At 64.9% G+C, this 113493-nt stretch carries 104 protein-coding genes and 3 tRNA genes (1 of these 107 only partly in view); 50 read left to right on the forward strand and 57 right to left on the reverse strand.

What is annotated here, in order from left to right:
* The 12 genes from J2W49_RS07570 to trpE form a co-directional block, all read right to left on the reverse strand.
* Positions 1-404: GTP-binding protein (locus J2W49_RS07570; protein ID WP_310313837.1), on the reverse strand; the 404-nt coding region annotated here is incomplete at its 3' end.
* Positions 405-453: 49 nt separating this feature from the next.
* A tRNA-Thr gene (locus J2W49_RS07575) sits at positions 454-528 on the reverse strand.
* Between the two features lie 75 nt (positions 529-603).
* Positions 604-677: transfer RNA gene (locus J2W49_RS07580), tRNA-Gly, on the reverse strand.
* A gap of 83 nt (positions 678-760) precedes the next feature.
* Positions 761-846, reverse strand: a tRNA-Tyr gene (locus J2W49_RS07585).
* Between the two features lie 64 nt (positions 847-910).
* Positions 911-1651 carry a uracil-DNA glycosylase gene (locus J2W49_RS07590; protein WP_405000998.1) on the reverse strand — a complete coding sequence of 247 codons (741 nt, stop codon included), beginning with the start codon at positions 1649-1651 and terminating at the stop codon, positions 911-913.
* Positions 1652-1653: 2 nt separating this feature from the next.
* On the reverse strand, positions 1654-2454 hold the full coding sequence (gene trpC / locus J2W49_RS07595; RefSeq protein WP_310313839.1) for an indole-3-glycerol phosphate synthase TrpC: 801 nt from the start codon (positions 2452-2454) through the stop codon (positions 1654-1656).
* Entirely contained in the window at positions 2447-2596 is a 150-nt protein-coding gene (locus tag J2W49_RS07600; RefSeq protein WP_310313842.1) for a hypothetical protein, read from the reverse strand. The genes trpC and J2W49_RS07600 overlap by 8 nt, the downstream gene beginning before the upstream one ends.
* 8 nt (positions 2597-2604) lie before the next feature.
* Complete coding sequence (gene trpD / locus J2W49_RS07605) at positions 2605-3672, reverse strand: anthranilate phosphoribosyltransferase (protein WP_310313845.1); 1068 nt, start codon at positions 3670-3672, stop codon at positions 2605-2607.
* 8 nt (positions 3673-3680) lie between these two features.
* Complete coding sequence (locus J2W49_RS07610; protein ID WP_310313848.1) at positions 3681-4319, reverse strand: LysE family translocator; 639 nt, start codon at positions 4317-4319, stop codon at positions 3681-3683.
* 13 nt (positions 4320-4332) lie between these two features.
* Positions 4333-5400 carry a low-specificity L-threonine aldolase gene (gene ltaE / locus J2W49_RS07615; protein ID WP_310313851.1) on the reverse strand — a complete coding sequence of 356 codons (1068 nt, stop codon included), beginning with the start codon at positions 5398-5400 and terminating at the stop codon, positions 4333-4335.
* Entirely contained in the window at positions 5397-5993 is a 597-nt protein-coding gene (locus tag J2W49_RS07620; RefSeq protein ID WP_310313854.1) for an anthranilate synthase component II, read from the reverse strand. The genes ltaE and J2W49_RS07620 overlap by 4 nt, the downstream gene beginning before the upstream one ends.
* Positions 5990-7489 carry an anthranilate synthase component I gene (gene trpE, locus J2W49_RS07625; RefSeq protein WP_310313857.1) on the reverse strand — a complete coding sequence of 500 codons (1500 nt, stop codon included), beginning with the start codon at positions 7487-7489 and terminating at the stop codon, positions 5990-5992. The genes J2W49_RS07620 and trpE overlap by 4 nt, the downstream gene beginning before the upstream one ends.
* Before the next feature lie 392 nt (positions 7490-7881).
* Between trpE and J2W49_RS07630 the strand changes: the two genes are divergently transcribed.
* Entirely contained in the window at positions 7882-8484 is a 603-nt protein-coding gene (locus tag J2W49_RS07630; RefSeq protein WP_310313860.1) for a chalcone isomerase family protein, read from the forward strand.
* A gap of 33 nt (positions 8485-8517) precedes the next feature.
* Here J2W49_RS07630 and J2W49_RS07635 read toward each other — a convergent pair whose 3' ends face one another.
* The 10 genes from J2W49_RS07635 to J2W49_RS07680 all read right to left on the reverse strand — a co-directional run bounded on the left by J2W49_RS07635 (position 8518) and on the right by J2W49_RS07680 (position 14634).
* The gene (locus J2W49_RS07635) at positions 8518-9615 is read right to left on the reverse strand and encodes an enolase C-terminal domain-like protein (RefSeq protein ID WP_310313862.1); all 1098 of its coding nucleotides are present in this window, start codon (positions 9613-9615) and stop codon (positions 8518-8520) included.
* Positions 9616-9762: 147 nt separating this feature from the next.
* Complete coding sequence (locus tag J2W49_RS07640) at positions 9763-10002, reverse strand: DUF4287 domain-containing protein (protein ID WP_310313868.1); 240 nt, start codon at positions 10000-10002, stop codon at positions 9763-9765.
* Positions 10003-10113: 111 nt separating this feature from the next.
* Positions 10114-10659: a DUF4256 domain-containing protein gene (locus tag J2W49_RS07645; protein ID WP_310313871.1), complete on the reverse strand. Its 546-nt coding sequence runs from the start codon at positions 10657-10659 to the stop codon at positions 10114-10116.
* A gap of 58 nt (positions 10660-10717) precedes the next feature.
* Positions 10718-11092, reverse strand: coding sequence for a VOC family protein (locus tag J2W49_RS07650; RefSeq protein WP_310313874.1), 375 nt, complete (start codon positions 11090-11092; stop codon positions 10718-10720).
* Between the two features lie 37 nt (positions 11093-11129).
* Complete coding sequence (locus tag J2W49_RS07655; RefSeq protein WP_310313877.1) at positions 11130-11537, reverse strand: VOC family protein; 408 nt, start codon at positions 11535-11537, stop codon at positions 11130-11132.
* Between the two features lie 126 nt (positions 11538-11663).
* A complete protein-coding gene (locus tag J2W49_RS07660) occupies positions 11664-12050 on the reverse strand; it encodes a nuclear transport factor 2 family protein (RefSeq protein WP_310313880.1) in 387 nt (128 codons plus the stop codon).
* A gap of 212 nt (positions 12051-12262) precedes the next feature.
* Positions 12263-12676 (reverse strand): VOC family protein, encoded by a 414-nt coding sequence (locus J2W49_RS07665; protein ID WP_310313882.1) that lies wholly within the window; start codon positions 12674-12676, stop codon positions 12263-12265.
* A 55-nt stretch (positions 12677-12731) separates the two neighbouring features.
* The gene (locus tag J2W49_RS07670; RefSeq protein ID WP_310313885.1) at positions 12732-13274 is read right to left on the reverse strand and encodes an MAPEG family protein; all 543 of its coding nucleotides are present in this window, start codon (positions 13272-13274) and stop codon (positions 12732-12734) included.
* A gap of 312 nt (positions 13275-13586) precedes the next feature.
* Positions 13587-13883, reverse strand: coding sequence for a hypothetical protein (locus J2W49_RS07675; RefSeq protein WP_310313888.1), 297 nt, complete (start codon positions 13881-13883; stop codon positions 13587-13589).
* Positions 13884-14121: 238 nt separating this feature from the next.
* Positions 14122-14634, reverse strand: a complete 513-nt coding sequence (locus tag J2W49_RS07680) for an energy transducer TonB (RefSeq protein ID WP_310313893.1) — start codon at positions 14632-14634, stop codon at positions 14122-14124.
* A 180-nt stretch (positions 14635-14814) separates the two neighbouring features.
* Between J2W49_RS07680 and hemE the strand changes: the two genes are divergently transcribed.
* From hemE to yidD, 3 genes are all read left to right on the forward strand, one after another.
* Positions 14815-15918, forward strand: a complete 1104-nt coding sequence (gene hemE / locus J2W49_RS07685; protein ID WP_310313895.1) for a uroporphyrinogen decarboxylase — start codon at positions 14815-14817, stop codon at positions 15916-15918.
* 402 nt (positions 15919-16320) lie between these two features.
* Positions 16321-18516 carry a replication restart helicase PriA gene (gene priA / locus J2W49_RS07690; RefSeq protein WP_310313899.1) on the forward strand — a complete coding sequence of 732 codons (2196 nt, stop codon included), beginning with the start codon at positions 16321-16323 and terminating at the stop codon, positions 18514-18516.
* A gap of 25 nt (positions 18517-18541) precedes the next feature.
* On the forward strand, positions 18542-18958 hold the full coding sequence (yidD, locus tag J2W49_RS07695; RefSeq protein WP_310313900.1) for a membrane protein insertion efficiency factor YidD: 417 nt from the start codon (positions 18542-18544) through the stop codon (positions 18956-18958).
* A 40-nt stretch (positions 18959-18998) separates the two neighbouring features.
* Here the strand turns inward: yidD and J2W49_RS07700 are convergent, their stop codons facing one another.
* On the reverse strand, positions 18999-19412 hold the full coding sequence (locus J2W49_RS07700; protein WP_310313902.1) for a DNA-binding transcriptional response regulator: 414 nt from the start codon (positions 19410-19412) through the stop codon (positions 18999-19001).
* A 61-nt stretch (positions 19413-19473) separates the two neighbouring features.
* Positions 19474-19974 (reverse strand): GAF domain-containing protein, encoded by a 501-nt coding sequence (locus tag J2W49_RS07705; protein ID WP_310313905.1) that lies wholly within the window; start codon positions 19972-19974, stop codon positions 19474-19476.
* Positions 19975-20104: 130 nt separating this feature from the next.
* Here J2W49_RS07705 and J2W49_RS07710 point away from each other — a divergent pair, with 130 nt between their 5' ends.
* Positions 20105-21070, forward strand: a complete 966-nt coding sequence (locus J2W49_RS07710) for an MBL fold metallo-hydrolase (RefSeq protein ID WP_310313908.1) — start codon at positions 20105-20107, stop codon at positions 21068-21070.
* Positions 21071-21148: 78 nt separating this feature from the next.
* Here J2W49_RS07710 and katG read toward each other — a convergent pair whose 3' ends face one another.
* The 3 genes from katG to J2W49_RS07725 all read right to left on the reverse strand — a co-directional run bounded on the left by katG (position 21149) and on the right by J2W49_RS07725 (position 26105).
* Positions 21149-23362 (reverse strand): catalase/peroxidase HPI, encoded by a 2214-nt coding sequence (gene katG, locus J2W49_RS07715; protein ID WP_310313911.1) that lies wholly within the window; start codon positions 23360-23362, stop codon positions 21149-21151.
* Positions 23363-23607: 245 nt separating this feature from the next.
* The gene (locus J2W49_RS07720; RefSeq protein ID WP_310313914.1) at positions 23608-24570 is read right to left on the reverse strand and encodes an AEC family transporter; all 963 of its coding nucleotides are present in this window, start codon (positions 24568-24570) and stop codon (positions 23608-23610) included.
* 44 nt (positions 24571-24614) lie between these two features.
* Complete coding sequence (locus tag J2W49_RS07725) at positions 24615-26105, reverse strand: ATP-binding protein (RefSeq protein ID WP_310313917.1); 1491 nt, start codon at positions 26103-26105, stop codon at positions 24615-24617.
* Between the two features lie 111 nt (positions 26106-26216).
* Between J2W49_RS07725 and J2W49_RS07730 the strand changes: the two genes are divergently transcribed.
* Together J2W49_RS07730 and J2W49_RS07735 are read left to right on the forward strand one after the other, a co-directional pair.
* Entirely contained in the window at positions 26217-28301 is a 2085-nt protein-coding gene (locus tag J2W49_RS07730; protein ID WP_310313919.1) for an ATP-dependent helicase, read from the forward strand.
* A complete protein-coding gene (locus tag J2W49_RS07735; protein WP_310313922.1) occupies positions 28298-28795 on the forward strand; it encodes a hypothetical protein in 498 nt (165 codons plus the stop codon). The genes J2W49_RS07730 and J2W49_RS07735 overlap by 4 nt, the downstream gene beginning before the upstream one ends.
* 19 nt (positions 28796-28814) lie before the next feature.
* Here the strand turns inward: J2W49_RS07735 and gph are convergent, their stop codons facing one another.
* Positions 28815-29492, reverse strand: a complete 678-nt coding sequence (gene gph, locus J2W49_RS07740; RefSeq protein WP_405001002.1) for a phosphoglycolate phosphatase — start codon at positions 29490-29492, stop codon at positions 28815-28817.
* Positions 29493-29704: 212 nt separating this feature from the next.
* Positions 29705-30385, reverse strand: coding sequence for a ribulose-phosphate 3-epimerase (gene rpe / locus J2W49_RS07745; RefSeq protein WP_310313924.1), 681 nt, complete (start codon positions 30383-30385; stop codon positions 29705-29707).
* Positions 30386-30497: 112 nt separating this feature from the next.
* Between rpe and apaG the strand changes: the two genes are divergently transcribed.
* The 5 genes from apaG to J2W49_RS07770 all read left to right on the forward strand — a co-directional run bounded on the left by apaG (position 30498) and on the right by J2W49_RS07770 (position 35349).
* Positions 30498-30899, forward strand: a complete 402-nt coding sequence (gene apaG, locus J2W49_RS07750; RefSeq protein WP_310313927.1) for a Co2+/Mg2+ efflux protein ApaG — start codon at positions 30498-30500, stop codon at positions 30897-30899.
* A 64-nt stretch (positions 30900-30963) separates the two neighbouring features.
* Positions 30964-33243: a site-specific recombinase gene (locus tag J2W49_RS07755; RefSeq protein WP_310313930.1), complete on the forward strand. Its 2280-nt coding sequence runs from the start codon at positions 30964-30966 to the stop codon at positions 33241-33243.
* On the forward strand, positions 33240-34262 hold the full coding sequence (gene thiL / locus J2W49_RS07760; protein ID WP_310313933.1) for a thiamine-phosphate kinase: 1023 nt from the start codon (positions 33240-33242) through the stop codon (positions 34260-34262). The genes J2W49_RS07755 and thiL overlap by 4 nt, the downstream gene beginning before the upstream one ends.
* 41 nt (positions 34263-34303) lie before the next feature.
* Positions 34304-34840, forward strand: coding sequence for a phosphatidylglycerophosphatase A family protein (locus J2W49_RS07765; protein WP_310313936.1), 537 nt, complete (start codon positions 34304-34306; stop codon positions 34838-34840).
* A 23-nt stretch (positions 34841-34863) separates the two neighbouring features.
* Positions 34864-35349 carry a CinA family protein gene (locus tag J2W49_RS07770; protein WP_310313939.1) on the forward strand — a complete coding sequence of 162 codons (486 nt, stop codon included), beginning with the start codon at positions 34864-34866 and terminating at the stop codon, positions 35347-35349.
* Here J2W49_RS07770 and J2W49_RS07775 read toward each other — a convergent pair.
* Positions 35329-36312: an NAD-dependent epimerase/dehydratase family protein gene (locus tag J2W49_RS07775; protein ID WP_310313942.1), complete on the reverse strand. Its 984-nt coding sequence runs from the start codon at positions 36310-36312 to the stop codon at positions 35329-35331. The two genes, J2W49_RS07770 and J2W49_RS07775, sit on opposite strands and share 21 nt — an antisense overlap.
* A gap of 72 nt (positions 36313-36384) precedes the next feature.
* On the opposite strand from J2W49_RS07775, the gene J2W49_RS07780 reads away from it, so the two are divergent.
* From J2W49_RS07780 to J2W49_RS07795, 4 genes are all read left to right on the forward strand, one after another.
* Positions 36385-37266 (forward strand): LysR family transcriptional regulator, encoded by an 882-nt coding sequence (locus J2W49_RS07780; RefSeq protein ID WP_310313945.1) that lies wholly within the window; start codon positions 36385-36387, stop codon positions 37264-37266.
* Positions 37267-37276: 10 nt separating this feature from the next.
* Complete coding sequence (locus tag J2W49_RS07785) at positions 37277-38440, forward strand: DNA alkylation repair protein (protein WP_310313948.1); 1164 nt, start codon at positions 37277-37279, stop codon at positions 38438-38440.
* Between the two features lie 28 nt (positions 38441-38468).
* Complete coding sequence (rocF, locus tag J2W49_RS07790) at positions 38469-39398, forward strand: arginase (RefSeq protein ID WP_310313951.1); 930 nt, start codon at positions 38469-38471, stop codon at positions 39396-39398.
* Positions 39399-39576: 178 nt separating this feature from the next.
* Positions 39577-42423, forward strand: coding sequence for an InlB B-repeat-containing protein (locus J2W49_RS07795; RefSeq protein WP_310313953.1), 2847 nt, complete (start codon positions 39577-39579; stop codon positions 42421-42423).
* A gap of 23 nt (positions 42424-42446) precedes the next feature.
* Here J2W49_RS07795 and J2W49_RS07800 read toward each other — a convergent pair whose 3' ends face one another.
* Together J2W49_RS07800 and J2W49_RS07805 are read right to left on the reverse strand one after the other, a co-directional pair.
* Entirely contained in the window at positions 42447-42749 is a 303-nt protein-coding gene (locus J2W49_RS07800; protein ID WP_310313957.1) for an antibiotic biosynthesis monooxygenase family protein, read from the reverse strand.
* 139 nt (positions 42750-42888) lie between these two features.
* A complete protein-coding gene (locus tag J2W49_RS07805) occupies positions 42889-44505 on the reverse strand; it encodes a GMC family oxidoreductase (protein ID WP_310313960.1) in 1617 nt (538 codons plus the stop codon).
* Positions 44506-44695: 190 nt separating this feature from the next.
* Here J2W49_RS07805 and J2W49_RS07810 point away from each other — a divergent pair, with 190 nt between their 5' ends.
* Together J2W49_RS07810 and J2W49_RS07815 are read left to right on the forward strand one after the other, a co-directional pair.
* Positions 44696-45547 (forward strand): 3-hydroxybutyryl-CoA dehydrogenase, encoded by an 852-nt coding sequence (locus tag J2W49_RS07810; RefSeq protein ID WP_310313963.1) that lies wholly within the window; start codon positions 44696-44698, stop codon positions 45545-45547.
* Positions 45548-45758: 211 nt separating this feature from the next.
* Positions 45759-46298 (forward strand): hemerythrin domain-containing protein, encoded by a 540-nt coding sequence (locus tag J2W49_RS07815; protein ID WP_310313966.1) that lies wholly within the window; start codon positions 45759-45761, stop codon positions 46296-46298.
* 56 nt (positions 46299-46354) lie between these two features.
* On the opposite strand, the gene J2W49_RS07820 is transcribed toward J2W49_RS07815, so the two are convergent.
* Together J2W49_RS07820 and J2W49_RS07825 are read right to left on the reverse strand one after the other, a co-directional pair.
* Positions 46355-47338, reverse strand: coding sequence for a pyridoxamine 5'-phosphate oxidase family protein (locus J2W49_RS07820; protein WP_310313971.1), 984 nt, complete (start codon positions 47336-47338; stop codon positions 46355-46357).
* A gap of 194 nt (positions 47339-47532) precedes the next feature.
* Positions 47533-48147, reverse strand: a complete 615-nt coding sequence (locus J2W49_RS07825) for a glutathione S-transferase family protein (RefSeq protein ID WP_310313974.1) — start codon at positions 48145-48147, stop codon at positions 47533-47535.
* A 105-nt stretch (positions 48148-48252) separates the two neighbouring features.
* On the opposite strand from J2W49_RS07825, the gene J2W49_RS07830 reads away from it, so the two are divergent.
* Complete coding sequence (locus J2W49_RS07830) at positions 48253-49158, forward strand: LysR family transcriptional regulator (RefSeq protein ID WP_310313976.1); 906 nt, start codon at positions 48253-48255, stop codon at positions 49156-49158.
* Positions 49155-50561, forward strand: coding sequence for a glutathione-disulfide reductase (gene gorA / locus J2W49_RS07835; RefSeq protein ID WP_310313978.1), 1407 nt, complete (start codon positions 49155-49157; stop codon positions 50559-50561). Before J2W49_RS07830 ends, gorA begins: the two co-directional genes overlap by 4 nt.
* A gap of 288 nt (positions 50562-50849) precedes the next feature.
* Here the strand turns inward: gorA and J2W49_RS07840 are convergent, their stop codons facing one another.
* Complete coding sequence (locus J2W49_RS07840; RefSeq protein WP_310313981.1) at positions 50850-52121, reverse strand: MgtC/SapB family protein; 1272 nt, start codon at positions 52119-52121, stop codon at positions 50850-50852.
* 103 nt (positions 52122-52224) lie between these two features.
* On the opposite strand from J2W49_RS07840, the gene J2W49_RS07845 reads away from it, so the two are divergent.
* The gene (locus J2W49_RS07845; RefSeq protein ID WP_310313984.1) at positions 52225-53724 is read left to right on the forward strand and encodes an AMP nucleosidase; all 1500 of its coding nucleotides are present in this window, start codon (positions 52225-52227) and stop codon (positions 53722-53724) included.
* 195 nt (positions 53725-53919) lie between these two features.
* A complete protein-coding gene (locus J2W49_RS07850; protein ID WP_310313987.1) occupies positions 53920-54069 on the forward strand; it encodes a nucleotidyl transferase AbiEii/AbiGii toxin family protein in 150 nt (49 codons plus the stop codon).
* 99 nt (positions 54070-54168) lie between these two features.
* Here J2W49_RS07850 and J2W49_RS07855 read toward each other — a convergent pair whose 3' ends face one another.
* A complete protein-coding gene (locus tag J2W49_RS07855; protein WP_310313990.1) occupies positions 54169-54876 on the reverse strand; it encodes a response regulator in 708 nt (235 codons plus the stop codon).
* A gap of 364 nt (positions 54877-55240) precedes the next feature.
* Here J2W49_RS07855 and J2W49_RS07860 point away from each other — a divergent pair, with 364 nt between their 5' ends.
* The 6 genes from J2W49_RS07860 to J2W49_RS07885 all read left to right on the forward strand — a co-directional run bounded on the left by J2W49_RS07860 (position 55241) and on the right by J2W49_RS07885 (position 63288).
* Complete coding sequence (locus J2W49_RS07860; protein WP_310313992.1) at positions 55241-56689, forward strand: efflux transporter outer membrane subunit; 1449 nt, start codon at positions 55241-55243, stop codon at positions 56687-56689.
* 32 nt (positions 56690-56721) lie between these two features.
* A complete protein-coding gene (locus J2W49_RS07865) occupies positions 56722-58095 on the forward strand; it encodes an efflux RND transporter periplasmic adaptor subunit (protein ID WP_310313995.1) in 1374 nt (457 codons plus the stop codon).
* On the forward strand, positions 58092-58835 hold the full coding sequence (locus tag J2W49_RS07870; protein ID WP_310313998.1) for an ABC transporter ATP-binding protein: 744 nt from the start codon (positions 58092-58094) through the stop codon (positions 58833-58835). Before J2W49_RS07865 ends, J2W49_RS07870 begins: the two co-directional genes overlap by 4 nt.
* Positions 58836-59163: 328 nt before the next feature.
* Positions 59164-60369: an ABC transporter permease gene (locus tag J2W49_RS07875; protein ID WP_310314000.1), complete on the forward strand. Its 1206-nt coding sequence runs from the start codon at positions 59164-59166 to the stop codon at positions 60367-60369.
* Between the two features lie 161 nt (positions 60370-60530).
* Entirely contained in the window at positions 60531-62813 is a 2283-nt protein-coding gene (locus tag J2W49_RS07880) for a xanthine dehydrogenase family protein molybdopterin-binding subunit (protein ID WP_310314002.1), read from the forward strand.
* Between the two features lie 7 nt (positions 62814-62820).
* Positions 62821-63288, forward strand: a complete 468-nt coding sequence (locus J2W49_RS07885; protein WP_310314005.1) for a (2Fe-2S)-binding protein — start codon at positions 62821-62823, stop codon at positions 63286-63288.
* A gap of 150 nt (positions 63289-63438) precedes the next feature.
* Here the strand turns inward: J2W49_RS07885 and purT are convergent, their stop codons facing one another.
* Both purT and asd read right to left on the reverse strand, forming a co-directional pair.
* Complete coding sequence (gene purT / locus J2W49_RS07890; RefSeq protein ID WP_310314007.1) at positions 63439-64641, reverse strand: formate-dependent phosphoribosylglycinamide formyltransferase; 1203 nt, start codon at positions 64639-64641, stop codon at positions 63439-63441.
* A gap of 13 nt (positions 64642-64654) precedes the next feature.
* Positions 64655-65563 carry an archaetidylserine decarboxylase gene (asd, locus tag J2W49_RS07895; protein ID WP_310314010.1) on the reverse strand — a complete coding sequence of 303 codons (909 nt, stop codon included), beginning with the start codon at positions 65561-65563 and terminating at the stop codon, positions 64655-64657.
* Positions 65564-65720: 157 nt separating this feature from the next.
* Between asd and J2W49_RS07900 the strand changes: the two genes are divergently transcribed.
* The 3 genes from J2W49_RS07900 (at position 65721) to J2W49_RS07910 (ending at position 68742) form a co-directional block, all read left to right on the forward strand.
* Complete coding sequence (locus tag J2W49_RS07900) at positions 65721-66656, forward strand: ATP-binding cassette domain-containing protein (RefSeq protein ID WP_310314012.1); 936 nt, start codon at positions 65721-65723, stop codon at positions 66654-66656.
* A 160-nt stretch (positions 66657-66816) separates the two neighbouring features.
* The gene (locus tag J2W49_RS07905; protein ID WP_310315188.1) at positions 66817-67590 is read left to right on the forward strand and encodes an ABC transporter permease; all 774 of its coding nucleotides are present in this window, start codon (positions 66817-66819) and stop codon (positions 67588-67590) included.
* 15 nt (positions 67591-67605) lie between these two features.
* The gene (locus J2W49_RS07910; RefSeq protein WP_310314014.1) at positions 67606-68742 is read left to right on the forward strand and encodes an aminotransferase class V-fold PLP-dependent enzyme; all 1137 of its coding nucleotides are present in this window, start codon (positions 67606-67608) and stop codon (positions 68740-68742) included.
* Positions 68743-68839: 97 nt separating this feature from the next.
* Here J2W49_RS07910 and J2W49_RS07915 read toward each other — a convergent pair whose 3' ends face one another.
* The 4 genes from J2W49_RS07915 to J2W49_RS07930 form a co-directional block, all read right to left on the reverse strand.
* Positions 68840-69094, reverse strand: coding sequence for a hypothetical protein (locus J2W49_RS07915; RefSeq protein ID WP_310314015.1), 255 nt, complete (start codon positions 69092-69094; stop codon positions 68840-68842).
* A 221-nt stretch (positions 69095-69315) separates the two neighbouring features.
* Positions 69316-70440, reverse strand: a complete 1125-nt coding sequence (locus J2W49_RS07920) for a YbdK family carboxylate-amine ligase (RefSeq protein ID WP_310314019.1) — start codon at positions 70438-70440, stop codon at positions 69316-69318.
* A gap of 9 nt (positions 70441-70449) precedes the next feature.
* The gene (locus J2W49_RS07925; protein ID WP_310314022.1) at positions 70450-71637 is read right to left on the reverse strand and encodes a cation:proton antiporter; all 1188 of its coding nucleotides are present in this window, start codon (positions 71635-71637) and stop codon (positions 70450-70452) included.
* Positions 71638-71781: 144 nt separating this feature from the next.
* On the reverse strand, positions 71782-72669 hold the full coding sequence (locus J2W49_RS07930; RefSeq protein ID WP_310314024.1) for a class I SAM-dependent methyltransferase: 888 nt from the start codon (positions 72667-72669) through the stop codon (positions 71782-71784).
* 62 nt (positions 72670-72731) lie between these two features.
* Between J2W49_RS07930 and J2W49_RS07935 the strand changes: the two genes are divergently transcribed.
* The 3 genes from J2W49_RS07935 (at position 72732) to J2W49_RS07945 (ending at position 74906) form a co-directional block, all read left to right on the forward strand.
* A complete protein-coding gene (locus J2W49_RS07935; protein WP_310314027.1) occupies positions 72732-73778 on the forward strand; it encodes a serine/threonine protein kinase in 1047 nt (348 codons plus the stop codon).
* 156 nt (positions 73779-73934) lie between these two features.
* The gene (locus J2W49_RS07940) at positions 73935-74384 is read left to right on the forward strand and encodes a MarR family winged helix-turn-helix transcriptional regulator (protein ID WP_310314029.1); all 450 of its coding nucleotides are present in this window, start codon (positions 73935-73937) and stop codon (positions 74382-74384) included.
* 93 nt (positions 74385-74477) lie between these two features.
* Entirely contained in the window at positions 74478-74906 is a 429-nt protein-coding gene (locus J2W49_RS07945) for an organic hydroperoxide resistance protein (RefSeq protein ID WP_310314031.1), read from the forward strand.
* Positions 74907-75138: 232 nt separating this feature from the next.
* On the opposite strand, the gene J2W49_RS07950 is transcribed toward J2W49_RS07945, so the two are convergent.
* Positions 75139-75489 (reverse strand): cupin domain-containing protein, encoded by a 351-nt coding sequence (locus tag J2W49_RS07950; RefSeq protein WP_310314032.1) that lies wholly within the window; start codon positions 75487-75489, stop codon positions 75139-75141.
* A gap of 189 nt (positions 75490-75678) precedes the next feature.
* Between J2W49_RS07950 and J2W49_RS25725 the strand changes: the two genes are divergently transcribed.
* Positions 75679-75915, forward strand: a complete 237-nt coding sequence (locus J2W49_RS25725; protein ID WP_405000999.1) for a toxin-activating lysine-acyltransferase — start codon at positions 75679-75681, stop codon at positions 75913-75915.
* 92 nt (positions 75916-76007) lie between these two features.
* On the opposite strand, the gene J2W49_RS07955 is transcribed toward J2W49_RS25725, so the two are convergent.
* The 6 genes from J2W49_RS07955 to J2W49_RS07980 all read right to left on the reverse strand — a co-directional run bounded on the left by J2W49_RS07955 (position 76008) and on the right by J2W49_RS07980 (position 84489).
* Complete coding sequence (locus J2W49_RS07955) at positions 76008-76961, reverse strand: response regulator (protein ID WP_310314034.1); 954 nt, start codon at positions 76959-76961, stop codon at positions 76008-76010.
* A 258-nt stretch (positions 76962-77219) separates the two neighbouring features.
* The gene (locus tag J2W49_RS07960; RefSeq protein ID WP_310314037.1) at positions 77220-78449 is read right to left on the reverse strand and encodes a hybrid sensor histidine kinase/response regulator; all 1230 of its coding nucleotides are present in this window, start codon (positions 78447-78449) and stop codon (positions 77220-77222) included.
* A complete protein-coding gene (locus tag J2W49_RS07965) occupies positions 78446-79771 on the reverse strand; it encodes a sensor histidine kinase (protein WP_310314041.1) in 1326 nt (441 codons plus the stop codon). The genes J2W49_RS07960 and J2W49_RS07965 overlap by 4 nt, the downstream gene beginning before the upstream one ends.
* A complete protein-coding gene (locus J2W49_RS07970; RefSeq protein WP_310314043.1) occupies positions 79768-81189 on the reverse strand; it encodes a class I SAM-dependent methyltransferase in 1422 nt (473 codons plus the stop codon). Before J2W49_RS07970 ends, J2W49_RS07965 begins: the two co-directional genes overlap by 4 nt.
* Positions 81190-81481: 292 nt before the next feature.
* Positions 81482-83419, reverse strand: coding sequence for a molecular chaperone HtpG (gene htpG, locus J2W49_RS07975; protein ID WP_310314046.1), 1938 nt, complete (start codon positions 83417-83419; stop codon positions 81482-81484).
* Positions 83420-83565: 146 nt separating this feature from the next.
* Positions 83566-84489 (reverse strand): LysR substrate-binding domain-containing protein, encoded by a 924-nt coding sequence (locus tag J2W49_RS07980; protein ID WP_310314048.1) that lies wholly within the window; start codon positions 84487-84489, stop codon positions 83566-83568.
* 103 nt (positions 84490-84592) lie between these two features.
* Here J2W49_RS07980 and J2W49_RS07985 point away from each other — a divergent pair, with 103 nt between their 5' ends.
* Positions 84593-85606 carry a zinc-dependent alcohol dehydrogenase family protein gene (locus J2W49_RS07985; protein WP_310314051.1) on the forward strand — a complete coding sequence of 338 codons (1014 nt, stop codon included), beginning with the start codon at positions 84593-84595 and terminating at the stop codon, positions 85604-85606.
* On the opposite strand, the gene J2W49_RS07990 is transcribed toward J2W49_RS07985, so the two are convergent.
* From J2W49_RS07990 to J2W49_RS08020, 7 genes are all read right to left on the reverse strand, one after another.
* A complete protein-coding gene (locus tag J2W49_RS07990; RefSeq protein ID WP_310314053.1) occupies positions 85603-86880 on the reverse strand; it encodes a lipase family alpha/beta hydrolase in 1278 nt (425 codons plus the stop codon). The two genes, J2W49_RS07985 and J2W49_RS07990, sit on opposite strands and share 4 nt — an antisense overlap.
* A gap of 74 nt (positions 86881-86954) precedes the next feature.
* Positions 86955-88934: a PAS domain S-box protein gene (locus tag J2W49_RS07995; protein ID WP_310314056.1), complete on the reverse strand. Its 1980-nt coding sequence runs from the start codon at positions 88932-88934 to the stop codon at positions 86955-86957.
* A 3-nt stretch (positions 88935-88937) separates the two neighbouring features.
* A complete protein-coding gene (locus J2W49_RS08000) occupies positions 88938-89507 on the reverse strand; it encodes a TOL_0243 family YfiR-like periplasmic protein (protein ID WP_310314059.1) in 570 nt (189 codons plus the stop codon).
* Positions 89508-89521: 14 nt separating this feature from the next.
* Complete coding sequence (locus tag J2W49_RS08005; protein ID WP_310314062.1) at positions 89522-91921, reverse strand: TonB-dependent siderophore receptor; 2400 nt, start codon at positions 91919-91921, stop codon at positions 89522-89524.
* A gap of 258 nt (positions 91922-92179) precedes the next feature.
* Positions 92180-93427 (reverse strand): pseudouridine synthase, encoded by a 1248-nt coding sequence (locus tag J2W49_RS08010; RefSeq protein ID WP_310314065.1) that lies wholly within the window; start codon positions 93425-93427, stop codon positions 92180-92182.
* A 35-nt stretch (positions 93428-93462) separates the two neighbouring features.
* The gene (locus tag J2W49_RS08015) at positions 93463-94605 is read right to left on the reverse strand and encodes a DJ-1/PfpI family protein (RefSeq protein ID WP_310314068.1); all 1143 of its coding nucleotides are present in this window, start codon (positions 94603-94605) and stop codon (positions 93463-93465) included.
* A gap of 89 nt (positions 94606-94694) precedes the next feature.
* Positions 94695-95420 carry a Crp/Fnr family transcriptional regulator gene (locus tag J2W49_RS08020; RefSeq protein ID WP_310314071.1) on the reverse strand — a complete coding sequence of 242 codons (726 nt, stop codon included), beginning with the start codon at positions 95418-95420 and terminating at the stop codon, positions 94695-94697.
* A 169-nt stretch (positions 95421-95589) separates the two neighbouring features.
* Here J2W49_RS08020 and J2W49_RS08025 point away from each other — a divergent pair, with 169 nt between their 5' ends.
* From J2W49_RS08025 to J2W49_RS08070, 10 genes are all read left to right on the forward strand, one after another.
* Positions 95590-97536, forward strand: coding sequence for an AMP-dependent synthetase/ligase (locus J2W49_RS08025; protein WP_310314073.1), 1947 nt, complete (start codon positions 95590-95592; stop codon positions 97534-97536).
* Positions 97533-98327, forward strand: coding sequence for an ABC transporter ATP-binding protein (locus tag J2W49_RS08030; RefSeq protein WP_310314075.1), 795 nt, complete (start codon positions 97533-97535; stop codon positions 98325-98327). Before J2W49_RS08025 ends, J2W49_RS08030 begins: the two co-directional genes overlap by 4 nt.
* A gap of 16 nt (positions 98328-98343) precedes the next feature.
* A complete protein-coding gene (locus J2W49_RS08035) occupies positions 98344-99273 on the forward strand; it encodes a branched-chain amino acid ABC transporter permease (RefSeq protein ID WP_310314078.1) in 930 nt (309 codons plus the stop codon).
* A 155-nt stretch (positions 99274-99428) separates the two neighbouring features.
* Entirely contained in the window at positions 99429-100505 is a 1077-nt protein-coding gene (locus J2W49_RS08040) for a branched-chain amino acid ABC transporter permease (protein ID WP_310314081.1), read from the forward strand.
* 238 nt (positions 100506-100743) lie between these two features.
* On the forward strand, positions 100744-102081 hold the full coding sequence (locus J2W49_RS08045; RefSeq protein ID WP_310314084.1) for an ABC transporter substrate-binding protein: 1338 nt from the start codon (positions 100744-100746) through the stop codon (positions 102079-102081).
* 231 nt (positions 102082-102312) lie between these two features.
* Positions 102313-103122: an ABC transporter ATP-binding protein gene (locus J2W49_RS08050; RefSeq protein WP_310314087.1), complete on the forward strand. Its 810-nt coding sequence runs from the start codon at positions 102313-102315 to the stop codon at positions 103120-103122.
* 154 nt (positions 103123-103276) lie between these two features.
* The gene (locus J2W49_RS08055; protein ID WP_310314090.1) at positions 103277-104533 is read left to right on the forward strand and encodes a phenylacetate--CoA ligase family protein; all 1257 of its coding nucleotides are present in this window, start codon (positions 103277-103279) and stop codon (positions 104531-104533) included.
* A gap of 320 nt (positions 104534-104853) precedes the next feature.
* The gene (locus J2W49_RS08060; protein WP_310314092.1) at positions 104854-105837 is read left to right on the forward strand and encodes a tripartite tricarboxylate transporter substrate-binding protein; all 984 of its coding nucleotides are present in this window, start codon (positions 104854-104856) and stop codon (positions 105835-105837) included.
* A gap of 161 nt (positions 105838-105998) precedes the next feature.
* Complete coding sequence (locus tag J2W49_RS08065) at positions 105999-106370, forward strand: hypothetical protein (protein WP_310314095.1); 372 nt, start codon at positions 105999-106001, stop codon at positions 106368-106370.
* Positions 106367-107356, forward strand: coding sequence for a tripartite tricarboxylate transporter substrate binding protein (locus J2W49_RS08070; RefSeq protein ID WP_310314098.1), 990 nt, complete (start codon positions 106367-106369; stop codon positions 107354-107356). Before J2W49_RS08065 ends, J2W49_RS08070 begins: the two co-directional genes overlap by 4 nt.
* 306 nt (positions 107357-107662) lie before the next feature.
* Here the strand turns inward: J2W49_RS08070 and J2W49_RS08075 are convergent, their stop codons facing one another.
* On the reverse strand, positions 107663-107989 hold the full coding sequence (locus J2W49_RS08075) for a DUF1840 domain-containing protein (RefSeq protein WP_310314101.1): 327 nt from the start codon (positions 107987-107989) through the stop codon (positions 107663-107665).
* 307 nt (positions 107990-108296) lie between these two features.
* Between J2W49_RS08075 and J2W49_RS08080 the strand changes: the two genes are divergently transcribed.
* The 4 genes from J2W49_RS08080 to J2W49_RS08095 all read left to right on the forward strand — a co-directional run.
* Positions 108297-110768, forward strand: coding sequence for a bifunctional salicylyl-CoA 5-hydroxylase/oxidoreductase (locus J2W49_RS08080; protein ID WP_310314103.1), 2472 nt, complete (start codon positions 108297-108299; stop codon positions 110766-110768).
* Complete coding sequence (locus J2W49_RS08085; RefSeq protein WP_310314105.1) at positions 110765-111244, forward strand: MarR family winged helix-turn-helix transcriptional regulator; 480 nt, start codon at positions 110765-110767, stop codon at positions 111242-111244. The genes J2W49_RS08080 and J2W49_RS08085 overlap by 4 nt, the downstream gene beginning before the upstream one ends.
* Before the next feature lie 167 nt (positions 111245-111411).
* Positions 111412-112266, forward strand: coding sequence for an enoyl-CoA hydratase family protein (locus J2W49_RS08090; protein WP_310314108.1), 855 nt, complete (start codon positions 111412-111414; stop codon positions 112264-112266).
* Between the two features lie 115 nt (positions 112267-112381).
* Positions 112382-113493: the 5' portion of an acyl-CoA dehydrogenase family protein gene (locus tag J2W49_RS08095; protein WP_310314110.1), read on the forward strand. 58 nt of this gene lie beyond the right edge of the window; only the first 1112 of its 1170 coding nucleotides appear in the window; the start codon lies at positions 112382-112384; its stop codon lies beyond the right edge, outside the window.

The raw sequence follows: 113493 nt of genomic DNA on the forward strand, positions 1-113493 counted from the left end.
AGGAACACGATGATGTAGGGCACACCCACCTGACGGGCCAGCAGGATGTGCTCGCGGGTCTGGGGCATGGGGCCGTCAGCGGCCGAGCACACCAGGATGGCGCCGTCCATCTGGGCGGCACCGGTGATCATGTTCTTCACATAGTCGGCGTGGCCGGGGCAGTCCACGTGGGCGTAGTGGCGGTTGGCCGTTTCGTATTCCACGTGCGCGGTGTTGATGGTGATGCCGCGGGCCTTCTCTTCGGGGGCCGCGTCGATCTGGTCGTAGGCCTTGGCCGAACCGCCGTACTTGGCCGACAGCACGGTCGTGATCGCCGCCGTCAGCGTCGTCTTGCCATGGTCCACGTGACCAATGGTGCCCACGTTCACATGCGGCTTGGTCCGCTCAAATTTCTCTTTTGCCATTTTTCAGCTCCAAAATCAAAATTGCCGAAACACCAGATCAAAAAATCGTTGGTGCCCTTGGCGGGAATCGGACCCGCGACCTCTCCCTTACCAAGGGAGTGCTCTACCACTGAGCCACAAGGGCAAAGGCACCCAGCACCGGGCCGGACGCCTGAAAACCTTCACAACCACCCTGACGGGCACATCAACCAACGCAACATGGAGCGGGAGACGGGAATCGAACCCGCGTCATCAGCTTGGAAGGCTGGGGTTCTACCATTGAACTACTCCCGCCCGAACAGGCCCATCTTCAGAACCCAAAGACCGGCACTCTCAAAGCGCTTTGATTCCAATCGCTCGCATATCTCATCGGTTGCTGGTGGAGGAGGCTGGATTCGAACCAGCGTACGCGTTAGCGGGCAGATTTACAGTCTGCTGCCTTTAACCACTCGGCCACCCCTCCATAGCGCAGCCCAGCATTATGCCATGTTTTCTCTTCGCGCCAATGCAACACCACAAAGTGCATTTCACCACCGAACAGGTGAACGCCCCCGTTCCACCAGCCAGAGATTGGCCCGACTGAAATGCCCACACCCCAGAAAAGGCACCGGACCCCGGCTGGCCGACAGCGGCGAAGGGTGGTTCGCGCAGAGCACCAGATGACGGGAAGGATCTATCAACGGCAGCTTTTTCTGGGCATGAGCGCCCCACAGCAGAAACACCTTGGGGGGGCCGGCATCGCTGCAGCGGCGGATCACCGCATCGGTAAGCACTTCCCAACCTCGCCCGGCGTGGCTTGCGGGAAGGCCTTCTTCCACCGTCAGGCAGGTGTTCAACAGCAGCACGCCCTGCTCCGCCCAGCGCACCAGCGACCCATGGGCAGGCGGGAGCGTGCCGTTGTCGCGCTGCAGCTCCTTGTATATGTTGCGCAGGCTCGGCGGCATCCTCACGCCCGGCGCCACGGAAAACGCCAGGCCTTCGGCCTGCCCGGGACCGTGATAAGGGTCTTGCCCAAGAATGACCACGCTGACCACCTCAGGCCCGGCCAGCGTCAGCGCCCGCAGGGGCTCCGGGGGATACACAGGGCTCAGGACCACCCGCTCCCGAAGAAACGCCGCAAGTCCGAGGCCTGCCGGGCTTGCCCAGAAATCCCGAACCAAAGGCGCCCAACCACCGTCCACCTGCCAGCTGGCCGGGTCAACCATTGCCAGTCGCCCAGGGGCGTTCGCCGCTTCTTCGGGCAACAACTGGCCTTGCATCTCCGCCATGCTCATCCGAACAGCTCGGCCAGCGCCAGCCCGGGGTCGGGGGCGCGCATGAACGCCTCGCCGACGAGAAAGCCATGCACGTTGGCCTCGCGCATCAGGCGCACGTCGGCCCGGGACAGAATGCCCGACTCGGTGATCAGCAGCCGGCCGGCCGGTACCTCTGGCAGCATGTCCAGTGTGGTCTGGAGCGTCACCTCGAAACTGCGCAGGTTGCGGTTGTTGATCCCCAGCAAAGGCGTTTTGAGTTTCAGGGCGCGCTGCAGCTCTTCTCGGTCGTGCACTTCCACCAGCACCGCCATGTTGAGAGACAGCGCGAGCGCCTCCAACTCGGCCATCTGCACGTCGTCCAGGCAGGCCGCGATCAACAGGATGGCGTCTGCCCCCATCGAACGCGCCTCGTAGACCTGGTACGGATCGATCATGAAGTCCTTGCGCAGCACGGGCAAGTCACAGCTCGCACGTGCCTGCTTCAGGAAATCAGGGCTGCCCTGGAAGAACTGTCGATCTGTCAACACCGAAAGGCAGGCGGCCTGGGTCTTTCCGTCGCCCTCTGCATAACTTTGGGCGATATCGGCCGGAATGAAGTCTTCGCGCAACACCCCTTTGCTCGGGCTGGCTTTCTTGATTTCCGCGATCACTGCCGCCTGGCCCGTCTGGATCTTGGAGCGAAGCGCGGCCTCGAAGTCCCGGGTCAGCACGCGGCTTTCGGCATCGAAGCGAACCACGTCCAGCGGCTTCTTCTTGCGCGCGGCGGCGATTTCCTCGTGCTTGACGGCCACGATTTTGTTGAGGATGTCACTCATGGGATTCCGTTTCCTGGGTTGGGGGTGCCTGAAGCACCTTCTTGATGAACCGGTGCATCAGCACACCAGCCACCATGAAAAGCAGCGAGATGCCGATGGCGATCCAGGCGCCTTCGTTTTGCATCCAGACCGGGAGGTTCATGGCCTGGATCAGGCGCTGCCAGTGGTCGTGGCGGCTTGCGTGAAGTCGGTCAGCTCGCGCAGCTTTTGCGCCGCCGCGCCGGACTCGATGGTCTGGCGCGCCAGCGCGATACCCCGGGCCATGTCCTCGCAGACATTGGCGGCGTAGAGCGCCACGCCTGCGTTGAGTGCCACGATGTCTTTGGCGGCATTGACCGACGCCTCGTCGCTGTTGTTCAGCACGCCCATCAGCATGGCCCTGGAGTCCTCGGGCGTTTCCACACGCAGCGTGCGGTTGCTGGCCATGGTCAAACCGAAGTCTTCCGGATGGATCTCGTATTCGGTGATTTCGCCACTCTTGAGTTCCCCCACCATGGTGGCAGCGCCCAGCGACACCTCGTCCATGCCGTCGCGGCCGTAGACGACCACCGCGTGTTCGGCGCCCAGGCGCTGCAGCGCACGCACCTGAATGCCCACCAGATCCGGGTGAAACACACCCATGAGGATGTTGGGCGCGGAAGCGGGATTGGTGAGCGGGCCGAGGATGTTGAAAATGGTCTTGATGCCGAGCTCGCGGCGCACGGGTGCCACGTTCTTCATCGCCGGATGGTGGTTGGGCGCGAACATGAAACCCACACCCACCTGTTCAATGCAGCGCGCAATCTGATCGGGCGTCAGGTTGATGTTGATGCCCAGGCTCTCCAGCACGTCGGCGCTGCCGCTCTTGCTGCTGACGCTGCGCCCGCCATGCTTGCTGACCTTGGCGCCTGCCGCTGCGGCCACGAACATGCTGCAAGTGGAAATGTTGAAGGTGTGAGAGCCGTCGCCGCCAGTGCCCACGATGTCCACCAGGTGCGTTTTGTCGGCCACGTTCACCTTGGTGGAGAACTCGCGCATCACCTGCGCCGCTGCCGTGATTTCGCCAATGGTTTCCTTCTTCACGCGCAGGCCGGTGACGAGCGCGGCCATCATCACGGGCGACATCTCGCCGCCCATGATCAGCCGCATGAGGTGCAGCATTTCGTCGTGGAAGATCTCGCGGTGCTCGATGGTGCGTTGCAGGGCTTCCTGCGGGGTGATCTTGTGGCTGTGGGGCATGGTGTCTCCTACTGGGTGGGATTGTCGGTCAGGGCCAGTCGCAGGCCGAAACCCACGAACAGTACGCCAGCGGCGCGGTCCATCCAGTGCATGGCGCGCTGAACGGTGTGCACGCGGCGCGCTGCCCAGGCCGCCAGCCACGCGTAGGCCATGTTGATGGGGATGGCATTGACGTTGAAGATCACGCCCAGGGCAAGGAAAATCCAGGCCTTGTTGTCTGCGTCAGGCGCAATGAACTGTGGCACGAAAGCCAGGAAGAACAGCGCTACCTTGGGGTTGAGTACGTTGGTGAGAAAGCCCCGGCGGTAGACGCGCCAAAGGTTCACATCAACGGCGCCACCTTCCAGGTTCAGCGGCGTGGCCTTGGCGAACAACAGGCGCACACCCATCCAAAGCAGGTAGGCCGCTCCGATCCACTTGAGCACGGTGAAAGCTGTGGCGGAGGTGGCCAACAGGGCGCTCAGGCCCACAGCAGCCGCGGCCACATGCACAAAGCAGCCGCTGAAGATGCCGAAGCCAGCCACGACGCCGGCGCGCACGCCGCTTCGCAACGCGTTGGTGACGATGTAGAGCACGTCCGGACCCGGCGTGAGATTTAGCAACCAGCCGGCCGCAATGAAGAGCAGGAGTTGTGGCAGATCGGGCATGACGTACCCCGTTTCAGTAAACAGCGGTGCCCGCCGACCGCGACGCCGTCTGGCTTGCGCCTTCAGAGAAGAACGCCTGGGTACAGGCGATGGCGTGGTCGATGCCCGCCGCGTCCACGTCAAGGTGGGTCACGAAGCGCAGACCAATGAGCCCGGTGGCCCGCACACCGAGTCTTTCCAGGTGCGACAGCAGATCGGGGCCTAGGCCGTCCGCGACGTCTACAAACACAATGTTGGTTTGCGCCGAGCGAACGCTCAAGCCCTTGATGTTGGAAAGACCCTGTGCCAGACGCTGCGCCAGCGCATGATCATCGGCCAATCGGGCCACGTGGTGGTCCAGGGCATGGTGAGCGGCGGCGGCCAGCAAGCCAGACTGCCGCAATCCGCCACCGACCATTTTGCGCCAGCGGCGCGCACGGTCGATCAGCTCCCGGGATCCGCACAACGCCGATCCCACAGGGGCGCCCAAGCCTTTGCTGAAACAGATCGAAACGCTGTCGAAAAGATCAACGATGTCCCGCAGGTTTTGAAACGCGTCGCCGCCACGAGCCACCGCCGCGTTGAACACGCGGGCGCCGTCGAGGTGGGTGGCCAGACCATGCTGTCTTGCCAGGTCGGTCGCCTGTTGCAGATAGGCCTGCGGCATGGGCTGACCGTTCCAGGTGTTTTCCAGACACAGCAGGCGCGTGCGGGCAAAGTGCGGATCGTCCGGCTTGATGGCGGCGGCGATGTCTTCCAGTCGCATGAGCCCGGCAGCGTCCTGTGCCAGCGGTTGCGGCTGGATGCTGCCCAGCACGGCGGCGCCACCGCCTTCGTAGCGGTAGGTGTGGGCGTTTTGCCCCACGATGTATTCGTCACCGCGATCGCAGTGGGCCATCATCCCGCAGAGGTTGCTCTGGGTGCCACTGGCCATGAACAAGGCCGCTTCCTTGCCGGTGATGGCAGCGATGTGCGCCTGCAGCGCGTTCACCGATGGGTCGTCTCCGAACACGTCATCGCCCAGCGGCGCGGCCATCATGGCTTCGCGCATGGCAACGGTGGGTTGCGTTACCGTGTCGCTTCTCAGATCGACGGCCGTCATTGCACTTGCTCCAGGAAGTTTTTGAGCATGGCATGGCCATGTTCGGTGAGGATGCTTTCGGGGTGGAACTGCACACCTTCGATGGGCAAGGTCTTGTGCTTCACGCCCATGATCTCGCCGTCAGGCGTCCAGGCCGTGATTTCCAGGCATGCCGGGCAACTGGTGCGCTCAATGGCCAATGAGTGGTAGCGGTTGACGGTGAACTGCTCGGGCAGGTGGGCGAACACACCGGCCTGCGTCGTGGTGATGACGCTGGTCTTGCCGTGCATGAGTTCCTGCGCCCGGATGATCTTGCCACCGAACGCCGCACCAATGCTCTGGTGACCCAGGCACACGCCGAGGATGGGCAGCTTGCCCGCAAAGTGCTGAATCGCCGGCACCGAAATGCCGGCTTCTGCCGGCGAACAGGGTCCAGGGGAGATGACCAGGCGATCGACCTGGCCGGCATCGACCTGGCGCTGAATGTCATCGACCGTGATCTCGTCGTTGCGCACCACGCTCACCTCGGCGCCGAGTTCACCGAAGTACTGCACGATGTTGTAGGTAAACGAGTCGTAGTTGTCCACCATCAGCAATTGAATCTTCTTGCTCATTCCAGACCCTCCTCAACCAACTCTGCCGCACGCAGCAAGGCGCGCGCCTTGTGCTCGGTTTCTCTCCATTCCATTTCGGGCACCGAATCTGCGACCACGCCGGCCGCTGCCTGCACGTACAGGGTCTGGTCCTTGATGATGCCGGTGCGGATGGCGATGGCCACGTCCATGTCGCCGGCGTAGCTGAGGTAGCCACAGGCGCCGCCGTAGAGGCCGCGCTTGGTGGGCTCCAGCTGGTCGATCAGTTCCATGGCGTGCACCTTGGGCGCCCCGGTCAGGGTGCCGGCGGGGAAAGTGGCCTTGAGCACGTCCATGTTGGTCATGCCCGCATTGAGCAGGCCTTCCACGTTGCTCACGATGTGCATCACATGGCTGTACCGCTCCACGGCAAACGCCTCGGTGACTTTCACGCTGCCGACCTGGGCGATGCGACCAATGTCGTTTCGGGCCAGGTCGATGAGCATCACGTGTTCTGCCCGTTCTTTCGGGTCGTTGACCAGTTCCTGTTCGGTGGCCTTGTCCTTTTCCGGCGTGGCGCCGCGCGGGCGCGTGCCGGCCAGTGGGCGGATCGTCACCTTGGTGCCTTCGACCGTGCTTTCCTGTCGCACCAGGATTTCGGGCGATGCGCCCACCACATGGAAGTCACCGAAGTGGTAGTAATACATGTATGGGCTGGGATTGAGCGACCGCAGCGCACGGTACAAACTCAGCGGCGATTCGGTGTAGCGCTTCTTGATGCGCTGCCCCACCTGCACCTGCATGAAGTCGCCATTGGCGATCAGCTCCTTGGCGCGCTCCACAGCGGCAAGGTAGTCGGCCTTGGCAAAGTCGCGCTCGGCTGGAAAGCTCTGGCTGGGCTTGACCACCGGTGCACTCACGGAATACTTCAGCGCTTCGCGAAGTTCCCGCAAACGCTTCTTGGCGTTGGCGTAGGCCTCTGGCTGACCGGGGTCCGCGTAGACGATGAGATAGAGCTTGCCCGAGAGGTTGTCGATCACCGCGAGCTCCTCGCACTGGAGCAACAGGATGTCGGGGCAGCCCAGGGTGTCGGGTGGGCAGGTCGCTTCCAGTTTCTTCTCGATGTAGCGCACCGCGTCGTAGCCGAAATAGCCGGCCAGACCACCGCAGAAACGTGGCAGGCCCGGGCGAAGTGCCACTTTGAAACGCTTCTGGTAGGCGGCAATGAAGTCCAGCGGATTGCCTTGGTCCGTCTCGACGACCGCGCCGTCGCGCACCACCTCGGTTTTGGCGTCAGCACCAAATCCGCTGGCGCGCAGCAGGGTTCGCGCGGGCAGCCCGATGAAGCTGTAGCGGCCAAACCGCTCGCCGCCCACCACCGATTCAAGAAGAAAGCTGTATTTGCCGTCGCCACGCCCATGGGCCAGCTTGAGGTACAGCGACAGCGGTGTTTCAAGATCCGCAAAGGCTTCCACCATGAGCGGGATGCGGTTGTAGCCCTGCTGGGCCAGACTTTTGAATTCCAGTTCGGTGATCATGTTCGTTCAGACGCTCCGTCGGCTCCACCCGGTTGGGTGCAATGAAAGCCGTTTGTCCTGGGGTCCCTGCTCGGCGCGGCCGCCAGGGTTTGGGGGGGAGCGCACCACGGGCACCTCACAGCCGGTGACCTTCGCTACGCGCCCCAAAGGGATGGGCACATTTACGCTGGCTTACGCCAGGGCCAGGCTCCCCGGCCATTGCGGCTCGGCAGACCACCTGTGAAGGATGTGCGTGGGTTGAACATGGTGCCGCGAGTGTAGCAAAGCCCAAATGCAATTGACCAGCCTGTGCAAACCTTCACACCCCAACGGGAAAGCCCTGCTTGTTTGTTGAAGTCTGGCGGCAGAAAATATCAATTTTCGAACGATCGTTCGTTTTTCTGAAGTACACCATGCCTCATCCGATCCGATTGCTCCGCGCCGCCGCCTTTTCCATCGGCATCTTGTTGTTGACGCCCGCCTTGGCCCTGGGCGCCACCATCGATGTTGCAGGCGTGAAACTGGAAGACCGTGCCGTGGTGGGCGGCAGCTCGCTGCAGCTCAATGGTGCCGGCGTTCGCTACAAGGCCGTGTTCAAGGTGTACACGGCCGGGCTGTACCTGAGTGAAAAGGCGACCACCCCCGAAGCCGTGATGTCGGCGCCTGGCCCCAAGCGCATGACCATCACCATGCTGCGCGACATCGACTCGGCCGAACTGGGCAAGCTGTTCTCCAGAGGGATGGAAGACAACATGGATCGCAAGGCGTTTTCGCGCCTGATTCCCGGCGTGCTTCGCATGAGTCAGGTCTTCAGCGACCACAAGCGCCTTCAGACAGGCGAAACCTTCGTGATCGACTGGGTTCCCGGCACGGGAACCGTGCTGACCATCAAGGGCAAGGTCGAAGGCGAACCCTTTGTGGAGCCTGAGTTCTTCAACGCCCTGATGCGCATCTGGCTGGGCAACAAGCCCGCCGACTGGCAGCTCAAGGACGCCCTGCTGGGCAAGACGCCCTGAAGGCAGGGTCGCTCGGCCCGCAAGCGTCAAAGCTCAGGGAACGAGGTAGCGCCCAACGGCTGATTCGTCCCACTCGATCCCGGTGCCAGGGGTGTCTGACAGACAGGCGTGGCCGTTCCTGATCTGCAGGGGCCGGGCGAGTATGGGCGAAGCCCAGTCCACGAACTCCAGCCAGTGGCGCGTGGGTGTGGCCGCCATGAGATGCGCACTGACTTCCGGGAAGAGATGCGTGGAAATCGGCATGCCAGCGGCGTCTGCCAGCGTGGCAGCCTGCATCCAGCCTGTGACCCCACCGATTTTCATCGCGTCCGGCATGCCGAGATCTGAAGCGCCGAAGCTGAGGCACATGGCCATTTCGCTGGGCCCCCACCAGTTTTCGCCCATCTGGATCGGCGTCGTGGATGCCGCCCGCACCCGGGCGTAGCCCGCATAGTCATGTGCGGCGCAGGGCTCTTCGATCCAGCAGAGGCCTTCATCGGCAAGTGCCCGAACCCGGCGTTCGGCTTCGGGCACCGAGAGCCCCTGGTTGTAGTCCGACATGAGTTGCACACCCTCGCCAATGGCCGCCTTCACGGCCCTGACGACCTGGATGTCGGTCGCAAGCTCTGGATAGCCAAGGCGAACCTTGATGGCGGAGAACCCGGCAGAGACCAGGACTTCCGCCTCTGCCGGAGCGAGATCAGCACCGATCAGACCGAGCCCGCAACTGTTGTAGGCGCGAATCTCAAGAAGATCGGCCCCGAGTGCACGCGCCAGCGGCTGCGCCTGGGCGCGCGCAAACGCATCCCATGCCGCCATGTCGAGGCCCGCCAGCGCCATGCCCACAATGCCCTTGGCACCCAGCAGACGAAAGCGGGCGTGAAGCGCTCGGTTGATTTCCAGCGGCGCAACCGGCATGCCCTGCAGAAGCGGCGCCAGGTTGTTCAGCATGGCGCACACCGGCTTCAGGACGAGAGGTGTGTAGCAGAACAGATAGGTGCGGCCGGTCACGCCCTCCTGGGTATGAAGATCGATCAGCGCCAGCGGCGCAATGTGGATGGCACCGCTGCTGGTCTGCAGCGGAAGCCGCATCGGCACATGCACAGCACGCACATCCAGACCGGTGATGGTGAGCAGACCAGAAACACTCATGACTGGCTCCATGAAGATGAATATGGGGCGCTGCAAACACCCGCCTGGCGCCAGGCGGCCTGCACATTGTGGACACCCCTGATCCGTTTGCCAAGCCGCGGCCGGGCCCATCCATTCGATGCGGCCCGGGCGCGCCCGCGCTTCATTTCAACGCGCTGATTGCCCGGCCAGAAAATGCGCCACCAATGCATTGGCATGGCCATGGCCCATGCCGTGGTCCGACTTGAGCAGATCCACCAAGGCCATGTGCTTGAGGGGCCCAGCCTTCTGGAGCACGGCCAACCAGTGCGCAATGGGCTGACCGTACTTCTTTTCAATGGAAGGAAAGTAAGACGCCGGGCCCTTCACGGATCCGGCACCAGGGATGGATTTTTCGCTTGCAGGCATGAACGGCTCCTTGCTTTTGGCCCTGTGGGTCGAGGGAGGTTTTACGCTCTCTGCCTACGACGCATGGGGGCAGGCCAAATCGACAAGGTGATCCCAAAAAGCGGCAACGGGTCACACCCGAAGCGAACCGCGAAACCCCCTGCCCGAGTAGTACGACTGCGCGCCGTTGTGATAGACGAACACCTGGCCGTAGCGCCGGTCACAGAAGAGGGCTCCGCCCAAAGCCCGGATCGCAGGCGGGGTGCGGATCCAGCTGGATGTCTTGTTGTCGAATTCACCCAGCTGCTGCAGGGCACGGTACTGCGATTCGGTGAGTAGCTCGATGCCCATGTCGGCCGCCATGTCCATCGCGCTGTTCGCCGGTTTGTGTTCCTTGCGGGATTCGAGTGCCTGTCGGTCATAGCAGGTGCTTCTGCGCCCCGCGGGGCTCTCTGGGGAGCAGTCGCAGAAGATGAGACCTTCCGACGCCTCATCGCGACCGATCACGTCAGGCTCACCACCCGTGGCTTCCATTTTCTGCAGCGACCGCCAGGCATCCGGATGGGTTTCGAGCCTGGTCAGCACCTGCGCCCATGCGATACCGGCATGCCGGTGCATGTGCTTCTCAAAGCGCAGCTTCAATACCTGTAGCAGCTTGTCACGTTCTTTCGCGGGCATGGCGACTTCCTGATGGGCGGCGCTTCAATGCGAGTGCATGAGCCGACAGATGTCCGGATCAGGCCGAGGCAGGATGCTCCACGAGCTGAATCTCGTTGCCTGCCGGGTCGCTGAAGGTGGCCAGGGTACCGCCCCAGTCCTGGCGCTCCGGTTCACCGGTGAAGCTGACACCGCGCGCGCGCAGTTCACGGTGCCTGGCACGGATGTCGTTCACGCTGAAAGACAGCCCGGTGAAACGGCCCACCAGAACCTGCTCTTCCAACGGTGCGTCCTGCGTGACCGGCTCAACTACCAACTGGCACGAACCGGCACCAAAGACACAAAAGCCGTCTTCTGCCCGACCCGCCTGCAGCGGCAGTTCAAGCACTTGTTCGTAAAAGGCTTGCGCTGCTGCCAGGTCTCGTACGAACACGCGTGCGGTGTGGAGTTGCATGCCCGCCCCTTCAGTTGAGATGGTGCTCAAACCAACATTATGCGAGCGTTGGGCCCCTGAACTCCACCACATTGCCCTCCGGGTCCGTCACATAGATCGACGGACCTTCGCCTTCTGCACCGTAGCGTTGCTCAACAGGGCCGGCTTCATAGCCATGGCGCGCAAGCTGATCGCGCAGGTCCGTCTCGTCGAAAGGCTCGATCCGCAGGCAGAAGTGATCCAGATTTCTCCCCTCCTTGCCGGGTGCGGCTCCACCGACGCGCCCGAGCTTCCCATCGATGGGCACCAGGTCGATGAGCGCACTTCCGGCGCGGAGCTGAATCAGGCCAATCTCGTCCTGGCGCCTTTCCACCTTGCAGCCGATGGCATTGCAGTAAAAGTGCATCATTTTCTCCAGGTCAACGACACGGAGCACCAGGTGATCGATGTTGAGGAGGCGGAACACGGTGGGTCCTTGCAGGGTGGCCGAGGTTGTGTGGATCAAGGGCAAGTCGGGCGGTGCTGTTTCTCTGCAGCGGGTTGTCACGTGACATTCTCATTGGCCTGTGAAGACAGACAGCGGAGCAGGGCTTCACCGCGAGGCGACCGGGGATTGGGGGGCGAATTGCGCCGGGTCATAAAAGAACTGTTCCTTGCATATCCGTTCGCCTCGCCACTCCTGGTAGGCCAGTTCTTCCATTTCACGCACCGTGCCGTCCTGAAATTCGAATCGGAACAGCCAGCGGATCACAACGAAATCACCGTTCGTGAACACTGGGCCGACGCATTTCGACCGCACGGTCCTGGCTCGCTCCATCACACGCGACTCGTGGGCCACAAGCGCATCGCGCCCGACCCTGGGCGCTGACGTGTTCTCCTGCATTGAGGCGTCTTGCGTGTAGAACGCCTCAATCGCCTCAACGTGGGCGTTCTGCTCAACAAGCGCGATGAAGCGGGTGAGGGTTTCTGGTGCAGGCATGGGTGTCGACGGGTAGAGCGGTGCAGGTTACCGTTATGTGGCTCAGCTCAAATCGGCAGACTCTCAAACGGCTGAGGTTCGGTCTTGCTCGGCCGCGGTATTGATTTGGGACAGCGATTGACCCAGGTGATGACCCATTTGAATATTCACGTCGGGGCGGTGACGCCAATGCATTTGGGGCTGCGCGGTGGCACAAAGGCGCAACACTTCACCTATTCAGGTCGATGGCACACCGCCTCAATGTTGTTGCCTTCAGGGTCAATGACGAAAGCGCCATAGTAGTACGGGTGATAGTCTGGGCGCAGGCCAGGGGGACCATTGTCTTTTCCTCCGGCCCTGATCGCCGCCTGGTGAAAGGCATCCACTTGCGCACGAGTCTCGGCACGCCAGCACAGGTGACAGCCAGTTGTCGCTGGAGACCCGCCATATGGAGAGGGGCCATCGACGAACCACACATCGGCCTTCTTTCCGTCCGGCTCAGCGGCGTCCGGGTAGGCAAATCCCAGGACGTTCATGCCGAAATTGCCTTCGAAGGAAACGCTGTAGCCCAACGGCGCAAGGGCGGCGCTGTAAAACGATTTGGTTCGAACCATATCGGTCACGCGGAAAGTCATGTGGTCAAGCATGTTGAGATTCTCCAGGAGTAGGTTTGTCGCGTGGGCGTTCCGCCAGAGTCAGGGCTCATGCCCAAAGCAGTCGGCCGGCCCAGTACACCCCAATGGCCAGTTGCACGGCGAATGCCAGAAACCGCAGCGTGACGGCCAACGAGGAAATCGAAGCAAGGTGGATCACCGACTGCACGATGCGAGCACCGAGGAACACGTAAGCGAGTGAATCCGTGAGGGTGGTTTTTTCTGCCACCGCCGCAATAAGCATCAGGCCGCCGAAAATCGGCAGCCCTTCGACACAGTTGGCGTGAGCCCTTGCCAGACGCTGCATGAAGGGTGAAAGGTTCGCGTTGTCTGGCGTGAACCCGTTGGCCGGAACAACCTCGGTAACGACGAGCCTGGAGCGAATGACCTCCATGAGCAGCAGGAGAAACAACGACCAGGCAACAAAGCCAGTGAGTGCAGTGAGGGTTGGATTCATTTTTTTCGCGCTCGATTGGGTTTGAATCTCTGTGGCGCCCGTGAAGCTGGCAAACGAAAGGACCTGCTCGTACCCAGGTAAGCCACACGAAGACGGCCACCAGCATTGCCTTGTCCCGATGGGAAACCTGGCCACTCACCCTTCCAACTGTCCGGAGGAAGGCGAAGCCCCGCAATCGTATCGCCGGGCACCGATCTGGCCAAGCGCGAGCCTCACTTCAGCCCCTGGCCAGACGGCATCAGCATGTGCGCAGCAGCAAAATAGTGCCGCAGGTGCTGGCGTTTACCGGCAAGACAGTGCGAAGGATCGCGACCTCATGCGACGACCATCGAACAGCGGGAGGTATTGCTGAGGTCCCACTCAGTCTGCGAATTCTGCAGATGAGGATGAATGGGCGCTGGCCACCCGGCGCCTGGGCCGCGAAGCCGCTGCATGAAAGCCGCTTGGCTACCCCTGCACGAGCCGATATGCCAGATAGGCAAACAATGCGACGACCGCCCAGCCCCAGAACTTCGATCCTGTGTTGGGCACTTCGCCTGGCGAAAGTCCTTTGGCGGGGTTGATGGACCCCTTGTTCGCAGGCGCGCTTGCCTTTGGCGTCCCAACCGTTTGATCGCGCTGCCGAGGTGCGCTTTTTGTGAGACCCGCCCGATTCGCAAGCAACAGTTTGATGGCCTCCATAGGCTGACGCCGTTCAAACGCCGCCAGAACTTCAGGCGGCAGAGGCGGGTTGGGTTTGGCCATTTGCGTTGGTCCGTCGAATACTCAATGGATTGGCTCTGCGTCTTGCCGTTCTGAACTCTTCATGTGGAGACCGCCGCTTTGCGGAGCATCGCGTCGATCATAGCTTTTGCCTTCGTTCTGGCAAAGTCTGTCGAAGACGCCAACGTCGTTGCCGAGCAAGCCAGGGGCAGCTCAAACAGGTGCATTCAAGGAAGGCAGCGGACGGAAGACCCTCATTGCTGGAAGATCTGGACGCGAATTATTCGAGCCTGAGCAAAATTGTTTGCCCGACCTGCTGCGCGACAGCGTGTCCGCCTGCCTGTGCCGGCGAAAAAGTCCAGCTCCGAAGTGCCTTGACATACAAGGCGTCAACTTCGGGATTGCCACTGCTTTTGCCGACGACGACGTCGCGAACGGTCCCGTCGGTTTCCACAACCGCCCATACCAACAATTCGGCATGAAGCGGTCCCAAACGTGCGGGAATGTTCGGCATGCGGCGGATTCGGATCTGGGCGGGAGAGTCGGGTGTGCCCCTGAACAAATCGTTTCGGTTCACAAAGTGGTTGCTTGCGGGTGAAGACGGTCTGGCGCTATCCACTTCTATGTTTTGTCTGTAGCTGCCGTCGGCTGATGGAGGAAGAATCCATATCTGAGAGCAGCCAGCGATTGCGGCAGTGGCCATGACACCGACCAGCGCGAAGTGTCGTTTGAGTAAAAGTGCCATTTGCGCTTCTTGCTTGTTTGTTTGAGATCGCTGCCGTGTATTGAACAAGGCACTCTTCGGTCATGGTATCCGTCGTCATGCAGCGTCGAGAATTGGATTCAGGTCATGCAGCGTCAGGCATGGCAATCAGCCGATGTACCGGAAGACCCCATAACCACCACCACGGACCCTGCTCGTCAGACGGGATAATCTCCCGAACGCACCGATCCCACACAAAAGCTCAAGCCCATGCCTTTCGCCCCCCTGCAGAACGACACCTTCCTGCGCGCCTGCCTGCGCCAGTCCACCGACCACACCCCTGTGTGGCTCATGCGTCAGGCCGGGCGCTACTTGCCGGAATACCGCGCCACGCGCGCCAAGGCGGGCAGCTTCATGGGGCTGGCCACCAACACCGACTACGCCACCGAGGTGACCTTGCAGCCGCTGGAGCGCTATGCGCTGGACGCGGCGATCCTGTTTTCCGACATCCTCACCGTGCCCGACGCCATGGGCCTGGGTCTGTCGTTCGCCATCGGCGAAGGCCCGAAGTTTGCCAAGACCGTGCGCACCGAGGCCGACGTGGCCGCGTTGGCCGTGCCCGACATGGACAAGCTGCGCTACGTGTTCGACGCGGTGACCAGCATCCGCAAGGCCTTGAACGGGCGCGTGCCGCTGATCGGCTTTTCCGGCAGCCCCTGGACGCTGGCCTGCTACATGGTGGAAGGCGGCGGATCGGACGACTACCGGGCGGTGAAGTCGCTCATGTACAGCCGACCCGACCTGATGCACCGCATTCTGGCGATCAATGCCGACGCCGTGGCGGCTTACCTGAACGCACAGATCGAGGCCGGCGCACAGGCGGTGATGGTGTTCGACAGCTGGGGTGGTGTGCTGGCGGACGGCAACTTCCAGCAATTCAGTCTGGCCTACACGCGCCGGGTGCTGGACCAGCTCAAGCCCAGTTTTGAGGGCGCCACCATCCCGCGCATCGTATTCACCAAAGGCGGCGGCCTGTGGCTGGACGACATGAAGGACCTGGACTGCCACGCGCTGGGCCTGGACTGGACAGTGAACCTGGGCAAGGCGCGCGCGCAGGTGGGCGAAGGCCCCGACGGCAAGGCGCTGCAGGGCAACATCGACCCGAACGTGCTTTTTGCCCCGCCCGAGGCGATCGACGCGGAAGTGGCGAAGGTGCTGGAGAGTTTTGGCACACCCCACCAGGGGCCAGGCGTGGGCGCCACTCACATCTTCAACCTGGGCCACGGCATCAGCCAGCACACCCCGCCGGAACACGTGACCGCACTGGTCGACGCAGTGCACACTCACTCACGGCGCCTGCGCCAAAGGGGTTGAAACCATCACCCTGGCAGGCCTGCCAGGACGGCTCTCGCCAAGGCCTGACAAGCGCCAAAAACCGGGTTGGCGCAGGCCCATAGCACAAAAGACGCCAAAAGAAACACTTGACAGGCCTTACTTATGCACAAATTTTGTGCTGCGGTGCGCAATGGAATTGCCGGGCCTGCAAATCCCTGCCGTTTGGAGAAGAGTTTGCTAAGTGCTTGATTTCATTGAAGTTAGATTTCTGCTTTTTTTGTGAGCACTTTAAGCAAACCGTTGATTTTCAAGGCCTCCAAGCGCGCCAAAGCAAACTATCAACAAAGTTATCCACAGAAACTCTGGACAGGTCTGGATCGCATGTCAAATCAATGACTTACACCGCTTTTCCACATTGCAACTGAGGAAGAACCGCTAAACATGGCTTTTTGGCCGAGTGTCGTGATCGCCACGCCAGCCCACAGCGGCATCGGCGCCAGCCTCACTTACCGAAGTGAGTTGTCGCTAGCGCCGGGCACGCTTGTGCGCGTTCCGCTGGGCTCGCGCGAGGTGCTGGGCGTGGTGTGGGACTGTCCCGCCGAGCCACCGGAAGGGTTGACCGTGGCCCAGACCAAGTCGGTGGTGGGCGCACTGGAAGGCCTGCCGCCGCTCAACGAACGCTGGCGCCAGTTGGTGAGTTTTGCGGGGCGTTACTACCAGCGCAGCGCCGGCGAGGTGGCGCTGGCCGCCTTGCCGCCGCAGTTGCGCGAGCTCGATGCCACCCAACTCGCGCGCCGGCTCAAGCGCCGGGCCAAGGCGTCGGCCCAGCCCGACGCGGCGCCCGATGGGCATGCACCACCCGCTGCCCCATGGCCGGCACTGAGCGTCGAGCAGGCCCAGGTGCTGGCTGAACTGGAGTGTGCGAATGCCCCGGTGCTGCTGTTCGGTGCCACCGGCAGTGGCAAGACCGAGGTGTACCTGCGGGCCACCCAGCGCGTGCTGGAGCAGGCCGGTGACGGCCAGGCGCCCACCCAGGTACTGATGATGGTGCCGGAGATCAACCTGACGCCGCAACTGGAATCGCGTTTTCGGGAACGGTTCGAGCCGCTGTTTGGTGCGGGTGCGGTGGTCTGCCTGCACAGCGGCATGACGCCGGCACAGCGCCTGACCAGTTGGCTGGCGGCACACACCGGCCAGGCGCGCATTGTGCTGGGCACGCGCATGGCGGTGTTTGCCAGCCTGCCCGGGCTGCGCCTGATCGTGGTGGATGAAGAACACGATCCGAGCTACAAGAGCCAAGATGGGGCGCGGTATTCGGCGCGGGACCTCGCGGTGTACCGAGCCAAGGTGGAGACGGAGGCCTTGGCCACTGAAGCGGTGGCTGGGCGTGCGGGCCCTCAACCCAGCTCTCTCCCAGGGGGAGAGGGAGCAAGTGCCCTTCGCTGCCAGGTGCTGCTGGGTTCGGCCACACCTTCGCTGGAGAGCTGGCACGCCGCCGACCAGGGGCGTTACCTGCGCCTGGAGATGCCGGGGCGCATTGGTGGGGGCAGCCTGCCGCGCCTGCGGCTGGTGGACATGAACCACCAGCCCAAGGGCGCGGTGCTGGCGCTGCCACTGGTGGCGGCCATGGCCGAACGCATCGGCCGCGGCGAACAATGCCTGGTGCTGCTGAACCGGCGCGGTTATGCCCCGGTGCTGGCCTGCCACGCCTGTGGATGGAAAAGCGGTTGCCCGCATTGCAGCGCGTACCGCGTTTTCCACAAACTGGACCGCACGCTGCGTTGCCACCACTGCGGCTTCACCGAGCGCGTGCCGCGCGCCTGCCCGGACTGCGGCAACCTGGATATTTCACCCGTGGGCCGCGGCACCGAACAGGTGGAAGAACAGCTGGCCGGTTTGCTGGCCGACGTGAAACGCGCCGATGGCGGCCCGGCGCGTGTGGCGCGCATGGACGCCGACTCCACCCGCCTCAAGGGCAGTCTGGAGGTCCAACTGGCGGCCTTGCACAGCGGCGAGGTGGACGTGCTGGTGGGCACGCAGATGATCGCCAAGGGCCATGATTTCCGGCGCATCACTCTCGTGGCCAGCGTGAACGCCGACAGCGCCCTGTTCGCCAGCGACCACCGCGCGCCAGAGCGGCTGTTTGCGCTGCTGATGCAGGCGGCCGGTCGCGCCGGGCGCGACGCCACGCAGAGCGCGGCCAGTGAAATGTGGGTGCAAACCTGGTACCCGCAGCACCCGCTGTTTGCGAGCTTGAAAAAGCACGACTTCCCGGGTTTTGCCGCCGAGCAACTGGCCGAACGCGAGTCCGCCGCCATGCCGCCCTATGGCTTCCAGGCCCTGCTGCGCGCCGACGCCCGCACCCAGGCCGCTGCCCAGGCCTTTCTGAACGCGGCGGCCGAGCAAGGCACTGCCTTGCCGCACCGCGACGAGATCACGCTGTACCCTGCGGTGCCGTTGACCATCCAGCGGGTGGCCAACGTGGAGCGCGCGCAATTGCTGGTGGAATCCCCCTCGCGCGCGGCGCTGCAGCGCTTTCTGGCCGCCTGGCAGCCGGTGCTGCTGGCCTGTCGCAGCCTGCCCGAGGCGCGTGGGCTGGTGCGGTTTGCGGTGGATGTGGACCCCCTTTCGATCTGAGCAAGACCACCCGCCCTCTCAATTCATGCGCACGCTTGCCCTCTCCGCTATCCGCTTGTACCAGCGCTTCGTCTCTCCCCACAAGGGCTTTGCCTGCGCCTACCGCTTGCACACCGGGCGCTGCAGCTGCTCACAACTGGGGTTCCGGGCCATCCGCCGTTTTGGGGTAACCAAGGGGTGGTTGTTGCTGCGCCAGCGGACCGGCCTCTGCGGTGTGGCCCATCGGCGCTTCACAACGCCGCGTCCGCGCCCTCCTTCGAAGGAGCGGGGTGACTGCGATCTGCCGTGTGACTTCGACTTCACGCCTTCGCCTGGCAAGTGGGGCTGGTGTGACTTTCTGAGCTGTTGCGACATCGGCAGTTGCGGTGGCTCCGACGCCAAAAAGAAGCGCAAGTCCGAAGACAAGGCCTACCTGCCGTCGCGGAGCCGACGCAACGCATGAAGTGGGAGGGGAACGCCCCCCTCACGCCAATCCCCGCGTCTCACGCCGTGAGCAGTTCCCGCACCGGCCAGAGCTGCTCCAGCGTGTGGATCACGTCGCGCAACTTGAACGGCTGAAGCAGCAAGCGCCGCACATCCAGTTCCTTGAGACGGGCCACCAGCGCTCCGTCTCCCGCGCGGGCCATCGCGGCCACCGGCATGTTGGCATCGCAACGGTAGGCACCCTCCCGAAGCCGGGCCAGAAAGGCCAGTGCCGACTCGCCTTCGGCCAGCGAAATCAACATGCCATGGGGCGTTCCGGCCTTGAGCCATTCTTCTGCCGACGCGATGCTGATCGCCTGGCGCACGCGCGCGATGTGCATGTCGCGGCAGACCGACGCGACCGTGCCACGCACCAGCCCGTCGGGTTCGATCAACAGCACATTGCGGGTGACGCCGCCTGCCCGGGCACTCATTGGACGACCCTCCGTGCTGCGCACTCCGGGGCTGAGCGCCTTCGGAGCGGCCGGGCGGCGCTCATACGGCCGCCTCTTCGCGACGGAAGAGCTCGTCCACCACCAGGTCGCGCAGGCCGCCGAGGATGGCAGCGTCCAGCTTGTCGAAATCGCGCGGGCGCCGGTCCATGATGCACAGCGTGCCGACCACCTGACCGTACGGCAGGCGCAGACCCGCCCCGGCGTAGAAGCGGATGAAGGGACGGCCGATCACCAGGGGGTTGTCGGCAAAACGGGGGTCGCGCAGGGCATCGGGGACCACCAGGGGTTCCGACTTGTTGATGGCATGACCGCAAAAGGACACGTCCCGCTTGGTTTCGCAAACGTCCAGGCCGAAGTTGGACTTGAACCACTGGCGGTCCTGGTCCACCAGGGACACCAGCGCGATCGGCACGTCGAATTCCTTCGCAGCGAAGGCCGAGATGCGGTCGAAGCGCTCTTCGGGCGCGGTGTCCAGAATCAACAGTGAACGAAGCGCTTCCAGGCGCTTGGCTTCGTTTCGGGGCAAGGGCGCTGCGAGCATGGGATCTCCGGGTGGTCTTTGCACAAGCTTCATCGGCACGCCGATCCAAAACGTGAGCCTGAACCCGAACCAAACATAAGCAAACTGCGATATAAGCGGAAAACAGCACAAAAACCACTTGGAGACACCCATGCGCCACGCCGCCCTGCGCACTTTTCTGACCCTGAGCCTGACCCTTGCCTTCACCGCACCCGCCCGATCAGCCGATGCCGAGCCGCCGATGCAGACCGTGCGCGTGGCGCCGAACACGCACTACGTGAAAGGCCTGTCTCAGCTGGGCTCGCCAAAAAACCAGAACTTCATTAGCAACGCCGGCTTCGTGGTCACGCCGACCGGGGTGGTGGTGGTGGATGCGCTGGGTTCGCCTCGGCTGGCCGAGCGCCTGACCGCCGCCATCCGGAGAATCACGCCCCTGCCCATCACGCACGTGGTGGTCACCCACTACCACGCGGACCACATTTACGGCCTGCAGCATTTCAAGGCCATGGGTGCGCAGATCGTGGCCCATCGGGCGGCGCAGGCCTACATCCAGTCCGACACCGCGCGGCTGCGGCTGGAGGCTTCGCGCAGCGACCTGGCGCCGTGGATCGACGACCAAACGCGCATCGTGGACGCCGACCTGTGGATCGACGGTCCCACTTCGTTCAAGGTGGGCGGCGTGGTGTTCGAGGTGGATCACGTTGGGCCCTCGCACACGCCGGAAGACTTGGTCGTTTACGTGCCCACAGAACGGGTGCTGTTTGCCGGCGACCTGTTCTTCAACGGCCGTCTGCCTTTTGTGGGCATGGCCGACAGCAGCCAGTGGATCCGTTCGCTGGAGCGGGTGCTGGCCTTCGACACGGCCGCGGTGGTGCCCGGACACGGCACGGCATCGACCGAACCGCGCAAGGACATCGGCATGACCCGCGACTACCTCAAGCACCTGCGCGCCAGCATGGCGCGCGCCGTAGAGGACTTTGTGCCGTTCGAGGAGGCCTACGCCACCACCGACTGGAGCGCGTTCGAGTCCACGCCCATGTTCAACTTCGCCAACCGCATGAACGCGTACAACACCTACCTGCTGCTGGAACAGGAGGCGTTGGGCACGAAGCGCTGAACCAAACAAAACGCCCCGCCAGTGAGCTGACAGGGCGCCGGGGCCAGGCTCATCCAGCCCGGCTCATCTGATGCGGAATCACTTCACGTCGAAGCGGTCCAGATTCATCACCTTGGTCCAGGCGGCGGCGAAGTCTTTGACGAACTTGGCCTTGCCATCGTTCTGGGCATAGACCTCGGCCAGGGCGCGCAACTGCGAGTTGGATCCGAACGCCAGGTCCACGCGGGTGGCGGTCCATTTCACGGCGCCGCTCTGGCGGTCGCGGCCTTCATAGGCGTTGTCACCGGTGGGCGTCCACTGGGTGGACATGTCCACCAGGTTGACGAAGAAGTCGTTGGTGAGTTGCCCCACGCGCTGGGTGAACACGCCGTGTCTGGAACCACCCACGTTGTTGCCCAGCACACGCAGGCCACCGACCAGCACCGTCATTTCTGGTGCGCTGAGCGTGAGCAACTGCGCCTTGTCGAGCAGCATCTCTTCGGGCGACACGCTGTACGCTTTTTTGCGGTAGTTGCGGAAACCGTCGGCCACGGGTTCGAGCACGTCAAAAGATTCCACGTCGGTCTGTTCCTGCGACGCGTCGGTGCGGCCCGGGGTGAAGGGAAGTTCCACGCTGGTACCCGCGGCCTTGGCGGCGGCTTCCACGGCGGCGTCGCCAGCCAGCACGATCAGGTCGGCCAGAGAGACCTTCTTGCCACCGGCAGCGCCACCATTGAATTCAGCACGGATTTTCTCCAGCGCGACCAGCACCTTGGCCAGTTGCGCGGGCTGGTTGGCTTCCCAGTCTTTCTGCGGCGCCAGGCGGATGCGCGCACCGTTGGCACCGCCGCGCTTGTCGCTTCCGCGGAAGGTGGAGGCCGACGCCCAGGCGGTGGACACCAGTTCCGGTACCGTCAGGCCGGACGCCAGGACCTGGGCCTTGAGTGCGGCCACATCAGCCGCATCGATCAGCGGGTGGTCCACGTCGGGCAGCGGGTCCTGCCAGATCAGGTCTTCGGCCGGCACCTCAGGGCCGAGGTACAGCACCTTCGGTCCCATGTCGCGATGGGTCAGCTTGAACCAGGCACGGGCGTAGGCGTCGGCGAACTCGTCGGGGTTGGCGGCGAAGTGGCGGGAGATTTTTTCGTAGGCCGGGTCGAACTTGAGTGAGAGGTCGGCCGTGGTCATGTGCGGCGGGTGCTTCTTGCTGGGGTCGTGCGCGTCGGGGATCATGTCCTCGGGCGCCACGTCCTTGGCGCGCCACTGGATGGCGCCGGCCGGGCTCTTGACCTGCTCCCAGTCGTACTTGAACAGCACCTTGAAGTAGCCCATGTCCCACTTCGTGGGGTTGGGTTTCCAGGCGCCTTCGAAGCCGCTGGTGGTGGCGTCGCCACCCTTGCCAGTGCCGTGTTTGTTGATCCAGCCCAGGCCCATTTCTTCGATGGGCGCTCCTTCGGGCTCCGGGCCGACCAGCGCCGGGTCACCCGCGCCATGCATCTTGCCGAAAGTGTGACCGCCGGCCACCAGGGCCACGGTCTCATAGTCGTTCATGGCCATGCGGGCGAAGGTCTCGCGCACGTCGCGGCCGGAGAGCACGGGGTCGGGATTGCCGTCCGGGCCCTGGGGGTTCACGTAGATCAGGCCCATCTGCACGGCCGCCAGCGGGTTCTCCAGATCGCGTTCGCCGCTGTAGCGGCTGTTGGGCTTGTCGCTGGTGGCCAGCCACTCTTTCTCGGCGCCCCAGTACACGTCTTCTTCGGGTGCCCAGATGTCGGCACGGCCGCCGCCAAAACCGAAGGTCTTGAAGCCCATGGTTTCCATCGCCACGTTGCCGGCGAGCACGAACAGGTCGGCCCAGGAAATGGCGTTGCCGTATTTCTGCTTGAGCGGCCACAGCAAGCGGCGCGCCTTGTCGAGGTTGCCGTTGTCGGGCCAGCTGTTGAGTGGCGCGAAGCGCTGGTTGCCGGTGCTGGCGCCGCCCCTGCCGTCAGCGGTGCGGTACGTACCAGCCGAGTGCCAGGCCATGCGGATGAACAGGCCACCATAGTGGCCCCAGTCGGCCGGCCACCAGTCCTGTGAATCGGTCATCAGGGCCACCATGTCTTTCTTCAGCGCCGCAAAGTCCAGCTGTTTGAAGGCCTCGGCGTAGTCGAAGTCCGGGTCCATCGGGTTGGAGGCGGGTGCGTGCTGGTGCAGGATGGACAGGTTCAGCTGGTTCGGCCACCAGTCGGCATTGGACTGCGCACCATGGGTGGCTCGGGCACCGCCTGCGGCATGGAACGGGCATTGGGCTTCGGTGGGGGTGTTGCTCATCGTCATCTCCTGGTGTGACAAAGTCGGATTCAGTGTGCCTGGGCCATGGCGGCCAGAATGTCCAGCCAACTGGCGTCAAGCGTAGGGGCAGAATTTGTCGGCTTCATGGCTGTGCTCGGGTGGGTTGATTGGAGCCACGACTTTAGAAGCGCCCTATTGATTTGTCGATCCAATTAGACAAATCAATGCGATAGCGCCTGCCAATGCGGCGGCGCAGCATCTGGCGGCCGGCCGGTGGTCCGCGTTCAGATCAGCAGGGCCACGGCCCCGGAGAACGTGAGAAAGGCCGCGGCCGTGGTGACCAGAATGATGCGCGCAATGCGCCCGTTGTCGGCACCCAGCCGTTCGGCCAGCAGCGACACATTGCTGGCGCTGGGCAGGGCCGCGATCAGCACCATCACCGAGAGCGCAAACGGCTCCAGCGGCACGCCCAGTTGGATGGCCGCGGTGCCCACGCCCAGCATCAGCAGCGGGTGCAGCACCAGCTTCATCAGCGCCACCGGCACGTAGTCGGAGAGCGGCATGGGATGGTTGGCCTGCAACTGGGAACGGGCCAGCACCGCGCCAATGGTGAACAGCGCCACCGGCGAGGCCGCGTCGGCCAGCAGCCACACCGTCTGCTCCACCGGCTTGGGCAAGGTGAACTCCACCGCAGATGCCGCCGCACCCAGCAGGATCGCCCAAGGCATGGGGTTGGCCGCCACGCCGCGCAGCGCCTTCTTGCCAGCGTCGATCATGGCCTGCCCGCCATGGCCTTCGCCTTCGTCCAGCCGCGACAGCGCCACACACAGCGAGCTGGTGATGATCATGTCGACCATGATGAGAACGATCACCGGCCCCACACTGGTCGGACCCAGCAGCGCGGCCAGCAGGGGCACGCCCATGAAACCGGTGTTGGGGAATGCGGCCACCAGCGCGCCCAGCGATGCATCATTCCAGCGGATGCGCGCGTTGCGCGTCATGGCAATGGCAAACGCCACCATCACCAGCGCGCACACCACATACACCCCCGCCACCGAGGCATCCAGCAACTGGGCGATGGGCGTGGTGGAGCCGAATCGGTACAGCATGGCCGGCAGGGCGAAATACAGCACGAAGCCGTTGAGCCCGGGAATCGCCTCCAGCGGCAGCATGCGCCGGTGCGCCGCCACGAAGCCGGCGAGCACAAGCGCGAAGAAGGGGAAGGTGACGAGCAGGACGGTGAGCACGGAGTGGGATTGTGTCAGGCGGGCGCGGGTGAGCGCTGTCGTGCTCAGAACAGCATTAGGAACGCCGCGAGCGGCACAACGGCGACGGGCAAGGGCGCTGCGGCTTTCAGGCGCTCCAGCGCTTCGTCCGGCAGCGGTTCCTTGCTCACCACCACACAGGCCTCGCAACCGTGCTCCTGCGCCAGCCGGGCGGCCTTGAGCACATCCTTGTCCAGCACCTGGTTGCGGTACTTCACCTCAACCGCGATGCGGGTGGAACCCAGGTCCACGATGAAATCGATCTCGTCGTTGTTGCGGCGCCAGTAGCCCAGCTCCACCAGCCCCGGCCAGCGGCGCAAGTGGTTGGCGACCACGTTTTCGGCGTAGGCGCCCATGAGCGTGGCGTCGGCCACCATCTGCTCCTGGCTGAGCTTCATCACCGCATTGCGCACGGCCAGGTCCACCAGGTAGGTCTTGAAGTTGCCGGCTTTGGGCGTGGCCTTGGTGCTGGTGTGCTTGTGCAGGCGCCAAACCAGGTCGGTCGCTTCCAGCAAGGGGAAGTAGCTCTCGATGGTGGAGCGCACCATGCCCAGTTCCTTGCTGACCTGCGACAGGTTGGACTCGCGCCCCGGGTCCTTGAGCAGACCCAGGTAGAAGCGGCGCAGCATCTCGGGCTTGCGGAATTCTGCTGCGACCAGAAGGTCTTCGAAGATGACGCGCTCGACCTGGTTCTGATAGAGGTATTCCTGCTTGGCGAGCAGGGTGGGGAGGTTCCAGACTTCGGGGAAGCCGCCTTCGAAGAGAAATGGCTCAACGATCGAAGCTGCCGTATTCCAAATACCCTGAAACTTTGGAAGCTCCTCGGACAAATGTGTGACCAGCGTTTTTTGGTCAACGACAGAAGACCACTCTCGCCCCAGCTCACCAAATCCAGGCAGCATTTTCCGCCTACGCGCGCTAAGCCCAAGATTTGGATTGGAAGCCCAGTACTCCCGAAAGCTGAACGGCAACACATGAAAGTCCTTGATCCGCCCCAACAAACTCTCACGCGACTTGCGAAAAATCGGCGTGCTGGCCGAACCTGAAACGATGAATCGAACAGGTGTCTTCAGGTCGTAGTACTTCTTGAGGTACAGCTCCCAGCGCGGAAAACGCTGGATCTCGTCCAGAAACAGGTACACAGTCCCTTCTTTCGCCTGCGCTGCGGCAGAGGCCACGAGCTGGTTGAAGAAGCGGTCTGCATCGAAGCCGGGCAGCTCCAGCCCTGGGTCCTGCATGGAAAAGTAGACGATGCGTCGGGCCTGGGCAGCGCCATCGGGGGCGTCGGCAATCAATTGCTGGATGCACTGTTGCAGCAAGGTGCTCTTGCCCACGCGGCGCGGCCCGGTGACGGACACCATCTGCGGCAGCGAGGTGACATCGGCGTACAGATCGTCGAACACATCGCGGCGAAAGGTTGGCAGTTCGGTGAATGCGATGGCCAGATCGCCCCACCACGGGTTGTAGGCGGTCAACAGTTCAAAAGACGAGAGGGTGGGCAAGGGCTCAGTAGACATTGGAAAATTATGCATATTTGTATTCATAACGTCAAATATGCAAAACCGAAACATGGCCAGAGCGACCACCCCGGTATCATTCGTCGCTTCGCCTCCCCCTTCCCATACCCCATGTCAGCCACCGCAGGCCACGGCCTGAACCTTGCCCAACTCGAAGCCGTGAACCACCTGGGCGGGCCCTGCCTGGTGCTGGCCGGGGCAGGTTCGGGCAAGACGCGGGTCATCACCCACAAGATCGGGCGCCTCATCCAGGCCGGGCTGGCGGCGGACCGCATCGCTGCCATCACCTTCACCAACAAGGCCGCCGCCGAGATGCGCGAGCGGGCCAAACAGCTGGTGGGCCGCGATGCCCGCAAGGTGCTGGTGTGCACCTTTCATGCGCTGGGTGTGCGCCTGCTGCGCGAAGACGGCGAGGTGCTGGGCCTGAAGAAGAACTTCAGCATCCTGGACACCGACGACATCACCAGCATGCTCAAGGACTGCGGCGGCACCACCGACGCCAACACCGCGCGCGGCTGGCAGTGGGCCATCAGTGCCTTGAAGAGCGCGGGCCTGAATTCTGCCCAGGCGCTGGCACAGGCCAAGGACGAAAACGAGCGCGTGACCGCGACCATCATGGCGCGCTACGAAGAACGCCTCACCGCCTACCAGAGCGTGGACTTCGACGACCTGATCAGCCTGCCGCTCAAGCTCCTGACCGAGCACCTTGATGTGCGCGAGCGCTGGCAGAAGAAGATGGGCCATGTGCTGGTGGACGAGTACCAGGACACCAATGCCACGCAGTACGAATTGTTGAAACTGCTGGTGGGTGAACGCGCGCGCTTCACCGCGGTGGGCGACGACGACCAGAGCATCTACGGCTGGCGCGGCGCCACGCTGGACAACCTCAAGCGCCTGCCGCAGGACTTTCCCGAGCTCAAGGTCATCAAGCTGGAGCAGAACTACCGCTCCACCAGCGCCATCCTGCGCGCGGCGAACAACGTGATCGGCCCCAACCCCAAGCTGTTTCCCAAGACGCTGTGGAGCGATCTGGGCGAAGGCGAGCCGGTGCGCGTGGTCGACGCCGACAACGAAGAACACGAAGCCGAGCGCGCCGTGGCGCGCATCCAGAGCCTGCGCGCCAGCTCACAACACAAGGAATTTCGCGACTTCGCCATCCTCTACCGTGCGAACCACATGGCGCGCCCGTTTGAACAGTCGCTGCGCCGCGCGCAGATTCCGTACAAGGTCTCCGGCGGGCAGAGCTTTTTCGACAAGGCCGAGATCCGCGACCTGTGCGCCTGGCTGCGCCTGCTGGTCAACAACGACGACGACCCGGCGTTTCTGCGCTCAGCCACCACGCCCAAGCGCGGCATCGGCCACACCACGCTGCAGCAACTGGGCAACTTTGCCACGCAGTACAAGCTGAGCCTGTTCGAAGCCCTGTTCTCGCATTCGCTGGGCACCGCCCTGCCCGCGCGCGCCGTGGCCACCCTGCACGAATTCGGCCGCGCGGTGAACGACCTGGAATACCGCGCCCGCCACACCGTGGGCCATGAAGCGGCGCGCGCCTTTCTCACCGAATGGCTGAAAGACATTGCGTACGAGAAACACCTGTACGACAACGAAGACAACGAAAAAGTGGCGGCCGCGCGCTGGACCAACGTGATGGACTTCTGCGACTGGGTGGCCGGGCGCTGCGGCGGCAAGATCGAGGACGACGCGGGGGTGCAGGTGGAGACGGAGCGGAAAACATTGCTGGAAGTGGTGCAGACCATCGCGCTGATTTCCACATTGAGCGAACGCGAGCAGGACCAGAACGTGGTCACGCTCTCCACCCTGCACGCCTCCAAAGGCCTGGAGTGGCCGCATGTGATGCTGGTGGGTGTGAACGAGGGTTTGCTGCCGTTCAAGATGGACGAAGAGAGCAACCGCGACGCCAGCCCGGAGAGCCTGGCGCAGCGACTGCAGGAAGAGCGCCGCCTGATGTACGTGGGCATCACGCGAGCACAACGCACGCTGGCGGTGAGCTGGCTCAAGCGCCGCAAGAAGGGCCGAGAAAGCGTGCCCGGGCAGGCCAGCCGGTTCATCAAGGAAATGGCGCTGGACGAGAACACGGTCAAGGAAGACCCGCGCGAAAAACTGCGCGCCCTGCGTGCCGAGTTTGCTCAGCGCGCCACCGATCAGGCGGCACTGAAAGCCGCAGAAACACCATGAGATTTCGCCTTTGCCACGCCCTGCGGGCACTGGGTTGTGCCGGGGTCATTGCCTGGCCCGCCTTCGGTCTGACCCAGGCCCAGCCCCCCACGACCGCAACCCCCGCTGCGTGCCAGAGCGTCCTCTTGCAGCCGGCTCAGCTCTATGGCCAGTGGTCGCTACGGCTGTGGCCGGAGGATGGCACCCAGGCCAAGCCCGTGGCCACCGGCACGGTGCATTTTGAACGCCACCCGGAGTACCCGGGCAGCGTGCGCGGGCGGCTGACGCTGAATGGGGAAGCGGGCGATGCCCTGTTGTCGGGCGACGCCACCGACGGTGAATTCCAGTTGGACGAATCCGAAGACGGCGTGGCCATCAGTGCGGTCTGGAATGCGGCGGTGAACCCGGCCGATTGCGGCCGGCGGCTGCAAGGCACGCGCCGGCCCACCGAAGGTCGCCCGGCCAGCGAGGTGTTGCTGAACTTCGAGCTGAGCAAGGTGCCGGGCTGGCGGTAAGCTTAATGGCTTGGCTTCTTCACGCTGCTTTGGCGTGCCCTTGCAAAACAACCGCGATGTCGACCAGCGAGTCCACCAGCAGGTCGTGAGGCGCCTGCGCGATGGGGTCGCCGTGGTTGTAGCCGTAGGTGACCAGGGCCACGGGGCAACCCGCTGCCCGCGCGGCCAGGCCGTCGTTCTGTGAATCGCCAACCATCAGCGTCTGTGCAGGCGCTGTACCCAGCGCTTCGCAGGTCTTGAGCAGGGGCAGCGGATCAGGCTTCTTGCGGTCGAAACTGTCGCCACCGAACACCGGGGCGAAGTGGTCGTTGAGCCCCTTGATTTCCAGCAGCGCGCGGGCGAACGACAAGGGTTTGTTGGTCAGGCAGGCCAAGGGAAAACCAGACGCACGCAAGGCCTGCAGTCCCTCAGCCACGCCCGGATACACGTCCGCATACTGACCATTCGTGAAACTGTAGTGGTGCTGGTAGCGCTCCAGCGCCAGCTCGACCATCTGTGCCTGCGGCCAGGTGAGCGCAACACAGCCTGAAGACACCACCTCCGGCAAAGCCAGCTGGTGCGTCAACACACTGCGCACCAGATGCTCTGACCCCTTGCCCACCGTGCGCTCGATCAACGCCCGCTCCACCGGCGGCAAACCCAGATCGCTCAGCGTGTGATTGAGCGCCACCTCGAAGTCGCCCATGGTGTCCACCATGGTCCCATCCAGATCAACGATGACCGCAGAAATAGCAGAAAGCCGCACGGTAGAAATCCAGTCAAAAAGGTATGCAGGTGGCGGCGCGTTTCCGGAGCGCGTGCCTTATTCCAGGGCTCCAGTGGAACCGGCTTTGCCGGGCCACATGGAGCGCCCCCCTTTCAAGGGGGGTGACGCCGAAGGCGGCGCGGGGGGTTGTCTCTGTCCTGGGGTTATTCGAGTGCTTTCCGCATGCTGTCAATCACCCCCTTGTAATCCGGCTTGCCAAAAATCGCACTGCCGGCCACAAAGGTGTCCGCGCCCGCATCGGCCACGCGGCGGATGTTGTCGGCCTTGATGCCGCCGTCCACTTCCAGGCGGATGTCACGCCCGCTGGCTTCGATGCGCTTGCGGGCGGCTTCGATCTTGCGCAAGGCCGAATCGATGAAACTCTGGCCGCCGAAACCGGGGTTCACGCTCATGATGAGAATGAGATCGATGTCGTCAATGGTCCAGTCGAGCACGTCCAGCGGTTGCGCTGGGTTGAAGGTGAGGCCGGCTTTGGCGCCCCTGGCCTTGATGGCCTGCACGCTGCGGTGCACGTGAGCGCTCGCATCCGGGTGAAAGCTCACCAGATCGGCCCCGGCGTCAATGAAGGCGCCGGCCAGCGCATCCACCGGCTGGATCATCAAGTGCACGTCGATCGGCACCGGCGTGCCGTCGGCCCGCACCGAATGCGGCTTGAGCGCCTGACAGATCATGGGGCCGAAGGTGAGGTTGGGCACGTAATGGTTGTCCATCACGTCGAAGTGAATCCAGTCGGCACCGGCGGCGATGACGTTCTTCACCTCTTCCCCCAGGCGGGCGAAATCGGCGGACAGGATGGATGGCGCGATACGGTAGGTGGTGGTCATGGGGGCCGGCAACGTTGGTTCTTGAGGCTGCATTTTCGCAGGCCGCAAGAACAAGGAGAGGATCTAAGCCTTTGGTATGCGAATCCACCGGGCGCGGGGTAACATCCTGCCCATGTCGAAATACCAGTTCACTTGCGACGTGGAGCCCCAGTACCTGAGCGAGCAGTCCACGCCCGACGAGGGTCTGTACGCCTTTGCGTACACCATCACCATCACCAACACCGGTGACGTGACGGCCCAGCTCATTGCCCGTCACTGGATCATCGATGACGCCCACGGGCACAAGGAAGAAGTCAAGGGCCTGGGCGTGGTGGGCCACCAGCCCCTGCTGCGACCCGGCGAATCGTTCCAGTACACCAGCGGCACCCGCCTGAAAACGCCCACCGGCAGCATGCGCGGCAGTTTTTTCTGCGTCGCCGAAGACGGTGAGCGCTTTGAAGCCCCTGTGGACAGCTTCACCCTGATCGCCGATGCCAGCGACGCGGGCGACGGCGCCGGGCGCGTGCTGCACTGAGCGCACAAGGCCGCGTCCTCCGTGAGGGCCTGCGGCGCACGGCCACCCCCATTGTTTGTCCCCGATGACGCTGTCCGACCTGCTCGATACGCTGGACCCTGACGCGCCCCTGGCCATCCGCCATCTGTGGCTGATGGATGCGTTGCGCTGGGTGCGCGGCGAAGCCGAAGATCCTCAGGCCAGCGTGGACCGCGTGCGGCAGTTGCTGACCGCCTTGCAGGCAGAACCGGCGCAACTGGCGCGCTGGCACCGCTGGTGGCGGCGCTTCGTTCAGACGGTGGACATCACGCCCCTGCTGGCCGACTTCGGTTTTGCCCCGCGCACCGCGTTCATGAGCGAGCTGGGCCACCGCCTGCGGCGCAAGCTGCTGCCGGGCACACCGGAGACCAGCGACATCACCGACCTGTTCGGCCTGCTGCTCTCCAGCCGCTTCGACGTGCGCTGGTTGCAGGCGCTGGATTCGCGCACGTTGCAGGACATTCACAGCGTGTTGCTGAGCCCGCCCGAACCCGCCGGCACCCCACCCGCTGCCGCGCCAGGGCGCGGCGAAGCTGCGGCGCCGTCCCACTGGCAGGCCGCGTTGCTGGATGCGCTGGTGTTCTGCGTCGGCCAGGTCAGTGCCACCGGTTTTTCCAGCGAGATCCGTGGCCGCATGAGCCACGAAGACCGCGCGCGCCGCGCGTTCCACGCCCTGCCCGTGCAAATGGAAGCACTGCGCCGCAGTGCGTTGCGACATGGCACGCGCAGCGGCCAGGCGCGTTATGAGGCCGACAAGCTGCGCCTGCAGCTCGACGTGTGCCGCGTGGCGGCCGAGTCGGTGTATGCGCATCTGGAAGAGCATGGCGTCTCCGTGGGCATCGTGTTCCGCCTGCGCCAGCTGGCCGAGCGCATCGTGCGCATCCATCAGCTGCTCGACTGCATGCTCTCCGACAAGCCCGAACGCGCCACCGCTGCCCTCCTGGCCGACCTGGCGCAGCTGGGGCATGACAACCGCAGCATCCGCGCGCTGGTGGCCCACAGCTCCGGCCTCACGGCCGCCAAGGTGGCCGAACGCAGCGCCGAAACCGGCGAGCGCTACATCACCCGCAACGCCACCGAATACCGCCAGATGCTGGGCATGGCCGCTGGCGGCGGGGCGCTGCTGGGCCTGACCACCTGGGCCAAGTTCGGGCTGGGGCTGCTGGCGCTATCGGCCTTCTGGGCGGGTTTCGCGGCGGGCCTGAACTACGCGCTGTCGTTCGTGCTGATCCAGCTGCTGCATTTCACCGTGGCCACCAAGCAGCCCGCCGTGACGGCACCGGCCATGGTGGCCAAGCTCAAGCACATCCAGCAGCCCGGGGCGGTGCGCCGCTTCGTGGACGAAGTGGCTCACCTGTTCCGCTCGCAGATCGCGGCCATTCTGGGCAACGTGGGGCTGGTGGTGCCTGTGGTGCTCGGGATCAGCTTCCTGCTGGCCCTGGCCACGGGCCGCCACATGATCGGGCCCGAAAAAGCCGCCTACGTCATGCACTCGCTGCACCTGCTGGGGCCCACGGCCTTCTTCGCGGCCTTCACCGGCGTGCTGCTGTTCGCCTCCAGCATCATTGCCGGCTGGGTGGAAAACTGGTTCGTCTACTACCGGCTGGACTCGGCCATCCGCCACAACCCACGCATCACGCACTGGCTGGGCACGGTGCGCGCGGCGCGCTGGGCACGGTTCTTTCGCGACAACATCTCCGGTCTGGCGGCCAACGTTTCGCTGGGTTTCCTGCTCGGTCTGGTGCCGGCGTTTGCGCAATTCTTTGGCCTGGGACTCGACATTCGCCACGTCACACTGGCGGCAGGCCAACTGGCGGCCGCCGCCATCGCCATCGGCCCTGGCGTGCTGGTCGACCCCACCTTCTGGTGGGCGATGGCAGGCGTGGTGGTGGTCGGCCCGCTCAATTTGATCTTCAGCTTCTACCTCGCCTACCGGCTCGCCTTGAAAGCACAAGGCATCAGCGACGTGAACCGAAGCCTGATCCACCTGGCCCTGCGCCGGCGCCTGCGCAGCCACCCGCTGGGCTTCTTCCTGCCACCGCGCACGGAAGCGGCGGTGCCGGCTGAAGATGTGAGCGACATTGAAGCCGCCTGGTCGCCCGACGCGCAGCGCGACACCATGGACGAAGAAAGCCGACGCTGGGCCGAAGCGTTTCTGGAGCGCTCTGCCGATGCGATGAAACCCGGCGAAGACCTGTGGGACTGGTCTGCCCACAACATGCCTGTCTCGCAGGCATCGGCCGCGCCTGCAATTGACGATGAACCCCCGGGCGGCGGCAAAACGCCTCAAGGCGGACCGCCTGACGACAGCCCCCTCACGCCATGAACGCACCGGCCCCCTCCCCCGAAACCCCGCGCCCGGCGGGTGAATTCGACCTGATCCGCCGGCATTTCCAGCGCCCGGGCCAGCCCGGTGCGCCGGGCGTGGCGCTGGGCATTGGCGACGACTGCGCGCTGCTGGCACCCCGCGCCGGCCATCAACTCGCGGTATCCACCGACATGCTGGTCGAGGGAAGGCACTTCCTGCCCGACGCCGACCCGGCAGCCCTGGGCCACAAGGCCCTGGCCGTGAATCTGAGCGACCTGGCGGCGATGGGCGCGCGACCGCTGGGCTTCACGCTCGCACTGGCGCTGCCTGACGCCAACGAGGCCTGGCTGGCGGCCTTCGCCAGCGGCCTGTTTGCCCTGGCCGATGCACACGCCTGCCCCCTGGTGGGCGGCGACACCACGCGCGGCCCGCTCAATCTCTGCATTACCGTGTTCGGTGAACTGCGCCCTGGCCATGCGCTGCGGCGCGACGCTGCGCAGGCCGGCGACGACCTGTACCTGAGCGGTCGCACCGGCGAGGCCCGCCTGGCGCTGGCCTTGTTGCGCGGAGAAGCCTGGGCACTGGACACGCTGGGACCGCTCGCACTGAAGACCCGGCCCGAACTGCGCCAGCGGCTGGACCGTCCCACGCCCCGGCTGGCGCTGGGGCAGGCTCTGGCCGGCCTGGCCCACGCGGCCATCGACGTCAGCGATGGCCTGGCGGGTGACCTGGGCCACATCCTGAACGCCAGCCACCTGGGCGCAGAGATCCGCCTGGATGCGCTGCCGGTGGCGCCCGCCTTGCAACCGCTGCCGCCAGCGCAGCAGGAAGACTGCCTGCTGCACGGCGGTGACGACTACGAACTGCTGTTCACGGCGGCGCCGGACAAGCGCGAAGCCATCGAAGCCGCCGCGCGCGACAGCGCCACACCCGTCACGCGCATCGGCTGCCTCATGGCGCCACCCGGTCTGTGGCTGGTGCAGGCCGACGGTCAACGTCGGCCGGTGGCTGCGCGCGGCTTCGATCACTTTGGTTGAACCTGGAAACCGCGGTTGGACGGGCCACCGATAATGCGCCGATGAGCGACGCTTCGATGGCCACCACCCCCGACCCCACCGCCCCTCTCCATCGCCCCACCTGGGCTTTCGCGCTGGCCCATCCGGCCCGCTTCATCGCACTGGGAGCGGGCTCGGGGCTTCCGCGGTTTGCCCCTGGCACGGTGGGCACCCTGTGGGCCTGGGCGGTATTTCTGCTGCTGGAACCCTGGATGAGCGACACCGGCTGGGCGGCGCTGATCGGGCTGGGCACGCTGGTGGGCTGGTGGGCCTGCACGGTGACGGCGCAGCACATGCGCATCGCCGATTCGAGCCACATCGTGATCGACGAGATCATCGCGTTCTGGCTGATTCTGTGGCTGGTGATGCCCACCGGTTTCTGGGGCCAACTGGCCGCGTTCGCGCTGTTCCGCCTTTTTGATTCGGTCAAGTTCGGCCCCATGGCCTGGGCCGATCAGGCCTTCAAGGGCTTCGGGCCGCGTGGCGGCTTCGGCATCATGCTGGACGACTTTGCGGCGGCCTTGTGCACCTTGCTCGTGATTGCTCTCTGGAAGTTCTAAAACCTCCGCCAAGGCACATCCGCATGACCCCATCGAACACCCTCACACTCGTCGAAACGCTCGCTTCGGAACTCAAGTCGCGCGGACTGATGATGGCCACGGCCGAGAGTTGCACCGGCGGCCTCATCGCCGGCGCCTGCACCGAACTCAGCGGCTCCAGCGACTGGTTCGAGCGCGGTTTTGTCACCTACTCCAACGTAGCCAAGGTGGAGCTGCTGGGTGTGCCCGCTGAACTGATCGACACCCACGGCGCGGTCAGTGAACCCGTGGCGCGGGCCATGGCCGCCGGAGCCGTGGCGCATTCGAAAGCTCAGTTGACGGTGTCGGTCACCGGCGTGGCCGGCCCCACCGGCGGCACGCCGGAGAAGCCGGTGGGCACGGTCTGGTTTGGTTGGGCCACGCCGCAGGGTGTGTTCACCGAACACCAACGTTTTGACGGTGACCGCGCCGCCATTCGGCAGGCCACGGTGTCACACGCGCTGGCCGGACTACTTGCTCGACTCGGTTGAAAAGCGCTGGGTCTGCGCCAGTCCATCGCGATACGGCGTGGGCTGCAGACCAAACGCCAACTCAAACTTGCTGCTGTCGAAGCGGTAGTCGTGTTCGTACTGGTACATCATTTCGCGGTTCTCGCGCAACACGGGCACGAACCAGCCCATGGCGTGCAGCAGCCAGCGCGGAGCCACCTGCAGGCGGTCAGGCTGGCCGGCGATAGCGCAGGCAGCGCGCGTCAAGGCCCTGCCCGTCACGGTTGCGGCGTCCAGGGTCTGTGCCGTGGGGAGGTGCCAGGTCTGCCCTAAAGCGCGCTGGTCCTGCCCCAGCATCGCCAGCGCTCGTCCGATGTCGGGTGTATAGCTGAAGGTGTGCACCCGCTGTGGGTCGCCCACCCACTGGGGCGCCTTGCCCGCTCTCAGGCGGGCGAACAACACCGACTCCAACAGGCTGATGTGAGCACCCGGCCCGTAGAAGTCGGCTGAGCGGGCGATCAGCGCCTGCAGATCGCCTTGGCGCACAGCGTCCAGCAGCGTGGTCGCGATGGTGGCGCGCACCTCGCCCTTACGGCTGCAGGGGTTGAACGGCGTGGTTTCGGTCATGGCGCCGTCCACCTGTCCGTAGGCGTAGACGTTGTCGAAGAACACCAGGCGCGCGCCGTGGCGAGCACAGGCATCCAGCGCGTTTCGCATCACGCGCGGCCACTGCGCTTGCCACGCCGCTGCGCTGTAGAGCAGACCGGCCACCAGGTACACCACCTCGCTGCCCGCCACCGCATCGTCCGTGGCACGGGCGTCGGTGAGATCGGCCGCCTGCCATTCGTCGCCCGCTTTCACCGCCACCGGACGGCGGCTCACCTGACGCACACGCAGCCCATCGCGCGCCAGTTGCAGCGACAGTTCGCGGGCCACCACGCCGCCCGCGCCCAGAATGGTGTGCAGGCCGGAGCCAGAAAAAGAAGCTGTGCGTGCTTGAGACATGCGGCGATTGTGGGCTCCGGGACGGCGCGCCACAATCCACCAGATGCGCACGATCGCTATGCAATATTGAATATGTCTGATTTCAACTGGCAACTGATCCCCTCTTTTTTGGCAGCCCACCAGCACGGCAGCCTGCTGGGTGCCGCCCGGGCGCTGGGCATCAGCCAGCCCACGGTGGGGCGCCATGTGACGGCGCTTGAAGCGCAGCTGGGCACGCCGCTGTTTGAGCGCACCGGCCGGGGCCTGATTCCCACGCCCGCCGCCGCCAGACTGGCCGAAGCGGCGCGGGCCATGGAGAGTGGCGCTCAGACGCTGATGCGTGGTGCGCAGCAGGCGCAGTCGGCGCTCGCGGGCACGGTGCGCCTCTCAGCCAGCCAGCCGGTGGGCTGCTTTCTGTTGCCGCCTCTGCTGGCACGCATGCGCGCAGAATTGCCGGGCATTCAGATTGAACTGGTCGTGAACAACGCGGTGAGCGACCTGTTGCGCCGGGAGGCCGACATCGCGATTCGCATGCTCCGCCCGACGCAGGGTTCGCTGGTGGCGCGGCGCATCGGCGTGACGGGCGTGAGCGCCTGCGCCCACCGCGACTACCTGACCCGGCGCGGTGTGCCGCGGGTGCCTGCCGACTTGCTGGACCACGATCTGGTGGGCAATGACCGGATACAGGACATCGCGCGCGGGTTCGCGGCCATGGGCCACCCCGTGGGGCCTGAGCAGTTCGCGTTCCGCACCGACGACCTGATCGCCTACTGGGCGGCGGTGCGCGCCGGTCTGGGCATTGGCTTCGTGGCCAACTACCTGCTGCACAATGACCCGCTGCTGGTGCAGGTATTGCCCGAACTGCCACTGCCGACGCTGCCCGTGTGGCTGGTGGTGCACCGTGATATCCGGACCAGTCGCCGCATCCGCGCGGTGCTGGACTTTCTGGCGCGCGAACTGCCGCCCCTGTTGTGAACCAACCAACGTGGAACCCTTCAAGAACCTCATCAACACCGACACCGTGAACAGCGCTGGCTTGCACCTGCAACGGGCGTGGCCGGCGTTCAATCGCCGCGTCTTTGAGGCGCAGGCCAGCCAGGGATTGGAAGACCTGGAATTCAAAGCCCGCGCCATGCGGCTGGCCGACGCGCTGGAGGCCACCCTGCCCCCTGACTTTGACGCCGCGTGTGCCGTGCTGGAAGCCAGCCTGGCGCCTCCGATGGCGCTGGATGCGGTGGGTGAACCGATCAATCTGGCCTCGGGTCGCGGCGATGCAGCACTGCGGGGACTCTCCGGCTGGGTGTTGTGGTCGGCGGGCGAGTTCGTGGCCCGGCGTGGCCTTGACCACGTGCCGCGCGCCCTGGCCTGCCTACACGCGATCACGCAGCGCTTCACGGCAGAGTTTGCCATCCGCCCCTTCATCCAGCAGGCGCCGCAGGTCACGCTGTCCACCCTCGCTGCATGGGTCAACGACCCCAGCGCCCATGTGCGCCGGCTGGTGAGCGAAGGCAGCCGACCGCGCCTGCCCTGGGGTCTGCGCCTGCAGGCGCTGGTGCTGGACCCATCCCCCACACTGCCCCTGTTGCGCGCACTGCAGGACGACGAGAGCGCCTACGTGCGCCGCAGTGTGGCCAACCACCTCAACGACATCGCCAAGGACCATCCCGATCTGGTGGCGCGCTGGGTGTCCGAACACCTGCAGGGCGCCAGCGCCGACCGGACCGCGCTGCTGCGCCACGCCAGCCGCAGCCTGATCAAGCAAGGGCATGGCCCCACCCTGAGCGCCTGGGGGCTGGGCCAGGGCTTGCAGGGGCAGGCCTCGATGGCCTTGTCCCGGCATCGCGTGGCGGTGGGCGAGAACATCGACCTCAGCGTGTCCCTCGTGGCCGATGCGCCTGCCGCGCAAAACATGGTGATCGACTACGCCGTGCACCACGTGCGGGCCAACGGCTCGCTCTCCCCCAAGGTGTTCAAGGGTTGGAAGCTCACACTGGATGCGGGGGAAACGCGCACACTGCAGAAGCGCCATTCGCTGCGCCCGGTGACCACCCGCCGCCTGTACCCCGGCCTGCACCAGATTGACCTGTTGATCAATGGCCAGGTCTGCGCCAGCGCCGAATTTGAACTGTTGCCCGAAACACCGACCTGATGTTCATCACTTTCCACAGGATCTCGCCATGACCCATCTCATCAGTCTGATCGGCGTGCCCACCGACATCGGTGCCGGCGCCCGTGGTGCCTCCATGGGGCCAGAAGCCCTGCGTGTGGCGGGCCTGGCCCAGGTGCTGGAGAGCCACGGCATCGAGGTGGCGGACCGGGGCAACCTCGCCGGACCGGCCAACCCGTGGCAACCACCGGTGGACGGCTACCGCCACCTGCCCGAGGTGGTGGCCTGGAACACCACGCTGCACGAAGCGGTGCACGCCGAACTGGCGCTGGGCCGCATGCCCATCGTGCTCGGAGGCGATCACTGCCTGGGTCTGGGCTCCATCAGCGCGGTGGCCCGCCATTGCCGCGAGGCGGGCAAGAAGCTGCGCGTGCTCTGGCTCGACGCGCACGCCGACTACAACACCGCCACCCTCACGCCCAGCGGCAACATCCACGGCATGCCCGTGGCCCTGCTGTGCGGCCACGGTCCCGCGGCGCTGACCGGCATTGGCGGCACATCCCCCGCCATCGACGCCAGCGTGGTGCGCGAAATCGGCATCCGCAGCGTGGATGCGGGAGAAAAACGCCTGGTGCACGAGGCCGGGCTGGAGGTATTCGACATGCGCTACATCGACGAAATGGGCATGCGGCACACCATGGAGCAGGCGCTGAAAGGCATCGACGGCAACACCCACCTGCACGTGAGCTTCGACGTGGACTTCCTCGACCCGGAGATCGCACCCGGTGTGGGCACCACCGTGCCCGGCGGACCCACCTATCGCGAGGCCCAGCTGTGCATGGAGATGATCGCCGACACCAACCGGCTCGCGTCGCTGGATGTGATGGAACTCAATCCCGCGCTGGATGTAAAAAATCGCACGGCTTTGCTGGCTGTGGATCTGATTGAAAGTCTTTTTGGAAAATCGACGCTCATGCGAAAGACTTCGCCGCGATCCTGATCGCCGGAACAGCGCGACCAAAAGCGCTCCTTTTCCGGCGTTTGGTAAGCCAAAAAGCGTGTAGCCAAACGCCCGTAGTACCTATGGGCAACATCAAGTCGCCCCTGAATCGACCGATACAGGAACCAGTACCCCGTCTGCGCCCCCGATGGCAGGCGGACCGCCACTGGAGTCCTGGATGCCGTCACCGTTCCCTCGCCGTTGGCTTGCCGCTGTTGTTGTGCTGCTGGCCACGGGCGCTGCCGCTCAAACCGTACCCAACGCCGACATCGAGCGCATCGCCAGCAAGGCGGCCTCTCCAGAGGGCGTGCGCCTCATCATTGGGCTGAACGAGCCCGCAGAACCCGAGGCCAGGCTGTCCCCGTCAGCCGCCGCGCTGCAGCGCGCCCGCATCCGAGCGGCGCAGAACAGCGCCATTTCGACGCTGCTCGGCGGCACCAGCGCCCAGGTGCGCACCCAATTTGAAAGGCAGCCTCACTTTGTGGCCGATGTGGACGCCAACGCACTGGCGCGCCTTCGCCATTCGAAGCTGGTCCGCAGCATCGAAGAAGACGTGCCGGTGCCCCGCACGCTGCTGGAAAGCACACCACTGGTTCAGGCCCCGGAGGTGTGGGCGTCTGGCCGCACGGGCACAGGCTGGACGGTCGCGGTGCTCGACACAGGTGTGGACAAGAACCATGCCTTTCTGACGGGCAAGGTGGTCTCAGAGGCCTGTTATTCCAGCAACACATCGATCGCGCAGTCGGTGTGCCCGGGCGGGGTCACCGCCAGCACGGCGGCTGGCTCCGGCGTGCACTGCAGCACGGACCCCAACGCCTGTCGGCACGGCACCCACGTGGCAGGCATCGTCGCAGGCTCGGGTGGCCCCAACAGCACCCAGGGCGTGGCCCCAGGGGCCAAGCTGATTTCGGTGCAGGTGTTCAGCCACTTCCCGTCCTACGGCACCGTGCTGGCCTACACCAGCGACATCATCCGGGGCCTGGAGCGTGTTTACGCGCTGCGGGACACGCACCAGATCGCGGCTGTCAACATGAGCCTGGGCGGTGGTCAATACACCAGCACGTGTGACGCGGTCAACGGCGCCACCAAGTTCGCCATCGACAACCTGCGCGCGGCCGGCATTGCGACGGTCATCGCCAGCGGCAACGAAGGTTACAAGACCGCCATCGCCTCACCCGCGTGCATTTCCAGTGCCATCAGTGTGGGCGCCTTGTGCGATGTGGGTCCGGACAACAGTGCCTGCGCGCAAGGTGCGGGCGGTGTGGCCTCCTACTCCAACATCGCCTCGTTTGTCTCGTTGCTGGCACCCGGCAGCTACATCCGCTCTTCGGTGCCGGGCACGGGCTATGCGTCGTTCAATGGCACGTCCATGGCGGCCCCCCATGTGGCGGGAGCCTGGGCGGTGATGAAGCAGGCTCAGCCTGGCATCAGCGTCACGGAGGCGCTGGCCCAGTTCAAAAACCACGGCGCGACCGTGGCGGACACACGACCGGGTGGCTCGGTCGCCGGCATGAAGCAAATGCTTATGGGCTTCCTGGCGACACCCGAACGCACCCTGACGGTGGCAAGAAGCGGCACCGGATCGGGACTGGTGTCTTCTGCCCCGGCTGGCGTGACCTGTGGCGGAGACTGCACGGAGACCTACGCGGACGGCAGCAGTGTCACCCTCGCAGCCACCGCTGCAACGGGTTCGAGCTTCAGCGGATGGAGCGGTGCGTGCAGCGGCATGGGCAGTTGCACCCTGACCATGACCGACGACCGTCACGTCATCGCAACGTTCACCGGCCAACCCCAGACCTTGTCCGTGCAGCGCCAGGGCAACGGCGCTGGCAGCGTGAGTTCAAGCCCGGCAGGCATCAACTGCGGTTCGACCTGCAGTGTTTCTCTGCCCTACAACAGTCTGGTGACGCTTTCGCCGCAGGCCGCCAGCGGCTCACGCTTCACCGGCTGGAGCGGCGCCTGCAGCGGCACGGGGTCGTGCACGGTGACCCTGAGTGCCGCCCAACAGGTCACGGCCAGCTTCGCGCTTCAAAACCATGCCGTGGCGGTCACCAAAACCGGCTCTGGCGTGGTCAGCTCCACCACCTCAGCCCTGCACTGCGGCAAGACCTGCAAGTCGTCGCAAGCCCACGGATCGCAGCTCAGCCTGTCGGCCACGCCGTCCGCCGGTTCGGTGTTCATGGGCTGGTCAGGCGCCTGCACGGGCACCGGTTCCTGTTCGGTGCCGGTGAATGAAGCCACGTCGGTGCATGCCGAATTCCGAAAGAGTCACTTCACATTGAACTACCGGCAACTGGGCAAGGGCCTGGGCACCGTTTCCTCGGACGATGGCATGTTCCAGTGCAGCCGCAATTGCAGGTCGTCGATGGCGTCCACCAGCTCGGTCACACTGCTGGCGCAGGCGGCTGAAGGTTCGTACTTCGCCGGCTGGGCAGGGGTGTGCGCGGGTGCCACGACCCCCAGCTGCACGGTGTCGATGGAGGCCGCACGCACGGTCACCGCGACTTTCCACCGCATCACCCATGCCCTTCAGACGGGGGCCGCAGGTGACGGAAAAGGGCGCATCACCTCCTTACCCAAGGGCGTCAACTGCGCCAGCGAGTGCAGCCGCCTGTTCAACAGCGGTACCCTGGTCACCCTCACCGCCAGACCCGCAAAAGGCTCATTGTTCGCAGGTTGGGGCGGGGCATGTGCCGGCAATCAAAGCCGCAGTTGCGAAGTCCTGATGTCCGAGGCCAGACATGTGATGGCGTATTTCGTGCCCAGCCACTTCGCGCTGAACGTGAGCAAAACGGGCAGCGGCCGCGGCAGCGTGGTTTCTGCGGAGGCCGGCATCCATTGCGGCAAGACCTGCGGCCGGCGCCAGCCCAACGGCAGCACGGTCACGCTCACGGCCACACCCGCGACCGGGTCGGTCTTCTCTGGCTGGGGAGGCGCCTGCACTGGAAGCGACAGCTGCACGGTAACCATGACCCAAGCCCAGCACGTGACCGCTCTGTTCGAACCCGCCGTCTCGTCGCTGTAGTGGCGCCCTGTGATGGGCGCAGGTCAGGCGGACTTGCTGACCAGCTCCAGATGCTCCACCACGGGTGGCTGTGCGAAGAACGGGCCCACGAGGGCGCGCCAATCGGCAAACGCTGCTGACTGGCGGAAACCCACGGTGTGATCCTCCAGCGTGTCCCAGTAGATCATCAGGATGTAGCGGCCCGGGCTTTCGATACTGCGGTTGACCTTGTAGCCCTGGAAGCCCCGGGCGTTCGCGATCACCGTGGAGGCGCCACGTTCGATGGCTTCTTCAAAAGCGGCGGCCTGAGACGGGTCGATGCGGATGTCTGCGAGTTCAAGAATCATCTTGCAAGTACCCCCCGCGCCGCTTCGCGTCACCCCCCTGGAAGGGGGGCGGTGCCTGTGGCCCGGCAAAGCCGGCTCCACGGCACCCCTGGATGAGAAACGGCACGCCGGGGATGGCTATGGTGAAGGGAAGGCAAGCCTACCGCAAAAGGATATCGACCGCCTTCTCCGCCATCATGATCACCGGCGCATTGGTGTTGCCGCCCACCACCTGGGGCATCACAGAAGCGTCGATCACCCTCAGGGCCTGCACGCCGCGCACGCGCAGTTGGGCGTCGACCACTGCAAGTGCATCGCCGTCCGGCCCCATGCGGCAGGTGCCTACGGGGTGGTAGATGGTATCGGCGTGGTTCCGAATGAACTGCTCGATCTGCGCGGCGGTCTGTGCGCTGGCCGATGCCTGGGACTCCACGCCGCCGTGGCGCGTCAGCGCCGGTTGTTGCAGCAACGCACGCATGCGCTTGAAGCCCCGCACCATCCGGGCCATGTCGTCCGGGTCCTGAAAAAACGCGGGATCGATCAGCGGCGCCCGCTGAGGGTCCGGGCTCGCCAGGCGCAGCGTGCCGCGGCTCTTCGGACGCAGCAGGCAAACGTGGCAGGAATAGCCGTGCCCGAACACCGTTTTGCGCCCATGGTCCACCAGCTTGCCCACCACGAAGTGCAATTGCAGGTCCGGGATCGCTTCTTCCGGCGCGCTCTTGATGAAGCCACCGGCCTCGGCAAAGTTGGTGGTGAGCATGCCGCTGCGCGAGCGGTGCCATTCAAGAATTGCGCGCACGGTGTTGACCGTGCCTTGCCACGACAGACCAAACAAGTCAGTGAGCTTGGGCGCGTTGACCACCATCACCATGTCAGGGTGGTCGTGCAGGTTTTCACCCACACCGGGCAGGTCGCGCACCACGCCTATGCCGTGTTCGCGCAGATGCTCGGCAGGGCCGATGCCGGAGAGCATCAGCAACTGAGGCGAACCAAAGGCACCCGCGCTCAGCAGCACCTCACCGCCTGGCTTCAGGCGCAGGGTCTGCACCGCGCCGTGACCGGCGTCGGCACGGTATTCCACCCCCACTGCGTGCACCTGGCCGTCGCGGTTTTCGGTGACCACGCGCGTGGTGAGGGCACGGGTGATGAGCTTGAGGTTGGCGCGGCCCAGGTGCGGCGTGAGGTAGGCCTTGGCCGCGCTGAATCGCTCGCCGTTCTTGTGCGTGACCTGGTAGGCGCCGATGCCTTCCTGATCGGCACCATTGAAGTCGGTGTTGTGCCGCTCGCCGGCCTGCACACCCGCTTCGACAAAGGACGAAAGAAACGGGTTCGGACTGCGCAAGTCCATCACATTGAGCGGACCGCCTTCACCGTGAAAGTCGTCGGCGCCGCGTTCGTTGTGTTCGGCGCGTTTGAAATAGGGCAGCACGTCGGCATACGACCAGCCAGGATTGCCGCGCGCGGCCCAGTCGTCGTAGTCGCTGGCATGGCCACGTGCATAAACCATGGCATTAATGGAGCTGGAACCACCCAGCACCTTGCCGCGCGGCTGGTAACCCTTGCGTCCATTCAGGCCGGGTTGAGGCACGGTGTTGTAACCCCAGCCGTTGAGCTCGAACTTGGCCATCACGGCCAATCCGGCCGGGCAGTGAATGAGGATGCTGCGGTCCGCGCCACCGGCTTCGATCAGCGCCACGCTGACATTCGGGTCTTCGCTGAGGCGCCCGGCCAAAGTGCAGCCTGCCGAGCCGCCGCCGACGATGATGTAGTCGTACATGCTGGTTGTGTCTCCTGTGCGTGCACGCGGGCAGGCGCCCGCTGTGCACAATCGTGGCGGCAAGTTAGCACCGCGCACGACCCAAGGGTAGACGCACCTGTCTAACGCGGACGCCTGGGCGACTCGGTGGAAACCCCAGTGGTCAGGCACCACAATCGCACCACCTCTTCACATTTCAGGAGCAGTTTTCATGAGTAGCATTCAAACCGTCGGCATCATCGGCTCGGGCACTATGGGCAACGGCATTGCCCAGGCCTGCGCCACGCAAGGCATCCGCGTGGTGATGGTCGATATCGCGCAGGCGGCGGTCGACAAAGGCCTGGCCACCATCGCGGGCAGCCTGGACCGCCTCATCAAAAAGGAAAAGATCAGCGCCGCCGACAAGGACGCAGCGCTGGGGCTCATCCAGGGCAGCACGAACTACGACGACCTCAAGGGCGCACAGCTGGTGATCGAAGCCGCCACCGAAAACGAGGGCCTCAAGGTCAAGATCCTGCAGCAGCTCGACGGCCTGCTGGCGCCCGACGTGATCGTGGCCACCAACACCAGTTCCATCAGCATCACCAAGCTGGCTGCGGCCACGCAGCGCCCTGATCGCTTCATCGGCATGCACTTCTTCAACCCCGTGCCCATGATGGCCCTGGTGGAAATCATCCGCGGCCTGCAGACCAGCGACGCCACGCACGACGCGGTGAAGGCCCTGGCCGAGAAGCTGGGCAAGACGCCGATCACTGTGAAGAACGCCCCCGGCTTCGTGGTCAACCGCATCCTGGTGCCCATGATCAACGAAGCCTTCTTCGTGCTGGCCGAAGGTCTGGCCACCCCGGAAGACATCGACGCCGGCATGAAGCTGGGCACCAACCAGCCCATTGGCCCGCTGGCCCTGGCCGACATGATCGGCCTGGACGTGTGCCTGGCGGTGATGAACGTCTACATGGCCGAATACAACGACAGCAAGTACCGGCCAGCGCCACTGCTGAAGGAGATGGTCGCTGCCGGCTGGCTGGGGCGCAAAACCGGTCGCGGCGTGTTCACTTATTGATCCCCCCTGCGCCGCTTCGCATCACCCCCCCAGGGGGGCGATGCCAGTGGCCCGGCGAAGCCGGTTCCACGGCATCCCTGGAATGGGGCACGCGCTCCGGGTTGGTGTGTGGTCTGTCGGGTGCTGGGGCCTGTGGGTCTATTTTTTGAGCCAGATCAAGCTGCCTCGTTGCTGCCTGTTCAATGATGGGGCTCTGACCAAGGAGATCATCATGAGCGCAGACACCGTCGCACCCGAGCTGTTCGGGTTTCTGGATGCCACCCACCGCGAGATTCAGCAGCAGCTTGCGCAATTGCATGCATTGGTCGACGCGATCGAGTCCAACGGTTTGAACGCCGCCACACGGGCGCGGGCGCGCGGGGTGCTCGACTACTTCAACGGTGAGGCGCGGCAACACCACCTCGATGAAGAAAAACACATCTTTCCCGCCTTGCTGGGCAGCCAGGATGCCGAGATCGTGCAAGCCGCAGAGCGCCTGACCCAGGACCATGGCTGGCTGGAAGAGAACTGGATCCAGATCGCGCCCAGCCTGGAGGCCGCCACCAACGGGAACCTCTGGTTCGACCCCGTGGAACTGCGCCATGCGCTGGAGGTGTTCGAGGCGCTGTACCTCGATCACATCCTGCTTGAAGAGTCGATCGCCTACCCCGCCGCCCGGCAACGCCTGGCGGCATACAACACCCACAACATGGGCCGTGAAATGGCTCGTCGGCGTTTCCGCTCAGACAGCGCTGTTTCGCACGCTGGCTGAAGCGCTGTCGGCGCTGCCTGCGCCACAGCGAAGCCACGTGAGTCTGGAAACGGCCTTCAGGCCTGCGGCGGCAATGAGTGTGAGCGCCACGGACCCATGCCTGCGATATGCGGGGAGGCTTCGCCCAGCAACCAGCACAGCGGCAGCGCGGCAGACACGCGGCGCGCGTGTTGAATGCGGAATTGCACGAGACGCTGTGCGCCGGGAAAGGCTGCGAGCGCTGGACCGTCCTCGATCAGTTCGCCTGTCGTGGCAAGCCACAGCAGGTCGCCGCGCTCAAAGTCCACAAACAGCAGACCGGCCTGTGGGTTGACCACCAGGTTGCCCAGGGTGTTGAAGAAGAAGTTGCCGACCAGGTCCGGCACGGTGAGCGTGTCGCCCTGCAGTAGAACAAAGCCGGGCGGGCCACCCCGGTGCGACACGTCCACGCCGTGGGCCGGGTCGGCACTGTGCAAGGCGTCGGGGTGTGCGGTGGCGATGAAGAAGGTGTCGGCGCGGGCGATCAACTCGCGCGAGGCGGCGTCCAGCGCTTTGCCTTCGTGCACCAGCGCAGGCGCTGGCGCATCGGGCCACGCCATCGGTTCGCGCGCCTGGATGTACTTGGGGCAGTTGCCAAAGCTCTGGCCCACCCGCACCTGCCAACCGCCAGCCTGCAGATGCACCACGCCATTGAGCCGGTTGCGCCGCCTCGTATGGGGTTGCAGGCCCAGCAGGCCCACCGGCGCGCCTTCGCTCAGGTTAGCGGCCAGCGGGTCCCACGGGCCGGGCCACGCGTGCACGTTCAGTGCCTGCGGCGTGGGCGCCGACAGAAACCCGGGCGAGCCTGCCAGCGCGCTGGCCCAGGGCTGGCCATGCCGGTCCACACTGCCCACCAGCACCCACGGCAGCAGGCCGAAGAATTCGCGGTGCTGGTCGGGCATGAAACTGCGCAGCACGCGGGAACCCACCGCGTCCAACTGTTCTGCCACACCGGCACGGGCCTGCAAGGCGCGCTCCCCCGCGTGAAACACCGCGCCTGTGCTGCCAGGCTCGGCGGTCACTGACGTACCTTCGCCCTGCGGGCTACGGTGCGAGCTTGCTTGGGAACGGCCCGGCGCGGCGCTCACTGACGTACCTTCGCCCTGCGGGCTGCGGTGCGAGCTTGCTTGGGAACGGCCCGGCGCGACGCTCACTGACTTACCTTCGCCCTGCGGGCTGCGGTGCGAGCTTGCTTGGGAACGGCCCGGCGCGGCGCTCATTCGGCCAGCCCCACCGGGGTCTTCACCATGGGAACAAAGCCGGGCAAAGCCTCCACACGGGCCAGCCAGGCGCGCACCGCCGGGTAGGCCTTGAGGGACACGCCGCCCTCCGGCGCCCGCGCCACGTACGCGTAGTGCACCACATCCGCCAGCGTGGGCTTGGTACCGACCAGCCAGCCGGTGGCCGCCAGCTCGCCGTCCATGTGGGCCAGCAGCGCGTGCGCCCGCTCGATCGCCGGCTGAGGATCAAGGGGACGCGAGAACACCTGGATCGCGCGTGCCATGGCCGGGCCAAAGGCCAGCGGCCCGGCCGCCAGCGACAGCCAGCGCTGCACCCGCGCAGCGCCCACCGGGTCACGGGGCAGCCACTGACCCGGCGCGTACTGGCCTTCCAGATAGACCAGGATGGCATTGGAATCGGCCAGGGTCACGTCGCCGTCCTGCAACACGGGAATCTGACCCAAAGGGTTCAGGGCCAGAAAGGACGGCGACTTGTGTTCGTTCTCAAGGAAGTTCAGTTCCACCTTCTCGAACGGCAGGCCCAGCAAGGAAAGAAACAGCTCGACGCGGTGGCAATGGCCAGAGACAACGTTGCGATACAGACGGATCATGAGAGGCTCCAGGGGTTGACGAGATGGCGCATCTTCTTTCTTGCGCAATCAAACATCAATAGCCTTTTCCGAACAAAACCCATTCGATTTTCGGTTTAATACCGCATGGACCGTTTCCGCGCCATGCAGACCTTCGTGCACATTGCCGACGCCGGCAGCCTCACGGCCGCCGCGCAGGCCATGGGCAGCTCGCTTCCGGCCGTGGTGCGGGCATTGGCCGGCTTTGAGGAAAGCCTGGGCGTGCGCCTGTTTCACCGCACCACCCGCCGCATTGCACTCACCGAAGAAGGCCGTGCCCACCTGGATCACTGCCGGCAGGTGCTCACCGCTGTGGCCGAAGGCGAAGCCGCCTTGCGCCAGGACCTGGCCGAACCCAACGGCCTGCTCACGCTCACGGCCCCGGTGATGTTCGGGCAGCTGCACGTGGCGCCCCTGGTCACCCGCTTCCTGCAGCGCCACCCGCTGGTGCGTTGCCGGGTGCTGCTGCTGGACCGGGTGGTGAACTTGCTGGAAGAAGGCATCGATGTGGGGGTGCGCATCGGCCCGCTGGAAGACTCCAGCCACATTGCCCGCCCGCTGGGTCACGTCCGCCGGGTGGTGGTGGCCAGCCCCGGATTTCTCGCCCAACAGGGCACGCCCGCCCATCCACGCGACCTGCAGGCCGCGCCCTGCGTGTGCAGGCTCGACGGCGCTTCCGCCTGGGGCCCGTTTCGCGATCAGGGCAAGCCGCTTCGCGTGCCCGTGAACGGCCGCCTGGCCTTCAACCACAACGCCCCCGCCATCGACGCCTGCATCGCTGGCATGGGCTTTGGCCAGTTTCTTTCCTACCAGGTCGCGCAGCACGTGCAATCGAAAGCGCTCACAATCGTTCTGTCCGAATTCGAGGACGCGCCGCGTCCACTCCATCTGGTCTACCCTCACGCCCGCCTGCTGCCTGCGCGCACCCGGGTCTTTGTGGAATGGATCGTTCAGGAACTCCGCGGCTTCGACACCACCTCTTCATCACCATGACTTCTTCCTTCGACTTCGACCTTTTTGTGATTGGCGGCGGCAGCGGCGGCGTGCGTGCCGCGCGCATGGCGGCACAGCGCGGCGCGCGCGTGGGCCTGGCCGAAACCCTGGGCACCGACGGCCTGGGCGGCACCTGCGTGAACGTGGGCTGCATTCCAAAAAAGCTCTACAGCTATGCGGCGCATTACAGCGAAGCCTTCGAAGAGTCACGCGGCTTCGGGTGGGAAATTGATTCGCCACCCCAGTTCAATTGGGCCACCCTCAAGGCCAACCGCGCCAAGGAAATCAGCCGCCTCAACGGCGTCTATGGCAACCTGCTGCGTGGCTCGGGTGTCACCGTGTTCGACGCGTTTGCCCGCCTGACCGGCCCAAACGGTGTGGCCCTGGCCACACTCAATGTGGACGGTTCGCCCGGTCACCAGGCCTTCACCGCCAAGCACATCCTGATCGCCACCGGCGGCACGCCGCATGTGCCGCATTTCGTGGGCCGCGAACACGCCATCACCTCCAACGACATCTTTGACGTCGAACCTTTCCCGGGACGCCTGGTGGTGGTGGGCGGCGGCTACATCGCCAGCGAATTTGCTTCCATCTTCAACGGCCTGGGTTCGAAGGTGACCCAGCTCTACCGTGGCGAACAGATCCTGCGCGGCTTCGACGACGAGATCCGGCATTTTGTGGCTGCCGAGATGATCAAACACGGTGTGGACCTGCGGCTGAATGCCGACGTGGTCGATATTCGCAAGACCGACGACGGACTGCGGGTGGAATGCGAAGGCGGCGGCATCATCATGGCCGACGCCGTGCTCTACGCCACCGGCCGCGTGCCGAATGTGAAGGACCTCGGGCTGGAAACCGTGGGCGTGGCCCAGGGCGGCAAGGGCGAGGTCATCGTGAACGCGCACTACCAGACCAACGTGCCCAGCATCTACGCCGTGGGCGACGTGACCAACCGCATGCAGCTCACACCCGTGGCCCTGGGCGAGGCCATGGTGGTGGTGGACCAGCTGTTCGGCCCGGCCGCCGGCAAGCCGCCGCGCGACATGAGCTACGACTGCATTCCCACCGCCATCTTCACCCACCCCAGCGTCGGCACCGTGGGCCTGAGCGAAGTCCAGGCCCGTGAACGCTATGGCGAGGTGACGGTGTTCCGCAGCGAATTCAAGGCCCTGAAGCACACGCTCTCGGGCAGCACCGAGCGCACGCTCATGAAGCTCATCGTGGACACCGCCACCGACCGCGTGGTGGGCCTGCACATGGTCGGCGCCGAAGCCGGCGAAATCGTCCAGGGCTTCGCCGTGGCCATGAAGGCCGGCGCCACCAAGGCCGTGTTCGACAGCACCATCGGTATCCACCCCACGGCGGCCGAAGAGTTCGTGACCATGCGCAGTCCAGCGGGTTAGTGTTGGTGCCCCCACGCTCCGCCGCTGCGCGGGTCGCTGCCCCCCGAGGGGGCTGGGCCTACCTTGGGGGCGGCCCGGCGGCTGGCCCGTTGCCCCCACGCTCCGCCGCTGCGCGGGTCGCTGCCCCCCGAGGGGGCTGGGCCTGCCTTGGAGGCGGCCCGGCGGCTGGCCCGTTGCCCCCACGCTCTGCTGCCACGCGGGTCGCTGCCCCCCGAGGGGGCTGACCTTGCTTGGGGCGGCCCTGCGCTGCGGTCGGTCCGTTGCCCCCACGCTCCGCCGCTGCGCGGGTCACCCCAACGCGATCAGCGCCACCGTCATAAGGGTGTGCACCCACAGGCCAGGTGCCAGCCACGCCAGGTAGCGCCAGCCACCAGCCACCCCGGCGGTCACGCTCTTGCTGCCAGCGTGCACAACCAGCGCCAGCATCAGGGCCTGCAGGGCTGCGCCGTCGGCGCGGGGTGCGGCCGAAGCGAACACCGCCGACAGGGCCGAATGCAGGTCCACGAGCGCACCCAGCAACGCACCCACCACCAGCCCTGCCTCGCCCTGCCAGAGTTGCAAGGCATGCACCATGGCCTGAATGCCGGACAGCAGTGCGGCCACGGCGGCTGCGCCGCGCAGACTGAACATGCGATCGCCGGGTTTGTCGTCTGGGTGGGTGGTCGCCTTCTGTGGTGCCGATTCCGGGGCCATGGCAGCCACATTGACGCCGCCCCTGACCAACCACCAACCCCAGGCCAGCGCCAGTGCCACGCCCGCGAGCGCCGGCAACCACAGCACTGCCAACCAGGCCGGTCGCACGGCCGACGCCACCAACAGCAAGAGCAGCAACGTGGGCACACACGACAGCAAGCCTCCGCCGGCCATCAGCCGTGCGCCCGACCGGCCCTCGCGCACCGCCAGCCCCATCGTCGCGATGGTGGCCGTGCTGGAGACAAACCCCGATGCCAGCGCCGACAGCGCCACCGCATGACGCGCCTGCAGCAGGCGCCGGCACAAATGGGCCAATGACTGCACCGCCAGCAGCAATGCCAGCAACTGCAGGATGGTGTGCGGGTTGAGCACTTCGCCCCAGAGCGGCCGGTCCGGCGCCAGCGGCAAGGCCATCAGCACCAGCGCGGCCAGCAGGATGCCGTCGCGCACCTCGCCCGGGCGCAACCAGTGGCGGGCAAAGCGGTGCAGCTTTTCGCGCCCAGCCAGCAAGGCCGTGAGGCCCACGGCCAGACCCGCCGCCAGCGTTAGGCTGGACGCGCACAACACTCCGATCAGGTAGGTCAGCAGCAGGGCCACCTCGGTCGTCACGCCCGGGTCGTCCGAGCGGTCGTTCCAGTAGGCCACCACCCCCAGGGCCGCCACCAGGGCCGCGCCGGTCACCACCAGACCGTCGATCCGGGTCAGTGCAGTGGTGGCGCCCATCAGGCAGGCCACCGCAAACGTGCGCAGCCCGGCGAACGCCCGGCCAGGCCCATCGCCCTTGCGCCGCTCCCGTTCGACGCCGATGAGCAGTCCGCAGCCCAGCGCCACGCTCAGCACGGTGGCCGCGCGGGCCAGATCGCTCATTCCGGCAAGGTCGGAAGCTTCAATTCCCAGCACCAGAGGTTCTCCACGATGCCAAGCGCATGGCATTCCATCCCATGACATGCAGCAGGGCCAAAATAGCGCCATGCACAAGACACCCCACTTTACCGCCCCTCTGTTTTTCAGCGATCCTGCCGCCGCCCTGGCCCAGGTGCAGCGCATCTACCTCGACGGGGTGGATTTCCTGCGCACCGCCATGCGAGAGTTTGTCGACGGCAATGACGCCGGCGGTCAGCAGCGCGTGCGGGCTTGTTACCCCTTTGTGCGGCTGCACACCCACAGCGTGATGCGCCAGGGCTCGGTCCCCAACAGCCGCCTGAGCTACGGCTTCGTGGCCGGCCCGGGTCGGTTTGAAACCACGCTGACCCGACCCGACCTTTACGCCAACTACTACCTGGAGCAGTTCGAACTGCTGCTGGCCAACCACGGCGGAGAGCTCGAGGTGGGCACCAGCGCCCAGCCCATCCCCATCCACTTCTCGTTCGCCGAACACGACCACGTGGAAGGCACGATGAGCGCGGCGCGGCGGGCCCTGATGCGCGACGTGTTCGACCTGCCCGACCTGGCCGCCATGGACGACGGCATCGCCAACGGCACACACGAGCCGCGCCCGGGCGAGCCGCACCCGCTTTCGCTGTTCACCGCCCCGCGCGTGGACTATTCGCTGCAGCGCCTGCGGCACTACACCGGCACCGCGCCCGAGTGGTTCCAGAACTTCGTGCTGTTCACCAACTACCAGTTCTACATCGACGAGTTCATCAAGCTCGGCCACGCCGAAATGGCCGACCCGCAGAGTGACTACATCGCCTTCGTGGAACCCGGCAACGTGGTCATGCGTCGCACCGGCCTGCCCGCCGAAGTGGGTGACGAGCTGGGCCACGCGCCTCCCCGGTTGCCGCAGATGCCCGGTTACCACCTCATGCGCGCCGACCGCACCGGCATCACCATGGTCAACATCGGCGTGGGACCGGCCAATGCCAAAACCATCACCGACCACATTGCCGTGCTGCGCCCGCACGCCTGGCTCATGCTGGGCCACTGCGCCGGGCTGCGCACCAGCCAGCAACTGGGCGACTACGTGCTGGCCCACGCCTACGTGCGCGAAGACCACGTGCTCGATGAAGAGCTGCCACTGTGGGTACCCATTCCCGCGTTGGCCGAAATCCAGCTGGCCCTGGAGGGCGCCGTGGCCGACGTGACCGGCGTGCCGCCAGCCGAACTCAAGCGCATCATGCGCACCGGCACCGTGGCCAGCACCGACAACCGCAACTGGGAACTGCTGCCCGACAACATGCCCCAGCGCCGCTTCAGCCAGAGCCGCGCCGTGGCGCTGGACATGGAGTCCGCCACCATCGCCGCCAACGGCTTCCGCTTCCGCGTGCCCTACGGCACCCTGCTGTGCGTGAGCGACAAGCCCCTGCACGGCGAAATCAAGCTGCCCGGCATGGCCAACCACTTCTACCGCGAACGGGTGGACCAGCACCTGCGCATCGGCATACGCGCGGTGGAGCGCCTGCGCGAAGGCGGGCCAGACCAGCTGCACAGCCGCAAGCTGCGCAGTTTTGCGGAGGTGGCGTTTCAATAAGTGGGTGTGTGCTGCTGGCGGAGAAATTGCCCCCCGGTCGAGCAAGCCCCTATCAAAGCCTTCACCGTAGGGCGTCTCTCAGATTCCTGTTTGTCCGAAATCCGTGCAACTTTTCGGACAAATAGAAACTCACTGCTTCACCACAAGCCTCGCGCACCCACGCCCAACAGCCTGGACTCGCAGCTGTCACGCCGCGTGCAACGCAGCGTAAACGGCGCGGTCTTCAAGCGCGGCACTTCTCTGTCCAAGGTGTCTGGCGTGATCAACCGATTTTCGGAAGACATCAACCTGTGCTTGGTGCTGACGTTCATGGCCGAGGCCGAACACTGGATGAATGCAGCTTGAAGCAATTCAGCTTTTGCTCCGAACAGGACACTTTTCCCCCTTCTACCGGTCAGGCGCAGCTGAATTGCCCTCACAAGGACAAACATCCAGGTCGACCCCTCACCCCTCTTCCTCATCCCCCTCGCTCAATGTCACCAGCAACTGCACCACCTCCGCACACTCTTCCTCAATCCGGCTGACGGCGCGGCGCCCCCCTGGCGCCAGATGTTCGTGCTCCTTGCTGCGCAGGTATTCGGCCTGCTCCAGAATCGCCGTCATGCGTTCGAAGAGTTCGGAGGTGATCGCATCGGTGCGGTTGGCAGATTGGGGAATCTGGGTGGCTTCGAATTCGGGGGGTGCCGTCGGGGCCTGATCAGTGTGAAACGCAAAGTCGCCTTCGGCATTGGAGGCCAGTTCGATGGTTTCCATTTCAGCGAACGCGAGCAGCTGCTCGACCCGCTCGCGGATGAAAGCCCGGTCGAACGGCTTGACGAAAAAATCCACCGCGCCCAGAGCCAGCGCCTGATCGCGGTACGACTGCTCGGTGTGCGACGAAACCATCACCACCTGCGTGCCCATGAGCCTGGGGTTGCCTCGCATGCGCTCCACCACCTCGTAGCCGCTCAGGTCCGGCATGTCGATATCGATCAGCATCAGGTCCGGCGTGTTCGCCTCCAGCTTGACCAACGCATCTTCCCCCCGCACGGAAAAATGCAGCTGGGCCAGGTCCAGCAAGGTTCTGGCCAACACGTGGACGACGCCGGGATCGTCATCGACGATCAGGATTCTTCGGCGTCTCTTGGTCTGGTCTGACACGGTGGTTTGCATCCGGTTGTCCCTTCATACGGCGATTCGATTCAATCCGTTGTTGAAACGGTATCACGATCGATCAAAAGTCCGAAATGCCGGACATGCGCTGATGCTGAACGTTTGCGACCCAGACGAAGCACGGAAAAGCCCGACATTTGCAGGCCAATCACGCGCAACACGCTCCAGACAAGCCGCCCACGACGTGCGCCACCACCGGCGCCCAGCCCATATGACCGCCCATGCATCCGCTCAAAGCCGCAGCGCTTTACAAGCGGTTCACAAACACGACACACCACGGACGAAGGCGCTGCGCACAATGACGCCAACGCAGCCCCTGCCTGCCCCCATTTCCATGCCACCACACCCCATCCCAACTCCTCCGATGCGCCTCGCTCACCCGGTGCTGGCACTCACTGCGGCTTTGCTACTGAGCGCCTGCGCCAGCCTCTCGCCTTCGGGCACCAGTCTGCCGGAGACCCCGCTGCCCGCCAATTGGTCTGCCCCGGATGGACCCCTCACCCAGGGCGCGTCTCCCACGGTGCTGGCGCAGTGGTGGCAGCGATTCGACGACCCGGCGCTCACCGCCCTGGTGACCCAGGCGCTGCAGGCCAACACCAGCGTGCGCGGCGCGCAGGCGGCGTTGTTGCAGGCCCGTGCCCAGCGCGATGTGCAGGCAGCAGCTCTGGGTCCTTCCCTGGGGGCGTCAGGCTCCGCACAGCGCAGTCGCACGGGCGACGCCGGCGCGACCAACCGCTTCCAGGCCGGGTTTGATGCGAGCTGGGAACCCGATGTGTTCGGCGGCACGCAGAGCGGGGTCAACGCCAGCGAGGCCGACACCCGTGCCGCCGAAACCTCGCTGGCCGATGTGCAGGTGTCGCTGGCCGCCGAGGTGGCCGTGACCTACATCGAGCTGCGCAGCTTGCAGACGCGCCTGGCCATCGCCCGCAGCAACTTGGCTGCACAAACCGAAACCCTGCAGATCACCCGCTGGCGCGTGCAGGCCGGCCTGGCCTCGTCGCTCGATCTGGAGCAGGCCGTGGCCGCCAGCGAGCAGACCGCGGCCCAGTTGCCGTCGCTGCAGACCGGTGTGGCCCAGGCCCTGAGTGGTCTCGCGGTGCTCACCGGCCAAGCCCCCGGCATGCTGGAAGCCACGCTGCAGGCCGGCTTGACGGCCCTAGCTCCCATTCCTCAGGCGCCGGCCACGCTGGCGCTGGCCTTCCCGGCCGACACCCTGCGCCAGCGGCCCGATGTGCGCACCGCCGAACACCGCATCAGCGCGGCATTGGCCCGGGTGTCTCAGGCCGATGCCGCGCGCTACCCGAGCTTTCGGCTGGGCGGCTCGCTGGGTCTGAGCGCCCTCACCCTGGGCACGTTGAGCAACGGCGCGTCAGTCGTGAGTTCGCTGCTGGCCAGCGTGTCGGTGCCGCTGCTGGATGGCGGTGCGGCCGTGGCCCGGGTGCGCGCCCAGGAAGCCGCACTGAAACAGGCCCGTGCCAGCTACCAGGGCACCGTGTTGGCCGCGCTGAAAGACGTGGAAGATGCGCTGGTTTCGCTGCAAGGCAACCAGGAGCGTCTGGTTCGCCTGCAGGCCGCCAGCGCCGCTGCGGCCAATGCCGAGCTGCTGGCCCGACAGCGGTATGAGAGCGGCCTGATCGACTTCCGTGCCGTGCTCGACACCCAGCGCACCCTGCTGTCCACCCAGGACAGCGTGGCCACCACCCAGGCCAACCTGAGCGCCGACCTGGTGCGCCTGTACAAGTCACTCGGCGGCGGCTGGACGCCCGAGACGGTTGACACCGGAGGGGTCACCGCTCCTGCCATCAGCCGTTGAGCAGTCCCTGCCTTTCCTTTCAGACACGCGCCATGAACAACAACACCCCCTCTTCCGCCACCGAACCGTCGACCGCGCCTGCTGCCAGCGGCACGCCCCCCTCCGATCTGGACACGCTGCTGGGCGAAGACCATGTGCCGCGCTGGTGGAAGCGTGCCTCGCTGTGGATCGGTGTGGTCGTCGTGCTGGCCATGGCGGGCGCCGGCTACACCTGGCAGCAACAGAAAAAAGCCAATGCGGCGCCGGTGTACGTGACCCATGCGCTGAGCCAAGGCAACCTCACGCTCACGGTGTCTGCCAATGGCACGCTGCAGCCGACCCGCGCGGTGAACATCGGCAGCGAACTTTCGGGCACGGTCAAGCGGGTTCTCGTCGATGTGAACGACCGCGTGAAGACCGGGCAGGTGCTGGTTGAGCTCGACACCGCCAAGCTCAACGACCAGGTGACGCGATCGCGCGCGGCCCTGGCCGCCACACAGGCGCAACTGGCCCAGGCCGGCGCCACAGTGAAGGAAGCGCAAGCCAGCCTGGCGCGCTTCGAAGAAGTGGCCCGCCTCTCGGGCGGCAAGGTGCCCTCGGCCACCGAGCTCGACACCGCTCGCGCCGCCGTGGACCGTGCCGTGGCCAACGAAGCCAGCGCAAGGGCCAACGTGAGCTCGGCCCGGGCCACGCTGGCCACGGACGAAACCAATCTGTCCAAGGCATCGATCCGCTCGCCCATTGATGGCGTGGTGCTCACCCGCACGGTCGACCCCGGCAACGCGGTGGCGGCATCGCTGCAGGCGGTGACGCTGTTCTCCGTGGCCGAAGACCTGTCCAGACTCAAGCTGGAGGTCAGCGTGGACGAAGCCGACGTGGGGTCGGTGCAGGTGGGCCAGCGCGCCAACTTCACCGTCAGCGCCTACCCGTCGCGCCGCTACCCGGCCACCACCAACCGGGTCGCCTTTGGCTCGACCAAGATCGACAATGTGGTGACCTATGTGACCACGCTGGATGTGGACAACACCGATCTGAGCTTGCGCCCCGGCATGACAGCGGCCGCCACCATCGTGGCGGTGGAGCGCAAGGACGTGCTGCTGATCCCCAACACCGCCTTGCGGTTCACACCGACGCAGGCCGCTGCATCTGACCGCTCTGCATCAGGCGGCAGCATCCTGTCGCAACTCATGCCGCGCATGCCGCGAAGGGGCGGCCAGCGCACCGCTGGTGAAACCCGCGACAGTGCACAAGGCGAGCGCAGCATCTGGGTGCTGCGCGACGGACAGGCCGTGCCCATGACGGTGCAGACCGGCATCACCGACGGGCGCATGACCGAGGTCAGCGGTGAAGGCGTGAGCGAAGGCCTGCTGGTCATCACCGACCAGCGCAGCAATGGCGCATCCGGGGCATCGAGGACATCGCGATGAACGGCGGTGTTCCACTGATCCGCCTGCGCGGCATCACCAAGGTGTATGGCGAAGGCAGCACGGCCTTCCAGGCCCTCAAGGGCGTGGACCTTGACATCGAGGCGGGCGACTTCGTGGCCATCATGGGGCCCAGCGGCTCGGGCAAGTCCACCGCCATGAACACCCTGGGCTGTCTGGACACGCCCACCACGGGCACCTACGAATTCCAGGGCGTGCCCGTCCAGTCGCTCGGGCGCGACCAGCGCGCGCGCCTGCGCCGGCGCTACCTGGGCTTTGTGTTCCAGGGCTTCAACCTGCTGGCGCGCACATCGGCACAGGAGAATGTGGAACTGCCGCTGATCTACCGCGGTGAACCGGCGGCTTCCCGCCATGCGGCGGCGGCACGTGCACTCGCTTCGGTGGGCCTCGCTGGCTGGGAGCACCACACACCGGCCGAACTCTCGGGCGGGCAGCAGCAGCGCGTGGCGATCGCGCGCGCCATCGTCACCCAGCCAGCGGTGCTGCTGGCAGACGAGCCCACCGGCAACCTGGACTCCCAGCGCAGCCAGGAAATCATGGAACTGCTCTGGCACCTCAACCACGACCAAGGCATCACCGTGCTCATGGTCACCCACGAACCCGACATGGCGGCCTACGCGCGGCGCATCGTGCGTTTCGTGGACGGCGTGGTCGAAAGCGACACGCGCAACCCCCACCCCGTGGGCATGCACCACAGCGCATTTCAGACGCAGGGGCAATGAGCCTAAAAACCGCAGTTGACCGCGCCATATCCGCTGGAGATGCCCATGAACACTGAGATTCTTGACCACGAAGAAGCCCACCTCATGGGTAAGGGCGCTACAGACCCGATTGAGCCGTCAGGGAGCGCACTGGCGGCGTTGCTCCTCCTTGCGGGCAACGGGCCAGCCGCTGGGCCGCCCCCAAGGCAGACCCAGCCCCCTCGGGGGGCAGCGACCCGCGCAGCGGCGGAGCGTGGGGGCAAGTCCCCCCCGCTGCGTCGTCGCGCCTTGCCAGCCCACCCCCTGACGGCCCACTCGGGTCCGTCCAACTGCAGTTTTTAGGCTGACCATGTGGCTCAACACCCTTTTGCTCGCGCTGCGCTCGATCCGGCGCAACCTCATGCGCTCGTTCCTCACGATTTTGGGCATCGTGATCGGCGTGAGCGCGGTCATCACCATGGTCACACTGGGCAATGGCGCCACCATGGCCATCCAGAGCCAGATCTCCGGCCTGGGCACCAACCTGCTGCAGATCCGTCCCGGGCAGCGCATGGGCCCTGGCGGCAGCGGCGGCGCGGCAGCCTTCAAGGAGAGCGACGCGGAGGCCATCGCCTCGCAGATTGGCGGCGTGCTGGCCGTGGCCCCCGAAGCACGCACCAGCGCCACCGTGGTCGCCAATGGCCGCAACTGGACGAGCAGCATCATCGGCAGCACCAACGACTGGCTCACCACCGGCAACTGGAGCATCGGCCAGGGTCGCGCCTTCACGGACGATGAAATGCGCGCCGGTTCGGCCGTGTGCCTGATCGGTGAAACGGTCCGGCGCGAGCTCTACGGCACGCGTCCGACCCTGGGCGAGCAATTGCGCGTGCGACAGATCTCTTGCGAAATCATTGGTGTGCTGGGCTCCAAAGGCCAGGGCGCATTCGGCAACGACCAGGACGACATGGTGCTGCTGCCCCTGAAGACCCTGCAACGGCGCGTCACCGGCAACACGCGGGTGAATACCCTGCTGGTGTCCATGGGTGACGGCAGCGACCCCGCCCGCGTCACCAGCAGCCTGACGCAGCTGCTGCGCGAACTGCGCAAGCTGGCCCCCACCGACGAAGACAACTTCAACGTGCTCGACACCAAACAGCTCGCAGAAACCCTCTCAGGCACCACGCGGGTGCTGACCACGCTGCTGGGCGCGGTGGCCGCCGTGAGCCTGCTGGTGGGCGGCATCGGCATCATGAACATCATGCTGGTGAGCGTGACCGAGCGCACCCGCGAGATCGGGCTGCGCCTGGCCATTGGCGCGCTGGAGCGCGAGGTGTTGCTGCAGTTCCTGATCGAAGCGGTGGTGCTGGCGGCGCTGGGCGGGCTGGTGGGCATCGTGCTGGCCACGGGGGCGTCGATCGGGTTGTCTGCCGTGATGAACGTGCCTTATGTGTTCAATCCGGGAGTGAACCTGCTGTCGTTCGTGTTCTCGGCCGGCATCGGCGTGCTGTTCGGTTATTTCCCGGCGCGCCGTGCGGCCCGGCTGGACCCGATCGAGGCGCTGCGCCATGAGTGATCCGGTCCGGGGGTCAAGAGGGTCACCGCAGGGCTTTGTCCCGGCCGCCGGTGCGGCGGTATATGCTGCACGCTCATGACGCTTGCGTCCCCCATGGGGCCGCCCTCTGAGGCGGGCGTGCCGCCTTGCCCCACCCACCATCCGGAACTCACAAAACACCCATGGCCTTGACGAGAAGAAAGTTCATTCTGGGCAGCCTGGCCGCCGGTGGAGCCCTGGTGGTGGGTTGGTCGGTGCTGCCACCGCGCCAACGCCTGCACACCGAGGAGCCTCTGGCCCTTCAGCCCGGGCAGGCGGCGTTCAACGGCTGGGTCAAGATCGCCACCGACGGCACGGTCACCGTGATCATGAGCAAGAGCGAAATGGGCCAGGGTGTGCTCACCTCGCTCTCCATGTTGCTGGCCGATGAGCTCGATGCCGACTGGTCGCGCGTGACCTACGAGATGGCGCCCATCGACAAGATCTACAACAACGTGAGCGCCCTGGTGGACGGCCTGCCGTTTCACCCGGACAACCAGGGCCTGGTGCGCCGTGCCGCCAGCCACCTGACCGCCAAGACCGTGACCCATCTGGGCGTGATGATGACCGGCGGTTCGTCCAGCGTGAAAGACCTCTGGCTGCCCATGCGCGAAGCGGGTGCTGCCGCGCGCCAGATGCTGCAGACCGCAGCGGCCCTGGGATGGGAAGTGGCCTTTGAAGATTGCCGCACCGAAAACGGCCAGGTGCTGGGCCCCAGCGGCCAGGTGGCCGACTACGGCTCGCTGGCGATCAGGGCGGCCGGGCTGCCCGTGCCTTCCACCATACGCTTGAAGAGCCCCGACCAGTTCAAGCTGATCGGCCAGCCCACGCACCGGATCGACAGCACCGCCAAGATCACCGGCGCCGCGCAATTCGGCATCGACGCCTTGCCCGCCGGCCTGCTGTATGCAGCGGTTCAGATGTGCCCGACCCTGGGTGGTCGTGTGACCCGATTCGACGCAGCCAAGCTTACTGCTGCCCCGGGCGTGCGCCACGCCGTGGCCGTGGAGCCGCTGTACGGTGGCACCGGTGGCGTGGCCGTGATTGCCGGCAGACCCTGGCAGGCACAGAACGCGCTGAAGGACTTCGAAGCCGAGTGGGACCACGGCGCCCTGGCCGGCTTCAACAGCGAAGCCGTGATGGACCAGTTGACCCAGACCCTGGACGATGGTGCCAAAGGCTTCAGCTACCACAGCACCGGCGACGTGGACGCGGCCCTGCAAGGCGCGGCCCGCATCGTAAGTGCCGACTACCAGGCCCCCTACCTGGCACACGCCACCATGGAGCCCATGAACTGCACCGTGCTGCTCAAAGACGGCCGGGCCACGGTGTGGGTATCGACCCAGGTGCCCAGCATGGCGCGCGACGCGGTGGCCGAGGTGCTGGGCCTGCCACCGGCAGCGGTCACGGTGCACGTGATGCTGCTTGGCGGTGGCTTCGGTCGCCGGCTGGAGGTCGACTTCATCGCCCAGGCCGCCCAGATTGCACGCGCAACCGAAGGCCTGCCCGTGCAGACCCTGTGGACACGCGAGCAGGACATGCGCCACGACTTTTACCGGCCGGCCTGCGTGTCGCGCTTTGCCGCGGGGCTGAACGAACAGGGCCAGCTGTTGGCCTGGAAGAACACCTCCGCCGGGCAGGCCATCGTGCCCCAGGTGCTCCAGCGGGGCTTTGGCCTGCCGGGCGGCGGGCCCGACAAGACCACGTCCGAAGGCGCTTTTGATCAGCCCTACGAGTGGCCGGCGGCACGCATCGCACATGAGGCGGTCGACCTGCCGTTGCAGGTGGGGTTCTGGCGCGCGGTGGGGCATTCGCACCAGGCGTTCTTCAAGGAATGTTTTCTGGACGAAGTGGCGCATGCCGTGCAGGCCGATCCGGTGGCCTACCGCGCCAGCCTGCTGCAGCGCCACCCCCGGCACCTCGCGGTGCTGCAGCGTGTGGCCGAAATGAGCCGGTGGGGTGAGACGATCGCCTCGGTGGCGGGCACGCCCGCCCGGGCGCGCGGTGTGGCGTTGCACGAGTCGTTCGGCTCCATCGTGGCCCAGGTGGCCGAGGTGTCATTGCGGCCAGACAACACGACTCGCGTGCACGAGGTATGGTGCGTGATCGACTGCGGCCTGGCGGTGAACCCGCAGCTGATCGAACAGCAGCTGGAAAGCGCCATCGTCTACGGTTTGTCTGCCGCCCTGCATGGCGAGATTCACATCGTCAACGGGCAGGTGCAGGCCACCAATTTCCACGATCAGCCGGTCCTGCGCATGAACGAATGCCCAGTGATTCAATGCGCCATCATGCCCAGCACCGAACCCCCTGAAGGCGTGGGCGAGCCTGGCCTGCCCCCCATTGCGCCCGCCGTGGCCAATGCCCTGTTTGCCCTGACCGGCCAGCGCCTGCGCAGCCTGCCACTGAGACTTGCACAAGCTTGAGACTTGCATGAGCACCACCATGACCCCCATTCAACTCAACGGCCAGCCCGTGCAGGTCGATGTCGATGGCGACGTGCCCCTGCTGTGGGTGCTGCGTGCCGAACTGCAGCTCACCGGCACCAAGTTTGGCTGCGGCATGGCGTTGTGCGGCGCCTGCACGGTGCACCTCGATGGCGTGCCCACCCGGTCGTGTGTGACCCCGCTGGCCAGCGCGGCGGGCCAGTCGGTCACCACCATTGAAGGCCTGCAAGGGCCGGTCGCCGATGCGCTGCGCGCCGCGTGGACGGAACTCGACGTGGTGCAGTGCGGCTACTGCCAGAGCGGCCAGCTGATGCAGGCCCACGCCCTGCTCGTGACCCACCCGCGCCCCACCGATGAACAGATCGACGAGGCCATGAGCGGCATCATCTGCCGCTGCGGCACCTACCCGCGCGTGCGAGCGGCGATTCACAAGGCGGCGGAACGGGAGGGGTAGTCGCGCATGCGATGCAATAGAAGGAGTCCGGCGAGGGAGAGCACATCTCCCGCCCGAAGTGTCCCCCTTCCAGGGATGCCGAAGATCCGGCTCTGCCGGTCCAAGGCATCGCCCCCTTGAGGGGGTCGCGCGAAGCGCGGCGGGGGTGCTTCAGATCTTGCGTGGATGCACCTTGCTGGCGGCGAGCTTGGCCTGGGTGCGGGCGACTTCGACGTCCTCGTCAAACACCAGCGCCACGCCCATGCGGCGCTTCACAAAACTCTCGGGCTTGCCGAACAGGCGCACTTCACTGTGTGCCACGCGCAGCGCCTCGTCCACGCCGTCGAACACGATGCCCTGCGCATCCACGCCGCCATAGATCACGGCACTGGCGCCCGGGCTCTTGAGTGTGGTGTCCACCGGCAGGCCCAGAATGGCGCGGGCGTGTAGTTCAAACTCGTTCTGCCACTGGGTGACCATGGTCACCATGCCGGTGTCGTGCGGGCGTGGGCTCACTTCGCTGAACCAGACCTGATCGCCCTTCACGAACAGCTCGACACCGAACAGGCCCTGCCCACCGAGGTTGTCGGTCACGGTCTTCGCGATGCGGCGCGACTCGGCCAGCGCGGCCGGCGTCATCGGGTGCGGCTGCCAGCTCTCCACGTAGTCGCCGCTGACCTGCACGTGACCAATGGGGTCGCAGAAATGCGTCTGCACCTGGCCATCGGCATCCAGCGCCCGAACGGTCAGCTGGGTGATCTCGTAGTCAAAATCGATGAAGCCTTCCACAATGACGCGGCCCGGGCCCACACGCCCGCCGGCCATGGCGTAGTCCCAGGCCTTCTTCACGTCGGCTGGGGTGTCGATCTTGCTCTGCCCTTTGCCGCTGCTGCTCATCACCGGCTTGACGATGCAGGGGTAGCCGATGTGCTCGTCGATGGCCGCCTGAAGTTCTCCCAGCGAGTCGCAGAAGCGGTGCGGGCTGGTGGGCAAGCCCAGCGTTTCGGCGGCCAGCCGGCGGATGCCTTCGCGGTCCATCGTCAGGCGCGCGGCGCGCGCCGTGGGAATCACCCGCACCACGCCCGCCGCTTCCAGCTCTTCCAGCATGGGCGTGGCAATGGCTTCGATCTCGGGCACCACCAGGTGCGGCCGCTCGGCCTCGATCAGGGCCTTGAGCTGCTGCGGGTCGCTCATGGTGATGGTGCGCGCATGGTGCGCCACCTGCTGGCCCGGCGCGTGGTCGTAGCGGTCCACCGCGATGGTTTCCACGCCCAGGCGCTGCAGGGCGATCAACACTTCCTTGCCGAGCTCGCCCGAACCGAGCAGCATGACTTTGGTGGCGTGAGGGCTGAGCGGTGTGCCGATGGTGGTCATGAGGGATTCCGGTTCAAACGGTGGCGGTGGCGACTGCAGAAGGTGTGGCATTGAGCACGGCCCTGCCCATGGTTTCGCCCATGCGCACGCCTTGCTCGGGCATCCACTGCGGATTGAAGGTGATGGTGTCCTTGGGCCAGAGCATCACCACGGTGGAGCCCAGCAGAAAGCAGCCCATTTCTTCGCCGCGCGCCTGCATGAACACCTGATCCTCGTAATCCCACTCGCGGACGCGCTCGGTGCGCGGCGGATTGACCACGCCGTGCCACACCGTGGCCATGCTGCCCACAATGGTGGCGCCCACCAGCACCAGCACGAAGGGACGGGTTTCCTGGCTGCCTTCGGGGCCGAACGGAATGTCGTACACACACACCACGCGCTCGTTGCGCGCGAACAGGCCCGGAATGCCCCGTGCCGTGGCTGGGTTGACAGAAAACAGGTCGCCCGGCACGTAGATCATGCGGCGCAGGCGGCCCGCGCAAGGCATGTGGACCCGGTGGTAGTCCCTGGGGCTCAGGTAGAGGGTGGCGAAAGAACCATCCACGAACTGGTCGGCCAGCGCCTGATCGCCGCCGACCAGGGCGCGCGTGCTGTAGTGGTGACCTTTGGCCTGGAAAATCTGGTCGTGCTCGATGGTGCCGTACTGGCTGATGGCACCGTCCACCGGGCACACGAATTCCGCACGCGACAAGGGCCGCACGCCGGGCTTGAGCGCGCGGGTGAAGAATTCGTTGAAACTGGCGTAGCTGCGCACGTCCGGGTTGGCGGCTTCGTCCATGTTGACGCTGTAGCGTTTGATGAACCAGCGGATGATGGCGTGGGACACCGCACCAGCGCGTGCCCCTGCCACCCAGCCTCCAAAAACGGTCAAGGCCCGCTTGGGCCACAGGTACTGCAGGGAAACAGAAATGGGAGTTGCCACGGCGAAAGTCGGGTGAAAGACGGAGGGTGCGGAACGGGACAAACCGCCGCCAAGCCTGGCATGCATTGTAGGTTCCGGCCCAAGGGTCACCGCGAGGAGCCGACATCGTCCTCGACCGATCCGGCCACGGCACGCGTGCAGGCACAATGTCCTGCCTATGAGCACCCCTCTGTTTGAAGCCCACGATCTGGTCAAACGCTATGGCGACACCACCGTGGTGGACGACCTGTCGTTTTCGATTTCACCCGGCGAGTGCCTGGGCGTGATCGGCCCCAACGGCGCCGGCAAGACCACCACCATCCGCATGTGCCTGGGCCTGACCGCGCCCGATGCCGGTCGCATCGACGCCTTCGGCAAATCCATGCCCGCCGACGCCCTGGCCATCAAGGCCCTGCTGGGCGTGGTCAGCCAGATGGACACGCTGGACCCCGATTTCTCCTGCGCCGAAAACCTGCTGGTGTATGGCCGCTATTTCGGCATCGACAGCGCCACCATCCGCCAGCGCATTCCCCGGCTGCTGGAGTTCGCCGCACTCACCCACAAGGCCGATGCCACGCCGGGCGAACTCTCGGGCGGCATGAAGCGGCGCCTGTCGCTGGCCCGCGCCCTGGTGAACGACCCGCGCCTGCTGATGCTCGACGAGCCCACCACCGGCCTGGACCCGCAGGCCCGCCACCTGATGTGGGAGCGCCTGCAACTGCTGCTGCAGCAGGGCAAGAGCATCTTGCTGACCACCCACTTCATGGACGAAGCCGAGCGGCTGTGCTCGCGCCTGCTGGTGCTGGACCACGGCCGCAAGATCGCCGAAGGGCGCCCGCGCGAACTGATCGCGCAGCACCTGGAGCCCGATGTGATCGAGGTCTACGGCCAGGGCGCCGTGGCCCTGGCGCAGGCCGACGAACATGCCGCCCTGCGTGCGCTGGCCGCAAGGGTTGAAGTGAGCGGCGAAACCGTGTTCTTCTACACCGCCCAGGCCATGCCGCTGCTGGCCGCCCTCAGCGAGCACCACCAGTTGCGCACCCTGCACCGCCCGGCGAACCTGGAAGACTTGTTCCTGAAACTCACCGGCCGACAGATCCGCGAGGATGGATGACATGAAGACCCCCTCCAACAAAGAGCCCGCCGGAGAAGAAGGCAATCACGACCAGGGCACCCGCGGAACCGGCTTTGCCGGGCCGCAGGGTGCGCCCCCCTCCAGGGGGGTCGCGCGAAGCGCGGCGGGGGGTGCTCACTTTGCTCGCCCTCGCCTTTCGATGCGCTGGTGGCCTGTGTTCCTGCGCAACCTGTTGGTCTGGAAGAAACTGGCCATTCCCAGCCTGGTGGGCAACATCGCCGAACCGCTGATGTGGCTGGTGGCGTTTGGCTATGGCATGGGCGCACTGGTGGGGCAGGTCAACATGGCCACACCGCAGGGGTCAGTGGCGGTGCCTTACATCCTCTTCCTGGCCAGTGGCAGCATCTGCATGAGTGCGATGAACGCCGCCAGCTTCGAGGCGTTGTATTCGGCCTTCTCGCGCATGCACGTGCAAAAGACCTGGGACGGCATCATGAACGCGCCGGTGAGTCTGGACGATGTGGTGCTGGCCGAAATGCTCTGGGCGGGCTTCAAGGCCCTGTTCTCCGTGACGGCGATCATGGTGGTGATGCTCGCGCTGGGCATCAGCCACTCGCCCAAGCTGTTGCTGGCCTGGCCGGTGCTGCTGGGCGTGGGCATCACGTTTTCGTGCATTGCCCTGGTGTTCAATGCCCTGGCCAAAGGCTACGACTTCTTCACCTACTACTTCACGCTGTTCCTCACGCCCATGATGTTCCTATCTGGCGTGTTTTTTCCCAGAGAACAGCTGCCGGGCGTGGTGAAGCTCTTTTCGGACTGGTTGCCCCTGACCAACGCGGTGGAGCTGGTGCGCCCCCTGTTCATGGACCAGTGGCCTGAGAGACCCTGGTTGCACGCGGCGGTGCTGCTGGTCTACACCGTGGCGGCATTCTGGACCGCCCTGGCATTGACCCGCAAGCGCTTCGCCAAATAAGCAGGGCTGTTGCGCATGAATGATTCCCCTGCCCAGGAAAGCTTGCACAGCCGGTACGGGCTCACCCCTTTGATCAATGCCGCGGGCTCTTTCACGCCGCTGGGCGTTTCCCGCTCCAGCGCGCATGTGGCGCACAGTGCAGCTTTGGCGCTGCAATCGTTCTTCGTCATGAACGAACTCCAGGCGCTGGCGAGTGACCGGCTGTCGGCGTTCAGCGGCTGCGAGGCTGCTGCGGTGACTCACTGCGTCTCCGCAGCCATCACCCAGGCGGTCGCTGCCTGTATCGCAGGCACCGACGCGGAAGCGGTTGCAAACCTGCCCGAGACGAAAGGGCGTGCCAACGCCGTGGTGATTCCCGCCGGGCACTGTGTGAACTACGGGCATCCGCTGGTGACCGACATCCGGCTGGCAGGCGCCACCGTCATTCAGGCCGGAACCAGGGAGGCTTGCAGCCTGCGCAACATCGAACAGGCGCTGGATCAACCGGGTGCTTGCTGTCTGCTGCTGGTGTCGTCCCGTCTCACGACCTTCCAGGATCTGGACACGCGGGGCGCGGTGACCGCTGCGCGCACTCGGGGGATTCCCGTCGTGATTGACGGTGCGGCGCAGGACATGCGCATCCCCGACCTGCTGGGCACGGGCGCCGACGCCGTGCTGGTCAGTGCGCACAAGTACCTGGCCTCACCCACGGCGGGCCTGGTGCTCGGCACGCAGGCCTTCGTCGAGCGCTTTCGCGCACAGGAAACGGGTATTGGCCGGGCCATGAAACCTTCCAAAGAGGCGATCGTGGGAGTGCTGGCGGCGCTGGAAGAACGCCAGGCGATGGACCCCGTTGCCTGGCGCCAGCAACAGGACAGAAAAGTGGTGAAGGCGGTGGCGCTGCTCGGCGCCTGCACGGGCATTCAGGCCAGTGCCGAACCCGATCCGGTGGGCATGCCCTTTCAGCGGGTTCGCGTGCGATTTCTCAAAGGTGCGGCCGCTGCGCGGGCGGTGGCACAGACCCTCAAGGCGGGCAATCCCAGCATCTGGGTGATGGAACATCAGCTCGATCAGGGTGCGATCTTGCTGGAACTGGTGGCGCTCTCAGAGGAGGAAGTTCAACAGCTTGTCGAAGCCATCGGCTCGGCATGGACTGCGCTGGCGTCCCGCTGAAACAGGCATTCCGATTTTGACAAGGCGGCCGGTGACGCCGATCCGGCCTTTGCGCTGCCCTGCCTGCGGGGGCCAGCGCACGAAATCAGGAAGATGCTCAGTGAACCGCTTGCAGCGAGGGCTGGGCGTCCATGTAGTGCTCGCAGCCACTGTCCATGAAGTCCTCGGCGTCGATCACGGCGTCGTATTCACGGGTCAGGTTGTGCGTCTTGGGGATCAGCGGCTTGTCCAGCGGACGGCAGATGCGCTGGCGCAGGCCACGCAGCGGGGTGCTGTTTTCCATGGCGCTGATCACGGACTCCGGATCGAGCATGAGGACGAAAGGGTTGGTGCGGCTGTGGGTCGAGTTCATGGCGAGGTCCTGAAAAAAAGCGGTGGATCAAACGGCTGGACGACTGGTGTGTCGATGTGTCAACTGTATTGATGTTGTTTCAGGACGTTAAGTCGGCGCCTTGCCATTCCGTCTGTAAGAAGTTGCCTGACAAACCCGGAACTGGCCCGTTTTCACCCCCTACTTTCTGCCTGTGTGACGCCGGGTCGGCGTGACGTACCGCACGCCACGGCTCCCGATGGTCACGGGCCTATGCGCAGCGCCTCCACGCTGGCGCGCACCACACCCTGCACGCTGCCGTTCTCTGCGTAGCGCCGGCGCAGAAAGGTGGCGTGGTTGCCGTCGTGGCCGGCGGTGCGTTCGATCTCGTCCAGCGCCGCCCGGGATTTCAGGGCATCGGCATGCGGCTCCAACAGGCGCAGGGTGGCCAGGATGTCTTCACGGATGCTGATCTGCTGGCGGGTCTTGGGGTTGACCATCATGCCGTCGAGGCCGAAACGGCAGGCCTGGAAGCGGTTGTAGGTGTAGACGAGGTAATCGTCTTCTTCGGGCGGCGGTTCTTTGCGTTCCAGCAGATGGCGGCACAGCGCCTGCAGGTAGCAGGCCAGGCCAGCGGCACGTTCCACCGTGAGCGGCGTGTCGCACACACGCAGCTCGATGGTGCCGTATTCGGGCTTGGGTCGGATGTCCCAGTAGAAGTCCTTCATGGACTTGACCACGCCGGTGCTCTCCATCTTGGTGAAGTACACGTTGGCAAACTCTTCCCAGCTCAGCATGAAGGGTGCACGGCCGCTCAAGGGAAAGGCAAACACGGAGTTCAGGCGTGCCGAGTCGAACAGCGTGTCCACGCCCTGCGAAAACGGCGAGGACGCGGACAGCGCAATGAAATGTGGCACATAGCGGTTGAGCGAGTGCAGCAGGAACAGCGCTTCGTCTGCGCTGGCGCAACCGATGTGCACGTGCTGTCCGAAGACCGTGAACTGCTTGGCGAGGTAGCCATACAGGCCCGAGAGTTCCTGGAAGCGTGGCTTGGAAAAGATGCGCTGTTCGAACCAGCGCTGGAAAGGGTGTGTGCCACCGCCCGCAATCTCGATGTTGAGTCGATCGCCTGCAGCCACCAGGGTGTCGCGGATCTGCTGAAGCTGCGCCAGCAGCGGGCCGTGCTCGCGTTGCACGTCGGTGGCGATCTCGATCATGCTCTGCGTCATCTCGGGTGTGACCACACCCGGAAACGGTTTGCGCCGCAGCAGTTCCAGCAGGTCGTTGGCGCTGCTGGAGAGATCCAGATCGTAGGTGTTGACGAGCTGCAGTTCGAGCTCCACACCCATGGTCAGAGAATCAGACGCCTTGAAGGTTTCTAGTGGCATGCAGGTCTCCTATGCCTTTGTCACATGGGTTTCGTGAGCCGTCATCAGCGCACGCTGCGTGACCACGGGCCCCAGCAGTTCCTGCAGCATCAGCATGCCGGCCATGACCGACAACACCTGCACCGCAGGCCCCAGTCCATACAGGCGCGTCTGCTCCAGCAACAGAATGGCGAACGCCGACATGGGCGTGAGCGCCAGACCGGTGAGCAATCCCTTGCGTTCGGTGATGCCAGACAAGCGCGCAGCCACGAGGCTGCAGCCCACCTTGGAGGCGGTGCGCACCGCGATGAGCACCAGCCCCAGCACCATGCCCCCGGCAACGTCGGCCCAGTTCAGCAACGAGGCAATGTAGACAAACAGGAACAGGGTGAGCACGTCGCCAGCCGTGCCGAACCCGCGCTGGGCATTGGTGAGGTGCACACGCCGCTCACGCGCCACGATGCCGAAGGTGAGCGCGGCCAGCAACGGCGAGAGCTTCAGGCCGTAGGACATGGTGGTCAGCAGCAGCACCGCCAGAGCGAACACCACCGTGACGCCGCGTTCGTGCGAACTGCGAAAGCGCAGCAACCAGGGCACGGCCACGCCCAGCAGCGTGCCCACCGCCAACGAGGTGACCAGCACGTGAACGCTGCCAAAGGCGGCCTGCACCAGATCGCCCGAGGTGCTCAGGTGCCAGTAGCCCACCACCAGCTTGAGCGCCAGCACCGACACCATGCAGTTGATCGCACACAAATGCAGCACCCGCTCGGTCACCTGGCCGGCGCTGTGCAGTTCGTTCGCCACGCGAACAATGCCCGCTGGCGAGGCCGACACCGACAGGGCCGCGATGATCAGGCGCACATCGGCGGCCAGTTCGAAGAAGCCACTGGCCCAGTACACCGCGCCGAAAGTGATCACCGACTCCACCAGCCCCAGCACCAGCACCCATGGGTTATGGCGGAACCAGCGCAGGTTGATGCGGTAGCCCAATTCAAACAGCACCAGCGAGAGCGCCACGTTCGCAATGAACGGGAGGCCGGCCACCGAAGCGGTCAGCCCAGGCAGGTTGACGAGCCCCCCCAGCAAGCCCACCGCCACGTAGCTGGTGACCCGGGGCACGTTCCAGGTCTCGTACAGGCGCTCTGCAAGGAACCAGGCGAGCAGCAGCACCAGCGGCCAGGCCATGGATTGCAGCAGGAAATCGACATCGGTGATCATGGACTAGGTCTCCTGATGAGGCCCGGGGAAATGTGGCCTGGGTGGGAGGGTCCCGCTGCCGGCTCTTTGTCCGGTTCGGCGCTGGGCCGACGGGTACCACGGTAAGGGTGTGTTCAGCACCGCCGTTGCCGGCCGGCCCTGGATTCAGACAGCGAAGCGGGGCGCGAGTTCTTGCAGGTTCAGCTGTTCCAGCACCTGCGCCAATCTCTCCTGGGCCCTGACGCGGGTCCCCGTGCGATCGTGCGCCATTCTACGGGCCAGGATCAGTTCGTTTTTCATCGAATGCTCCCACCCCACGAGTTCGGTGACGGTCACACTGTAACCATGGGCTTCGAGCTGCAGGCAGCGCAGGACATTGGTGATCTGGCTGCCGAATTCACGGGTGTGCAGAGGATGGCGCCACAGCTCGGCCAGCGGCGTGCGCGACAGGCTCAGCGCCTTGTGCTGGCGCATCACGCCCGCCACCTCGGCCTGACAGCAAGGCACCAGCACCATGTGACTCGCCTGCTTGGCCAGGCCGAAGGCAATGGCGTCGTCGGTGGCGGTGTCGCAGGCATGCAGCGCAGTGACCACATCAAAACGCTCGGGCAGTTCGGTGTGGGTGAGTGCGGCCTGTACCGTGGTGGCCAGAAAGTGCATGCGCTCGAAGCCCAGCTTTTTGGCCAGCGCCTGCGACTTGTCGACCAGTTCGGCCCGCGCTTCCACGCCATGGACCCAACCCACGGCCTTGTCCTTGAAAAACAGGTCGTAGAGGATGAACCCCAGGTAAGACTTGCCCGCCCCATGGTCGGCCAGTGTCACGTCGCCGCGGGATTTCAGCACTTCTTCCAGCAGCGGTTCGATGAACTGCACCAGGTGGTACACCTGCTTGAGCTTGCGCCGCGTGTCCTGGTTGAGCTTGCCCTCGCGGGTGAGGATGTGCAGTTCTTTCAGCAACTCGACCGACTGGCCCGGCCGCAGCTCGGGCAGTTGCTCCTGCAGCGTCGGTGCCTGGCGGGCGTGGGCTTTGTTTTTGGCCGTGGTTTTGGACATGGCTTGATGATAGGTGAGCGCCCTGTTGCAAAGGGATGACAGGGCACCGGCGACAATCCCGCATGACTTCGCCATCGACCTCCGCCAACGACCACCCCTACAGCGCGCTCACACCCGACGTGGTGCAGGACGCACTGGGCAGCATCGGCCTCTGGGGCGACGGGCGCATGGCCGCGCTCAACAGTTTCGAGAACCGCGTGTACCAGATGCACCTCGAATCTCCTGTGGGCGACGTGGAGCAGGTGGTGCTGAAGTTCTACCGCCCCGGTCGCTGGAGCGACGCGCAGATCGCCGAAGAACACGCTTTCGCCGAGGAACTGGTGGCGGCCGAAATACCCGCCGTGCCCCCGCTGCGCATACAGGGCACCACCCTGCACCACTTTGGCGGCTTCGCCTTTTCGGTGAGCCCGCGCCGGGGCGGGCGCCGGCCGGAACTTGAAAACTTCGAGGTGCTGGAGTGGATCGGGCGCTTTCTGGCGCGCATCCACACCGTGGGCGCCGCCCAGCCGTTCCATGTGCGGCCACACCTGAACGCGGCCACTTTCGCTCACGAACCGCGCGACTGGCTGTTGGAACACCAGGCCGTGGCCTCGGAGGTGCGCACCGCCTGGGCTGCCGCGCTCGAAGAGGCCCTGGTCCTGATCGAGATGCACCCGGCCTTGCGACCCGGTACGCCGGCAGACCCGGAAGGCATCCAGCTGATCCGCCTGCACGGCGACTGCCACCCCGGCAACATCCTCTGGACACCCGAAGGCCAGCCCGGTGCGGGCCCGCACTTTGTCGACCTCGACGACGCGCGCACCGGCCCGGCGGTGCAGGACCTGTGGATGTTGCTCTCCGGCGAACGGCGCCAGCAGATGCAGCAACTGGGCGCCCTGGTGGACGGCTACGAACAGTTCCGCCCCTTTGACCGACGCGAACTCGCCCTCATCGAGCCGCTGCGCACCCTGCGCCTGATCCACTACAGCGCCTGGGTGGCCCGCCGCTGGGAAGACCCTGCCTTCCCGATCAACTTCCCCTGGTTCGGTACCCGCGATTACTGGCAAGGCCAGGTGGATATGCTGGTGGAGCAGATCGAAGAGATGCAGGGTGAGCCGCTGATGGCCTGACGCTGGCGCGTGGCATGCCGCCATCGCGGTTGACACGCCTCGTTGCAACACACATTCGTCTTCGCTGTCACCATGCACGGGACAAACCCGCTCGATCTTTATGGTTGTTCACAATTAAATTGCGCGCAATTTAATTTTCAGTCACATTAACAACCCATGAACACCCCAGCACTCAACAGCGACCAGGCACTGCGGCTTGACCACCAGCTCTGCTTTGCGCTTTATTCGGCCTCGCTGGCCATGACCAAGCTCTACAAGCCGTTGCTGGACGAAATGGGCCTGACCTACCCGCAGTACCTGGCGCTGCTGGTGCTGTGGGAGCAGGATGGCCTCACCGTCTCTGACCTGGGCGAACGCCTGCACCTGGACTCCGGCACGCTGACGCCTCTGCTCAAGCGCCTGGAAACCGCCGGTCTGCTGAGCCGCCTGCGCGACGTGCAGGACGAACGGCGCGTGCTGATCCGCCTCACGGCCGCCGGCCGCCAGCTGAAGAAGCGCGCTGCACGCATTCCGGGTTGCATCCTGCAAGCCACGCAATGCGATGTGACGGAGGTGCTGCAACTGACCCGGCAAGTGCAGGCCCTGCGCGACCGCCTGAGTGCGTGAACAGCGCCGGACCGCCGCTTCGTTCATCCCTCTTTCCAATCCCACCGTTTTTTCAACCTGCTTCCAGTAAGCAATCCTCAAGGAGTCCACACCATGCCCACCATCCTCGAAAAAGTCGTTTATACCGCCCGCGCCCACACCACCGGCGGCCGCGAAGGCAGCTCGCGCAGCGACGACGGCATGCTCGACGTCAAGCTCTCGCCCCCGAAGGCCATGGGAGGCTCGGGCAATGCCACCAACCCGGAGCAACTGTTCGCCGCTGGCTATTCCGCCTGCTTCATGGGTGCCATGAAGCACGTGGCCGGCATGAAGAAGATCGCCGTGCCCGCTGACGCGTCCATCGACGCCGAAGTCGACATCGGCCCGATCCCCGCTGGCTTCGGCATCGCCGCCCGCCTGAACGTGAGCCTGCCCGGCATGGACCGCGCCGTGGCGCAAGACCTGGTGGACACGGCACACAAGGTGTGCCCTTATTCCAACGCGACGCGCGGCAACATTGAAGTGACGATCACGGTGGTTTGAGCGACACCGCCCCACATCAGGCCCACTCGGTGCGAACCGGGTGGGCTTTTTTTTGATCAGTTTTTTCGCCAAGATTCACGGTATTCGTGCGGCCCAGAAAAACTCAACAGCAGCAAGAACCTTGGTCGGGCGGGCTCGACATTACGGATTCAATACAAGATTTAACACTTGTGTGATCCGGCAGGTCGAATTTTCACGCCATCCGCAACAGCGACTTGGCAAAAAACACTGCTCATTGAATACTCAACTGAATTATCAGCAAATCCATGTTTTCATCGGAGTCATTGATCAAACCATGCTCCCCGTATGGAGGATTTTTGATCATATCGCCTTTTTTGATAACCATTTCTTGACTACCAAGATGCATGGTCCCGCGCCCTTCAAGAACAATATAGATTTCTTCATTGTTACCATGCATGTGAAACCCTACCGTTGATGCCGGCGGTACCACCACCCGGTCAATGAAATCACAACCACTCAAGAAGTCGGATTTTTTCCATATTTCGTATAACTCAACAAACCCTTCGCCCCCGTGAGAAGCGGTCTGAATTTTCTTCTCTGCGTCAAGAAAATTTCTAATCATACAATTGCCTCCTTGTGTTTACGTTCTTCCCATCGGCGTATCGCTATTTGCCGTGCTCCATTGAGTGATGCATCAGTTTTCATTCCTTCGCCGCAGCACTTCCAGAACCGACCGATGGAAATCGGTAAGCGCCAGATTGGCCCAGAACCTGCCATATATGCGTGGTGATGCACGATTGTCGTACGTGTCATGGGCACCCATGTCGAAAAAAGTGTCTCCGCGCTACCGTCAGCCGCCGCATCAGCTCTCGTTCAACGACCGGAAAAGTGCGATGAGATCTGGTTGATCGATGTGGTGGCGCCTTTCGGCGGCATACCCATGATCATGGAAGCCTTGCGCAGTGAAGCACTGTCCGGGCAGGTGATTCACCAATTGGCACCCCCCGCAAGGGGACCTTCACGCGTGGTGAGCTGGCCGCCTGCATAAGCTGTGCTTCAAGCACGTCACACGCTGGCACCGATTGACCCAAGAAGTCGGCGCACGAAGGGGTGCGCACCATCAAATGTCGCCACAGCGAATCAGTCGGTGCGCCCCAGCCGCTCCATTACATCAGCCAGCCAGTCGGCTGGAAGCGCAGGCGCATCGGCCAGCGTCACGCGCCAGCCGTCGAGCTCCGCACTTACCTGAGCGCGGCCACCCTGCCAGAGCAGCCAGGCGAGCCAGCCGCATTGTTCGTGCGTGGGCATGGTGCCCGCTGGGGCCGTGAGCAGCGCATGAAGCAGATCGCCTGGTGGCAGGTGCACCGCCGCGCCCTGCACCGCGCCACCGCCCAGTTTTGCCAGTGCCTGCAGAGCGGCATCACCCCCGGTCTGAGGGCCAAATCCATCCAGCCACTGGCGCAGATGCCCTGCCACCGCCGCCCCCCGCAAGGCTTCGGCCTGCAGCAGGTCGGCGTGTTCCCAGCGATGCCAGTCCACCGCCGGCTCGGTGCCACCCACAGCCAGCACCGTTTCGGCAAAACGGTGCACAGCCGCAGGAGCGCTCTCGGCGTTCATCGCGGCGCCCACCATCAGCAACGCCGCCAGACGGTTCGCCAGCAGTTGGCTCTGTTGGGCCATCAGCTTGTCGCGCATCAGTTCGTCGCGTTCGTTGCGCAGGGCGGCCAGTTCCAGGGCGTTCTTCAGGTCGGCGCGCAAGGGCTCCAGCTCCCAGGGCTTGTTGATGTAGCGGTAGATTTCGCCCGTGTTGATGGCTTCGATGGCATCGCCCAGTTCGGAATAGGCGGTGGTCAGCATGCGCACGATGCCGGGGTAGTAGTCCCGGGCATGGCGCAGCAGTTCGTTGCCTCGCTCGCCGGGCATGCGCTGGTCGCACACCAGCACCGCGATCTCCGGGCCGTGTGCCTTGAGCACGGCACGGCCCTCTTCCACCGAACCGGCGGTCAGCACGGGCGCCAGCGGACCCACCAGACGCTCGAAATACTTCAGCGCCATGGCTTCGTCGTCGACATACAGGATCTTCTCTGGCTTCATCTAGGGCCTGTTAACACTATTTTTCCAAGTGCGAATGGGTTGAAAACAGCGCCAATCTAGGCGCACGACGACGACCAGACCGGGTGTCTGGCCTAGGAGTGCAACAACGAGTGGCGCTGTTTTCAACCCATTCCCTTCGGGTTGCGGCCAAAAAGACCATGCGCGGCGTTGCGAAGCCTTGCCGGGGGGCGACCCCGGCTGCGTTTTGCGCCTTGCGCATGGCCTTATTGATCCGCAACGCATCTTGAAAAAATAGTGTTAACAGGCCCTAGGCTCCTGGGCGGCTCGCGGCGGGCGGCCGTCGGCAAATGGGAAATACAGCATCACCTCGGTGCCCTGACCAACTTCGGAGCGCACCTCGATGGCCCCGCCCAGTGCGTTCATCACCCGTCCGCAGAACAGCAGGCCCATGCCACTGCCACCGCCATCGGCACGGGTGGTCACCGGTTCAAGAGTGAGCCGCTTGAGCACCTCGGGGGCAATGCCGGGACCGTTGTCGCGCACACGGATGGCGGGCTGTTCGGGCAGACCCGGCGCCGACGCCGCGCGGGTCAGGGCAATCTTCACCTCGGGCTCGCGCTGCATCTGCGCCGCCTGTGGGCGCAGCGCCATCAGGGCGTTCTTGACCAGGGTACACAGCACCAGATAGAGCAGATCGCGCCGCCCGGGCAGGGCGAAGTCGGCATTCAACTCAGTGGAAAGCCAGGCCTCTTCCCCGGCATCGAACGGGTATTCCTGCTGCACGGCTGCCACGAGTTCGCTGGCACGAAGACTGGCCGAGGCATCACCCAGACTGGCGTCGCGGGCCGACTGCACAAAGGTGGAGACCAGCGACTGGGCGTACTCGGCGCGGCGCTGGGCGGCTTCGATCATGAACAGCACGTCGCCGGGTTTTTGCTGGGCGATGTAGGCCAGACCGCCCTCGCCTTCCGGGACATCGCGGTGGCGTTCGCGCATGGCCGACAGATAGCCCCGCACAGTGGCCAGAGGGGAGGCGACCTCGTGCGCGAGAAACCCGAGCGTCTCACGCAGCGCGGCCTCGCGGCGTTCGAGCAAGGCATTCTGACGGCTGCGCTGCAAGCCGGTCGCCAAGGCCTCGCGGAGGGTTTGCCGGGTCAGCGCCTCATCCAGCGGCTTTTCGAGAATCGCCTCCACCTGGCCCTGGTTGACGGCCGAGAGGGCCATGTCCTTGTCGGCATAGGCAGACACCAGCAAGCGGGCCACGTGCGGGTATTCCCGCCGAACCGCACTGAGCAGGGCCACCCCGTCGCGCGCGGGCATGGCGTAGTCGGTGAGCAGCACCGCCACCTCGTGCCCCCGTTGCGCGAGCAGCGCCATCGCCTGGTCCACGCTGTTGGCGGTCAGCACGGTGAATTCGTTGCCGTACAGGCGCGCAAACCATTTGCAGGCGTGCACCTCGTCGTCCACCATCAGGATGGCATGGGGGCCCTTGGGGGCCTGTCTGGCACCGTTCGCTTCCGTGTTCATTCGGGTCTCGGCAAATCAAAAGTGAATTCGGTCCACGCGCCCAGCACGCTGTCCACCGTCAGCGTACCACCGTGGCGCTGCACGATGCCGTAGCTCACGCTCAAACCCAGGCCCAGGCCGGCACCCACGTCGCGGGTGGTGAAAAACGGCTCGAAGACGCGCCCCACGTTGTCGGGCTCGATGCCGCGCCCGTTGTCGCGCACGGAAATGCCCAGGCGATCGCCTCGCACCGCGACCTTCAAATCGATGCGCGGCGCGGCCCGTTCGGCGGCGTGCACGGCATGGGCGGCGTTGCTCAGCAGGTTGATCAGAACGCCTATGATCGCGGGCTCGTCGCCCAGGGCATGGGTGTCCTGCGGCAGATCGATCGCGACCTCGATGCCCTTGAGATCGTAGCCCGACAGCCGCACCGCCGAACGCACGGCGTTTTCCAGCAGGAAGGGCCGCTGGCTGTCTTGCCCCGGCTTCTGGTAGGCGAAGGTCTTGAGGTCGGAGACGATGTTCTGCACCCGCTGCATGCCTTCCAGCGCATCGTCCAGGCTCTCCTTGAGCATGGCGTCGCTCTTGGCACCCGGGCAGGTCAAACCCATGTTGATGGCCATCAGGCTGTAGTTCACGGGGTTGTTCAGCTCGTGCAGCAGGCCGGCCGAGAGTGTGCCGATGGCGGCCATCTTTTCGCGCTGGATCAGTTGGCCTTTGACTTCGGCGAGGGTGCGGTTGCTCTCTTGCAGGCGGGCATTCTGTTCGGCCACCTGCTCCCTCAGGGCGAACAGGCGAAGTCGGCTGAGTTCAGCAAAATAGGTACACCCCACGCAGATGATGGCCGAAAAGGCCGTGAACAACAGGTGCGCGATGAACTGGCCCGACGAAACAATGCCCCCTGCATACCAGAAGCAAGCAGCGACATAGATGAGGCAGGTGAACACGCCAAACCCAAGCCCTTCGAGGTAGCTGATCGGCACGATCATGCCCACGGCGTACAGGGCGAGGTGAAGCCCCACGAAGTAGATCGACGCCGCGCCCTCAGTCTGGGCGATCATCCACGCGATCATGATTTGCGGAAGCGCCAGCCACAACAGGGTCAGCACGCGCACATTGCGCCGCCCAAACTCTCCCTGTATGACCCGGAGAATCAGCAAGGTGGCCGCAGCCACCAGTACACGAACCAGCAGAAACGTGGGTGCATGCTCAGGATAGACCGCCAGATCCAGCCCCACCCCTGCCAGCACCAGCACAGCCGATGTGACGCAGCCGGTCTTGCTGAATGCGAGCCGCACATCCTGCACGGCCACTCGCAGTGACTGTGCGGTAGCTGCGGTCACGAGACGGTTGCCCGCTCAAGCGCGGGCACATGAAACGACGCAAACACGTTCACACCAGTCGCATCGGTAAAGATCTTTTCGTCGCTGCGCCGGCTTGGCAAGACCCCTTGCAAGCGGGCTTCGTCGCGGTAGATCAGGTACCACTCCAGCACGTGCTCCATGACCCCCCGCTGCGAATTGCTGGCGTGAACGTTGGTGACCAGCACCTGTCCGCCCGGACGGGTTCTGGCGTGCATGTACTCCAGCAGCCGGCTGCAGACCTTGTCGGACAGGTAGTCGAACAGGCCAGCACAGTAGGCAAAGTCGTAGGCTTCGCTCGCATCGGTGGCATCTGCACGGGTGGCACGCTTGAGCAGGTTGTGTACCGAATCGTTGACAAGCTGAAACTGAACGAGCTTGCCCAGCTTCCGGCCAACGGTCTGCATTTTCTCGCGGGTGTGCTCCAGGGTCACTTCGCTGAAGTCCAGCAGTGTGAAGTGTGCGCTGCCCGGGTCGCCACCACCCAGCAGAAAGCGTTCGATCTCCGCCGCCGGACCGCAACCGATGTTCAAAATGCGCACCGGCCTGCCCAGTGTCTGCGCCTGCTCGGTGGCTCTTTGCAAATGCGCCACCAAAATGTCGATGCGGTTGCGGTGTGCCTGCGCCACCGCAGACTGCAGGAACAGGGCGTTGATCATCTGGAAGTAGGTGGTACCTCCCTGCTGGGGATCCGACAGGATCTGATTCACCATTTCGTAGTCGCCTGCATAGCCGAGCGGTTTGGCAAACGTGCGGTACACAAATGGCGCGCGAAGCAGCAACGGGTGCAAGGAGGCCTGCGCAAAGCTTCGGTAGGTGGCCAGATCCTCCTCGGGCACATCACGTGTTTCGGCCTCCAGTGCAGCAAAGTAATCAGCCGCCGCCGCCATTACGGGCGATGCAATTTCCTGAAAGACCGCCGGCACCACACGACCGTCTGCTTCCCTGGGCAAGGCGCTGGAAAAGTCGGCATGGTCGGTCCATCGCGATACCTCGGTGAGATAGGCCCGTATCTCGCTCACCGCCACCAAGTAACCACGCTTGATCTTGAATCGCTCAAACCAGCCTTCCACAAACCGCTGGGCCTGCTCGCCCACACTGCCAGACTCGCCACGAGTCATGGTCAGATCGGACCACTCGTCAATCAGTGCCAGCGAAACCACGGCCATCAGCCCGGTGTTGAGCAGGCTCACCACCACCGCCTTGCCCTTGTAAAGGCTGCGATCCCCCGAGCGGATATTCAACTCGCTGAGCACCTCGCTGACCTGCACGATGGAGTAAGGGTTGTAGACCTCCATCACCAGCGAGCGGCGTTGCAGGCTGGTCAGGGTTCCGCGGGCGGCCTCGCCCTGGCTGTTGCGGAAGGTGACGACGGGATCGAATGGACGCTGAAAATGCACGGCTTGGTTGCTATCAACAAGTGAGAGGCCGAGCAAGGCGTCAGCCAGATTTGAAGGTCCCGAGCGCGAGTGTAGTCACCTCGCGTGATTTGCGTCACGCGCCTTCACCTGCATGCAACACCGCCAGCTTCCAGACACAAAAGCCCGAACCGGCTCTCACCGGTCGGGCTTGTTCTTTGCAAACACCGTGGCCGCTGGCGGCGCTGGCTCGACGCAGCGCAGCGCGGCGGTACGGCATGTTCGGGTGGCCTCGCTTCCACCCAGGTGGTGACTGCCCGATGGCGCCTGGACGTCAAACCAGCAGCGCGTTCACCCGCTTCACATACGCAGCCGGATCATCCGGCAGACCGCCTTCGGCCAGCAGGGCCTGGTCAAACAGGATGTGCGCCAGGTCGTCGAAGTGAGCACTGCCTTCGAGCTTCTTCACCAGCGCGTGGTCGGCGTTCACCTCCAGGATGGGCTTGACATCGGGTGCCTGCTGGCCTGCCTGTTTGAGCAGGCGGGCGAGCTGGGTGCTCATGCCGTGGTCTTCCACCACCAGACAGGCGGGCGAATCGACCAAGCGGGTGGTCACGCGGACGTCCTTGGCCTTGTCCCTCAGGCTCTCCTTGAGCTTCTCCAGCAACGGCTTAAAGGTTTCGGCGGCGGCTTCAGCGGCCTTTTTCTCTTCCTCGTCCTGCAGCTTGCCCAGGTCGACCGAGCCCTTGGCCACGCTTTGCAGCGGCGTGCCGTCAAATTCGTTCAGGTGCGACAGCGCCCACTCGTCAACGCGGTCGGCCATCAGCAGCACTTCGATGCCCTTCTTCTTGAACACCTCCAGCTGCGGGCTGTTCTTGGCGGCGGCCAGGGTGTCGGCGGTGATGTAGTAGATGGCCTCCTGGCCTTCCTTCATGCGCGCCTTGTAGTCGGCAAAACCCACGCTCACCGTGTCGGTGGTGGTGCTGGCGAAGCGCAGCAGTTTGGCGATCTTGTCGCGGTTGGCGAAGTCTTCGCCCAGGCCTTCTTTCAGCACCGAGCCGAATTCGGCATAGAAGGCCGAATACTTGCCGGCCTCTTTCTCGGCGGCGGCCTTGTCTTCGGCGGAAACCACTTCAGCCTTGTCTTCCGCTTTGGGCGCCACGTCTTTCTTGGCCATGTCTTCCAGCATGGCCAGCACGCGGCGGGTGTTGCCCTCGCGAATGGCCTTCACGTCGCGGCTTTCCTGCAGCAGTTCGCGGCTCACGTTGAGCGGCAGGTCGGCCGAGTCGACCACGCCCTTGACCCAGCGCAGGTACGACGGCATGAGCGCCTCGGCCTCGTCCATGATGAACACGCGCTTCACGTACAGCTTGATGCCGGCCTTGCGGTCGCGGTTCCAGAGGTCGTGCGGGGCCTTGGCGGGGATGTAGAGCAGTTGCGTGTACTCGGTGCTGCCTTCGACCCGGTTGTGGCTCCAGGCCAGCGGCGCTTCGCTGTCGTAGCTGATGTTCTTGTAGAACTCGGCGTACTGCTCGTCGCTCACGTCTTTTTTGCTGCGCGCCCACAGGGCGTTGGCGGAGTTGACGGCTTCCCACTCGTCTTTCTGCACGTACTCGCTCTTCTCGGCGTCCCACTCTTCCTTCTGCATCAGGATGGGCAGGCTGATGTGGTCGGAGTACTTGCCGATGATCTGCTTGAGCTTCCAGTGGCTCAGGTATTCGGTCTTGTCGTCGCGCAGGTGCAGGATCACACTGGTGCCGCGCGCGGCGCGCTCGATGTTCTCCACCTCGAAGTCACCGGTGCCGCCACTGACCCAGCGCACGCCTTCGGCCGCCGGCAGACCGGCGCGGCGGCTTTCCACCGTGATCTTGTCGGCCACGATAAAGCCCGAATAAAAGCCCACGCCGAACTGGCCAATCAACTGCGCGTCCTGCTTCTGGTCGCCGCTGAGGCGGCTCACGAAGTCCTTGGTGCCGCTTTTGGCGATGGTGCCCAGGTGCTCCACCGCTTCGGCCAGGCTCATGCCGATGCCGTTGTCGGTGATGGTGATGGTCTTGGCGGTCTTGTCGAAGGCCACCCGCACTTCCAGGTTGGGGGCGTCTTCGTACAGGGCGCTGTTGTTCAAGGCTTCAAAACGCAGCTTGTCGCAGGCGTCCGACGCGTTGGAGACCAGCTCGCGCAGGAAGATGTCGGGGTTGGAATACAGCGAATGGGTGACGAGGTGCAGCAGCTGTGCCACCTCGGCCTGGAAGGACAGGGTTTGTTTGCTCATGATTTCAGTTGGCTGGAAAACGACAGACCGGCGCACACCGGAACGAAACAGCGCATGGCGCGGACCGGCATTCTGGCACCGGACCGCAGACCCGGCCATTTTGGCAAGGCCGGGCCGGGACTCAGATGGCGGTGGCTGGCGCGGTTTCAAGAGGCCGCCAGCATGCCCGGCAGCCTTTCTGCGAGCAGGTCAATCACCACCCGGTTCTTCAGCGGTAGACGCCGGCTGTGCGGCCACAGCAGATGCATGGGAAAGCCAAAGGGCTGCGGCTCTTCAAACACCTGCAGCAACTGGCCAGAGGCCACGGCCGGTGCCACCAGCCATTTCGGCAGGCGTACCAGGCCGAGCCCGGCCACGGCGGAGGCACACATGGCCTCGATGCTGTCGAACACCAGGGCCGGCGCGGGAATGGCCAAGGTGTCTTCAGACTGTTCGCCACTCGCAAACCGCCACAAACCCGAAGCGCCAGGCCGACCATAGACGATGAAGCGGTGCGCCGCCTGCTGCGCACGCAGATCGGCCAGACCAGCGGGTCTGCCTCTGGCCGCCAGGTAGGCCGGCGCGGCATACAACCCCATCCACTGGTGCCCCACGGATCGCGCCGACAGCACCGCGCTGTCGGGCAGCGCACCGCTGCGCAGCGCCACGTCCACACCGTCTTCCACCAGGTCCACGCGCCGGTCGTTCAGCGACACCTCCAGCACCAGTTCGGGGTGTTGCTGCGCCAGCTCCAGCAGCAGGGGCACCACGCAGCGGCGCCCCACCACGTCGGGCATGGACACGCGCACCCGCCCGGTGGGCACCAGGCGCCCGGCGTCGATCTCCTGCTTCGCGGCCTCCAGTTCCTGCAGCGCGCGGCGGCAGCGCTCATAGCAGGCAGCGCCTTCATCGGTCAGGCTCTGGCTGCGGGTGGTGCGGTGGAACAGCCGCACGCCCAGGCGCGACTCCATCACCGAAATGCTCTTGGCCACCGCCGAGCGCGTGATGTGCAGGCGCTGCGCCGCTTGCGCAAAGCTGCCGACTTCCACCGCGGCCACGAACTCCTCCACGCCCCGAAACTGCTCGCTCATTGACAACCTTTGTTCAACATTGTGTTGAAAATTATCCACCACACGCTTTATTTAGGAACCAATAGCATCGATCGCTGGTTTCAACCCTTCAAGCATTCACACCATGACCGACACCCCCAAGACCCTTTCCCGCTGGCAACTCAGCGACTATGGCCGCCAGCACCTGGCCTACGTCGAAGCCCCCATGCCCACCCCCGGACCGGGCCAGATCCTGGTGCAGGTGGCCGCCGCTTCGCTCAACTTCCGCGATCTGCTGATGATCGACAACGGCATGGGTGCGCCCTTCACCGGTCCCTGGACGCCGGGCTCCGACATGGCGGGCCGCGTGATGGCAGTGGGCGATGGCGTCAAACGCTGGCAAGCGGGCGACGAAGTGATCAGCACCTTTTACGCGGGCTGGATCGACGGCAGACCTTCACCCGAGGTCTTTCCCCTGGGCGGTCCCGGCCCAGGCATGCTGGCCTCCCATGTGCTGCTGGATGCGCAATGGGTCGCGGCCGCACCCACCACCCTGAACCTCGCGCAGGCCAGCACCCTGCCCTGCGCGGCCCTGACCGCCTGGTTTGCGCTGATCGAACAGGGCGGGCTGCGGGCCGGCCAGACGGTGCTGATTCACGGCACGGGCGGTGTTGCGCTGTTCGGCCTGCAACTGGCACGTTTGCATGGTGCGCGCACGGTGGTGGTCTCTGGCGATCCGGCCAAGCGCGCCCAGGTGCTGGCCATGGGCGCCAGCCATGCCCTGGCACGTGATGGCGACTGGATCGCCGAACTGCGCGAACTGACCCAGGGCCAGGGCGCCGACCATGTGCTGGAACTGGTGGGCGGCGCCAACGTGGAACGTTCGGTGCAAGCCCTGGCGCCGGGCGGCAGGCTGTCGGTCATTGGCGTGCTGGACGGGGACCGCATCGGCACGTCCGCCTACCCGCTGATCCGCCACCAGACCGTGCTGCAAGGCATCAACGTGGGGCACCGCCGCGCCCTGGAAGACCTGGTGCGCGCCATCGACGTGAACCGGCTCACGCCCGCCATCGCCGCCACTTACGCGGCGAGCGAACTGCCCGCCGCACTGGACCACCTGGCCCGGGGCGCCTTCGGCAAGGTGGTGGTCACGTTCTAAGAGTAAGAGGGCGCTGGCACCAGCCACTGCTGCAACTGCATCGCCACCTTCGGGCTGGCGAGCAGATCCAGATGACCGGTGCGGTAGAAGATGCGCTGGCGGCGCTTGTCAAAGCGCAGCTGGCGCGCCGGCTGATCGTGCTGGCCCAGCGCACTGCTGAGTCGCACCAGGCCATCGCCCATCAGCCTGTCGGCAAGCGCGCCTCGCTGGCCGGCGAGTGTGCCTGCCACGGCAAAACAGTCCACGCCTTCAGGCAAGGGCAGCGGCACGCGGTGGTCTTCGGGTGAAGCGAACAGGTCGCGGCCTTGCCAGTCGGCGTCCTGCACATGGCCGTGACGCAGGTCGGTGATGCCTGCGCTGCGCAGCCGGCCCAGCCTGGCAAACGGCGCGGTGAACGGCGTGGCGGCCAGCAGCAGGTCCACCCCGTGGCCGGCACGTTCCAGCGGCGCGCCATGGTGCGGTGTGCCCAGAAACACCAGCTCGCGCAGCAGGTTCGGCCACTGCAACCCTGCTTCACGCGCCACATGGACCGCAGAGCGGAATACCAGTCCGCCCATGCTGTGGCCCAACAGGGTGATCCGCTGCAACGGCACCGGCCACACGGTCATCAGCTGTTCCAGCATCAATGCCAGTTCGCGACCGTTGACCGAGGTGTGCAAGCCGCTGTTGTAGCGCAGGTAGACCGGGGTGCAGCCCAGCGCCTGGGCCAGGTGCTCGCCGTGGTCGTGCCCGGCGCGGCGCCACTGCGTGTCGTTCATGCACAGGCCGTGGGCCAGCAGCAGCAGGTGCGGGCTGGCGGGGGTGCCGGTGGTCGCTTTCAATTGCTCCGCCAGGCCGTCGGGCGTCATGCTCAGGGTTTGACCACCGTGCCGCAGCTCCATCGGCTGCGCCAACGCATTGCCCATGGCCAGCAGCTTGTCGCCCATCACCCCATTGAGCGCCGCCAGCACGGCCTCGCGCGCCGGTGAGGACTCGGGGTGTTTGGCCGGGTCGTCCAGCAAGGGCAGCAGCGCACCCAGCAGCGCATCGGTGGCATGGCTCACCAGCTGGGTCGCACCGCGCACGCCTCGGTAAACCTGCCCGGTCAGCCCCCCGGTCTGTTCAGGCACCGCCCCACTGGACAAGCCCAGCCGATTGCGCACCGACTGGTGCACCCCTTCGGTGATGTCGATCACACCGTGGGTGGCCTGAACGGCGAGCTGGGCGGCGGCACGCAGGTCGGAAAGGCGCAGGTGGCGGCGCAAGCTGCGTGGGGGGTCGTTGGGCGATGTCATGCGCCATTGTGGCCGGGGCATGGCGTTGGCGATGGGGGCAGCACTCTATGGCGGCCGCGCGATCTGAGGGTCGGCTATTGGGGCAGAGTTCGACCCGCTTCACGATCGACATGCACAGCAAAGCCCTCGCGCGGGGGAAATGCGTGGGGGGCTGCCGCCTGGCACGGGGCGCTCTTGGCCTGCGTCGCCGGTTTTTCCCGCGGGAGCGAGAAGTAGAAGGTCGCGCCGACGCCCACCTTGCCTTCGGCCCATGTGGTTCCGCCGTTTCTGGAAATCACGCGGTTCACGTTGGCCAAACCGATTCCGGTGCCTTCAAATTCCTTGAAGCTGTGCAGACGCTCGAAGACACCAAACAGCTTGTTGGCGTAGCGCATGTCGAAACCCACGCCGTTGTCGCGTACGAAGACCACGGTTTCGTTCTCGTGCCCCGGTTCATCGGGCAAGGCGCCGATCTCGATCACCGTCTGCTCTCGTGTCTGGGTGAATTTCAGGGCGTTTGAGATCAGATTGGCCAACACGACCCGCAGCATGGCGCAGTCGCCAAAAACCACCGGCAATTCGCCGATGCGCCAGTCGATGACCCGGTGCTCGGCTTCCGGCTCAAACTCGTGGATGACCTCGTTCACCAGCACCCCCAGATTGACGGGCGCCTTGGACATTTCCTGGCGGCCCATGCGGGAAAAGGACAGCAGGTCGTCGATCAGCTCACCCATGCGCTTGACCGCCTTGGCGATGGTGTCCATGTAATGCGCGCTCTGCGCGTCGAAGGAGACGCCGGGTTGCTCCTTGAGCAGGCCGAGAAAGCCGTCGATGTGCCGCAGCGGCGAGCGCAGGTCGTGTGAAACGGAGTAGGCGAAGGCTTCCAGCTCCTTGTTGGCCTCTGTCAGCTGGGCGGTGCGTTCGGCGACGCGCTGCTCAAGTTCCTGGTTGAGCTGGTGGATTTCTGCTTCCACCTGTTTGCGCTCGGTGAGGTCGTAGACCAGGCCCACGAAGCCGGTGATGTTGCCCTCCTCGTCTCGCAAGGCGGTGACGGAAAGGTTCGCCGGTACGCGCGTGCCGTCCTTGCGTGTGAGGGTCCACTCCCGTTCTTCGGGCAGGCCGCGGCGCGGGCGGGCGGCGAACACCTCGAATCCCGGCGAGATCTTCTCGCCCAGTTCAGCAGTCAGGAACCGGGCGTGTTGCGCCATTTCTTGGGCATCGTGCCAAAGCGCGGGGGTCTGTTTTCCGGCGACCTCCTCGGCGGTGTAGCCCAGCAGACGCTCGGCGGCTGGGTTGAAACTGGTGACCACCCCATCGGGCGCGACCGAAATGATGCAATAGGCCGCGTTGGCCAGAATGGTGCGCTGGAAAGTGGCCAGGCGGCGCAGGTCGTCTTCCCGCTGCTGGATGCCATCGAGCATGGCGTTGAAGCTCTGGCCAAGCCGGGCCAGTTCGTCGGCGCCGGAGACCGGCATCCGGTGCAGGTAGTCTGCCCCGGCACGAACCCGCTCGGTCGCCTCGGTCAGCGAAGCGATGGGACGCACGATGGTTCGCCGCAGCACGGCCATCTGGACGAGCGTGGCGGCCAGCAAAATGAGCATGCCTGCGCCAAAGATCCACATGGCCTGGTGTGCCTGTGCGCTGAGCTGCTCCAGCCCCATGCTGATGCGCAGGCGACCGCCTTTCGGCAGGCCTTGCACCAGTTGTGCGGCACCGGTGCCGAGGTAGATGCCGTCCGGTTGCCCTGCCAGCGGCAGTTGCCCTGCATCCAGCGCGTTGCTGAAACTGGCCAGACGGCGACCATCGTCCAGGACGATTTCCGCCTCCAGAATCTGCGAGTTGGCTCGCAAGGTATCGAGGATTTCCTGTGCCCGCACCGGATCAGCGAAGGCCACGGCCGCGTCCGTGCCGACGGCGACCATTTGCGCGTACGGTTCCATGATCTGCCGGGCGCGGTTTTCCAGGGTCAGGGCTTGATAGAGCAGCAGCCCGGCAGCCGCCGCCACGAATGCCAGCAGGGCCGTTCCCCAGAGAACCAACGTGAGTCGCTTGTGGATGCTCAGGTGGCGGAACATCAACTACCTCATCTTCCGGACCACACCGTTGTCGAGCACCTCGCTGGAGACTTCCAGCATGCGGGTCTGAATGGTCAGCGCCGCGATGCGGGCCTGATCCAGGTTGATGCTCAGACGCACCCTGTCGTCGACCTGAAAACGGATGGTGCCTCCTTCGCGCAGAAATTCCGGCGCATCACCCACCGTCAGGATCGGCTTGTTCTTCAACTTATCGAGGGCGGCTCGGCGCCTGGCATCGTCCTTGTCGCTGAGAAAAACCATCTGGCACGTCGGCAGCTGATCCAGCGTTTCGGCGCGGAACACTTCAAATGAGCGTCCTTGCTCCGTGCGGCCCTGCAGGCTCGTTTCCAGAATGTCACCAAAAGGATCCGGCCCAAGGACGCAGATGTGCCAGGGCGTGCTGCTGTCGGGAAAGGCGTTGGCCGGCCAGCTGACGTAATGGGCGAAATTGCGCAGAAACGCGGCCTTGACCCGGTTCGGGTTGGCTGGCGCCAGATCCTGGCTGGCGACCAGACCGGGCAGGTACCACATCCACAACAGCGCAATGACCCACAGACGGAGGTTGGTTCTCATGGATTTGCTCGGCATCAGAACCTCGCCACGTAGGTGAGCTGGAACTCGCGGGGGCGTCCGCGCGTGCTTTGCGAGGGCCGGTACTTCTCGTCGCGGAGGTTCTTGCCCATGAGGTCGACACTCATCCGTCGGCCAAACGACTGCCAGGCGTAGCCGATGCCGGCATTGATGAGCGTGTAGGTCTGGCGGGACGAGGCCGGACTGTCCGGCAGGATCGTCTGGTCGCGCACGAAGTTGGCGCCGCCGACGAGGTAGAGCCCATGCAACCCGGGCTGCGTGAAGTTGTAGCGCGTCCAGAGGTTGGCGAGATGCGGCGCGCTCATCTGCAAGGGTGCGTTGTGGAAGCGCAGCACGTTCTTGTAGTTCGTCCGTCCTGAAGCGTCGAGCGTGGCCGGATCCTGGGCCAGGATCGCGGCATCGTTGCCACTGAACTCGGTGATGCGGGCCTTCATGCGGCTGTAAGAGAAGTACAGCTGCCAGTTGTCGGTAAGCGCGGCCGTCGTGTCCAGTTCGAAGCCGCGCGAGCGCTGTTCGCCGCTCTGCACGTTGTAGATGACCACACTGCCCTGCGCATCCGTGACGGCCAGGTCATTGACGATGTTCCTGTTGCGGATGTCGAAGTACGTGAGCGTGCCGGAGAGACGGCCATCGAACAGATCGGCCTTGAGGCCGACGTCGTGGCCCCGGCCCCGGGTGGGTTCTGCCGCTCTGCTTGTCCCGTCGGGGTTGCGCAGGATCTGTGTACCAGGAACAAAGGATTCGGCGTAGGAGGCGAATGCAGAGAGCCCCGGGGTGAACTTGTACAACACGCCGTATTGAGGGGTCACCGCACTGGCGGTGATTTTTTCCTGGGACACCCCCGTCAGGTGGTTGTCGAGCTGGCTCTCGGTTGCGGTTCTGCGCCAGCCTGCGAGCACCAGCAGGCGATCGTCGAAGAAGCCAAAGGTCGAGCCGCCATAGATCGACTTGTCGACATAGTCGGTGCGCGTGTCGGTCGCGTTCTCCGTCAGCGCGGAACGTGGGATCGAGACGTGGCGGTTCCAGGTGGAAGGATCGCTCAGGTCCCACAGCGGCAGCGGCGACGCCGTGGGATCGCTGCCGAGTGCCGGGTCGTTGGGCGCCTGTGCGGCCCAGTTGTCGAAGCGGCGGCGGCTGTATTGCCCACCGACCAGCAGGCGCAGGCTGGTTTCGCCCAGCTGGTATTTGCCGACGGCATGGGCCCCCAGGGTGTCGTCGGCATTGGTGTACGTCTGGCCCCGCAGGCGGCGGCCCTGCAGGCGCGTGGCATTGTTGGCCATGCCGAGGTTGCCGGAGAAAAGCGCATCGATCTCATACGACTGGCGGGCATAACCCGCGCGCAGGTTCCAGCGGTCATCTGCCTTGAAGTCGATCCAGGCGCTCGTTGACCGGGTCTTGCTGCGGCGGTAGTCCGCGTAGGACATGCTGTTCCAGTTGTCCGGCAGGCCGGGCACGTCGACACCGGAAAGGTTCGGGTCGGCCGGGGACGGCGCGATACCGCTCTGTGTGTTGTAGCCGGGTTTCTGCATGACCTGCGGCGTTTCGGTCTTGTCGAATGCCTCGTACTTGAGCGACACACTGAGGCGTTCGGTGGGCTGCCAGAGCAGGGAGGGCGCGATGTTCCGGGAATGGGCGTCGTAGGGCTTCCAGTAGTCGATGTCCTGATCGTAGGAGGCCGCGATACGGTAGAAGAGCGTTTCCGTGGCCGGGCCGGTCACGTCGGCTTCCACACGGTGTTGACCGTAGGAGCCCGTCCGCGCCTCGGCCCTGGCGGAAAACGTGCGCTGCGGGTTTTTGGTGATGACGTTGACGATGCCGCCCGGAGCCACTTGCCCATAAAGAAACGAAGCCGGCCCCTTGACGACTTCCACGCGCGAAAGGTTGGTGAAGTCGAAGATCGAGGGGCCGTAGAAGCCATCGCGCAAGACCTGAACATTGCCGGGCGTGGCGCTCACGGCGAAGCCGCGGATGGCGAGGTTGGCGTTGCCCTCGTTGAAGTCGTTGCTGCGGTAGGTGACGCCCGGCGAGTAGCGCGCGATGTCGAAGAGGTTCTGCGGCTTCTGGTCCTGGATGAAGGACTGGGTGAACGCCTGGATGGCGAACGGCAGATCGCGGATCGGCGCATCGAAGCGGGAGCCTGATACCGAATTCGAGGCGCGGTAACCCCGGTCCAGATGGGTGGAGACCTCGAAGGGGGAAACCCTGACGTTGACCAACTCTGCGATGTCCATGTCGGCCACGTCTGTGGCCGGACGCCCTGACGATTCGACGGCCAAGGCTTCGGGCAATGCCCACAGCAACAAGCCGGGTGTCAGAACGAGCGCGACCCGACCGGACATACAGAAGATGCGCTGCGCCAAGCCCTTCGAGAGCCGGGGTGCCTTCATCTTGGTCATGATCGGTCTCCTCGGTTCGGTCTTGCCACGCGTCAACCTCGAATGCTCGGCGCCTCACCGCCGAGCTCTGCAGCGCACTGTTTCACCTGTTACAAGCCAAGTATCCACCCGGCGGCGCGTTTACACAATGTCGAGATCCAGGGTCGCATGGCCTGCATGCGTAAATGCAAAATCGCCCGGACCGTGACAGCTTCACCCGCTGGGCTGCGCCAAACGCCGCCAGCGAGGCCCGAAGCTCGCAGCGGCCAGCGCCGACATTCAGAACGACTCCTCTGCCCCCAGATAGCGCCACTGCCCCACCGGCAGATTGCCCAGCACCACCTTGCCGATGCGGATGCGCTTGAGGCCCACCACGTGCAGGCCCACCTGTTCGCACATGCGGCGGATCTGGCGCTTCTTGCCTTCCTTGAGGATGAAGCGCAGTTGCTCGGGGTTCATCCAGTCGACCTGCGCGGGCTTCAAGGGCTGGTCGTCCAGGCTCAGCCCGTGGCGCAGCAGGGCGAGTTTGTCGGCGGGGAAGACGGCCTGCACGTTCTGTGTGACCACGCCCGCGCCTTGCGGGCCGTTGGGCGCCCAGTGCACGCGCACCAGGTATTCCTTTTCGATGCCGCTGCTCTCGCCGATCAACTGGCGCGCAATGCGGCCGTCTTGCGTGAGCACGAGCAGGCCGACGGAGTCGATGTCGAGCCGGCCGCAAGGAGCGAGGCCGCGGGTGTGTTCGGGGGCGAAGCGGCGGTTGTCGGCCGGGTGGCGGGCATCGCCACGCCACTGGCTGGGCGCGCCGATCAGGGTGGCGGCGGCTTCGTGGCCGTCTTCGGGCTGGCCGCTCACATAGCCCATGGGCTTGTGCAGCAGGATGGTGACCTGCCCAGCCTGCTGGTGGCGGGCCTGCGGCAGCACCTCCACCTGGGCGTCGGGCGCCACGGGCATGCCCATGACCGCGGGCTCGCCATTGACCAGCACCCAGCCGCGCGCGATCCATTCGTCGGCTTCGCGGCGCGAACACAGGCCGAGGTCGGCCATGCGTTTGTTGAGGCGGATTTCGCCACGCACGTTGCCGACGCGGGCGAGGTCGGGCCGGTGGGGTTGGGAGGGGCGCGGTGCGGCGGTAGGTGTTCGTTGCGGGCGGTCTGTGCCATAGGGCGGGTCGGCTCGGCGAGGGGCTGGACGCTCGTTCCAGTTGCGGTCGCTGTCGCGTGCCGCCTCAGGTGGGCCGGACCGAGGACGGTCGCCGGTGGGTCGCGGGCCTACAGGCCGGTCGCTGGCTGGCCGGTCTGCGCCATAACGCGGACGCTCATTGCGATCAACCTCGGGGCCTGCGCGCCTGCCGCCGGAGCCTTGAGCGGGCTCACGCGGCGGTTTGGGTGCCGAGGCGGACACGCTTTTGGCACGGGCCGGGCCGGGCGGACGCACGGGGGCGCGGCGTGGCGCAAACGGATCGGTGGGTTTCTTTTTGGAGGCTGCCGGCGTGAGCTTGAGCGTGCCGGGCTTCTTGTCGGTGGTCATGGGGGGATCATCCCAGATTGGATGTACCAACGGCTTCAGTTACCGATGTACTCCATCTGCAACGCCACCCAGGCCGCGGTGCGCGGGCCGTAGTCGGCCTCGATGCCCTTGAGCGCCTGGTCGAGCGCCTGCAGCGGACGCGCTTCGTCAAGAGGCGGCAGCAGGCGACGGGGTGCGTCCTTGCCGGCAACACGATCGGGAATGATGGTGAGGCCGCGCCGGGTCTTGAAAGACCCCGGCTGCGGCGCGACGGTGTAGGCCGTGGAGCGGTAGGTGGCCGAGTAGACCTCGGCCTGCAGGGCCAGCGCGATCTCGTCGACACCGGGCGCCACCGCAATGCCCACGTCTTCGTGTGCCCAGAACGACAGGAAGTTGCCCGCCACGGTGAACTTGTGACGCCACGCGAACTGGAAGCGCTGGCTGGAATGGGCTGGCGACAGGGAAGCCTCACTGCCGCCCAGCGAAGCGGCCACGCCGGTGGCGCGGCCAGTTCCCGCAATGGCTTCGACCAAGGCAAATGAGACAGGTATGGTCGCGGTCACGCCGGTGGTGGTGATGAGCTTGCCATCGGCGACATAGCGCCGGTCGGTCTGCCAATCGGTCTGTGGAAATTTCTTGCGCAGATCCTGGAAGGCGTACCAGTGGCCGGTGGCTTTGCGGCCATTGAGCAGGCCCGCGCGCGCCAGTACCCACACGCCGTCGCACACACCCACGATGGTGGCACCCTTGCGCGCCTGCGCCGTGACCCAGGCGATGAGCGTGGGGTCGTCGTCGCGGTGGACGGCGGGCACGATGACGTAGTCGGCCCCATCGGGGAAGCGGCTGTCGAACGCCGCGGTGGTGGCCTGCGGCTCAACCTTCAACGGGGCCGGAAACATGCGGATCGGCCCAGGCTGCGTGGCCAGGGCCCACACCTCGGCCACCCCTGAGTCCGCGAGAATGCCGTAGGGCACCACGTAGTCGGTGAGTTCGGTGTAGTGGTTTTCGCCCACCACGGCGACCACTGGCCGGGTGCGCCCAAACCGCGGCTCGTACGCGGGCAGACGCTGAGCAGCGACGGCGGACGGGCGATCGGGAGCAGGCAATTCTGCGACCGCAACCTGTGCGTCCTGTGCGGTGACGCTGCAGGCGGTGCTGCCCATCAGCAGAAACGCAAATAACAGAATGAAGCGGCTCATGACTCCCCTGACTCAAGATGGTGAGGCGGTAGTTTGCCTTGCTTGCGCATCACGAACATGCCAAACCTTCGAACGGATGGCAAATGGCATCAAGAATTCAGATCTCCCGTGCGTAACGCCTGCAGATCCAGCACCCGCAATCCCCCGTACTCCACCCGGATCCAGCCCTTGGCAGACAGCGTGGACAGCGCCTCGTTGACGCGCTGGCGCGACAGGCCCACCAAGTAGGCCAGTTCTTGCTGGGTGATGCGCAGAACACCGCCCACGTTGGGTGAGAGCAGCGGATGAAACAGGGCGGCGAGGTTGCGGGCGACGCGCAGATCCGGGCTGGAAATGCGGTCGATTTCGCGCGCGGCGATGAACTGGCCCAGGCGCTCGTTGAGTTGGTGCATGACGAAGCGGTTGAAACCCAGGGAGTGGTCGAGCAGCCAGTCGAAAGTTTCCACCGGCAGGCCGGCCACGCGGCTTTTGCGCAGGGCCTGGATGTTGTAGCGGTATTGCTCGTGCTTGAGCACCGTGCCTTCACCAAACCACCCGCCCGGGGCCACGCCGGTGAAGGTGATGACGGGGCCCATGGAGTCGTCGTTGCTCATCTTGAGCAGACCGTCCACCAGACCGAACCAATAGGTCACGGGCCGTCCGATACGGCAGATGTAGTCGCCGGCCTGGGTCTCGGTGACGACGAGGGCGTTGATGGCGCGTTCGCGCTCGGGCTCGGTGAGTCCGATCAGCCACGGGATCTCGGCCAGCTCTTTGTCGGTGGGGGTGCGGGCGCGTTCGCGCAGCGCGCGCAGCGAGGGGGAAGCAGCTTGCATGGGGTTGATCCCTACGGGAAAGTCCTAGGCAGAAAACCCCGGGATTGTCGTCGGACGGACAACATAACGTCAAACAGAGGCCTACCATGCGCAGCAGAACGACACATTGTTGAACGGGTCAGTGGAACCAGCGAGTGCTGGCTCCCGGCCCCGGACGCAGGAGACACGCATGCAAACGACTTTTCCCCGGCTCTTGCTGGACCACGCGCAGCAGCGCCCTGACGCGCCGGCCATGCGTGAGAAGGAATACGGCATCTGGCAGACCACCACCTGGGCCGGCATGGCGAAGCTGGTGGAAGCCATCGCCTGCGGCCTGCACCAGGCCGGTCTGCAGCGCGGCGAGCACATGGTGGTGATCGGTGCGAACCGTCCACGCCTGTACGCCACCATGCTGGCGGCGCAGTCCATCGGTGCCATTCCGGTGCCGCTGTACCAGGACGCGGTGGGCGCCGAATGCGTGTTCCCCATCAACAACGCCGATGTGCGCTTCGCCGTGGTGGAAGACCAGGAGCAGGTCGACAAGATGCTGGAGATCCGCGACCGCTGCCCGCAACTCGCCCACATCTATTTCGACGACCCTCGCGGCCTGCGCAACTACGACCAGCCCGGTCTGAGCTCGCTGGAGGAGCTGATGGCGGCGGGCGAGGCCTTTGCCAAGCTGCACCCGCAGGTGTTCCGCGAACAGGTGGCCATGGCCAGCCCGGACGACGTGGCCGCGATGTTTTTCACCTCCGGCACCACCGGCAACCCCAAGGGCGTGGTGCACACGCACAACACGCTGATCGACCGCGGCGCAGTGGGCGCCCGCTTTGACAAGCTCACCCCCAAGGACGAGGTGCTGGCCTACCTGCCCCCGGCGTGGATCGGGCAGAACATTTTTTCCTATGCGCAGTGGCTGGTGGCCGGCTACGTGGTGAACTGCCCGGAGTCGGGCGCCACCGTCACCATCGACCTGAAGGAGGTGGGGCCCACCTACTACTTCGCACCGCCGCGCGTGTTCGAGGGCCTGCTCACCAGCGTGATGATCCGCATGGAGGACGCCGGCCTGCTCAAGCGCAAGATGTTCCACTACTTCATGGACGTGGCACGCCGCGTGGGCCCGGACAAGCTCGACGGCAAGTCGGTTGGCCTGGTGGATTCGATCAAATACGCGCTGGGCAACGCCCTGGTGTACGGCCCGCTGCGCAACAGCCTGGGCTTCAGCCGCGTGCGCGTGGCCTACACCGCCGGTGAGGCCATCGGCCCCGACCTGTTCAGCTTCTACCGCTCGATCGGCATCAACCTCAAGCAGCTCTACGGCTCCACTGAAACTGCGGTGTTCGTGTGCCTGCAGCCCGACAACGAAGCCCGCGCCGATACCGTGGGCGTGCCCTGTGAAGGTGTGGAGATCAAGCTGTCCGACACCGGGGAAATCCTGGTGAAGTCGCCCGGCCTGCTCAAGGGCTACTACAAGAACCCCGAAGCAACGTCCGAGGTGCTCACGGCCGATGGCTGGTACCACACCAGCGACGCCGGTTTCATCGACGCATCGGGTCACCTGAAGATCATCGACCGCGTGAAAGACGTGGGCCGCATCAAGGGTGGCGCACACGACGGCGCCATGTTTGCGCCCAAGTACGTGGAGAACAAACTCAAGTTCTTCTCGCACATCAAGGAAGCCGTGGCCTACGGCGACCAGCGCGAGAAGGTGTGCGTGATGATCAACATCGACTTCGATGCCGTGGGCAACTGGGCCGAGCGGCGCAACCTGCCCTACGCCGGCTACACCGATCTGGCACAAAAGCCCGAGGTGTACGAACTGATTCGCGAGTGCGTGGAGAAGGTCAATGCCGACCTCAGCCGCGACGAACTGCTGGCGGGCAGCCAGATCAGCCGCTTCCTGGTGCTGCACAAGGAGCTGGACGCCGACGATGGCGAACTGACCCGCACCAACAAGGTCCGCCGCGGCTTCATTGCCGAGAAATACGGCGTCCTGGTGAGCGCCCTGTATGGCGACCAGAAAGAGCAGTACATCGAGACCCAGGTGAAGTTCGAGGATGGCCGCACAGGCTCCGTCAGTGCCACGCTCAAGGTGGACGACGCCAGGACATTCACCCCTGTGAAGGCGGCCGCATGACAAAAAAAATAGGCGACGTCATTCTGGACGTCAACAACATCAGCTTGCGCTTCGGCGGTGTCAAGGCGCTGACCGACATCAGCTTCGATGTGCGCGAACACGAGGTGCGCGCCATCATCGGCCCCAACGGTGCCGGCAAGAGCTCGATGCTCAACTGCATCAACGGCGTGTACCAGCCACAGGAAGGCACGATCAGCTTTCGGGGCCAGACCTTCAAGCACATGAACAGCCGGCAGGTGGCCGAAATGGGCATCGCCCGCACCTTCCAGAACCTGGCGCTGTTCAAGGGCATGAGCGTGATCGACAACATCATGACGGGCCGCAACCTGCGCATCAAGAGCAACCTGTTTGCCCAGGCGTTTCGCAATCCCTTCGGCATCGGCGGTGCACAGAAAGAAGAAGAGGCCAACCGCGAGTTCGTTGAACACATCATCGACTTCCTCGAAATCCAGGCGCATCGCAAGACCCCGGTCGGTCAGTTGCCCTACGGCCTGCAGAAGCGCGTGGACCTCGGGCGGGCGCTGGCGATGGAGCCGCAGGTGCTGTTGCTCGACGAGCCCATGGCCGGCATGAACCTGGAAGAGAAGCAGGACATGAGCCGTTTCATTCTGGATGTGAACGACGAGTTCGGCACCACCATCGTGCTGATCGAGCACGACATGGGCGTGGTCATGGACATCTCCGACCGCGTCGTGGTGCTTGACTACGGCAAGAAGATCGGCGACGGCACACCTGAAGAAGTGCGCAACAACGAAGAAGTCATCAGCGCCTACCTCGGTACGAGCCACTGAACAGGGAGACAACCAGATGGCATTCTTTTTAGAGACTCTGCTTGGTGGCCTCATGGCCGGCATGCTGTATTCGCTGGTGGCGCTGGGCTTTGTGCTGATCTACAAGGCTTCGGGTGTCTTCAACTTCGCGCAAGGCGCAATGGTGTTGTTTGCGGCACTTGCCATGGCCCGCTTCTCGGGGTGGATTCCCGGCTGGCTGGGCATTGAGGACAAGTTCCTGGGCAATCTGATCGCCTTCATCCTGGCGGGCGCGCTCATGTTCGTGCTGGCCTGGCTGATCGAGCGCCTGGTGCTGCGCCATCTGGTCAATCAGGAAGGCGTGACGCTGCTGATGGCCACGCTGGGCATCACCTACTTCCTCGACGGACTGGGTCAGACCATCTTCGGCTCCGACATCTACCAGATCGACGTGGGCATGCCCAAGGACCCGATCTTCCTGTTCGAGGGCGTATTTGAAGGTGGTGTGCTGGTCAACCTGGAAGACGTGTACGCCGCCTGCGTGGCCGCGCTGCTGGTGATGGTGCTTTCGCTGTTCTTCCAGAAAACCGGCACCGGCCGTGCACTGCGCGCAGTCGCCGACGACCACCAGGCAGCCCAATCCATCGGCATTCCGCTCAACCGCATCTGGGTGATCGTGTGGTTCGTGGCCGGCATCACCGCGCTGGTGGCCGGGATCATCTGGGGCTCGAAGATGGGCGTGCAGTTTTCGCTCACCACCGTGGCCCTGCGCGCCCTGCCCGTGATCATCCTGGGCGGCCTGACTTCGGTGCCCGGCGCCATCATCGGCGGCCTGATCATCGGCGTGGGTGAAAAACTTTCCGAGGTGTACCTGGGCCCGTACGTGGGCGGGGGCATCGAGATCTGGTTTGCGTATGTGCTCGCGCTCGTCTTCCTGCTGTTCAGGCCACAAGGACTGTTCGGCGAAAAAATCATTGACCGAGTTTAGATATGAAGCACCCCCTGCGCCGCTTCGCGTCTTCCCCCTCTCTCGCCTTCGGCGGGAGGGGGACGCTCCCTGTGGCCCGGCAGAGCCGGTTCCACGGGAGCCAGGGACAAGGCACTTCTCGCCGGACACAGTGGACTACCGAGGAATAAAAGAACATGTTCTACAGAGAAAACGGTCAGTTCAAGACCTCCTACCGCACCGATCAGCAGATCTTCCCGATCGCGCAGGACCGCTGGCTCATCCTGGCCTTGATTGCGTTCGCCTTCATCGGCGTGCCGCTGCTGGTCGACGAATACATGTTCCGCGCCATCCTGATCCCGTTCCTGATTCTGGCGCTGGCCGCGCTGGGGGTGAACATCCTGGTGGGCTACTGCGGGCAGATCAGCCTGGGCTCGGGCGCCTTCATGGCGGTGGGTGCCTACATGGCCTACAACACCTATGTGCGCATCGAGGGCATGCCGCTGATCGTGGCATTGCTCGCAGGTGGCTTCTTCGCCACCCTGGTGGGTATGTTCTTCGGCATCCCCAGTCTTCGCGTCAAGGGCCTGTACCTGGCGGTGGCCACGCTGGCCGCGCAGTTTTTCTGCGACTGGGCCTTCCTGCGCATCGGCTGGTTCACCAACAACACGGCATCGGGTTCGGTATCGGTGTCCAACCTCAGCGTGCTGGGCTGGACCATCAACACCCCGGTCGAAAAATACCTCTTCTGCCTGGGTTTCCTGGTGGTGTTCGCGCTGCTGGCCAAAAACCTGGTGCGCTCGGCCATTGGCCGGGAGTGGATGGCCATTCGCGACATGGACGTGGCCGCTGCCGTGATCGGCATCCGCCCCATGTACGCCAAGCTCAGCGCCTTCGCCGTGAGCTCCTTCATCATCGGTGTGGCCGGTGGCCTGTGGGGCTTTGTTCACCTGGGCTCTTGGGAGCCTGCGGCCTTCTCCATCGACCGCTCGTTCCAGCTGCTGTTCATGGTGATCATCGGCGGCATGGGATCGATCATGGGCAGCTTCTTCGGTGCGGCCTTCATCGTGGTGCTGCCCATTTTCCTGAACCAGTTCCTGCCCTGGCTGGGCGGTCTGGTGGGTATGACCATTTCCACCGCAGCGATCTCGCACACCGAGTTCATGGTCTTCGGTGCGCTGATCGTGTGGTTCCTCATCGTGGAGCCCCATGGGTTGGCCAAGCTGTGGAGCATCGGCAAACAGAAGTTGCGGCTGTGGCCGTTTCCGCATTGACTATGAACACCCCCCTGCGCCGCTTCGCGTCTTCCCCCCTCTCTGGCGCCTTCGGCTTGGAGGGGGGACGCTCCCTGTGGCCCGGCAGAGCCGGTTCCACGGGAGCCCTGGATTTCAGGCACGCGCTTCGGAGAGACAGCGTTCTTGGTGAAGGTTTTTTGAGATGGTGAAAGCGGGTTCGGCCGTGTATTGCTTTCGTGGTGTTGTGTGTGTGTGAACTTCCTATAGGAGACAAGTGATGAAAATACGTAATCTGGTTCTGTCCGTGTCGGTGGCCTGTGCCGGGCTCTCGGCCGCGCTGGTCACCCCTGCCGCCATGGCCCAGGCCAAGGAGCAGTTCTTCCCGTCGCTGGTGTACCGCACCGGTGCCTATGCGCCCAACGGCGTGCCGTTTGCCAATGGCTATGCCGACTACCTCAAGCTCACCAATGCGCGTGGTGGCATCAATGGCGTGATGGTTTCTTTTGAAGAATGCGAAACCGGCTACGCCACCGATCGCGGTGTGGAGTGTTACGAGCGTCTGAAGGGCAAGAACGGTGGCGCCACGGTGTTCCAGCCGCTGTCCACCGGCATTACCTTCGCACTGACCGAAAAGGCCCCGGGCGACAAGATCCCGCTGATCACCGCCGGCTATGGCCGCAGCGAGTCGGCCGATGGCGGCGTGTTCAAGTGGAACTTCCCGATCGCCGGCACCTACTGGGTGGCGGCCGACGTGTTGATCCAGCACATCGCCAAGAAGGAAGGCGGCTACGACAAGCTCAAGGGCAAGAAGATCGCGCTGGTCTACCACGACAGCCCGTACGGCAAGGAGCCGATCCCGCTGTTGCAGGAGCGCGCCGCCATGCATGGCTTCCAGCTCAGCCTGTTGCCGGTGACGCACCCTGGCGTGGAGCAGAAAGCGACCTGGCTTCAGATCCGCCAGAACCGCCCCGACTACGTGCTCAACTGGGGCTGGGGTGTGATGAACTCCACCGCTCTGAAGGAAGCACAGGCCACCGGCTACCCGCGCGAGAAGATGTACGGCGTGTGGTGGGCCGGTGCAGAACCCGACGTGAAGGATGTGGGCGCGGGCGCCAAGGGCTACAACGCCATCACCATGCAGCACGGCACCGAAACAGGCTCGGCCGTGGTCAAGGAAATCCTGGACAAGGTGCACGCCAAAGGCCAGGGCACCGGGCCGAAGGAAGAAGTGGGCCAGGTGCTCTACATGCGGGGTCTCATGAGCGCCATGTTCGCGGTGGAGGGTGTTCGCGCCGCGCAGGAAAAGTACGGCAAGGGCAAAGTGGTCACCGGCGAACAGGCGCGCTGGGGCTATGAAAACCTCAACCTCACGCAGGCCAAGCTCGACGCGCTGGGCTTCAAGGGCGTGATGCGCCCGATCTCCACCAGTTGCCAGGACCACATGGGCGCCGCCTGGGCCCGCATCCACACCTGGGACGGCAGCAAGTGGGAGTTCAGCAGCGACTGGTACCAGGCCGATGAGCAGATCATCAAGCCGATGGTCAAGGCCGCGGCCGACAAGTACGCCGCCGAGAAGAAGCTGACCCGTCGCACGAGCGCCGACTGCACGAGCTAAGCCCACCCCCGCGCAAGACTTGACCCTCCCCCGCGCCGCGCCTGCGGCGCGTCACCCCCTCAAGGGGGCGACACCAGCGGCCCGGCAAAGCCGGTTCCGCGGTGTCTCTGGAAGGGGTCATTTCGCTCGCGGTGGATCTTTCCTCCGGCAACTGAATTCAGTTGCCATTTACAAGGCCGGCGTGCCGTGCCTTGTGAATGGTCCAGACAAGGGATCCATAAGGAACACATCATGAGTACTCCCAACATCGTTCTCAACGTCAACGGCATCGAGGTCATCTACAACCACGTCATTCTGGTGCTCAAGGGCGTTTCGCTCAACGTGCCCCAGGGCAAGATCGCGGCGGTGCTGGGCGGCAATGGCGCGGGCAAGACCACCACGCTGCGCGCCATCTCCAACCTGCTCAAGGCCGAACGGGGCGAGGTCACCAAGGGCAGCATCGAGCTGCGGGGCGAGCGCATTGAAAACCTCACACCGGCCGATCTGGTGAACCGGGGGGTGGTGCAGGTGATGGAAGGGCGGCACTGCTTTGCTCACCTCACCATTGAAGAGAACCTGCTCACCGGCTCGTACACCCGCAAGGACAAGGGCGAGATCGCGGCCAACCTGGAGAAGGTCTACAACTACTTCCCGCGGCTGAAGACGCGCCGCACCTCGCAGGCGGCCTACACCTCGGGCGGCGAACAGCAGATGTGCGCGATTGGTCGGGCCTTGATGACCAACCCCAGTGTGATGCTGCTCGATGAGCCCTCGATGGGCCTGGCACCGCAGATCGTGGAAGAGGTGTTCGAGATCGTCAAAGACCTCAACACCAAGGAAAAAGTCACCTTCCTGCTCGCCGAGCAGAACACCAACATGGCACTGCGCTATGCGGACTACGGCTACATCATGGAGTCGGGCCGCATCGTGATGGACGGCGCGGCCGAAGACCTTCGCAACAACGAAGACGTGAAGGAGTTCTACCTGGGCATGGGCGGAGGGGAACGCAAGAGCTTCAAGGATGTGAAGAGCTACAAGCGCAGAAAGCGTTGGTTGGCGTAGCCAACCAACGCGGCGCTTTCCGCAAGGACTTTCCCCACCCCCGCGCCGCCTTCGGCGTCACCCCCTCAAGGGGGCGATGCCAGCGGCCTGGCAGAGCCAGTTCCGCAGCATCTCTGGACAAAGACACCTCTCTCTCACTTTTGTGGTTTTCGACATGACCGACTACTTTGACGCACTGGAAACCCGCTCACCTGACCAGCGTGAGTCCGAGCTGATGGCATCGCTGGCGGGTCAGGTGGCGCATGCACAGGCACACAGTGCGGCGTACGCCGGCATCCTCGATGGCGTGCGCGCTGCCGATGTGAACAGCCGTGAGGCCCTGGCCCGATTGCCCGTGACGCGCAAGAGCGAGTTGCTGCAGCAGCAGAAGGCCTCGCGTGCGGCGGGCGGCGATCCGTTCGGGGGGTTTTCTGCGCTGGTGCGCGGCCCCCAGATGTCGCGGGTGTTCGCCTCCCCCGGTCCCATCTACGAACCCGAAGGCAGCACGCGCGACTACTGGCGTGCCGGGCGTGCCTTGTACGCCGCCGGGTTCCGATCCGGCGAGCTGGTCCACAACGCGTTCAGCTACCACATGACACCGGGCGCATTCATCCTGGAATCCGGCGCCCACGCCGTGGGCTGCACGGTGTTCCCTGCGGGCACCGGCCAGACCGAACAGCAGTTGGAAGCGATCGCCGAGTTGCAGCCCAATGGCTACACCGGCACGCCGAGCTTTTTGCGCATCCTGATCGAGAAGGCGAACGAGACCGGCACCGTCATCCACAGCCTGACCAAGGCCTCGGTCGGGGGGGAGGCCTGCCCGCCCAGCCTGACCAACTGGTTCAAACAACAGGGCGTGGCCGTGTACCAGACCTACGCCACCGCCGACCTGGGAATGGTGGCGTATGAGACCGCGGCGCGCGAAGGCCTGGTGCTGGACGAAGGCGTGATCGTGGAAATCGTGCGGCCCGGCACGGGCGACCCGGTGCCAGAGGGTGAAGTGGGCGAGCTGGTGGTGACCACGCTCAACCCGGCCTACCCGCTGATCCGCTTCGGCACCGGTGACCTCTCGGCCATGCTGCCGGGCCCCTGCCCGACCGGGCGCACCGCTCCGCGCATCAAGGGCTGGATGGGCAGGGCGGACCAGACCACCAAGGTCAAGGGCATGTTCGTGCATCCCGCCCAAGTGGCGGAAATCGCTCGCCGTTTCCCCGAAATTGTTCGCGTGCGACTGGTGGTCAGTGGCGAGATGGCCAACGATCAGATGATGCTGAAGGTGGAGACCGACGGCAGCCGCGCCGAAGGCCTGGAGCAGCGCGTGGGTGAGGCGATCCGTGAAGTCACCAAGCTTCGCGGGACGGTCGAACTGCTGAGCCCTGGCAGCCTGCCCAATGACGGCAAGGTGATTGAGGACGCCAGAAAGTATGAGTGACTCCCCCCTGCGCCGCTGACGCGGCTTCCCCCCTCTCTGGCGCGCCTTCGGCGCTTGGAGGGGGACGGCATCCTGGGCCGGCGGAGCCGTCCCTTGCTGCCCCTTGATAGAGGCATTTCGCGCCGGACATTCCTTGGTCCTGGGTAGAGGCACTGCGCGCCGGAAATTGGGTGGCATACCTCTTTGCTAGGGACGGCGAGCCAGGCTTCTTTGCGCCGAGTAGAGGGTTTTCCCCGGTGCAACGCTACGTAATTTCCGCGATTCCCCGTGTCTGGGCTGGGGATACGATTCCGTGTCCCGTTCAACCTAGGAGCCCACCCATGAAGAAGATCCTCACCCTGGCACTGACTGCTGCCGTGTCCGCCGGTGCATTTGCACAAGGCTTCCCGAGCAAGCCCATCACCATCGTGGTGCCATTCGCCGCTGGTGGCCCGACCGACACCGTGGCCCGCCAGCTGGCAGAAGCCCTGCGCGCCCCGCTGGGTGACGCCACCATCGTGGTGGAAAACGCTGCCGGCGCTGGTGGAACCATTGGTGCATCCAAAGTGGCCCGCGCCACTCCGGACGGTCACACCCTGCTTGTCTGGCACATCGGCATGGCTGCAACCGCCGGTCTGTACCGCAAGTTGCCCTACAAGCCTCTGGAGGATTTTGAGTACGTCGGCATGATCAACGACGTGCCCATGACCCTGCTGGGCTCGCCCAAGGTGCCCGCCAACACGTATCGCGATTTCGAGGCCTACATCCGTGCCAACGGCGGCAAGGTCAACCTCGCCCACGCCGGCCTGGGTTCTGCTTCGCACCTGTGCGGCCTGATGTGGCAGTCGGCCATGAAACTGGACAAGTCGCTCACCGCCATCGCCTACCGCGGCACGGCACCCGCCATGAACGATTTGATCGGTGGCCAGGTGGATCTGATGTGCGATCAGACCACCAACACCACCAGCCAGATCGAAGCCGGCCGCGTGAAAGGCTATGCCGTCACGACCGCCAAACGTCTGGACAGCCACAAGCTGCTCAAGGACTACCCCACGCTTCAGGAAATGGGCCTGAAGGACTTCAACCTCACCATCTGGCACGGTCTGTATGCGCCCAAGGGCACCCCGGCCGACGTGACCAAGAAGATCAACGACGCCCTCAAGGTTGCGCTGAAGGACCCCAAGTTCATCAAGGGCCAGGAAATGCTGGGCGCCGTGGTGGTCACCGACAACCGCGTGAATCCTGAGGGCCACAAGGCATTCGTGGCCGATCAGATCACCAAGCTCAAGACCGTGATTGATGCGGCTGGTCAGTACGCTGATTGACTTTGGCCCACCCCCGCCGCAGGGCTTTGCCCCACCCCCGCCGCGCTTCGCGCGACCCCCTCAAGGGGGCGACATCTGTGGCCCGGCAAAGCCGGTTCCACGATGTCTGCTGGATGGGGTACTTCTCTCCGGCGGTATCTGTTTCGGCGTGAGGCAGTGACATGATCCGGCTCCGTGTGGTGGACTCCATCACCGAATTGCAGCCCGCTGATGCGGGCTGCATTGCTTTGAGCGGTTCGCATGGGGGCTTGAGTTCGGCGCGTTATGCGCTGGCGGCGCGGCCGTTGTTGTCGGTGTTCAATGATGCGGGTGTGGGCCTGGATGACGCGGGCATTGCGGGCCTGGATTTCTTGCAGGCGCATGGGCTGGCGGCGTGTGCGGTGTCTCATATGAGCGCGCGAATCGGCCTGGCCGCCAGTACATTGGAGCGCGGTGTGGTCAGCCATGCCAACGCAGCCGCAGAGGCGCTCGGCATTCGCACCGGTCAAGCCCTGCGGTCTCAGATTGAACAACTCAGCAGGAGACCCGCATGAACTTCACCCGACGCACTTTGATGGCCCTCGCCGCAGCGGCGGCCCTGCCCGGCGCGGCGCTGGCACAGGGCAACTGGCCCACCAAGCCGGTGCGCATTGTCGTGCCCTTCGCACCCGGCGGCACCACCGACATCCTGGCCCGCGTGCTGGCCCCCGAGCTCTCCAAGGCGTTCGGGCAGCAGTTCATCGTGGACAACCGGGGCGGTGCCGGCGGCAACATCGGTGCCGACCACGTGGCCAAGGCAGACGCCGACGGCCACACCCTGCTCATGGGCACGGTGGGCACACATGGCATCAACAAGGCCCTGTACAGCAAGCTGCCCTATGACCCGCAGAAGGACTTTTCCCCCATCACCCTGGTGGCCGGTGTGCCCAATGTGATGGTGATGAACGCCGCGCGAGCAAAAGAACTCGGCATCAACACCGTGCCGGACTTCATTCGCTATGCCAAGGCCAACCCAGGCAAGCTCAACATGGCTTCCAGCGGCAACGGTACCTCCATCCATCTGGCGGGTGAGCTGTTCAAAGCCCAGACCGGCGTCTTCATGACGCACATTCCCTACCGGGGTTCGGGTCCGGCGGTGCGCGACCTCATTGGGGGCACCATGGACATGATGTACGACAACCTGCCATCGGCCATGCCTCACATCCAGGCCGGCAGCCTGAAAGCGTTCGCCGTGACCAGCGCCACGCGCTCACAGGCCCTGCCCGACATCCCCACCGTGGCCGAAGCCGCCAACCTGCCGGGTTTTGAAGCCAGCTCCTGGTTCGGCATGCTGGCGCCCGCCGGCACGCCCCCGGACATCGTGTCCCGCCTGCAGACCGAAATCGCCAAGGCATTGAAACTGCCCGAGATCAACACCCGCCTGGCGGGCCTCGGCGCGATACCCAGCGGCAACACGCCCCAGGAATTTGCCCGCCTGATCGACAGCGAAATTGCCAAATGGGCGCCTGTGGTGAAGGCGGCTGGAGCTAGAGTAGATTAACTCCCCCCTGCGCCGCTGACGCGGCTTCCCCCCTCTCTGGCGCGCCTGCGGCGCTTGGAGAGGGGACGGCATCTGGGGCCGGCAGAGCCGGACCCTTGCTGCCCCTGGACCTGAAGTCACTTCGCGCCGGGTGAGCGCCAGATCATCGAATTCCTGTGAACGCCGGACACCTCACCGGCGTGCGAGCTTGAATCAAGGGCTCCCGTGGAACCGGCTTTGCCGGGCCACAGGGTGCGTCCCCCCTCCAAGCGGCAAAGCCGCGCCAGAGAGGGGGGAAGCCGCGTCAGCGGCGCAGGGGGGAGTTCTCTACACCCCCCAGACGATTTCAACCCCAGCCTGCTCACAACGCTGCATCATCTCGATGAAGGGCGCGCTGCGCATGCGCAGGCTGACGTGATCGAATTCGGGCGGGGGTTCACCTTTGGCCTGAGCCTCTTCGCGCTGCCTTTTCTGGTCGGCCTCTTCCTGCACCACCGCATCGCGCAGGGCCTGCACGGCCGCCGGCATCTGTTGCGGCAGCACGATGCCCTGGGGCGCCGGGTCTTTGCCGATGATTTCGAGCACGCGCTTGCCGTGTGGCTTCAGCATCACGAGATCCCCGGTTTCACGGGACTTGAATCGGTAGACGGACATGTTGGATCTCCTTGTGTGTTCGGACCATTCTTGCATCAACTCTGCATCAAGGATGCTTGATCGGGCCATCAACGCCCACGGATTGACCGATCCATTCTGTCCCTGTCCCCGCAGAGGGTCAACATCGACCGACGCTCCCCCTCGGTTCGGCAAAGCACCTGGGTTCCATAGAAACCCTGCGGGTTTTGGCGAAACCCTTCGGGTTTTACTGAAGCCTTCGGGTTTTACTGAAGCCTTCGGGTTTTAGCGAAACCTCTTCGGGTTTTCCCGATACGCTGAAAATCGTTTAGGTCTAAACTATTTCAGCATGAACACCCCCATCCCTGCGCTGCGGCGCATCCTGTGCATCGGCGGCGGCCCGGCTGGGCTGTATTTTGCTCTGCTGATGAAGCGCCGTTTCCCGGATCTGCAGGTCACGGTCGTGGAACGCAACCGGCCGTTCGACACCTTCGGCTGGGGCGTGGTGTTCTCGGACCAAACGCTGCAGAACCTGAAGGTCGCTGATCCCGAGTCGGCCCAGCTCATCGGTGATGCGTTCAACCACTGGGACGACATCGAGGTGTTCTACAAAGGGCGCAGCGTGCGTAGCGGCGGCCATGGCTTCTGTGGCATTGGCCGCAAGCGCCTGCTCAACATCCTGCAGGAGCGCTGCATCGCGCTCGGCGTGGATCTGGTGTTCGAGACCGACGTGACCGACGACCAGGCCCTGGCAAGGCAATACGACGCCGACCTGGTGATCGCGAGCGACGGCCTCAACAGCCGCATCCGCACCCGCTACGAGGCCACCTACCAGCCCGACATCGATGCCCGTCAGTGCCGCTTCGTCTGGCTGGGCACGCACAAGACTTTTGACGCCTTCACCTTCGCATTCGAAAAGACCGAACACGGCTGGTTCCAGGCCCACGCCTACAAGTTCGACGGCGAGACCTCCACCTTCATCGTGGAAACGCCCGAAGAAGTGTGGCGCGCACACAGCATTGAAGACATGAGCCAGGACGAAGGCATCGCCTTCTGCGAAAAACTGTTCGCCAAGTACCTGGACGGCAATGCCCTGATCAGCAACGCCAAGCACTTGCGCGGCTCAGCCAACTGGATCCGTTTCCCCCGCGTGATCTGCAAGACCTGGGTGCACTGGCAGGAGTTGGGCCCCCACGCTCCGCCGCTGCGCGGGTCGCTGCCCCAGGACGGGGAAGGGTCCCGGTCCTTGCCGGGTCCAGGGGCTGATCTCGCGCGACGCATACCCATCGTGCTCATGGGCGATGCCGCGCACACCGCCCACTTCTCCATCGGCAGCGGCACCAAACTGGCCCTGGAAGACGCCATCGATCTGGCCGACGAATTCCGCGACGCAGCCGGGCGCAGCGAATCGATGGCAGAAGTGCTGCAGAGCTACGAGGCGCGGCGCAGTGTGGAGGTGTTGAAGATCCAGAACGCCGCACGCAACTCCACCGAGTGGTTCGAAAACGTGGACCGCTACACCGGCATGGAAATCGAGCAGTTCAGCTACTCGCTGCTCACGCGCAGCCAGCGCATCAGCCACGAAAACCTGCGGCTGCGCGACGCGAAATGGCTGGAAGGATATGAAGCGTGGCTGGAAACCAAGACCCGTCCTGGTACCGCACGGAAGAAACACCCCACGCCGCCGATGTTGCTGCCGCTGAAGGTTCGCAACGTCGAACTGAAGAACCGCATCGTTGTCTCGCCCATGGCGCAGTACAAGTGCACCGACGGCATCGCAGGCGACTGGCACCTGATGCATCTGGGTGCACGCGCCGTGGGTGGTGCTGCTCTGGTGATGGTGGAGATGACCAGCCCCACTCCCGAAGGCCGCATCACGCCGGGCTGCCCCGGCCTGTGGAACGCGCAGCAGCAAACCGCTTTCCAGCGCATTGTCGACTTCGTGCACGGCCAGAGCAGCGCCCAAATCGGCCTGCAACTCGGCCACAGCGGGCCCAAAGGGTCCACGCAGCTGGGTTGGGAACAGATCGACGAACCACTGCACGCAGACAACTGGCCGATCCTGTCTGCGAGCGCTGTGCCATATGGCGCGCAGAACCAGGTACCGCGTGCCATGACGCGCGCGGACATGGACGCCATGACGGCTGCTTTCGTCGAATCCACCCGGCGCGCGGCGGAGGTAGGGTTCGACTGGCTGGAGCTGCACTGCGCGCACGGCTACCTGCTGTCGGCCTTCATCTGCCCGCTCACCAACCAGCGCACCGACGACTACGGTGGTTCGCTGGAGAACCGCTGCCGCTACCCGCTGGAGGTGTTTACCGCCATGCGCGCCGTGTGGCCCGCAGACAAGCCCATGAGCGTGCGCATCTCCGCGCATGACTGGGCGCCAGGCGGCAACACGCCCGACGACGCCGTGGTCATGGCGCGATTGTTCAAGGCTGCGGGCTGTGACGTGATCGACGTGTCCTCCGGCCAGACCACGCGTGCCGCCAAGCCGGTGTACGGCCGCATGTACCAGACGCCATTCGCCGACCGCATCCGCAATGAGGTGGACATCCTCACCATGGCCGTGGGCGCCATCAGTGAGGCCGACCACGCCAACAGCATCATCGGCGCCGGCCGCGCCGACCTGTGCGCCGTGGCGCGGCCGCACCTGGCGAACCCGGCCTGGACGTTGCATGAAGCCGCCAAACTGCAGACACGCGCTGTGGACTGGCCGCGTCCTTACGAAAGCGGACGCGATCAGCTCTACCGCGAAATCGCGCGCCAGCAGGCACTGCAAGGCACGGCCATTCCACAGGACCCTGCGGAGACCACATGACCACCGCCCCCCTCGACACACTCGACCTCGAAGCGCGTGCCCACAGCGAACACGCCCACGAGTTGCGCCTGTGGCTGCGTCTGCTGACCTGCTCGCAGCTGATCGAGAAGCGGGTGCGCACCGGCCTGCGCGAACAGTTCGACACCACCTTGCCGCGCTTTGACCTCATGGCCCAGCTGGAACGCCACCCCGCCGGCCTGAAGATGAAAGAACTCTCGCACCGGCTCATGGTCACGGGCGGCAACGTCACGGGCATCACCGACCAACTGGTGGCCGAGGGGCTGGTGGAGCGCATGGAAGTCGAGGGCGACCGCCGCGCCTTCCGTGTGCGCCTGACCGAACGCGGTCGCTCCAGTTTTGCCAGCATGGCCCAGCACCATGAGCAGTGGATCGTGGATGCCTTCGAGGGCCTGGGCGCACGGGAGCTCGACCAGTTGTACCGGTTGCTGGGCAAGGTCAAAGGTGGATTGAAATGACGCCCCCAGGACTGGCTCCTCCCTGCGCCGCTTCGCGTCTTCCCCCCAGAGGGGGGACCACACCTGGGACTGGCGGAGCCAGATCCTCGGTGTGCCTGGATGGCGCTCCTAGCTCCGGAAGCTTTTTTTCATTTGCTCCACTGAATTTTGATTGACTGACGATTGCCATGAAACACCCCATCCCCGATCACAACCCCATGCGCGGCCAGTTCACAGCGGTGGCGGGTCATGCGCCCAAGCATTTCGCCTTGAGCGTGGCGGATGGCGTGGCCACGGTCACCTTGAACCGGCCGGAGCGCAAGAATCCGCTCACCTTTGACTCCTATGCCGAGCTGCGGGACTGGTTCCTGGCTTTGCAGCGGGCCACCGATGTGAAGGCGGTCGTGGTCACGGGTGCTGGCGGCAACTTCTGTTCGGGTGGCGATGTGCACGAGATCATCGGGCCGCTCACGAAGATGACGATGCCGGAACTGCTGGCCTTCACCCGCATGACGGGTGCATTGGTGAGCGCGATGCGGGCCTGCCCGCAACCCATCGTGGCTGCGCTGGACGGTGTGTGTGCCGGTGCTGGCGCCATGATGGCGCTGGCTTCCGACCTGCGCCTGGGAACGCCGCAGGCCACCGTGGCTTTCCTGTTCACACGCGTGGGACTGGCCGGTGCCGACATGGGAGCCTGCGCCCTGCTGCCGCGCATGATCGGCCAGGGGCGCGCCAGCGAGCTGCTGTTCACCGGCCGCGCGATGAGCGCCCAGGAAGGACACGCCTGGGGCTTCTTCAACGCGCTGCATGAAAGCGACGCACTGCAAGCTGCCGCGCACAAGCTCGCCGCCCAGCTCGCCCAGGGTCCGACCTTCGCGCACGGCATGACCAAGACCATGCTGCACCAGGAATGGGCCATGACACTGGACCAGGCGATCGAAGCGGAAGCACAGGCACAGGCCATCTGCATGCAGACGCAGGATTTCACGCGTGCATACGAGGCGTTTGCCGCCAAACAGCGCCCGCAGTTTGAGGGAGATTGAACATGAACCCCCACGCACATCACTTCGTGTATTTGCTGCCCCCCGAGGGGGCACCGGCCTCCCTTGGGGCGGCCCGCCGGGAGTCCTGATGGTTGCTTTTGAACGCCCCCACGGCATGCACCCACCGCAAGCACAGTGGGAAATGCCCTTCTTTGACGCCCACCACCGCGAAATGGCGCCGCAGCTGGCCGACTGGGCCGCGCTGCAAAACGTGGACGAAACCGACGACCGCGCTGCCTGCAAAGACTGGGTGGCGCGCCTGGGCCGTGATGGCTGGCTGCGCTATTGCGTGCCTGCTGCGCACGGCGGCGCATTGCCGGCACTCGATTCGCGCTCGCTGGTGATCCTGCGCGAGACGCTGGCTTTCCATTCCCCGTTGGCCGATTTCGCCTTCGCCATGCAAGGTCTGGGCAGCGGCGCCATCACGCTGGGCGGCACGCCCGAGCAACAGGCCAAATACCTGAGCGCAGTGGCCACGGGGCAGAAAATCGCCGCCTTTGCGCTCAGCGAACCCGACGCCGGCTCCGACGTGGCGGCCATGGCCACCCGCGCCACCCGGTCCACAGCCGGCTGGATGTTGAACGGCACCAAGACCTGGATCAGCAATGGCGACCTGGCCGATTTCTACGTCACCTTTGCCAAGACCGATCCGGACGCAGGATCGCGCGGCATCAGCGCCTTCGTCGTCGACGCGCCGCAAGCCGGCCTCGACAGCAGCGCGCACATCCACGTGATGGCACCCCACCCGCTGGCCACGCTGCGCTTTGCCGAGTGCCAACTCGGTCCGGACACACTCGTGGGTACGGTCAACGGCGGTTTCAAGCTCGCCATGCAGACGCTGGACATCTTCCGAGCATCCGTGGCCGCCGCCGCGCTGGGCATGGCGCGCCGCGCCTTCGCGGAAGCCGTGCACCAGGCCAGGCAGCGCCGCATGTTCGGCCAGCACCTGGCCGACTTCCAGCTCACCCAGGCGCGTCTGGGCGAGATGAGCGCGCTCATTGACGCCGCCGCCCTGCTCACCTACCGCGCCGCCTGGATGCGCGATTGCAGCACCACCCAAGGTGCAGGCACACCGGCCTACACCGCTGCGGCTGCCAGCGCCAAGCTCACCGCCACGGAGAACGCCCAGCGCGTGATCGACATGGCGCTGCAGATGTTTGGCGGGCGCGGCGTGCAGGTGGGCGAAAAGGTTGAAAGCCTGTACCGCGACATCCGCTCGCTGCGCAT

Source organism: Hydrogenophaga palleronii (assembly GCF_031457455.1).
GTDB classification, from domain to species: Bacteria; Pseudomonadota; Gammaproteobacteria; order Burkholderiales; family Burkholderiaceae_C; genus Hydrogenophaga; species Hydrogenophaga palleronii_A.

What these genes read in the sequence shown, in the direction of transcription:
- J2W49_RS07735 (WP_310313922.1), top strand. Translation starts at nt 28,298, where the DNA reads ATGAGATTTCGCCTTTGCCACGCCCTGCGGGCACTGGGTTGTGCCGGG.
- J2W49_RS07765 (WP_310313936.1), top strand. Translation starts at nt 34,304, where the DNA reads ATGAGCGACGCTTCGATGGCCACCACCCCCGACCCCACCGCCCCTCTC.
- J2W49_RS08090 (WP_310314108.1), top strand. Translation starts at nt 111,412, where the DNA reads ATGAAACACCCCATCCCCGATCACAACCCCATGCGCGGCCAGTTCACA.
- yidD (WP_310313900.1), top strand. Translation starts at nt 18,542, where the DNA reads ATGCGCACGCTTGCCCTCTCCGCTATCCGCTTGTACCAGCGCTTCGTC.
- J2W49_RS07875 (WP_310314000.1), top strand. Translation starts at nt 59,164, where the DNA reads ATGTGGCTCAACACCCTTTTGCTCGCGCTGCGCTCGATCCGGCGCAAC.
- katG (WP_310313911.1), bottom strand. Translation starts at nt 23,362, where the DNA reads ATGAGCAACACCCCCACCGAAGCCCAATGCCCGTTCCATGCCGCAGGC.
- J2W49_RS07990 (WP_310314053.1), bottom strand. Translation starts at nt 86,880, where the DNA reads ATGACATCGCCCAACGACCCCCCACGCAGCTTGCGCCGCCACCTGCGC.
- J2W49_RS08035 (WP_310314078.1), top strand. Translation starts at nt 98,344, where the DNA reads ATGGCATTCTTTTTAGAGACTCTGCTTGGTGGCCTCATGGCCGGCATG.
- J2W49_RS07800 (WP_310313957.1), bottom strand. Translation starts at nt 42,749, where the DNA reads ATGATTCTTGAACTCGCAGACATCCGCATCGACCCGTCTCAGGCCGCC.
- gorA (WP_310313978.1), top strand. Translation starts at nt 49,155, where the DNA reads ATGACTTCTTCCTTCGACTTCGACCTTTTTGTGATTGGCGGCGGCAGC.
- J2W49_RS07855 (WP_310313990.1), bottom strand. Translation starts at nt 54,876, where the DNA reads ATGCAAACCACCGTGTCAGACCAGACCAAGAGACGCCGAAGAATCCTG.
- J2W49_RS08075 (WP_310314101.1), bottom strand. Translation starts at nt 107,989, where the DNA reads ATGTCCGTCTACCGATTCAAGTCCCGTGAAACCGGGGATCTCGTGATG.
- J2W49_RS07620 (WP_310313854.1), bottom strand. Translation starts at nt 5,993, where the DNA reads ATGAGCAAGAAGATTCAATTGCTGATGGTGGACAACTACGACTCGTTT.
- J2W49_RS07950 (WP_310314032.1), bottom strand. Translation starts at nt 75,489, where the DNA reads ATGATTAGAAATTTTCTTGACGCAGAGAAGAAAATTCAGACCGCTTCT.
- J2W49_RS07630 (WP_310313860.1), top strand. Translation starts at nt 7,882, where the DNA reads ATGCCTCATCCGATCCGATTGCTCCGCGCCGCCGCCTTTTCCATCGGC.
- rpe (WP_310313924.1), bottom strand. Translation starts at nt 30,385, where the DNA reads ATGACCACCACCTACCGTATCGCGCCATCCATCCTGTCCGCCGATTTC.
- hemE (WP_310313895.1), top strand. Translation starts at nt 14,815, where the DNA reads ATGCCTTTCGCCCCCCTGCAGAACGACACCTTCCTGCGCGCCTGCCTG.
- J2W49_RS07840 (WP_310313981.1), bottom strand. Translation starts at nt 52,121, where the DNA reads ATGAGCGATCTGGCCCGCGCGGCCACCGTGCTGAGCGTGGCGCTGGGC.
- J2W49_RS07910 (WP_310314014.1), top strand. Translation starts at nt 67,606, where the DNA reads ATGAATGATTCCCCTGCCCAGGAAAGCTTGCACAGCCGGTACGGGCTC.
- J2W49_RS08055 (WP_310314090.1), top strand. Translation starts at nt 103,277, where the DNA reads ATGACCGACTACTTTGACGCACTGGAAACCCGCTCACCTGACCAGCGT.
- J2W49_RS08040 (WP_310314081.1), top strand. Translation starts at nt 99,429, where the DNA reads ATGTTCTACAGAGAAAACGGTCAGTTCAAGACCTCCTACCGCACCGAT.
- J2W49_RS07945 (WP_310314031.1), top strand. Translation starts at nt 74,478, where the DNA reads ATGCCCACCATCCTCGAAAAAGTCGTTTATACCGCCCGCGCCCACACC.
- J2W49_RS07955 (WP_310314034.1), bottom strand. Translation starts at nt 76,961, where the DNA reads ATGAAGCCAGAGAAGATCCTGTATGTCGACGACGAAGCCATGGCGCTG.
- J2W49_RS08025 (WP_310314073.1), top strand. Translation starts at nt 95,590, where the DNA reads ATGCAAACGACTTTTCCCCGGCTCTTGCTGGACCACGCGCAGCAGCGC.
- J2W49_RS07660 (WP_310313880.1), bottom strand. Translation starts at nt 12,050, where the DNA reads ATGCCTGCACCAGAAACCCTCACCCGCTTCATCGCGCTTGTTGAGCAG.
- thiL (WP_310313933.1), top strand. Translation starts at nt 33,240, where the DNA reads ATGAACGCACCGGCCCCCTCCCCCGAAACCCCGCGCCCGGCGGGTGAA.
- J2W49_RS08015 (WP_310314068.1), bottom strand. Translation starts at nt 94,605, where the DNA reads ATGAGCCGCTTCATTCTGTTATTTGCGTTTCTGCTGATGGGCAGCACC.
- J2W49_RS08065 (WP_310314095.1), top strand. Translation starts at nt 105,999, where the DNA reads ATGATCCGGCTCCGTGTGGTGGACTCCATCACCGAATTGCAGCCCGCT.
- J2W49_RS07810 (WP_310313963.1), top strand. Translation starts at nt 44,696, where the DNA reads ATGAGTAGCATTCAAACCGTCGGCATCATCGGCTCGGGCACTATGGGC.
- J2W49_RS07845 (WP_310313984.1), top strand. Translation starts at nt 52,225, where the DNA reads ATGCACAAGACACCCCACTTTACCGCCCCTCTGTTTTTCAGCGATCCT.
- J2W49_RS07645 (WP_310313871.1), bottom strand. Translation starts at nt 10,659, where the DNA reads ATGCCCGCGAAAGAACGTGACAAGCTGCTACAGGTATTGAAGCTGCGC.
- J2W49_RS08005 (WP_310314062.1), bottom strand. Translation starts at nt 91,921, where the DNA reads ATGACCAAGATGAAGGCACCCCGGCTCTCGAAGGGCTTGGCGCAGCGC.
- J2W49_RS07775 (WP_310313942.1), bottom strand. Translation starts at nt 36,312, where the DNA reads ATGTCTCAAGCACGCACAGCTTCTTTTTCTGGCTCCGGCCTGCACACC.
- trpD (WP_310313845.1), bottom strand. Translation starts at nt 3,672, where the DNA reads ATGCCCCACAGCCACAAGATCACCCCGCAGGAAGCCCTGCAACGCACC.
- J2W49_RS07985 (WP_310314051.1), top strand. Translation starts at nt 84,593, where the DNA reads ATGACCGACACCCCCAAGACCCTTTCCCGCTGGCAACTCAGCGACTAT.
- J2W49_RS07665 (WP_310313882.1), bottom strand. Translation starts at nt 12,676, where the DNA reads ATGCTTGACCACATGACTTTCCGCGTGACCGATATGGTTCGAACCAAA.
- J2W49_RS07795 (WP_310313953.1), top strand. Translation starts at nt 39,577, where the DNA reads ATGCCGTCACCGTTCCCTCGCCGTTGGCTTGCCGCTGTTGTTGTGCTG.
- J2W49_RS07825 (WP_310313974.1), bottom strand. Translation starts at nt 48,147, where the DNA reads ATGATCCGTCTGTATCGCAACGTTGTCTCTGGCCATTGCCACCGCGTC.
- priA (WP_310313899.1), top strand. Translation starts at nt 16,321, where the DNA reads ATGGCTTTTTGGCCGAGTGTCGTGATCGCCACGCCAGCCCACAGCGGC.
- J2W49_RS07590 (WP_405000998.1), bottom strand. Translation starts at nt 1,651, where the DNA reads ATGGCGGAGATGCAAGGCCAGTTGTTGCCCGAAGAAGCGGCGAACGCC.
- J2W49_RS07995 (WP_310314056.1), bottom strand. Translation starts at nt 88,934, where the DNA reads ATGTTCCGCCACCTGAGCATCCACAAGCGACTCACGTTGGTTCTCTGG.
- trpC (WP_310313839.1), bottom strand. Translation starts at nt 2,454, where the DNA reads ATGAGTGACATCCTCAACAAAATCGTGGCCGTCAAGCACGAGGAAATC.
- J2W49_RS08000 (WP_310314059.1), bottom strand. Translation starts at nt 89,507, where the DNA reads ATGAGAACCAACCTCCGTCTGTGGGTCATTGCGCTGTTGTGGATGTGG.
- J2W49_RS07770 (WP_310313939.1), top strand. Translation starts at nt 34,864, where the DNA reads ATGACCCCATCGAACACCCTCACACTCGTCGAAACGCTCGCTTCGGAA.
- apaG (WP_310313927.1), top strand. Translation starts at nt 30,498, where the DNA reads ATGTCGAAATACCAGTTCACTTGCGACGTGGAGCCCCAGTACCTGAGC.
- J2W49_RS07930 (WP_310314024.1), bottom strand. Translation starts at nt 72,669, where the DNA reads ATGTCCAAAACCACGGCCAAAAACAAAGCCCACGCCCGCCAGGCACCG.
- J2W49_RS07925 (WP_310314022.1), bottom strand. Translation starts at nt 71,637, where the DNA reads ATGATCACCGATGTCGATTTCCTGCTGCAATCCATGGCCTGGCCGCTG.
- J2W49_RS08070 (WP_310314098.1), top strand. Translation starts at nt 106,367, where the DNA reads ATGAACTTCACCCGACGCACTTTGATGGCCCTCGCCGCAGCGGCGGCC.
- J2W49_RS07885 (WP_310314005.1), top strand. Translation starts at nt 62,821, where the DNA reads ATGAGCACCACCATGACCCCCATTCAACTCAACGGCCAGCCCGTGCAG.
- J2W49_RS07725 (WP_310313917.1), bottom strand. Translation starts at nt 26,105, where the DNA reads ATGTCTACTGAGCCCTTGCCCACCCTCTCGTCTTTTGAACTGTTGACC.
- purT (WP_310314007.1), bottom strand. Translation starts at nt 64,641, where the DNA reads ATGACCACCATCGGCACACCGCTCAGCCCTCACGCCACCAAAGTCATG.
- J2W49_RS08085 (WP_310314105.1), top strand. Translation starts at nt 110,765, where the DNA reads ATGACCACCGCCCCCCTCGACACACTCGACCTCGAAGCGCGTGCCCAC.
- J2W49_RS07640 (WP_310313868.1), bottom strand. Translation starts at nt 10,002, where the DNA reads ATGCCTGCAAGCGAAAAATCCATCCCTGGTGCCGGATCCGTGAAGGGC.
- J2W49_RS07940 (WP_310314029.1), top strand. Translation starts at nt 73,935, where the DNA reads ATGAACACCCCAGCACTCAACAGCGACCAGGCACTGCGGCTTGACCAC.
- J2W49_RS07805 (WP_310313960.1), bottom strand. Translation starts at nt 44,505, where the DNA reads ATGTACGACTACATCATCGTCGGCGGCGGCTCGGCAGGCTGCACTTTG.
- J2W49_RS07700 (WP_310313902.1), bottom strand. Translation starts at nt 19,412, where the DNA reads ATGAGTGCCCGGGCAGGCGGCGTCACCCGCAATGTGCTGTTGATCGAA.
- rocF (WP_310313951.1), top strand. Translation starts at nt 38,469, where the DNA reads ATGACCCATCTCATCAGTCTGATCGGCGTGCCCACCGACATCGGTGCC.
- J2W49_RS07710 (WP_310313908.1), top strand. Translation starts at nt 20,105, where the DNA reads ATGCGCCACGCCGCCCTGCGCACTTTTCTGACCCTGAGCCTGACCCTT.
- J2W49_RS08050 (WP_310314087.1), top strand. Translation starts at nt 102,313, where the DNA reads ATGAGTACTCCCAACATCGTTCTCAACGTCAACGGCATCGAGGTCATC.
- J2W49_RS07880 (WP_310314002.1), top strand. Translation starts at nt 60,531, where the DNA reads ATGGCCTTGACGAGAAGAAAGTTCATTCTGGGCAGCCTGGCCGCCGGT.
- J2W49_RS07935 (WP_310314027.1), top strand. Translation starts at nt 72,732, where the DNA reads ATGACTTCGCCATCGACCTCCGCCAACGACCACCCCTACAGCGCGCTC.
- ltaE (WP_310313851.1), bottom strand. Translation starts at nt 5,400, where the DNA reads ATGACGGCCGTCGATCTGAGAAGCGACACGGTAACGCAACCCACCGTT.
- J2W49_RS07780 (WP_310313945.1), top strand. Translation starts at nt 36,385, where the DNA reads ATGTCTGATTTCAACTGGCAACTGATCCCCTCTTTTTTGGCAGCCCAC.
- J2W49_RS08080 (WP_310314103.1), top strand. Translation starts at nt 108,297, where the DNA reads ATGAACACCCCCATCCCTGCGCTGCGGCGCATCCTGTGCATCGGCGGC.
- J2W49_RS08010 (WP_310314065.1), bottom strand. Translation starts at nt 93,427, where the DNA reads ATGACCACCGACAAGAAGCCCGGCACGCTCAAGCTCACGCCGGCAGCC.
- J2W49_RS07730 (WP_310313919.1), top strand. Translation starts at nt 26,217, where the DNA reads ATGTCAGCCACCGCAGGCCACGGCCTGAACCTTGCCCAACTCGAAGCC.
- J2W49_RS08045 (WP_310314084.1), top strand. Translation starts at nt 100,744, where the DNA reads ATGAAAATACGTAATCTGGTTCTGTCCGTGTCGGTGGCCTGTGCCGGG.
- J2W49_RS07860 (WP_310313992.1), top strand. Translation starts at nt 55,241, where the DNA reads ATGCGCCTCGCTCACCCGGTGCTGGCACTCACTGCGGCTTTGCTACTG.
- J2W49_RS08020 (WP_310314071.1), bottom strand. Translation starts at nt 95,420, where the DNA reads ATGCAAGCTGCTTCCCCCTCGCTGCGCGCGCTGCGCGAACGCGCCCGC.
- J2W49_RS07830 (WP_310313976.1), top strand. Translation starts at nt 48,253, where the DNA reads ATGGACCGTTTCCGCGCCATGCAGACCTTCGTGCACATTGCCGACGCC.
- J2W49_RS07675 (WP_310313888.1), bottom strand. Translation starts at nt 13,883, where the DNA reads ATGGCCAAACCCAACCCGCCTCTGCCGCCTGAAGTTCTGGCGGCGTTT.
- trpE (WP_310313857.1), bottom strand. Translation starts at nt 7,489, where the DNA reads ATGATCACCGAACTGGAATTCAAAAGTCTGGCCCAGCAGGGCTACAAC.
- J2W49_RS08030 (WP_310314075.1), top strand. Translation starts at nt 97,533, where the DNA reads ATGACAAAAAAAATAGGCGACGTCATTCTGGACGTCAACAACATCAGC.
- J2W49_RS07865 (WP_310313995.1), top strand. Translation starts at nt 56,722, where the DNA reads ATGAACAACAACACCCCCTCTTCCGCCACCGAACCGTCGACCGCGCCT.
- J2W49_RS07915 (WP_310314015.1), bottom strand. Translation starts at nt 69,094, where the DNA reads ATGAACTCGACCCACAGCCGCACCAACCCTTTCGTCCTCATGCTCGAT.
- J2W49_RS07650 (WP_310313874.1), bottom strand. Translation starts at nt 11,092, where the DNA reads ATGCAACTCCACACCGCACGCGTGTTCGTACGAGACCTGGCAGCAGCG.
- J2W49_RS07600 (WP_310313842.1), bottom strand. Translation starts at nt 2,596, where the DNA reads ATGAACCTCCCGGTCTGGATGCAAAACGAAGGCGCCTGGATCGCCATC.
- J2W49_RS08060 (WP_310314092.1), top strand. Translation starts at nt 104,854, where the DNA reads ATGAAGAAGATCCTCACCCTGGCACTGACTGCTGCCGTGTCCGCCGGT.
- J2W49_RS07870 (WP_310313998.1), top strand. Translation starts at nt 58,092, where the DNA reads ATGAACGGCGGTGTTCCACTGATCCGCCTGCGCGGCATCACCAAGGTG.
- J2W49_RS07900 (WP_310314012.1), top strand. Translation starts at nt 65,721, where the DNA reads ATGAGCACCCCTCTGTTTGAAGCCCACGATCTGGTCAAACGCTATGGC.
- J2W49_RS07635 (WP_310313862.1), bottom strand. Translation starts at nt 9,615, where the DNA reads ATGAGTGTTTCTGGTCTGCTCACCATCACCGGTCTGGATGTGCGTGCT.
- J2W49_RS07755 (WP_310313930.1), top strand. Translation starts at nt 30,964, where the DNA reads ATGACGCTGTCCGACCTGCTCGATACGCTGGACCCTGACGCGCCCCTG.
- J2W49_RS07905 (WP_310315188.1), top strand. Translation starts at nt 66,817, where the DNA reads ATGCGCTGGTGGCCTGTGTTCCTGCGCAACCTGTTGGTCTGGAAGAAA.
- J2W49_RS25725 (WP_405000999.1), top strand. Translation starts at nt 75,679, where the DNA reads ATGGGCACCCATGTCGAAAAAAGTGTCTCCGCGCTACCGTCAGCCGCC.
- gph (WP_405001002.1), bottom strand. Translation starts at nt 29,492, where the DNA reads ATGGTGGACACCATGGGCGACTTCGAGGTGGCGCTCAATCACACGCTG.
- J2W49_RS07960 (WP_310314037.1), bottom strand. Translation starts at nt 78,449, where the DNA reads ATGAACACGGAAGCGAACGGTGCCAGACAGGCCCCCAAGGGCCCCCAT.
- htpG (WP_310314046.1), bottom strand. Translation starts at nt 83,419, where the DNA reads ATGAGCAAACAAACCCTGTCCTTCCAGGCCGAGGTGGCACAGCTGCTG.
- J2W49_RS07815 (WP_310313966.1), top strand. Translation starts at nt 45,759, where the DNA reads ATGAGCGCAGACACCGTCGCACCCGAGCTGTTCGGGTTTCTGGATGCC.
- J2W49_RS07610 (WP_310313848.1), bottom strand. Translation starts at nt 4,319, where the DNA reads ATGCCCGATCTGCCACAACTCCTGCTCTTCATTGCGGCCGGCTGGTTG.
- J2W49_RS07920 (WP_310314019.1), bottom strand. Translation starts at nt 70,440, where the DNA reads ATGCCACTAGAAACCTTCAAGGCGTCTGATTCTCTGACCATGGGTGTG.
- J2W49_RS07705 (WP_310313905.1), bottom strand. Translation starts at nt 19,974, where the DNA reads ATGCTCGCAGCGCCCTTGCCCCGAAACGAAGCCAAGCGCCTGGAAGCG.
- J2W49_RS07980 (WP_310314048.1), bottom strand. Translation starts at nt 84,489, where the DNA reads ATGAGCGAGCAGTTTCGGGGCGTGGAGGAGTTCGTGGCCGCGGTGGAA.